The 112,619-nt window shown below is 67.4% G+C and carries 113 protein-coding genes and 2 tRNA genes (2 of these 115 only partly in view); 78 read left to right on the top strand and 37 right to left on the bottom strand.

All coding sequences use genetic code 11. From position 1 onward, the window contains the following. The 4 genes from ACP7AI_RS07975 to ACP7AI_RS07960 form a co-directional block, all read left to right on the top strand. On the top strand, positions 1-342 hold the final stretch of the coding sequence (locus ACP7AI_RS07975; protein WP_426165885.1) for an FAD-binding oxidoreductase. Its footprint begins 1,086 nt before the window's first position; only the last 342 of its 1,428 coding nucleotides appear in the window; the start codon falls outside the window, past its left edge; its stop codon occupies positions 340-342. 99 nt (positions 343-441) lie between these two features. Then, entirely contained in the window at positions 442-1,194 is a 753-nt protein-coding gene (locus ACP7AI_RS07970) for a SapC family protein (RefSeq protein WP_426165883.1), read from the top strand. 78 nt (positions 1,195-1,272) lie between these two features. Continuing rightward, positions 1,273-1,854 (top strand): cytochrome b, encoded by a 582-nt coding sequence (locus ACP7AI_RS07965; RefSeq protein WP_426165881.1) that lies wholly within the window; start codon positions 1,273-1,275, stop codon positions 1,852-1,854. A 102-nt stretch (positions 1,855-1,956) separates the two neighbouring features. Beyond that, positions 1,957-4,083, top strand: coding sequence for a TonB-dependent receptor (locus ACP7AI_RS07960; protein WP_426165879.1), 2,127 nt, complete (start codon positions 1,957-1,959; stop codon positions 4,081-4,083). Between the two features lie 181 nt (positions 4,084-4,264). Here ACP7AI_RS07960 and ACP7AI_RS07955 read toward each other — a convergent pair whose 3' ends face one another. Continuing rightward, positions 4,265-5,128, bottom strand: coding sequence for an N-formylglutamate amidohydrolase (locus ACP7AI_RS07955; protein ID WP_426165877.1), 864 nt, complete (start codon positions 5,126-5,128; stop codon positions 4,265-4,267). Between the two features lie 109 nt (positions 5,129-5,237). On the opposite strand from ACP7AI_RS07955, the gene ACP7AI_RS07950 reads away from it, so the two are divergent. Beyond that, positions 5,238-5,312 (top strand) — tRNA-Val (locus ACP7AI_RS07950). A 65-nt stretch (positions 5,313-5,377) separates the two neighbouring features. On the opposite strand, the gene ACP7AI_RS07945 is transcribed toward ACP7AI_RS07950, so the two are convergent. Then, positions 5,378-6,631 carry an acetyl-CoA C-acetyltransferase gene (locus ACP7AI_RS07945; protein ID WP_426165875.1) on the bottom strand — a complete coding sequence of 418 codons (1,254 nt, stop codon included), beginning with the start codon at positions 6,629-6,631 and terminating at the stop codon, positions 5,378-5,380. A gap of 137 nt (positions 6,632-6,768) precedes the next feature. On the opposite strand from ACP7AI_RS07945, the gene ACP7AI_RS07940 reads away from it, so the two are divergent. The 9 genes from ACP7AI_RS07940 to ACP7AI_RS07900 all read left to right on the top strand — a co-directional run bounded on the left by ACP7AI_RS07940 (position 6,769) and on the right by ACP7AI_RS07900 (position 13,722). Next, positions 6,769-7,707 carry a formylglycine-generating enzyme family protein gene (locus ACP7AI_RS07940; protein ID WP_426165873.1) on the top strand — a complete coding sequence of 313 codons (939 nt, stop codon included), beginning with the start codon at positions 6,769-6,771 and terminating at the stop codon, positions 7,705-7,707. Positions 7,708-7,746: 39 nt separating this feature from the next. Continuing rightward, entirely contained in the window at positions 7,747-9,177 is a 1,431-nt protein-coding gene (tldD, locus tag ACP7AI_RS07935; protein ID WP_426165871.1) for a metalloprotease TldD, read from the top strand. 20 nt (positions 9,178-9,197) lie between these two features. After that, entirely contained in the window at positions 9,198-9,749 is a 552-nt protein-coding gene (locus tag ACP7AI_RS07930) for a pyridoxamine 5'-phosphate oxidase family protein (protein ID WP_426165869.1), read from the top strand. Further along, a complete protein-coding gene (locus tag ACP7AI_RS07925; protein ID WP_426165867.1) occupies positions 9,746-10,138 on the top strand; it encodes a DUF2784 domain-containing protein in 393 nt (130 codons plus the stop codon). Before ACP7AI_RS07930 ends, ACP7AI_RS07925 begins: the two co-directional genes overlap by 4 nt. Then, positions 10,135-10,344, top strand: coding sequence for a DUF2007 domain-containing protein (locus ACP7AI_RS07920; protein ID WP_426165865.1), 210 nt, complete (start codon positions 10,135-10,137; stop codon positions 10,342-10,344). Before ACP7AI_RS07925 ends, ACP7AI_RS07920 begins: the two co-directional genes overlap by 4 nt. Beyond that, positions 10,292-11,155 carry a patatin-like phospholipase family protein gene (locus ACP7AI_RS07915; RefSeq protein ID WP_426165863.1) on the top strand — a complete coding sequence of 288 codons (864 nt, stop codon included), beginning with the start codon at positions 10,292-10,294 and terminating at the stop codon, positions 11,153-11,155. Before ACP7AI_RS07920 ends, ACP7AI_RS07915 begins: the two co-directional genes overlap by 53 nt. Before the next feature lie 202 nt (positions 11,156-11,357). Further along, positions 11,358-11,696, top strand: coding sequence for a P-II family nitrogen regulator (locus tag ACP7AI_RS07910; protein WP_426165859.1), 339 nt, complete (start codon positions 11,358-11,360; stop codon positions 11,694-11,696). Between the two features lie 17 nt (positions 11,697-11,713). Next, a complete protein-coding gene (locus tag ACP7AI_RS07905; protein WP_426165857.1) occupies positions 11,714-13,198 on the top strand; it encodes an ammonium transporter in 1,485 nt (494 codons plus the stop codon). Positions 13,199-13,386: 188 nt separating this feature from the next. Next, on the top strand, positions 13,387-13,722 hold the full coding sequence (locus ACP7AI_RS07900; protein WP_426165855.1) for a hypothetical protein: 336 nt from the start codon (positions 13,387-13,389) through the stop codon (positions 13,720-13,722). Positions 13,723-13,734: 12 nt separating this feature from the next. Here ACP7AI_RS07900 and ACP7AI_RS07895 read toward each other — a convergent pair whose 3' ends face one another. Together ACP7AI_RS07895 and ACP7AI_RS07890 are read right to left on the bottom strand one after the other, a co-directional pair. Beyond that, a complete protein-coding gene (locus ACP7AI_RS07895) occupies positions 13,735-15,381 on the bottom strand; it encodes a thiamine pyrophosphate-binding protein (RefSeq protein WP_426165853.1) in 1,647 nt (548 codons plus the stop codon). Then, on the bottom strand, positions 15,378-16,802 hold the full coding sequence (locus ACP7AI_RS07890; RefSeq protein ID WP_426165851.1) for a DUF1254 domain-containing protein: 1,425 nt from the start codon (positions 16,800-16,802) through the stop codon (positions 15,378-15,380). Before ACP7AI_RS07890 ends, ACP7AI_RS07895 begins: the two co-directional genes overlap by 4 nt. A gap of 116 nt (positions 16,803-16,918) precedes the next feature. On the opposite strand from ACP7AI_RS07890, the gene ACP7AI_RS07885 reads away from it, so the two are divergent. From ACP7AI_RS07885 to ACP7AI_RS07765, 25 genes are all read left to right on the top strand, one after another. After that, positions 16,919-18,094, top strand: coding sequence for an acetyl-CoA C-acetyltransferase (locus ACP7AI_RS07885; RefSeq protein ID WP_426165849.1), 1,176 nt, complete (start codon positions 16,919-16,921; stop codon positions 18,092-18,094). Continuing rightward, entirely contained in the window at positions 18,094-18,993 is a 900-nt protein-coding gene (locus tag ACP7AI_RS07880) for a crotonase/enoyl-CoA hydratase family protein (RefSeq protein ID WP_426165847.1), read from the top strand. The genes ACP7AI_RS07885 and ACP7AI_RS07880 overlap by 1 nt, the downstream gene beginning before the upstream one ends. A gap of 178 nt (positions 18,994-19,171) precedes the next feature. After that, on the top strand, positions 19,172-19,540 hold the full coding sequence (locus ACP7AI_RS07875) for a hypothetical protein (protein WP_426165845.1): 369 nt from the start codon (positions 19,172-19,174) through the stop codon (positions 19,538-19,540). A gap of 65 nt (positions 19,541-19,605) precedes the next feature. Next, positions 19,606-20,931 carry a DNA-packaging protein gene (locus ACP7AI_RS07870; protein WP_426165843.1) on the top strand — a complete coding sequence of 442 codons (1,326 nt, stop codon included), beginning with the start codon at positions 19,606-19,608 and terminating at the stop codon, positions 20,929-20,931. 81 nt (positions 20,932-21,012) lie between these two features. Beyond that, on the top strand, positions 21,013-22,137 hold the full coding sequence (locus ACP7AI_RS07865; RefSeq protein WP_426166586.1) for a phage portal protein: 1,125 nt from the start codon (positions 21,013-21,015) through the stop codon (positions 22,135-22,137). Beyond that, positions 22,134-22,439, top strand: coding sequence for a DUF6127 family protein (locus tag ACP7AI_RS07860; RefSeq protein ID WP_426165841.1), 306 nt, complete (start codon positions 22,134-22,136; stop codon positions 22,437-22,439). The genes ACP7AI_RS07865 and ACP7AI_RS07860 overlap by 4 nt, the downstream gene beginning before the upstream one ends. A gap of 142 nt (positions 22,440-22,581) precedes the next feature. Further along, positions 22,582-23,010: an HK97 family phage prohead protease gene (locus tag ACP7AI_RS07855; protein WP_426165840.1), complete on the top strand. Its 429-nt coding sequence runs from the start codon at positions 22,582-22,584 to the stop codon at positions 23,008-23,010. After that, positions 23,000-24,127, top strand: a complete 1,128-nt coding sequence (locus ACP7AI_RS07850; RefSeq protein WP_426165838.1) for a phage major capsid protein — start codon at positions 23,000-23,002, stop codon at positions 24,125-24,127. The genes ACP7AI_RS07855 and ACP7AI_RS07850 overlap by 11 nt, the downstream gene beginning before the upstream one ends. Positions 24,128-24,208: 81 nt before the next feature. Continuing rightward, positions 24,209-26,878, top strand: a complete 2,670-nt coding sequence (locus tag ACP7AI_RS07845) for a hypothetical protein (RefSeq protein WP_426165836.1) — start codon at positions 24,209-24,211, stop codon at positions 26,876-26,878. A 13-nt stretch (positions 26,879-26,891) separates the two neighbouring features. Then, a complete protein-coding gene (locus ACP7AI_RS07840; RefSeq protein ID WP_426165834.1) occupies positions 26,892-27,260 on the top strand; it encodes a hypothetical protein in 369 nt (122 codons plus the stop codon). 69 nt (positions 27,261-27,329) lie between these two features. Then, entirely contained in the window at positions 27,330-27,617 is a 288-nt protein-coding gene (locus tag ACP7AI_RS07835; protein WP_426165832.1) for a hypothetical protein, read from the top strand. Next, positions 27,617-28,135, top strand: coding sequence for a head-tail connector protein (locus ACP7AI_RS07830; protein WP_426165830.1), 519 nt, complete (start codon positions 27,617-27,619; stop codon positions 28,133-28,135). The genes ACP7AI_RS07835 and ACP7AI_RS07830 overlap by 1 nt, the downstream gene beginning before the upstream one ends. Before the next feature lie 12 nt (positions 28,136-28,147). Continuing rightward, positions 28,148-28,474, top strand: a complete 327-nt coding sequence (locus ACP7AI_RS07825; protein ID WP_426165828.1) for a phage head completion protein — start codon at positions 28,148-28,150, stop codon at positions 28,472-28,474. Then, entirely contained in the window at positions 28,471-28,716 is a 246-nt protein-coding gene (locus tag ACP7AI_RS07820) for a hypothetical protein (protein ID WP_426165826.1), read from the top strand. The genes ACP7AI_RS07825 and ACP7AI_RS07820 overlap by 4 nt, the downstream gene beginning before the upstream one ends. Then, entirely contained in the window at positions 28,713-29,096 is a 384-nt protein-coding gene (locus tag ACP7AI_RS07815; RefSeq protein WP_426165824.1) for a DUF3168 domain-containing protein, read from the top strand. The genes ACP7AI_RS07820 and ACP7AI_RS07815 overlap by 4 nt, the downstream gene beginning before the upstream one ends. Positions 29,097-29,122: 26 nt before the next feature. Beyond that, entirely contained in the window at positions 29,123-29,530 is a 408-nt protein-coding gene (locus tag ACP7AI_RS07810; protein WP_426165822.1) for a phage major tail protein, TP901-1 family, read from the top strand. Beyond that, positions 29,527-29,835 carry a GTA-gp10 family protein gene (locus ACP7AI_RS07805; protein ID WP_426165820.1) on the top strand — a complete coding sequence of 103 codons (309 nt, stop codon included), beginning with the start codon at positions 29,527-29,529 and terminating at the stop codon, positions 29,833-29,835. The genes ACP7AI_RS07810 and ACP7AI_RS07805 overlap by 4 nt, the downstream gene beginning before the upstream one ends. Then, the gene (locus ACP7AI_RS07800) at positions 29,832-30,020 is read left to right on the top strand and encodes a phage tail assembly chaperone (protein WP_426165818.1); all 189 of its coding nucleotides are present in this window, start codon (positions 29,832-29,834) and stop codon (positions 30,018-30,020) included. The genes ACP7AI_RS07805 and ACP7AI_RS07800 overlap by 4 nt, the downstream gene beginning before the upstream one ends. Beyond that, entirely contained in the window at positions 30,010-30,591 is a 582-nt protein-coding gene (locus ACP7AI_RS07795) for a tail tape measure protein (protein WP_426165816.1), read from the top strand. Before ACP7AI_RS07800 ends, ACP7AI_RS07795 begins: the two co-directional genes overlap by 11 nt. Then, positions 30,591-32,927 (top strand): phage distal tail protein, Rcc01695 family, encoded by a 2,337-nt coding sequence (locus ACP7AI_RS07790; protein WP_426166584.1) that lies wholly within the window; start codon positions 30,591-30,593, stop codon positions 32,925-32,927. Before ACP7AI_RS07795 ends, ACP7AI_RS07790 begins: the two co-directional genes overlap by 1 nt. A gap of 3 nt (positions 32,928-32,930) precedes the next feature. Then, positions 32,931-33,767, top strand: coding sequence for a DUF2163 domain-containing protein (locus ACP7AI_RS07785; protein WP_426165814.1), 837 nt, complete (start codon positions 32,931-32,933; stop codon positions 33,765-33,767). A gap of 23 nt (positions 33,768-33,790) precedes the next feature. Continuing rightward, positions 33,791-34,174 carry a peptidoglycan endopeptidase gene (locus ACP7AI_RS07780; RefSeq protein ID WP_426165812.1) on the top strand — a complete coding sequence of 128 codons (384 nt, stop codon included), beginning with the start codon at positions 33,791-33,793 and terminating at the stop codon, positions 34,172-34,174. Continuing rightward, positions 34,174-36,375, top strand: a complete 2,202-nt coding sequence (locus ACP7AI_RS07775; RefSeq protein WP_426165810.1) for a phage tail protein — start codon at positions 34,174-34,176, stop codon at positions 36,373-36,375. The genes ACP7AI_RS07780 and ACP7AI_RS07775 overlap by 1 nt, the downstream gene beginning before the upstream one ends. Positions 36,376-36,392: 17 nt before the next feature. After that, positions 36,393-36,884, top strand: a complete 492-nt coding sequence (locus ACP7AI_RS07770) for a DUF2793 domain-containing protein (protein WP_426165808.1) — start codon at positions 36,393-36,395, stop codon at positions 36,882-36,884. Between the two features lie 142 nt (positions 36,885-37,026). Beyond that, entirely contained in the window at positions 37,027-38,205 is a 1,179-nt protein-coding gene (locus tag ACP7AI_RS07765; protein WP_426165806.1) for an OmpA family protein, read from the top strand. 172 nt (positions 38,206-38,377) lie between these two features. On the opposite strand, the gene ACP7AI_RS07760 is transcribed toward ACP7AI_RS07765, so the two are convergent. The 8 genes from ACP7AI_RS07760 to ACP7AI_RS07725 form a co-directional block, all read right to left on the bottom strand. Beyond that, the gene (locus tag ACP7AI_RS07760) at positions 38,378-39,025 is read right to left on the bottom strand and encodes a hypothetical protein (protein WP_426165804.1); all 648 of its coding nucleotides are present in this window, start codon (positions 39,023-39,025) and stop codon (positions 38,378-38,380) included. Between the two features lie 94 nt (positions 39,026-39,119). After that, a complete protein-coding gene (locus ACP7AI_RS07755) occupies positions 39,120-39,419 on the bottom strand; it encodes an SCP2 sterol-binding domain-containing protein (RefSeq protein WP_426165802.1) in 300 nt (99 codons plus the stop codon). An 82-nt stretch (positions 39,420-39,501) separates the two neighbouring features. Then, positions 39,502-39,792 (bottom strand): hypothetical protein, encoded by a 291-nt coding sequence (locus tag ACP7AI_RS07750; protein ID WP_426165800.1) that lies wholly within the window; start codon positions 39,790-39,792, stop codon positions 39,502-39,504. A 125-nt stretch (positions 39,793-39,917) separates the two neighbouring features. Next, positions 39,918-40,583, bottom strand: a complete 666-nt coding sequence (lipB, locus tag ACP7AI_RS07745) for a lipoyl(octanoyl) transferase LipB (RefSeq protein ID WP_426165798.1) — start codon at positions 40,581-40,583, stop codon at positions 39,918-39,920. After that, positions 40,580-41,710: an epoxide hydrolase family protein gene (locus ACP7AI_RS07740; protein ID WP_426165796.1), complete on the bottom strand. Its 1,131-nt coding sequence runs from the start codon at positions 41,708-41,710 to the stop codon at positions 40,580-40,582. Before ACP7AI_RS07740 ends, lipB begins: the two co-directional genes overlap by 4 nt. After that, a complete protein-coding gene (locus tag ACP7AI_RS07735; RefSeq protein ID WP_426165794.1) occupies positions 41,707-43,356 on the bottom strand; it encodes a GMC family oxidoreductase in 1,650 nt (549 codons plus the stop codon). Before ACP7AI_RS07735 ends, ACP7AI_RS07740 begins: the two co-directional genes overlap by 4 nt. Positions 43,357-43,437: 81 nt before the next feature. Beyond that, a complete protein-coding gene (locus ACP7AI_RS07730; protein ID WP_426165792.1) occupies positions 43,438-43,959 on the bottom strand; it encodes a GNAT family N-acetyltransferase in 522 nt (173 codons plus the stop codon). 2 nt (positions 43,960-43,961) lie between these two features. Next, on the bottom strand, positions 43,962-45,191 hold the full coding sequence (locus ACP7AI_RS07725) for an NAD(P)/FAD-dependent oxidoreductase (RefSeq protein WP_426165790.1): 1,230 nt from the start codon (positions 45,189-45,191) through the stop codon (positions 43,962-43,964). 117 nt (positions 45,192-45,308) lie between these two features. Here ACP7AI_RS07725 and ACP7AI_RS07720 point away from each other — a divergent pair, with 117 nt between their 5' ends. The 4 genes from ACP7AI_RS07720 (at position 45,309) to nadC (ending at position 48,693) form a co-directional block, all read left to right on the top strand. After that, complete coding sequence (locus ACP7AI_RS07720) at positions 45,309-46,181, top strand: MBL fold metallo-hydrolase (RefSeq protein WP_426165788.1); 873 nt, start codon at positions 45,309-45,311, stop codon at positions 46,179-46,181. Continuing rightward, positions 46,178-46,801: a DUF4230 domain-containing protein gene (locus ACP7AI_RS07715; protein WP_426165786.1), complete on the top strand. Its 624-nt coding sequence runs from the start codon at positions 46,178-46,180 to the stop codon at positions 46,799-46,801. Before ACP7AI_RS07720 ends, ACP7AI_RS07715 begins: the two co-directional genes overlap by 4 nt. Before the next feature lie 67 nt (positions 46,802-46,868). Further along, the gene (nadA, locus tag ACP7AI_RS07710; protein WP_426165784.1) at positions 46,869-47,870 is read left to right on the top strand and encodes a quinolinate synthase NadA; all 1,002 of its coding nucleotides are present in this window, start codon (positions 46,869-46,871) and stop codon (positions 47,868-47,870) included. A gap of 46 nt (positions 47,871-47,916) precedes the next feature. Beyond that, positions 47,917-48,693, top strand: coding sequence for a carboxylating nicotinate-nucleotide diphosphorylase (gene nadC / locus ACP7AI_RS07705; RefSeq protein WP_426166582.1), 777 nt, complete (start codon positions 47,917-47,919; stop codon positions 48,691-48,693). Here nadC and ACP7AI_RS07700 read toward each other — a convergent pair. From ACP7AI_RS07700 to purL, 4 genes are all read right to left on the bottom strand, one after another. After that, the gene (locus ACP7AI_RS07700; protein WP_426165782.1) at positions 48,647-49,402 is read right to left on the bottom strand and encodes a hypothetical protein; all 756 of its coding nucleotides are present in this window, start codon (positions 49,400-49,402) and stop codon (positions 48,647-48,649) included. The genes nadC and ACP7AI_RS07700 overlap by 47 nt on opposite strands. Before the next feature lie 137 nt (positions 49,403-49,539). Next, entirely contained in the window at positions 49,540-50,214 is a 675-nt protein-coding gene (locus ACP7AI_RS07695; RefSeq protein WP_426165780.1) for a hypothetical protein, read from the bottom strand. A 44-nt stretch (positions 50,215-50,258) separates the two neighbouring features. Further along, on the bottom strand, positions 50,259-50,678 hold the full coding sequence (locus ACP7AI_RS07690) for a DUF4112 domain-containing protein (RefSeq protein ID WP_426165778.1): 420 nt from the start codon (positions 50,676-50,678) through the stop codon (positions 50,259-50,261). A gap of 195 nt (positions 50,679-50,873) precedes the next feature. Beyond that, positions 50,874-53,075 carry a phosphoribosylformylglycinamidine synthase subunit PurL gene (purL, locus tag ACP7AI_RS07685; protein ID WP_426165776.1) on the bottom strand — a complete coding sequence of 734 codons (2,202 nt, stop codon included), beginning with the start codon at positions 53,073-53,075 and terminating at the stop codon, positions 50,874-50,876. Between the two features lie 106 nt (positions 53,076-53,181). Between purL and ACP7AI_RS07680 the strand changes: the two genes are divergently transcribed. After that, positions 53,182-53,535, top strand: coding sequence for a SnoaL-like domain-containing protein (locus ACP7AI_RS07680; protein ID WP_426165774.1), 354 nt, complete (start codon positions 53,182-53,184; stop codon positions 53,533-53,535). 59 nt (positions 53,536-53,594) lie between these two features. Here ACP7AI_RS07680 and ACP7AI_RS07675 read toward each other — a convergent pair whose 3' ends face one another. Next, the gene (locus ACP7AI_RS07675; RefSeq protein ID WP_426165772.1) at positions 53,595-54,443 is read right to left on the bottom strand and encodes a C13 family peptidase; all 849 of its coding nucleotides are present in this window, start codon (positions 54,441-54,443) and stop codon (positions 53,595-53,597) included. A gap of 133 nt (positions 54,444-54,576) precedes the next feature. Here ACP7AI_RS07675 and ACP7AI_RS07670 point away from each other — a divergent pair, with 133 nt between their 5' ends. From ACP7AI_RS07670 to ACP7AI_RS07640, 7 genes are all read left to right on the top strand, one after another. Beyond that, the gene (locus tag ACP7AI_RS07670) at positions 54,577-55,908 is read left to right on the top strand and encodes an NAD(P)/FAD-dependent oxidoreductase (protein WP_426165770.1); all 1,332 of its coding nucleotides are present in this window, start codon (positions 54,577-54,579) and stop codon (positions 55,906-55,908) included. Further along, on the top strand, positions 55,908-56,309 hold the full coding sequence (locus ACP7AI_RS07665; protein ID WP_426165768.1) for a GFA family protein: 402 nt from the start codon (positions 55,908-55,910) through the stop codon (positions 56,307-56,309). The genes ACP7AI_RS07670 and ACP7AI_RS07665 overlap by 1 nt, the downstream gene beginning before the upstream one ends. Positions 56,310-56,341: 32 nt before the next feature. Next, positions 56,342-57,445 carry a phage tail sheath family protein gene (locus ACP7AI_RS07660; RefSeq protein WP_426165767.1) on the top strand — a complete coding sequence of 368 codons (1,104 nt, stop codon included), beginning with the start codon at positions 56,342-56,344 and terminating at the stop codon, positions 57,443-57,445. Beyond that, positions 57,445-58,803 (top strand): 3-isopropylmalate dehydratase large subunit, encoded by a 1,359-nt coding sequence (locus ACP7AI_RS07655; RefSeq protein WP_426165765.1) that lies wholly within the window; start codon positions 57,445-57,447, stop codon positions 58,801-58,803. Before ACP7AI_RS07660 ends, ACP7AI_RS07655 begins: the two co-directional genes overlap by 1 nt. Beyond that, positions 58,800-59,432, top strand: a complete 633-nt coding sequence (gene leuD / locus ACP7AI_RS07650; protein ID WP_426165763.1) for a 3-isopropylmalate dehydratase small subunit — start codon at positions 58,800-58,802, stop codon at positions 59,430-59,432. Before ACP7AI_RS07655 ends, leuD begins: the two co-directional genes overlap by 4 nt. Then, entirely contained in the window at positions 59,429-60,067 is a 639-nt protein-coding gene (locus ACP7AI_RS07645; protein ID WP_426165761.1) for a superoxide dismutase, read from the top strand. The genes leuD and ACP7AI_RS07645 overlap by 4 nt, the downstream gene beginning before the upstream one ends. Positions 60,068-60,187: 120 nt before the next feature. Continuing rightward, on the top strand, positions 60,188-60,898 hold the full coding sequence (locus ACP7AI_RS07640; RefSeq protein ID WP_426165759.1) for a DUF2726 domain-containing protein: 711 nt from the start codon (positions 60,188-60,190) through the stop codon (positions 60,896-60,898). Here the strand turns inward: ACP7AI_RS07640 and ACP7AI_RS07635 are convergent. Then, positions 60,844-61,770, bottom strand: a complete 927-nt coding sequence (locus ACP7AI_RS07635) for a hydroxymethylglutaryl-CoA lyase (RefSeq protein ID WP_426165757.1) — start codon at positions 61,768-61,770, stop codon at positions 60,844-60,846. The genes ACP7AI_RS07640 and ACP7AI_RS07635 overlap by 55 nt on opposite strands. A 69-nt stretch (positions 61,771-61,839) precedes the next feature. On the opposite strand from ACP7AI_RS07635, the gene ACP7AI_RS07630 reads away from it, so the two are divergent. The 3 genes from ACP7AI_RS07630 to ACP7AI_RS07620 all read left to right on the top strand — a co-directional run bounded on the left by ACP7AI_RS07630 (position 61,840) and on the right by ACP7AI_RS07620 (position 65,298). After that, on the top strand, positions 61,840-63,030 hold the full coding sequence (locus tag ACP7AI_RS07630) for a CaiB/BaiF CoA transferase family protein (protein WP_426165755.1): 1,191 nt from the start codon (positions 61,840-61,842) through the stop codon (positions 63,028-63,030). 23 nt (positions 63,031-63,053) lie between these two features. After that, complete coding sequence (locus ACP7AI_RS07625; RefSeq protein ID WP_426165753.1) at positions 63,054-63,908, top strand: TSUP family transporter; 855 nt, start codon at positions 63,054-63,056, stop codon at positions 63,906-63,908. Positions 63,909-63,993: 85 nt separating this feature from the next. Further along, complete coding sequence (locus ACP7AI_RS07620; RefSeq protein WP_426165751.1) at positions 63,994-65,298, top strand: serine hydrolase domain-containing protein; 1,305 nt, start codon at positions 63,994-63,996, stop codon at positions 65,296-65,298. On the opposite strand, the gene ACP7AI_RS07615 is transcribed toward ACP7AI_RS07620, so the two are convergent. Then, complete coding sequence (locus tag ACP7AI_RS07615; protein ID WP_426165749.1) at positions 65,295-66,674, bottom strand: M20/M25/M40 family metallo-hydrolase; 1,380 nt, start codon at positions 66,672-66,674, stop codon at positions 65,295-65,297. The genes ACP7AI_RS07620 and ACP7AI_RS07615 overlap by 4 nt on opposite strands. 99 nt (positions 66,675-66,773) lie before the next feature. Here ACP7AI_RS07615 and ACP7AI_RS07610 point away from each other — a divergent pair, with 99 nt between their 5' ends. The 3 genes from ACP7AI_RS07610 to ACP7AI_RS07600 all read left to right on the top strand — a co-directional run bounded on the left by ACP7AI_RS07610 (position 66,774) and on the right by ACP7AI_RS07600 (position 70,683). After that, the gene (locus ACP7AI_RS07610) at positions 66,774-67,397 is read left to right on the top strand and encodes a hypothetical protein (protein ID WP_426165747.1); all 624 of its coding nucleotides are present in this window, start codon (positions 66,774-66,776) and stop codon (positions 67,395-67,397) included. A gap of 76 nt (positions 67,398-67,473) precedes the next feature. Further along, entirely contained in the window at positions 67,474-69,153 is a 1,680-nt protein-coding gene (gene ettA, locus ACP7AI_RS07605; RefSeq protein ID WP_426165745.1) for an energy-dependent translational throttle protein EttA, read from the top strand. A gap of 108 nt (positions 69,154-69,261) precedes the next feature. Continuing rightward, on the top strand, positions 69,262-70,683 hold the full coding sequence (locus ACP7AI_RS07600; protein WP_426165743.1) for an Ig-like domain-containing protein: 1,422 nt from the start codon (positions 69,262-69,264) through the stop codon (positions 70,681-70,683). A 4-nt stretch (positions 70,684-70,687) separates the two neighbouring features. On the opposite strand, the gene ACP7AI_RS07595 is transcribed toward ACP7AI_RS07600, so the two are convergent. Continuing rightward, positions 70,688-71,281, bottom strand: coding sequence for a pyridoxamine 5'-phosphate oxidase family protein (locus ACP7AI_RS07595; RefSeq protein ID WP_426165741.1), 594 nt, complete (start codon positions 71,279-71,281; stop codon positions 70,688-70,690). An 82-nt stretch (positions 71,282-71,363) separates the two neighbouring features. Between ACP7AI_RS07595 and ACP7AI_RS07590 the strand changes: the two genes are divergently transcribed. From ACP7AI_RS07590 to ACP7AI_RS07580, 3 genes are all read left to right on the top strand, one after another. Next, entirely contained in the window at positions 71,364-72,668 is a 1,305-nt protein-coding gene (locus tag ACP7AI_RS07590; RefSeq protein WP_426165739.1) for a serine hydrolase domain-containing protein, read from the top strand. A 61-nt stretch (positions 72,669-72,729) separates the two neighbouring features. Further along, positions 72,730-73,749 carry a KamA family radical SAM protein gene (locus ACP7AI_RS07585; protein ID WP_426165737.1) on the top strand — a complete coding sequence of 340 codons (1,020 nt, stop codon included), beginning with the start codon at positions 72,730-72,732 and terminating at the stop codon, positions 73,747-73,749. An 86-nt stretch (positions 73,750-73,835) separates the two neighbouring features. Continuing rightward, positions 73,836-74,387, top strand: a complete 552-nt coding sequence (locus ACP7AI_RS07580; protein ID WP_426165735.1) for a hypothetical protein — start codon at positions 73,836-73,838, stop codon at positions 74,385-74,387. A 4-nt stretch (positions 74,388-74,391) separates the two neighbouring features. Here the strand turns inward: ACP7AI_RS07580 and ACP7AI_RS07575 are convergent, their stop codons facing one another. From ACP7AI_RS07575 to ACP7AI_RS07560, 4 genes are all read right to left on the bottom strand, one after another. Then, a complete protein-coding gene (locus tag ACP7AI_RS07575; RefSeq protein ID WP_426165733.1) occupies positions 74,392-75,045 on the bottom strand; it encodes an HAD family hydrolase in 654 nt (217 codons plus the stop codon). Positions 75,046-75,157: 112 nt separating this feature from the next. Further along, positions 75,158-75,388 carry a type II toxin-antitoxin system HicB family antitoxin gene (locus ACP7AI_RS07570; protein WP_426165731.1) on the bottom strand — a complete coding sequence of 77 codons (231 nt, stop codon included), beginning with the start codon at positions 75,386-75,388 and terminating at the stop codon, positions 75,158-75,160. Then, positions 75,381-75,629 (bottom strand): type II toxin-antitoxin system HicA family toxin, encoded by a 249-nt coding sequence (locus ACP7AI_RS07565; RefSeq protein ID WP_426165729.1) that lies wholly within the window; start codon positions 75,627-75,629, stop codon positions 75,381-75,383. The genes ACP7AI_RS07570 and ACP7AI_RS07565 overlap by 8 nt, the downstream gene beginning before the upstream one ends. Positions 75,630-75,702: 73 nt before the next feature. Beyond that, positions 75,703-77,223, bottom strand: coding sequence for a fumarate hydratase (locus ACP7AI_RS07560; RefSeq protein ID WP_426165727.1), 1,521 nt, complete (start codon positions 77,221-77,223; stop codon positions 75,703-75,705). A 446-nt stretch (positions 77,224-77,669) separates the two neighbouring features. Here ACP7AI_RS07560 and ACP7AI_RS07555 point away from each other — a divergent pair, with 446 nt between their 5' ends. The 3 genes from ACP7AI_RS07555 to ACP7AI_RS07545 all read left to right on the top strand — a co-directional run bounded on the left by ACP7AI_RS07555 (position 77,670) and on the right by ACP7AI_RS07545 (position 82,470). Beyond that, positions 77,670-79,562, top strand: coding sequence for a ribonucleoside-diphosphate reductase subunit alpha (locus tag ACP7AI_RS07555; protein WP_426166580.1), 1,893 nt, complete (start codon positions 77,670-77,672; stop codon positions 79,560-79,562). Positions 79,563-79,894: 332 nt separating this feature from the next. Further along, the gene (locus ACP7AI_RS07550) at positions 79,895-80,950 is read left to right on the top strand and encodes a ribonucleotide-diphosphate reductase subunit beta (RefSeq protein ID WP_426165725.1); all 1,056 of its coding nucleotides are present in this window, start codon (positions 79,895-79,897) and stop codon (positions 80,948-80,950) included. 53 nt (positions 80,951-81,003) lie between these two features. Beyond that, positions 81,004-82,470 (top strand): P-loop ATPase, Sll1717 family, encoded by a 1,467-nt coding sequence (locus ACP7AI_RS07545; protein WP_426165723.1) that lies wholly within the window; start codon positions 81,004-81,006, stop codon positions 82,468-82,470. A 331-nt stretch (positions 82,471-82,801) separates the two neighbouring features. On the opposite strand, the gene ACP7AI_RS07540 is transcribed toward ACP7AI_RS07545, so the two are convergent. Further along, complete coding sequence (locus ACP7AI_RS07540; protein ID WP_426165721.1) at positions 82,802-83,050, bottom strand: ribbon-helix-helix domain-containing protein; 249 nt, start codon at positions 83,048-83,050, stop codon at positions 82,802-82,804. Positions 83,051-83,300: 250 nt separating this feature from the next. Beyond that, entirely contained in the window at positions 83,301-83,987 is a 687-nt protein-coding gene (locus ACP7AI_RS07535; protein ID WP_426165719.1) for a PEPxxWA-CTERM sorting domain-containing protein, read from the bottom strand. Positions 83,988-84,426: 439 nt separating this feature from the next. Here ACP7AI_RS07535 and ACP7AI_RS07530 point away from each other — a divergent pair, with 439 nt between their 5' ends. From ACP7AI_RS07530 to ACP7AI_RS07520, 3 genes are all read left to right on the top strand, one after another. Further along, positions 84,427-85,539, top strand: coding sequence for a calcium-binding protein (locus tag ACP7AI_RS07530; protein WP_426165717.1), 1,113 nt, complete (start codon positions 84,427-84,429; stop codon positions 85,537-85,539). Between the two features lie 82 nt (positions 85,540-85,621). Continuing rightward, a complete protein-coding gene (locus tag ACP7AI_RS07525; protein WP_426165715.1) occupies positions 85,622-86,569 on the top strand; it encodes a DUF808 domain-containing protein in 948 nt (315 codons plus the stop codon). Between the two features lie 36 nt (positions 86,570-86,605). Beyond that, entirely contained in the window at positions 86,606-87,118 is a 513-nt protein-coding gene (locus tag ACP7AI_RS07520; protein WP_426165713.1) for a hypothetical protein, read from the top strand. On the opposite strand, the gene ypfJ is transcribed toward ACP7AI_RS07520, so the two are convergent. Together ypfJ and ACP7AI_RS07510 are read right to left on the bottom strand one after the other, a co-directional pair. Then, the gene (ypfJ, locus tag ACP7AI_RS07515) at positions 87,115-88,026 is read right to left on the bottom strand and encodes a KPN_02809 family neutral zinc metallopeptidase (protein WP_426165711.1); all 912 of its coding nucleotides are present in this window, start codon (positions 88,024-88,026) and stop codon (positions 87,115-87,117) included. The genes ACP7AI_RS07520 and ypfJ overlap by 4 nt on opposite strands. A 24-nt stretch (positions 88,027-88,050) precedes the next feature. Then, on the bottom strand, positions 88,051-88,902 hold the full coding sequence (locus ACP7AI_RS07510) for a S1/P1 nuclease (RefSeq protein WP_426165709.1): 852 nt from the start codon (positions 88,900-88,902) through the stop codon (positions 88,051-88,053). 121 nt (positions 88,903-89,023) lie between these two features. On the opposite strand from ACP7AI_RS07510, the gene ACP7AI_RS07505 reads away from it, so the two are divergent. From ACP7AI_RS07505 to ACP7AI_RS07465, 9 genes are all read left to right on the top strand, one after another. Further along, on the top strand, positions 89,024-89,968 hold the full coding sequence (locus ACP7AI_RS07505; RefSeq protein WP_426165707.1) for a DnaJ C-terminal domain-containing protein: 945 nt from the start codon (positions 89,024-89,026) through the stop codon (positions 89,966-89,968). Positions 89,969-89,981: 13 nt separating this feature from the next. Further along, the gene (locus tag ACP7AI_RS07500; protein WP_426165705.1) at positions 89,982-90,869 is read left to right on the top strand and encodes a YihY/virulence factor BrkB family protein; all 888 of its coding nucleotides are present in this window, start codon (positions 89,982-89,984) and stop codon (positions 90,867-90,869) included. 11 nt (positions 90,870-90,880) lie between these two features. Continuing rightward, positions 90,881-91,684, top strand: coding sequence for an enoyl-ACP reductase FabI (fabI, locus tag ACP7AI_RS07495; protein ID WP_426165703.1), 804 nt, complete (start codon positions 90,881-90,883; stop codon positions 91,682-91,684). A 69-nt stretch (positions 91,685-91,753) separates the two neighbouring features. Continuing rightward, positions 91,754-92,821 (top strand): chorismate synthase, encoded by a 1,068-nt coding sequence (gene aroC / locus ACP7AI_RS07490; protein ID WP_426165701.1) that lies wholly within the window; start codon positions 91,754-91,756, stop codon positions 92,819-92,821. A gap of 100 nt (positions 92,822-92,921) precedes the next feature. Continuing rightward, positions 92,922-94,028: a dipeptidase gene (locus tag ACP7AI_RS07485; RefSeq protein ID WP_426165699.1), complete on the top strand. Its 1,107-nt coding sequence runs from the start codon at positions 92,922-92,924 to the stop codon at positions 94,026-94,028. Between the two features lie 4 nt (positions 94,029-94,032). Next, positions 94,033-95,475, top strand: a complete 1,443-nt coding sequence (locus tag ACP7AI_RS07480) for a serine hydrolase domain-containing protein (protein WP_426165697.1) — start codon at positions 94,033-94,035, stop codon at positions 95,473-95,475. A gap of 19 nt (positions 95,476-95,494) precedes the next feature. After that, positions 95,495-97,453 carry a serine hydrolase domain-containing protein gene (locus ACP7AI_RS07475; RefSeq protein ID WP_426165695.1) on the top strand — a complete coding sequence of 653 codons (1,959 nt, stop codon included), beginning with the start codon at positions 95,495-95,497 and terminating at the stop codon, positions 97,451-97,453. An 18-nt stretch (positions 97,454-97,471) separates the two neighbouring features. Further along, the gene (locus ACP7AI_RS07470) at positions 97,472-98,488 is read left to right on the top strand and encodes a histone deacetylase family protein (protein WP_426165693.1); all 1,017 of its coding nucleotides are present in this window, start codon (positions 97,472-97,474) and stop codon (positions 98,486-98,488) included. Between the two features lie 156 nt (positions 98,489-98,644). After that, on the top strand, positions 98,645-100,957 hold the full coding sequence (locus tag ACP7AI_RS07465; RefSeq protein WP_426165691.1) for a TonB-dependent receptor: 2,313 nt from the start codon (positions 98,645-98,647) through the stop codon (positions 100,955-100,957). A 75-nt stretch (positions 100,958-101,032) separates the two neighbouring features. On the opposite strand, the gene ACP7AI_RS07460 is transcribed toward ACP7AI_RS07465, so the two are convergent. The 6 genes from ACP7AI_RS07460 to ACP7AI_RS07435 form a co-directional block, all read right to left on the bottom strand. Next, positions 101,033-102,211: a dipeptidase gene (locus tag ACP7AI_RS07460; RefSeq protein ID WP_426165689.1), complete on the bottom strand. Its 1,179-nt coding sequence runs from the start codon at positions 102,209-102,211 to the stop codon at positions 101,033-101,035. Further along, positions 102,211-103,788 carry a serine hydrolase gene (locus tag ACP7AI_RS07455; protein ID WP_426165687.1) on the bottom strand — a complete coding sequence of 526 codons (1,578 nt, stop codon included), beginning with the start codon at positions 103,786-103,788 and terminating at the stop codon, positions 102,211-102,213. The genes ACP7AI_RS07460 and ACP7AI_RS07455 overlap by 1 nt, the downstream gene beginning before the upstream one ends. Further along, entirely contained in the window at positions 103,785-104,912 is a 1,128-nt protein-coding gene (locus ACP7AI_RS07450) for a YkvI family membrane protein (RefSeq protein ID WP_426165685.1), read from the bottom strand. The genes ACP7AI_RS07455 and ACP7AI_RS07450 overlap by 4 nt, the downstream gene beginning before the upstream one ends. Then, positions 104,909-105,949, bottom strand: coding sequence for a DUF1611 domain-containing protein (locus ACP7AI_RS07445; protein WP_426165683.1), 1,041 nt, complete (start codon positions 105,947-105,949; stop codon positions 104,909-104,911). The genes ACP7AI_RS07450 and ACP7AI_RS07445 overlap by 4 nt, the downstream gene beginning before the upstream one ends. A 103-nt stretch (positions 105,950-106,052) precedes the next feature. Then, positions 106,053-107,033 carry a dipeptide epimerase gene (locus ACP7AI_RS07440; protein ID WP_426165681.1) on the bottom strand — a complete coding sequence of 327 codons (981 nt, stop codon included), beginning with the start codon at positions 107,031-107,033 and terminating at the stop codon, positions 106,053-106,055. Beyond that, a complete protein-coding gene (locus ACP7AI_RS07435) occupies positions 107,033-109,006 on the bottom strand; it encodes a serine hydrolase domain-containing protein (protein ID WP_426165679.1) in 1,974 nt (657 codons plus the stop codon). The genes ACP7AI_RS07440 and ACP7AI_RS07435 overlap by 1 nt, the downstream gene beginning before the upstream one ends. A gap of 137 nt (positions 109,007-109,143) precedes the next feature. On the opposite strand from ACP7AI_RS07435, the gene ACP7AI_RS07430 reads away from it, so the two are divergent. After that, entirely contained in the window at positions 109,144-109,767 is a 624-nt protein-coding gene (locus tag ACP7AI_RS07430; protein ID WP_426165677.1) for a helix-turn-helix domain-containing protein, read from the top strand. Between the two features lie 31 nt (positions 109,768-109,798). Here ACP7AI_RS07430 and ACP7AI_RS07425 read toward each other — a convergent pair whose 3' ends face one another. Beyond that, a complete protein-coding gene (locus ACP7AI_RS07425) occupies positions 109,799-110,281 on the bottom strand; it encodes an Lrp/AsnC family transcriptional regulator (protein WP_426165675.1) in 483 nt (160 codons plus the stop codon). A gap of 108 nt (positions 110,282-110,389) precedes the next feature. Here ACP7AI_RS07425 and ACP7AI_RS07420 point away from each other — a divergent pair, with 108 nt between their 5' ends. Both ACP7AI_RS07420 and ilvB read left to right on the top strand, forming a co-directional pair. Next, positions 110,390-110,638, top strand: coding sequence for a hypothetical protein (locus ACP7AI_RS07420; RefSeq protein ID WP_426165673.1), 249 nt, complete (start codon positions 110,390-110,392; stop codon positions 110,636-110,638). A 26-nt stretch (positions 110,639-110,664) separates the two neighbouring features. Continuing rightward, a complete protein-coding gene (gene ilvB / locus ACP7AI_RS07415) occupies positions 110,665-112,353 on the top strand; it encodes a biosynthetic-type acetolactate synthase large subunit (RefSeq protein ID WP_426166578.1) in 1,689 nt (562 codons plus the stop codon). A gap of 15 nt (positions 112,354-112,368) precedes the next feature. On the opposite strand, the gene ACP7AI_RS07410 is transcribed toward ilvB, so the two are convergent. Next, positions 112,369-112,444, bottom strand: a tRNA-Lys gene (locus tag ACP7AI_RS07410). 80 nt (positions 112,445-112,524) lie between these two features. Further along, positions 112,525-112,619 carry the final stretch of a rod shape-determining protein RodA gene (gene rodA, locus ACP7AI_RS07405; RefSeq protein ID WP_426165671.1) on the bottom strand. 1,009 nt of this gene lie beyond the right edge of the window, so the window shows 95 of its 1,104 coding nt (coding positions 1,010-1,104); the start codon falls outside the window, past its right edge; it ends in the stop codon at positions 112,525-112,527.

Genomic DNA, 112,619 nt, shown 5'->3' with positions numbered 1-112,619 from the left:
CGGTTCGCCGTGTCGGCGGCGCGCGCCGTCGAAGCGGCGTTTCCCGGCGCTCGCGTCATCGCCTTTGGACACCTCGGCGACGGCAATCTGCACTTCAACGTCAAGGCGCCGGACGGACCCGACGCCGCGGCTTACCTGGGCACACACGGCAGTGCGATCACCGACCTCGTCTATGCGCTCGTGACGGCGGCCGGCGGCTCCATCTCGGCCGAACACGGTATAGGTGTTCTGAAGCGTGCGGCGCTGGCCCGGCTCGGCGACCCCGCCAAGCTGGCCGCAGTCCGGGCGATAAAGGCCGCCCTCGATCCCCGGGGGATAATGAACCCCGGCAAGATGATCTGAGCCTCGCCCGCGCTTGCGATGGCTTGCACGATGCGTGGCGCGACCCTAGAGAACGCCACCTTCAAAAGATTCGTTACCCCACAGGAAAGACGATCAGCCATGGCCAGCACGCCCGCCAATGCCCAGACCTTGCCACTGTTCTACAAGTCGTTGGCTCCGCTGTCGTCGCAGCTGCATCCGACGCACGGGCTGAAGCCGCGCGACAACCTGGCATTCACGCGCAACACCCATGCCGTGCCGGTGACCGTCGATGAATTCGCATTGGTGCAGCGCCATTATCCGATCGTCTTCGGCCTCGGCGACAACCCGGCGCCGCTCGCCCTGATCGGCCTCAACGAGGGGCAGAATCTTTACCTCGGCGCCGATGACCAGTGGGAAAAGGGCCAGTATGTTCCGGCCTTCATCCGTCGCTACCCGTTCATGCTGGCACGCCTGACCCCCGAATCGGACGATCTGTCGCTGTGTTTCGATGACACCGATCCGCAGCTCGCCGCCGGCGAGGGCGAGGCGCTGTTCAATGGCACCGAGCCCACCGATGTGACGAAGAACGTGCTGGCGTTCTGCGAGCAGTTCGAACAGGCGGTGTTCCGCACCCGGTCCTTCATGGAGGAGCTGTCCAAGCTCGACCTGCTGATGGACGGCGAAGTCACCATCCAGCGCGAAGGGCTTGCGGAACCCGCCGTGTACCGCGGCTTCCGCATGGTTTCCGAAGAAAAGCTGCAGGGCCTGCGCGGTGACCAGGCCCGCAAGCTGGTCCAGTCGGGTCTGCTCGGCCTCGTCTATGCCCATCTGTTCTCGCTGTCGCTGATCTCGGGCCTGTTCGAAAAGCAGATGGCGGCCGCCAACGCCTGAGATTGACGGCAAAAGCTGCGGGCAGTCGGCGGCCGCGGCCGCCGACGTGCTGCGCAGTCTGCCGGCAGGGTTCGTGCCATGACCGCTGTCGAATACCCCGGCCGCTATTCGACCGTAGCGATCTTGCTGCACTGGATCACGGCCGTGCTCGTCATCGGCAACCTGGTCGGCGGTCTCGGCAATGACTGTTGGTTCGACAGTCCCGATCCGGCGACACAGCAGGCGGGCGCCACGCTGGTCGCCCTGCACAAGAGCATCGGCCTGACCATCCTGGTCCTGACGCTGGTGCGGCTGGCATGGCGATTGACCAATCCGCCGCCGCCGTTGCCGACCCACATGACCCGTGGCGAGGTCGTACTCGCCCGCACCACCCATGTTGCGTTCTACTTGCTGTTACTGCTGATGCCGCTCAGCGGCTGGGCGATGGTGTCGACAGGCAGGCACATCGGCCCGGTGTCATGGTTCGGACTGTTCGACGTGCCGCCGCTGCCGTTGCCGACAAGCCTTGGCGGGCTGTTTCACGAGAGCCACGAAACGATCGGCTTGATCATGATGTTGACGCTGGTTCTGCATGTCGCGGGCGCGCTGAAGCACCACCTGTTCGACCGTGACAATGTGCTGGCGCGGATCCTGCCGCGGGTGCGCCGGCGAGCGCCCTGACCACCGCCCGACACCGCCCCGGGCAAATGTCTCTTCGCCCGGTTGACACGATATAGTATCACATCTAGGCAATTTCCGTACCGTCGTTTCAAGGTCCGGCTCATGCGCTCCAATCTGTCCGCGCCCGTGCGCGGTTGCATCTCCCTTGGCCTCTTGCTGGCTGGTTCGGGGCCGGTCCTGGCCGTCGAAACCGTTACCGGCGACGCGGCTGCGCCGGCGGATTCGACGCTGCACGCGCCGCCGTCGCCGGAGATTGTCGTCACCGCGCCTTATGAACGCGATCGCGCCACCGTGCTGTCAGGGGTCACCGTCCTGCAGGGCACCGAGCTGACCCGCCAGCTGCGCTCGACGATCGGCGAAACGCTGGCACGCCAGCCGGGCGTCAGCGCGACCAGCTTTGGCCCGAACGCCTCGCGGCCGATCCTGCGCGGCTTCCAGGGTGAACGCGTCCGTGTGTTGACCGATGGCATCGGCAGCTTCGACGTTTCGAACACCTCCGTCGATCACGCGGTCGTCATCAACCCGCAGTTCGCCGACCGCATCGAGGTCCTGCGCGGGCCGGCGTCGTTGCTGTTCGGTTCCTCGGCCATCGGCGGCGTGGTCAATGTCGTCGACAAACGGATCCCGCGCGAGGTGCCGAGCGAGGCCGTCCATCTCGACCTGCTCGGCACCTATGGCTCGGCCGCCAGCGAACGGACCGGCGCCGGCGTCGTCGAGGTGCCGCTTACGGACCGGATCGTCGTCCATGCCGATGGCAGCTATTCGCGCACCGACGACCTGAAGATCGGCGGCTTCGTGCTGTCCGGCCCGGCACGTGCAGCGGCGCTGGCCAGCGACGAACCTGCCGCCAACGACCTGGCCGGCCTGCGTCGGCGCCTGCCCAACACCGCCAGCGAAACCTGGAATGCCGGTGCGGGCATCGCCTTCATCGACGCCGGCGGCGAACTCGGCCTCGGCTATGGCCATTACGACAGCCTGTACGGCGTCCCGGCACGGTTCGACACGGCGACCGGCGAAGGCGAGTTCGTACGTCTGAAGGTCAAGCAGGATCGCATCGATGTGCGCGGCCAGGTCAACGTCAGCGGCGACATCGTCGACGCGATCAAGGTGCGGGCCGGCTATGCCGACTATCAGCATTCCGAACTGTCGGAAGAAGGCGAGATCGGCACCACCTTCTTCAATCGCGGCCTCGAAGGCCGGCTCGAGATCAGCCAGGCGAAGCGCGACCTCGGCGGCGGCACCTGGCGCGGTGCGACGGGTGTCCAGGTCTTCACGCGCGATTTCAACGTCATCGGCGACGAGGCCTTCATCCCGCGCAACCAGAGCAGCCAGATCGGCCTGTTCACGCTGCAGGAATTCGATTTCGGCACCATCAAGAGCGAATTCGGTGCCCGCTACGAAAAGGCCAAGGTGCGTGCCGCAGTCGATGATTTCCGGGGCGAGCCGGTGTTCGTCGACCGCAGCTTCGACCTGTTTTCGGGCTCGGCCGGGGCGAGCGTCGGGCTGTTCCAGGGTTGGCGCGTCGGGGTCAACCTGTCGCACACCGAACGCGGCCCGGCCGCCGAGGAACTGCTGGCCAATGGCCCGCATGCCGGGACCCAGGCGTTCGAGATCGGCAATCCCGACTTCGGCAAGGAACGCGCCAATGGTGCCGAGATCGTGCTGCGCGGCCGGGGCGAGAGCTACAGTTTCGAAGCTTCGGTCTACTATAACCGCTTCCACAACTATATCTACGAAAGCCAGACCGGCGATATCGCGGATGACCTGCCGGTCTTCGTCTATCGCCAGGCCGACGCGCGCTATCTCGGCGTCGAGGTGCAGGGCGAGCTGACACTGGCCCGTTTTGGCGAAAGCCAGCTCAAGGTCGATGCCTTGCTCGATTACACCGATGCCAAGCTGCTCGACGGGCTGGGCCGGGTGCCACGCATTCCGCCGCTTCGGGTGCTCGGCGGTGTTTCGGTCACCGGGCCGATGTGGGATGCCCGCGCCGAGGTCGAGCGTGCGTCGTCGCAAACCAAGGTCGCGGCTTTCGAGACGCCGACTGCCGGCTATACCATGGTCAATGCGTCGGTCAGCCTGCGCCCCTTCGCCGATCGTCCGAACACGTCGCTGGTGCTGTCGGCAAACAACATCTTCGACGTCGATGCCCGACGGCATGCTTCGTTCCTGAAGGATTTCGCGCCGATGGCTGGTCGCGACATTCGCCTGTCGCTGCGCTTTGCCATCTGACGCGCGCCGGCCCGGGCGCGGCAACTTGTCCATTTAAACCATATTGAAGGAAACCCGACGATTCCTATCTTGGGGGTGCGCGTCGGCGTTGCCCCCCTTTCACCGGCGCGCACCTACCGGGCCTTGCCCGGCTTCCTCCGTGAAGATCGGCCGCCTCGCTCCCCCCGCGAGGCGGCCTTTTTCATTCCGCGGCTTCGCGCTGCTGCGGCCCGAGGCCGAGCAGCGGGGACGAGGCCAGCAACAGCCGGGCCAGCCCGGCCATCTGCGCCGCCACCCCGTCGAAGCCGTCGTGGCGCACCAGGCGACTTGCATCCATGTAGAGGGTGCGATCGATCTCGATCTGCACGGCGTGGACCCCGGCCAGGGGCGCGCCGTGAAAATCGGTGGTATAGCCGCCGGCATAAGGGGCATTGCGCGCGACGCGCCAGCCGGCCTGGCGGAAATGCTGCTCGATCAGCGCCACCAGGGCCGGCGCCGCACTGCCGCCGAAGCGATCGCCGACGACGACCTGCGGCGGCATCACCCCGGCGGGCCTGGGCATCGAATGACAGTCGATCAGGATGGCATAGCCGTGGCGAGCGCGGGCGCGGTCGAGCAGTTCGGTGATGCGCTTGTGCCAGGGCCGGTGCAGCGCCGCCAGCCGCGCCTCGGCCTCAAAGGCCGTTACCCGGCGGCGATAGATGTCGAGGCCCTGGGCGGCAACCCTGGGCAGCACGCCGAGTCCGGCAGCGACGCGATCGGTAAGGTGCGGCGTCACCGCCATAGGCCCGTCGATCATGACCGGATCGATCTCGTTTTCGGCGCGGTTGAGGTCTAGGAAAGCGCGGCCGTGGCGGGCACGCAGCACGGGGACGCCATGGACGCCGTCGAGCAGGCTGTCGACATGGGCGTCCTCGGCGCGGCGCAACTGCGCCAGCGTCAGCCGCGAGGCTGCTAGGAAGGCGGCGGGATAGTCGCGGCCGCTATGCGGCGAGGCCATGACCAGCGGCCAGCGACCATCGCTGTCGCCGCTGACGCTGAATCCCGGAACAAGCGAATCGTGCACGGCGGGGACGTTAGGGGAGGCGCGGACGGCTCGCCAGCCCGGCGTTGTCGCAAAAGCGTCGCATCGGGGTTGCATCGGCGCCCGGGTCCGACTAACAGCCTCCCGGCGTGGGCGCGTAGCTCAGTGGTAGAGCACTGTGTTGACATCGCAGGGGTCACAAGTTCAATCCTTGTCGTGCCCACCATTTCATTCAAAAGCCCCGGCGAACTTGTCGTTCGCCGGGGCTTTTTTATCGGCTGCTGAAAAGGTTCAGACGCGTTCGATGATGATCGCCGGGGCCATGCCGCCGGCGGCGCACATCGTCACCAGGCCGCGCTTCAGGCCGCGGCGTTCCAGCTCGTCGAGCACGGTGCCGATGAGGATCGAGCCGGTGGCGCCGATCGGGTGGCCGAGCGCACAGGCGCCACCGTTGACGTTGACCTTGTCGCGGTCGAGCCTGAGGTCGCGGATGAACTTTTCGGCGACGACGGCAAAGGCCTCGTTGATCTCCCACAAGTCGATGTCGTCGACGGTGAGTCCGGCCTTGGCGAGGACCTTGCGGGCAGCCGGGACGGGGGCGTTGAGCATCAGCGTCGGGCAGTCGCCGATGTTGGCGGTGGCGACGATGCGGGCCCGCGGTTTCAGGCCATGGGCATCGGCATAGGCCTTCGACGTGATCAGGATGGCGGCGGCGCCGTCGACGACCCCCGACGAATTGCCTGCGTGGTGGACGCCCGAGAATTCGAGATCGGGATATTTGGCGTTGATCGACTGGCGGAAGGTCTGGCCATCGGGCTGGATCGAGGCATCGGCGACGGCATCGAACGATGCCTTCAGCGCAGCCAGGCCTTCGGCGGTCGTTTGCGGCCGCGGGAACTCCTCATAGTCGAGCGCAACGCTGCCGTCCTCGTTGTAGACGGTGACCAGGCTCTTGGCGAAGCGGCCTTCCTTGATGGCGATATCGGCGCGGCGCTGGCTTTCGAGGCCAAGCGCATCGACGGCTTCGCGGCTGATGCCTTCCATGGCGGCAATCGCGTCGCCGCAGACGCCCTGGTGCGACTGGGGATGGATCTTCTGCAGCGCGGCGTTGCCCGATCCCATGCCCATCGGCTTGATGCCGGCGGCATATTCCTCGGCGCCCATGGTCGTCGTGTAGCTCATCATCTCGGTACCGCCGGCGATGACACAGTCTTCCATACCCGACATGACCTGCGCCGCCGCCAGGTTGACGCTGGTGATGCCGCCGCCGCAGAACCGGTCCAGCGTCATGCCGCTCGCCTTGATGTCATAGCCCGCGGCCAGCGCCGACATGCGGCCGAGATCGCCGCCCTGCTTGCCCTTTTGCGTGCTGGTGCTCCAGATGATGTCGTCGACCGTGGCGGTATCGAGGCTGTTGCGGTCCTTCAGCGCCTTGAGGACGGTCGCCGCAAGATGCTGGGGATGAAGGTGCGACAGGGCGCCCTTGCCGGGCTTGCCGATGCCGCGCGGGGTGCGGACGGCGTCGATGATATAGGCGTCGGGCATGGATCTATCCTTGGTTCGAAGGTCGTCTTGCCCTGTTCGATTGCGCCACGTCGTCGGCGTTGCCAAGCTGACAATATGCGAGGGTTTGCAAATTGGCTTTGTCGCGGGTGATGGCGCAATGTTCCCGGATGGCATCGATGACGGCAGCGGTTGCACCGACCCCGATGGTGGATATTCCCGCCGGCCGGTTCCGCATGGGCGCCGACGACGGATATCCCGAGGAAGCGCCGGCGCATCTTGTCGACGTCGATGCCTTTCGCATCGATGTCCAAGCCGTTACCAATGCCCAGTTCGCCGCCTTTGTCGCCGCCACTGGCCATGTCACGGTGTCGGAACGAGTGCCGCTCGCTGCGGACTATCCGAACGCCCGGCCGGACATGATGTTCGCCGGCAGCCTGGTATTCAGAAAGACCAGCACCCCGGTCGATACACGCGACTGGTCACAATGGTGGGAACTTCGCCAGGGCGCATCGTGGCGGCATCCCTATGGCCCGCAATCGAGCATTGATGGTCATGACAACCATCCCGTGGTCCATGTCGCCTATGCCGATGCGCTCGCCTATGCGCACTGGGTCGGCAAGGACCTGCCGACCGAGGCCGAGTTCGAATATGCGGCGCGCGGCGGGCTCGACGGCAAGACCTATGCCTGGGGCGACGTCTTCCGCCCCGGTGGCAAGCATATGGCCAACACCTGGCAGGGCAAGTTCCCGTACCGGAACTCCATGGAGGACGGCTGGGAGGCGACCGCGCCGGTCGGCAGCTACCCCGCCAACGGCTATGGCCTGTACGACATGATCGGCAACACCTGGGAATGGACGCAGGACTGGTATGCGCCGCAGCACAATGCCGACCCGGCCAAGGCCTGCTGTATTCCGAAAAACCCGCGCGGGCCCCTGGCCGGCACGCTCGATCCGGCGGCGCCGATCCCGCAGAAGGTGCTCAAGGGTGGCAGCTTCCTGTGCGCCCCCAGCTACTGCAAGCGCTACCGACCCGCTGCGCGGCACGCCGAAACGATCGACACTGCCACCTGCCACATCGGGTTTCGCTGCGTCGTGCGCGCAAATGTGTCGCCATGACCGGTTTCTTTGCCGTCGCCGTGCCCCTATATCTCACCCATGAGCAATCTTGATCCCGCCACCATCTTCTATGCCGACACCGGGCTCGATCCCGGTCGCACCGAAAGGCTCGTCGCCGACGCGCTGAACGGCTGCGATGATGGCGAGCTGTATCTCCAGTATGCGGTCAGCGAGAGCTTTTCGTTCGATGATGGCCGGCTGAAGGCCGCGACCTTCGACACGCAGAAGGGCTTTGGCCTGCGCGGCGTCGCCGGCGAGATGACGGCCTTTGCCCATGCCAACGAACTGTCGGACGCGGCGATCACCCGCGCCGCCGATACCATCCGCGTCGTCCGCGACGGCCATGGCGGCACCATGGCGCTGGCGCCGCAGCGCACCAACGCCCGGCGCTACACCGATGCCAATCCGCTCGACGGCATCAGCTTTGCCGACAAGGTCGCGCTGATGCAGACCATCGACGCCGCCGCCCGCGCCCGCGACCCCCGTGTCGTCCAGGTGTCGGCGAGCCTGCTCGGGTCGTGGAGCGTCGTGGAGATCATCCGCGCCGATGGCCACCGGGTCCGCGACGTGCGGCCGCTGGTGCGGCTCAACGTCCAGGTCGTCGCCGAAAAGGACGGCCGCCGCGAGACCGGCTTCCATGGGCTGGGCGGTCGCTACCTCTACGACGAGCTCATCACCGCCGAGAATTGGAACGGCGCCATCGACATCGCGCTGGCCAATGCGCTGGTCAACCTCGACGCCGTCGCCGCGCCGGCCGGCGAAATGACCGTCGTGCTCGGCCCCGGCTGGCCCGGCATCCTGCTGCACGAGGCCATCGGCCATGGGCTGGAGGGTGATTTCAACCGCAAGGGCACCTCGGCCTTCTCGGGCCGCATCGGCGAGCGCGTTGCCGCCAAGGGTGTCACCGTCGTCGACGACGGCAGCCTCGACAACCGTCGCGGCAGCCTGACCGTCGATGACGAGGGTACGCCGACCGAGCGCACCGTGCTGATCGAGGACGGCATCCTCAAGGGTTACATGCAGGACCGCCTCAATGCCCGGCTGATGGGAGTCGCCCCCACCGGCAACGGTCGCCGCGAGAGCTTTGCCCATGCCCCGATGCCGCGGATGACCAACACCTTCATGACCAACGGCACCGAGGATCCGGGCGAGATCCTGCGCTCCGCCAAGTCGGGCATCTATGCCAAGAGCTTCGGCGGCGGCCAGGTCGACATCACCAGCGGCAAGTTCGTGTTTTCCTGCACCGAGGCCTATCGCATCGAGAACGGCAAGCTCGGCGCGCCGATCAAGGGCGCGACGCTGATCGGCAACGGCCCCGACGTGCTGACCCGGGTGCGTGCCATCGGCAACGACTTCGCGCTCGATGAAGGCGTCGGCGTTTGCGGCAAGGGCGGGCAGAGCGTGCCGGCCGGGGTGGGTCAGCCGACGCTGCTGATCGAAGGGCTGACGGTCGGCGGCACGGCGGCGTAGCGGCATAAGGGGGGACGACATTGGAATTCTTCGACCACATCACGGACGCGCATGCCGATTTCGTGGCGCGCCAGCCGGTGTTCTTCGTCGCCACCGCCGCCGCCGAGGCGCGGATCAACCTCAGCCCCAAGGGCATGGATTGTTTCCGCGTGCTGTCGCCGAAACGCGTCGCGTACCTCGATTATGGCGGCTCGGGCAACGAGACCAACGCGCATCTGGCGGCCGATGGCCGCATCACGATCATGTTCTGCGCCTTCGACCGGCCGGCGCTGATCTATCGCATCTATGGCCGCGGCCGCGCCGTGCTGCCCCAGGACGCCGACTGGGACGCACTGGCGGCACGGTTCAGCATCGAGCGCGGCGTGCGCCAGATCTTCGACATCGCCATCGAATCCACCCAGTCGTCTTGCGGCTGGGGTGTGCCTGAAATGGCGCTGAAGGCCGAGCGGCAGACGCTGCGCAAGTTCCATGCCCAGGAAGAACCCGCCGCGCGCCTGGCAAAATATGCGGTGCGCGACCGCAGCATCGACGGCCTGCCGGTGCGATCGCCCAGCCGACTGCCCTACACTTGACCGCAAACGGGCCGGCGCTGGCGGCCGACCTGGTGGTGGTGGCGCATCTGGCGTTCATCCTGTTCGCGGTGTTCGGGTCACTGGCCGCACTGCGTTGGCCGCAGGTTGCCTGGTTCCACCTGCCGGCCCTGGCCTGGGCAGGCGGTATCATGATCGTCGGCGGCATCTGCCCGCTGACCCCGATCGAAAACCGCTTCCGCGAGGCCGCGCAAGGCCCGACCTATGCAGGCGGCTTCATCGATCACTACGTCGTGCCGCTGATCTATCCACCCGGCCTGACCCATCGCACCCAGCTTGCCGGCGCCGCCCTGCTGTTCGGGCTGAACGCGGTCGTCTATGGCATTGTCTGGCGCAGGCGGCAGCGCCGTCGCAGGATCGCAACGTCATGAGCCTCGTGACCCTCGAAACCCTCTTCGACCCCATTGTCGCCGAGATCATGCGGATGCGGCTGGAAACCGCCGGCATCGAGGCGGTGTTGTTCGATGCCGGCGTCGCCTCGATGTTCGGCCCCGGCGTGTCGGGCGTGCGGCTGATGGTCCTTGATGAAGACGAGGCCGCGGCGCGTTCCCTGCTCGACGCCGCCGGCGAGCCATGATGCGCCCGGCAACCCGATGAGGCTGGCACTGGCGCTCGGCGGTGGAGCCGGGCTCGGCTGGGCCCATATCGGCATCCTCCACGAGCTGCAGGCACGCGGCGTCACCGTCGACGCCGTCAGCGGCACCTCGATCGGTGCCGTCGCCGCGGTGTGCCTCGGTGCCAACCGCGTCAATGTGCTGGAAGTTATCGCCCGGTCGGTGAACGCCCGGCGGATGATGGGCTTCATCGACATCGATCCGCGCCGCGGCTCTATTTTGGGCGGCCGCGCCGTCGACCGGCAGTTGCGGCTGCATTTCGGGCATGGCCAACTCGAGCATCTGTTCATGCCCGTGGCGATCGTCGCTGCCGACCTGGTGTCGGGCGAGGAAGTCTCGATCACCCGGGGGCCCATTGTCGAGGCGGTGCGCGCCTCCATCGCCATTCCGGGCGTGTTCCCGCCGGTGCGATCGGATGGGCGCATCCTCGTCGACGGCGGTGTGCTGGCGCCGGTGCCGGTGCGTGCCGTGCGGGCGTTGTCCAAGGCGCCGGTGCTCGCTGTCAACCTGCAGGGCGACTACCTGCGCCGGGCCGCGACCGGCCTGCCGATGGACAAGCGGATGATGACGCCGTTCCGCGTCGGCCGAGCCGGGCTCTCGCTGCTGATGGCGCATATCGCCCGGCAAAGCCTGGCGCTCGACCCGCCCGATATCGAGATCGCGCCCGCCATCGGCCATATCGACGTGCGCAATTTCACCCGTGCCGACGAACTGATCACACTCGGCGCCGCGGCGATCCGGGACAACTGGCACAGGATCGAGCAACTGGGCTGATCGCTGCGCCTGATCGCTGCGCCTGGTCGCCCGGACGTTCGCACCTGCACAAAAAATGCGCCGCCGGCGGCGACCTGCCGCCGAATCGGGCAATGGTCGAGGCGTTAACGGCTGGTAACGGCTTCGTGACGTAGTTGTGACGATTTGGCACGATCCATGCATGGTCATTCTCGAACGCGGCTCGTCGCGTCAGGGAGGGGCCATGAAACTCGTCATTGCAGTCATCAAGCCGTTCAAGCTCGACGATGTGCGCGAGGCGCTATCGGCCGCCGGCGTACAGGGGATGACCGTCAGCGAGGTCAAGGGTTTCGGACGCCAGAAGGGTCAGACCGAAATCTATCGCGGCGCCGAATACACGACGAACATGGTGCCCAAGATCAAGATCGAGGTCGTCGTCGACGACGCCGAGTGCGCCAAGGTGGTCGAGACCATCCAGCAGGCGGCGCATACCGGATCGATCGGCGACGGCAAGATCTTCGTCGCCGAGATCGGCCAGGCGGTGCGCATCCGCACCGGCGAAACCAACGAAACCGCACTCTGAAGACCGGAGGGGGACATATGAATTTCGATCTGAAGACACTTGGCAAGGGGGTCGCCTTCGCCGCCTTGTTCGCCGCGGCACCGGCCTTTGCGCAGGAAGCCGCGACCGTCGCCACTGCCGTTGCCGATGCAGCGCCCGCTGTCGCGGCCGCCGCGCCGGCTGCTCCGGTCCCTGACAAGGGCGATACCGCCTGGATGCTGACCGCCACCGCGCTGGTGCTGATGATGTCTGTTCCGGGCCTGGCGCTGTTCTATGGCGGTCTCGTTCGCACCAAGAACATGCTGAGCGTACTCACCCAAGTCTTCATGATCGTCGCGATCGCCTCGCTTTTGTGGGTCACCTACGGCTATTCGATGGCCTTCACCGGCGGCTCGCCGTTCGTCGGCGGCTTCGGCAAGGCGCTGCTGATGGGTGTCGACGCGACGACGCTCGCCGCGACCTTCTCCACCGGCGTCTATATCCCTGAATACATCTACATCGCCTTCCAGATGACCTTTGCCTGCATCACGCCGGCGCTGTTCATCGGGTCGTTTGCGGAACGCATCAAGTTCAGCGGGCTGATGGTCTTTGTGGTCCTCTGGCTGACCGCAGTCTACTTTCCGATCGCGCACATGGTCTGGTTCTGGGATGGGCCGGATGCGTTCGTCGCCGCCGGCCTGAAGGGACAGGATGCGCTGACCGCCGCCAACGCCGCCGCGGGCTACATCTTCGCCCTGGGGGCGCTCGATTTTGCCGGCGGCACCGTCGTCCACATCAACGCAGGCATCGCCGGCCTCGTCGGCTGCATCATGCTGGGCAAGCGTACCGGCTATGGCAAGGAATCGATGCCTCCGCACTCGCTGACCATGACGATGATCGGCGCTGCCCTGCTGTGGGTAGGCTGGTTCGGCTTCAACGCCGGCTCCAATCTCGAATCGAACGGCGTCACGGCGGTTGCATTCATCAACACCTTCGTGGCGACGGCGGCGGCCGCAGTCTCCTGGGTGATCGTGGAGCAGGTCGCCAAGGGCAAGCCGTCGCTGCTGGGTGCCGTGACCGGCGCCGTCGCCGGCCTTGTCGCCGTAACGCCGGCGTCGGGCTTTGCCGGCCCCATGGGCTCCATCGTTCTCGGCCTTGTCGTCTCGCCGGTGTGCTTCTTCTTCTGCACCACCATCAAAAACAAGTTCGGCTATGACGATGCGCTCGATGTCTTCGGAGTCCACTGCGTTGGTGGCATCATCGGCGCGCTGGCGACCGGCATCCTGGTCGACCCGGCGCTCGGCGGCCAGGGCATTGCCGACTACATCACCACCCCGGGCACGATCAGCTTCGTCTACCCCGGCGCCGCGACCCAGTTGCTGATCCAGGCCAAGGCCGTGCTGATCACGCTCGCCTGGTCGGGCATCGGCTCGGCAATCCTGTTCTTCATCGTCGACAAGACCATCGGGATGCGCCCGAGCGTCGAAGCCGAGCGCGAAGGCCTCGATATCACCGAACACGGCGAACGCGCCTACAACTATTGATGCCGGCCTGCCCATAAGGGCCGCATCTCAACAGGTTCCTCCCCAAGGAAACCGACTGGCCCGGAAGGCGACTTCCGGGCCATTTTTTTGCGTTCGGTTGTCGACGCGCGCCGCCGCCCGATCTGTGGTAGCGCTGACCGCGTCCGCTCCAGGGTGGCCGCACATTTCCAGGCAATTCAGGCAGACGCATGGCCCGCAGGAACGCAAGATACGATGGCTATGGCGACGCGGACCGGGAGGCGGCGGCGGCTCCGGCGGTCGTCTGCTGGCTGTGTGGACGACCCATGGGCAAGACCGTCGTGCAGCACCATCCGGTGCCCAAGAGCCGGGGCGGGCGCGACACGGTGGCGATGCATCCGATCTGCCAGCAGACGCTGATGGCCAACTTCACCAATTCCGAATTGCAGCGCCACGGCATGGACGTCGAGGCACTGCTGGCGGAGCCCAGCGTGCGCAAATTCGTCGACTGGGTGGCGAACAAGGATCCGGACTTCACCGCGACCATCACCAAGAAGCAGCGCTGAGGCAGGCCCGGTTCAGGGTTCGCGGGCGACCACGATCTCGATCAGCGTTGGTGCCTTGCTGGCCAGGGCCGCCTCGAAGGCTGTGCGGACATCATCGAGCGTTTCGGCACGGACGCCGGCCACGCCATGCGCCGTCGCCAGCGCCATGAAGTCGATGGCGGGGGCTTCGATGTCCATCGCGACATAGGTGTCGGTGCGGGCGCTGTGGTCGCCGATCGCACGCGTGCGTTGCTTGAGGATGCGGTAGCCCTGGTTGTTGAAGATAACCGCGACCACCGGCAGCTTGTAGTGGGCCAGCGTCCACAGCGCGGCGGCGGAATACATGGCGCTGCCGTCGCCGCTCAGCACGACGACAGGGCGCTCGGGATTGGCGAGTTGCATGCCGACGGCCTGGGGCAGGGCCACGCCGATGCCGCCGCCGCGCATACCGAACCAGCTGTCGGGCGCCACGGCGGGCACCAGGTGGCGAACGGTGTTCATGCCGCTCGACAGCAATTCCTCGATAACGATGGCGTCGGCGGGCAGCAGTTCGCCGATCAGCTTCAGCGCCGGCATCGGCTGCAGGGGCAGGTCGCCGGCCATCGCGTCGGCGCGGGCCAGCAACGCGGCGCGGCTGCCGGCGAGGACGGTGGCGATGGCGTTGCTGCGCTGGGCGCCGCAGTTGTCGACCAGCGCGGTCAGTTCGGGCAGCGTCGCCTTGGCGTCGCCCTGGATGGCGGCGGTTGCGGTGAAGTTCTTGCCGATCTGCCAGGGCTCGTCGTCGAGATGGACGACCTTGGCCCCTGGCGCCAGCGCCTCCATTCCGGTCGCCTGGCTTTGCGTCAGCAGGTCGGCGCCGATCGACACCAGCAGGTCGTGCTTGTCCATCACGGCGCGCAGCGCCGGGGTCATGCGCGCGACGGTGCCGGCATACAGCCGATGGTTGGACGGGAAGGCAGCGGTGTTGGCCATGCCCTCCAGATAGACCGGCGCGCCGATGGCTTCGGCGAGCGCCGCCAGCTCGGCATGGGCGCCCGACCGCGCGACATGATCGCCGGCAAAGATCACCGGGCTTTGCGCCGCGCGGATCAGGTCGGCGGCAGCGGCGATGGCATCGGCGTCGCCGCGCATCCGGGCGCCGATGCGGGTGGGGCTGAGCATGTCGAGATCGTCGGGCGCTTCGCTGGTCAGGATATCGCCCGGGATCGACAGGAACACCGGGCCGGTCGGCGCGGTCAGCGCGACCTTGGCGGCGCGGCGGATGGCGCGCGGCAGCTCGGCCAGCGACGCCACTTCGAACGACCATTTGCACAGCGGTCGCGCCATGGTGGCGAGATCGTCCCACAGCAGCGGCTCGGTCAGCCGGATGCTCATGTCCTGCTGGCCGGCGGTGACCAGCACCGGCGCACCGGCGCGGGCGGCATTGTACAGCATCCCCATGGCATTGCCGAGGCCGGGGGCGGCGTGGAGGTTGCACACCGCCAGCTCGCCCGTCGCCTGGGCATAGCCATCGGCCATGCCCATCACGACGACCTCGTTGAGGCCGAGAATGTAGCGGATGCGATTTTCCACCACCATCGCGTCCATCAGCGGCAGCTCGGTGGTGCCGGGATTGCCGAAGATGAACTCCACGCCTTCGGAGGCGAGGAGATCAAGGAGGACGTGTTTGCCCTGCGTCACGGAATCAGCTCGCTGGTCACCACCGGCGGCAGGCGGAAGCTGCCGTCGAGGAAGGGCGCGCGGGGCAGGTAGCCGCGGAAGACGAGGATGAACTTGCCCTTGGGTGCCGGCAGCCAGTTGACGACCCGCTCGCCCGACGGCTTCGACGCCTGGACGAAGATTTCATAGCTGCCATCGCGGTTCGATCGCAGCTGGGGCGACTGGTCGCTGACGGCAAAACGCCCGATCTCGTTGGGTACGAAGAACAGCCGGCCGTCGGCTTCCTGTTGGTACATGGTCACCGACCAGAAGGCGCCGGTCGGCACGCCGCGCGGGATGGTGACGCTATAGGCCTTGCTGCCGTCGAGCGGCGCGCCGTCCTTGTCGGCGCGGGCAGTCAGGTACATCGCCTCGACCCGCGGCAGCGCGCCGAGGCCGCCGAGCGCGACGCGGGCGCGCAGCAGGTCGTTGTCGCCATATTCTCCGATGGCGAAATCGGGGTAGGACCAGCCGTCGGTCGTGGTGCCGGCCTCCACGAGCCCGTTGCGCAGTTCGGCGCGCAGAGCCGGCAGCGATCGGGTCCACAGCGCCCTGGTTTCGGGGCTCAGCGCCTCCCAGTCCGTCCCGACGCCGAGCGTGCCGAAGCCGTTGGCCTTGACCGCCAGCGCCGAATTTGCCGCCGAGCGGGCCAGCGCCTCGTTGACCACGGCGAGGAAGGTCTTGCCGTCGGGTGCCGGCGGCACGGTGGCGATCGTCGGCACCGGCGCGGCGCGGCCGTCGGCGAGGGCGACGTCGAACCCCTGCAGCAGCTCGCCCGCCGCCTTCAGGTCGTCGGGGCCCTTGACCAGGACGCGCACCAACAGCCAGGCGTCGTTGGTCGTGCTGCGGATGGTCTGGGTGCCGGCCGGAACCGGGCCGTTGTAGCCCGGGCCGACAATCGCATAACGGCCGCCGTCGCCGCCGGTGCGGGAGCCGATAATCGACGTGACATCGGTGGTCAGCGAATAGAGCGCCGCCGAATGGTAGCGGCCGGCGCCAGGCGGGACGGTGACGACGACCGGCCCGGCGGCGAGATCGAGCCACAGGCTGCCGTACAGCGTGTCGTTGTTGGGGGTCGTCACGTCGCGGCTGGTGGCATCGGCCAGCTTCAGGCGCGGCAGGATGAAATTGACGGGCTCGGGCACGCCGGCGGCCCGGGCCTGGGCGAGCTGCAGCGACCGGGTGCGCATGATCTCGTAGATCGGAAAGGCGAAATGGAAGGCGCGGCGTAGCGCGGCGACCTCCTCCGTATCGGGCAGCGGCGCGATCTTGGCGGGCGCGGCGACGGGTTTGGAAACGGGCCGGGCCGCCGCCTTTTTCGCCGCGGGCCGTGCCGGCGCGGCGGTGCCGGTGACGCTGGTGGACAGCAGCAGCGCCGCCATGATCAGGTTGATGTGCCGCATGGTGGGACCCCCAGGAAACCGGTCGGAGGTACGCGCCCCCTCTCAATTTGCTCTCATTGCCGGGCGGCGGCTTTGGCGTAAAGTCCGCGGGCACAGAAACCTTCGGGAGATTGACGATGAGCGAAGCCTATATCGTTGCCGCGGCGCGGACCGCCGGCGGCCGGCGCGGCGGCATGCTGCGCGACTGGCATCCGGCGGACCTCGCCGGCCAGGTGCTGAACGCGCTGGTCGACCGCTCGGGCGCGGATCCGGCGCTGATCGAGGATGTCATCATGGGATGCGTCGGGCAGTTCGCCCAGCAATCGGCCAACGTCGCGCGCAACGCCGTGCTGTCGTCGAAACTGCCCGAATCCGTGCCCGGCACCAGCGTCGACCGGCAGTGCGGATCGTCGCAACAGGCGGTGCATTTCGCCGCCGCGACGGTGATGAGCGGGCAGATGGACATCGTCATCGCCGCCGGGGTCGAATCGATGACCCGCATCCCGATGTCGACCCCGGCCAAGCTGGCGCACGAGAATGGCCTCGGCTCGCCGTTCGGCAGCGCCGGCATCAAGGACCGCTATCCCGGCATCCAGTTCAGCCAGTTCGCCGGCGCCGAGATGATCGCCAAGAAGTATAATCTTTCCAAGGATGAGCTCGACACCTTCGGTTATGAAAGCCAGCGGCGCGGCGCGGCGGCGGCCAACAGCGGCGCCTTCGACAAGGAGATCGTGCCGATCGAGGTGACGACCCATGAGGGTGCGGCGCACACCCACACCGTCGACGAGGGCATCCGGTTCGATGCCAGCCTGGAGGCCATCCGCGGCGTCAAGCTGATCATGGAGGGCGGCCGGTTGACCGCCGCCACGTCATCCCAGATCTGTGATGGCGCGTCGGGGATGCTGATCGTCAACGAGCGCGGGCTGAAGGCACTGGGGGTGAAACCCATGGCGCGAATCCATCACATGACGGTGGTGGGCGAGGACCCGGTGATCATGCTGGAGGCGCCGATCGGTGCCACCCAGCGGGCGATGGCGCGGTCGGGGATGAAGCTGGAGGATATCGACCTGTACGAGGTCAACGAGGCATTCGCCTCGGTGCCGGCGGCGTGGCTGCAGGTGCTGGGGGCGGATCCGGCCCGGCTCAACGTCAATGGCGGGGCGATCGCGCTCGGGCATCCGCTGGGGGCGTCGGGTACCAAGCTGATGACGACTTTGGTGCATGTGCTCCATGCCCGCGGCAAGCGCTGGGGGCTGCAGACGATGTGCGAGGGCGGTGGCCTCGCCAATGTGACGATCATCGAGGCGCTGTGATGGCTGATTTCACCCAGATCGCCCTCGACATCGATGGGCCTGTTGCCACCATCACCCTCGATCGCGAGGCCAAGCTGAATGCCTTTACCGGCACTATGATGGATGAGCTGATCGCGGCGTTCGATGTGACCGACGCCGATGACTCGGTGCGCGCCGTCATCGTCACCGGGCGCGGTCGGGCGTTTTGCGCCGGGGCGGACCTGAGCGCCGGGGCGGCGACCTTCGATTATGAGAAGCTGGGCGGCAAGCGCAGTGGGCCGGTGCGCGAGGACGGCAGCATCGATTACAGCGACGAGGCGGTGCGCGACGGCGGCGGCCGGGTAACCTTGCGCATTTTCAAGTCGTTGAAGCCGGTGATCGCCGCGGTCAACGGCCCGGCAGTGGGTATCGGGGTGACCATGCAGCTGGCGATGGACGTGCGCATGGCGTCCGAAACGGCGCGATTCGGCTTCGTTTTCGCCCGGCGCGGCATCGTGCCGGAGGCGGGGTCGAGCTGGTTCCTGTCGAAGCTCGTCGGCCTGCCGCAGGCACTGGAATGGTGCATGACCGGGCGGGTGTTCGGGGCCGACGAGGCGCTGAAGGGCGGGCTGGTGCGGTCGGTGCATGCGCCCGATGACCTGCTGCCGGCGGCGCGGGCGCTGGCGCTGGAAATTGCCGAAAATACGGCGCCGGTGTCGGTGGCGCTGACCCGGCAGATGCTGTGGCGGATGGCCGGGGCGGAAAGTCCCTGGGACGCGCATCGCCTTGATTCCAGGGCGATTTATGCTCGCGGGCGGGCCGGGGATGCGAAGGAGGGGGTGGTGTCGTTCCTGGAGAAGCGGGCGCCAATTTACCCCGACAAGGTCAGCACCGACATGCCGGATTTCTATCCCTGGTGGGACGAGGAGGTTTATCGGTAGCCCGGCTACCCTCCCTTGAAAGGGAGGGTAGATGTGTCATAACCTATCTGGCACTTTATGCTTGACAAGCGCAACGCTTTTGGTTAGAGATTCGGCACGCTTCAGAAATCCGCCGACAGACAGGGCGCTCCGCAACCGCGGGGCGCCTTTTTTGTCGGCCCTGTGGGAGACGCCGCGCATGGAACACAGCATTCGCCCCTGGCTGGTCAAGGATCGCAAGCGCTTTATCGCCACGCTGGCGGAGACCGGCAATCCGGCGACGGCGGCGCGGGCGATCGGGCAGACGCTGGCGGCGGCATACGACATGCGCGAGCGCTGGCCGCTGCTGGCCGACGAATGGCGCAAGGCACTGGGGGTCGCCTGGGAACAGGTGGAAATGCGGCTGCTGGCGACGCTGCTGGAAGGCGAGGCCGAGGACATCGATGCCAAGGTGGCGCTGGAGATGCTGAAGCGCCGCCCGGTGGCGCCGGCGCGGCCGCTGGTGACGGTCGATGCGGCCAAAATCGCCCGGGTGCGTGACCAGATCCGGGCGCTGGCGGGGGAATGACCCGGCGGCCCGCCCGAGCCTGATCGACCTTCGGCGCTTCCCCGAAAACAACGAAAGGCGGTACGATGGCAGACCGCCTCGCGGCTGACGATCCGCGATCCGTCTCGGAAATCTGGGGCGATGCCGACCCGGCCCGGCAGCGTGCAGTCATCGCCGACAATGGCGACGATGCGGTGCAGGTGGCGCTCGGCGGGCAGGGTACGCTGCGCCCGGCGCAGCTGCCGCCGCCGGGGGACTGGGCGATCTGGGCCATTCTTGCCGGGCGCGGGTTCGGCAAGACACGGGCGGGGGCCGAATGGATCCATGCGCTGGCGGCGGCGCCGGGACGGCGCTTTGCCCTTGTCGGGCCGACGCTGGACACGGCGCGGGCGGTGATGGTGGAGGGCGAATCCGGTCTGCTGGCGCGGGTCCCGCCGGGCGGCGATGTCAGCTATGTGCCCAGCTTGCGCCAGCTGACCTGGCCGAACGGGTCGCAGGCGCGGCTGTTTTCGGGCGGGGAGCCCGATGCGCTGCGCGGCGGCCAGTTCGATTTCGCCTGGGGCGATGAATTCGCGCACTGGCCGCGGGCCGAGGCGACGCTGACCAATTTGCGGCTGGCGACGCGGCTGGGGCTGCATCCGCAATTGTTGCTGACGACGACACCGCTGCCCTATGCCTGGTTGAAGGCACTGCTCGCCGAGCCGGGTGTGGTGGTGACGCGGGGGCGGATGGACGACAATCGCGCCAATCTGCCGACCTCGCTGATCGCCGGGCTGAAGCGGCGCTATGGCGGTTCGGCGATCGGTCGCCAAGAGCTCGACGGCGAGATCGTCGATGACCTGGAGGGGGCATTGTGGACCCGCGCGCTGATCGAGCGGCAGCGGGTGCCGAAGGCGCCGGCGCTGATGCGGGTGGTGATCGGCGTCGATCCGCCGGCCGGCGGCGCCAATGGTGTCTGCGGTATCGTCGCGGCCGGGCTGGGCCATGACGGGATCGGCTATGTGCTCGGCGACGAAAGCGTGGAAGGTGTGCCGCCGGAGGCCTGGGCCCGCGCCGTGGTCGCCGCATCCGACAAATGGAATGCCGACAAGATCATCGCGGAAATCAACAACGGCGGCGACATGGTGCCGTCGCTGCTGATCGCCGCGGATTCGGCGCTGCCGGTGGACACGGTGCGGGCATCACGCGGCAAGGTGGCCCGTGCCGAGCCGGTTGCGAGCCTATATGGTCATTCGCGGGTTCGCCACGCCGGCGCCTTTCCGGCGTTGGAGGACCAGCTGTGCGGACTGTTGTCGAGCGGCGTCTATGCGGGGCCGGGGGCGTCGCCGGACCGGGCCGATGCCCTCGTCTGGGCGCTGACGGCGCTGATGCTGGGCGTGAAGCGCGGCAAGCCGAAGGTGCGGGGGTTGTAGTTCGCCCCGTGCCGTCATCCCCGCCTGCGCGGGGATGACGATCGAAGCGTGCGGGCGCAAAATCAGGAGACCGACATGAAACTGCCATTCTGGCGGACCAAGTCTGCTGCGCAGCCGCTGCGCATCCCGAGCTGGGCGACGGCGTACAGCGGTGGTGAGGCGCCGCGGAGCTACGAGGCGCAGGTGCGGGCGTCGTACCTGGCCAATCCGGTGGCGGCGCGGGCGATCCGCCTGGTCAGTGAGGGCGCCGGCGGGGCGCCGGTGGTGGCGAATCCACCGGGGCACCAGGCGCTGGGGTTGCTGGCGAGCGCCGGTTTTGGGGCGTCGGGGCCGGGGCTCGTCGAGATGCTGGCGGCGCAGTTGCTGTTGCACGGCAATGCCTATGTCGAGGCGGCGTGTGGCCCCGATGGCCTGCCGGCGGCGCTGTTCGCGTTGCGGCCGGAGCGGGTGACGGTCGAGTCCGACAGTCGCGGCTGGCCGACGGGGTACATGTACCGGGCTGGTGACATGGTGACGCGCTATCCGGCCGACACCGTCGGCGATCGGGCGGGGCTGCTGCACATTCGCAGCTATCATCCGCTCGATGACCATTATGGCGCCGGCTGCCTGGGCGCTGCGGCGGGGGCGTTAGAGGTTCATAACGCCGCGGCGAAGTGGAACCGGGCGCTGCTCGACAATGCGGCGCGCCCGTCGGGGGCGCTGGTGTACCAGCCGGGTGACGGGTCGAGCCTGACGCCCGAGCAGTTCGAGCGGTTGAAGGCCGAGATGGAGGCGGGCTATGCCGGCGCCGCCAATGCCGGGCGGCCACTGCTGCTTGAGGGTGGGCTGAGCTGGCAGGCGATGAGCCTGACGCCGGCGGAGATGGACTTTGCCCGGGCCCGCGACGCGGCCTCTCGGGAGATCGCGCTGGCTTTCGGGGTGCCGCCGCTGCTGCTCGGCCTGCCGGGGGATTCGACCTATGCCAATTACAAGGAAGCCAATGTGGCGCTGTGGCGGTTGACGCTGCTGCCGCTGACCGGGCGCATCCTGGTGGCATTGTCGGCGCATCTGCAGAACTGGTGGCCGGGGCTGGAACTGCGCGTCGATCGCGACGCGGTGCCGGCGCTGTCGGAGGATCGCGAGCGGCTGTGGGCGCAGGTCAGCGGCGCGAGCTTCCTCACCGATATGGAGAAGCGCAACATTCTCGGGCTGGAGGCGGGGCGATGACGGCGATGCTGGAGGGGCTGGTGGCCCAGGCCGAGGCGCAGGGCGCGGCGCGGGTGACGCTGCGCGCGCTGGTCGAGGAGGCAAGCGAGGTCGGCGCGGCGCGGGCGCTGCGGACTTTGGGGTTGATGGACGACAAGGCCGGGCCGGACATTATCGAGTTGCGCCAGCTGATCCAGGGCTGGCGCGATGCCAAAAGGTCGGCGCTGTCGGCGGTGGTGGCCTGGGTGGTGCGGACGGCGGTGGCGCTGCTGTTGATCGGGTTGGCGTTCAAGATGGGGATTGTGGAGCGGGTGCGGGGGTAGATCGCGCTCGGTGCCAGTCATCCCGGCGAAGGCCGGGACCCATGAACCACAAGTGTCGGCGCAGGCAGCACCCGTGTGTCCACGGCCGGTGGGCCATGGGTCCCGGCCTTCGCGGGGATGACAGTAACGGGGGCCCTTAGTCATGACCGATCTGCGTTTCGCTGGTTACGCCAGCGTCTTTGGCGTGCCCGACAGCGGTGGCGACGTCGTGCTGCCGGGCGCCTTCCAGGGCGCCAGGCCCGGTGTGCCGCTGCTCTGGCAGCATGACAGCAAGGAACCCATCGGGTTCATCGAGAGCCTGGTCGAGGACCAGCGTGGCTTGCGGGTGACGGCCCGGGTCGTCGGCAGCGGGCGTGGCGCCCAAGCGGTGGAACTGCTCCGTGCCGGTGCCATCGACGGGCTGTCCTTTGGCTATCGCGTGAAATCGGCGCGTCCGGACCGGGCGCGCGGTGTGCGGCAGCTGGCGAGCCTCGACCTGATCGAGGTGTCGCTGGTGACCTTTCCGATGCAGCCGCTGGCGCGGGTGCTCGGCCTTTCGACTTTGCAGCAGGAGACGGTGAATGAGCTATGAAATGAAGGCCGATGCGCTCGACGCGGTGTTCGAGACCGCGGCCGAGAATATCGAGATCGCGGCGCTGAAGGCCGAGATGGCGCGGCTGGGCAATCTGGTCACGGCGCGCAGCATCACCCGGCCGGCGCTGGGCGAGGTCAAGGCGGGTGATGCCGTGGAGACGGGCAGCGTCGCCGCCTATCTCCGCAAGGGGGACCTGTCGGGCCATGAACTGAAGCAGGCGACGATCGGCGTCGGTCCCAAGGGCGGGGTCGCGGTGCCCGAGCAGATCGACGCCGTCATCGACCGCGTGCTGCGCGCCGGATCGCCGATCCGTTCGCTGGCGCGGGTCGTCGATGTCGGCACGTCGATCTATTCGAAGCTGATCACGACGAGCGGCGTCATTTCGGGCTGGGTGAGCGAGACCGCTGCCCGCCCCGACACCGAAACCCCCGATTTCGCCGAGATCGTGCCGCCGATGGGCGAGCTTTACGCCAATCCGTCGGCGAGCCAGCAGATGCTCGACGATGCCATGTTCAATGTCGAAACCTGGCTGGGCGAGGAGGTCGGCCGCGAATTCGCCCGTGCCGAAGGGGTGGCGTTCGTGACCGGCGACGGTGTCAACAAGCCGCGGGGCTTCCTCGCCGCCGCCAACAGCGCGCTCGGCGATGCGACGCGGCCGTTCGGCACGCTGCAGTTCGTCACTTCCGGCGCCGCCGGCGCCTTTGCCGCGACCAATCCGCAGGATCGGCTGATCGATCTCGTCCATGCGTTGGCGGCGCCGTATCGCCAGGGCGCGAGCTGGGTGATGAACTCGGCGACGCTGGCGCGCATCAGGAAGATGAAGGACGGGCAGGGCGCCTTCCTGTGGCAGCCGGCGCTGTCGGCCGACCAGCCGCAGACGCTGCTCGGCTATCCGGTCGTCGAGGTCGACGCGATGCCCGATGTCGCCGCCGACAGCCTGTCGATCGCATTCGGCAATTTCGAGGCGGGTTACCTCGTCGTCCAGCGCCGCGAGACGGTGGTGCTGCGCGACCCGTTCACCAACAAGCCGTTCGTGCAATTCTATGCGACGAAGCGGGTGGGCGGCACCGTCATCGACAGCCGCGCCATCAAGCTGATGCGGTTCAGCGTCTGATGCGCCGCGCCTGACGCACCTCGGCGGCGCCGGCACCCCCGGCGCCGCCGCTTTTCCTGCAACAACGATGAGGGGCGCCCCATGGCGATCACTGCCGCTTCGGTGGAAACCAACGGCTGGGTGCTGCGGCTGGTCGTCACCGGCGGCCTCGGCAGCTTTGCGAGCTATGCGCTCGATCCCGACGGCACGCCGCGGGTTGGCCTGTCGGCGGGCCATGCCGGCTTCATGGCATCGGGCGGTGTCGCGATCCCAAGCGTCCACAGCCGCACGCTGATCGGCACCAAGCCGCTGCGCAAGCCGGCGAACTGGAACGGCACCGGGCTCGATCCGTCGGTCATCGACGAGGTCGATCTGGGCGGCGGCAGCATCGCGGTGCGGATCGCGCTGTCGGAATATGCCTATGCGACCGACACGCTCGGTCCGCTGGCGGTGCTTGCCGGGTGGCGCAGCGGCGAGGCGGCGGCGAGCGGCATCGCGGTCGCCAACAACAGCAGCATCGCGGCGCCGTTGCCGATCATGCGCTGGGCGCGCCCCTCCTATGACATCGTCAACGGCAGTTTCCGGCTGTCGCTGCTGGTCGCGTCGCATCATCCGCTGGGGTTCACACCGGTGGCGGCGGTGAAGTTCACGGCGACCGACGGTACGAACACCAAAACAGTGTGGACGACGGCGCTCGACACCGACCACGACCATGGCGACAATCTGCGCTGCTATACGGTGACCATCGACCCGGCGACGGCGACGGCGTTGACAGCCGGGCTGCTCCGCTGCGATGCCGAGGTCTACCCGTGGCTCGGCGCGATGCGGTCGACCGATCCGGCCGGCACGCGGTCGATGGCGGCGCTGGGCACGGCGGGCATCGGCGCGGCGGCAGCGATACCCTTTGTCATCGGCTATGATCCGGCGGGAACGCGCTACGGCGGGCGCTTCATCTATGTGAACCCGGCGTCGACGCAGACGACCAGCAACGCGACGATGGTCAAGTCGTCGCTGGCGGCGGCGAAGGCCGAACCGCTATCGAACCAGCCGGGCAATCTGCAGACCGCGTTCAACGCCATCTACAATCTTAATCGCAGCCAGGCCGCGGCCAATGGCCAGGCGGCATCGGCGCGCGCCGGCGATGGCATCACCATCGTGCTGGCGGCCGGCATCAATGTGTCGTCGACATCGAACGCGGTGCTGGGCGTCACCACCGCCGATGTGCCGATCCGCGTCATCGGTGATCCCGACAATGCCAACCCGAGGGACAATTGCATCCTGCGTGGCCCGGGTGCGTCGAACGGCGGCCGGGTGGGCAGCGGGCTGAAGGTCAGGCTGGCCAATCTCACCGTGCAGGGCACCGCCCTGGGCGTGGTCAGCGGCGGTACCGGCAGCAATTTCTGGTACGATAACGTGATTTTCAAGGCCGCGCCGGGCTATGAGGGCACGACCGGCTCGCCGACCACCGCGGTTACCCATGTCGCGATGACGAGGGTGAAATCGAGCCAGAACAGCTGGCGCCCCTATGTTTCGATGCTGATGCGCAGTTGCGCCTTTTCGAGCCAGATCGCCTGCCCGGCGATCATCCGCCAACGCTACATCAGTGCCGAGGAAGACGGCTATATCAGCACGTCGCGCACCGAGGCGGCGATGGTGGCGCATGCCACGGGCACGAACCCCGCCGGGCTTTCGGAAGACACGATCGTGGCCTTCAGCGACTTTCGTTCGTTGCGGGGTCGCGGCCGGCAGGGCAACCCGACCGCCAGCGCCGCGGCGGCCGGCACGCCCAACCCGTCGCTGCGCCGGATGCTGTGGCTGAACAACATCTTCGAAAAGATCGGGCCGACTCCCGACGCGCCCTTTTATGCGCTGGGCGAGGACGAGAGCCTGACGATGAGCTACAACATCATCGAGGGAAACACCTTCGTCGGCGACCGCTGCAACAGTTTCTATTCCGATCCGCTGCCGACGACGGTGGCGGAGACGAACAGCCAGCGCAACCAGGCCTATGTCAATCGGTTCGCCAACAACTACCTCAACTGGCAACCATCGAAACACGATACATTCCAGGACGGCACCACGGCCGGACTGCGCGGCAACGGCGATGGCTATCGCCCGCAGATGGTCGAGGCCTGGTCCTATCTCTACGCGGTCAACCATGAAGCGACCGCCGAGGGCAGTGCGGCCGGTTCGGCGTTCGGCATGGAATTCTACGGGCTGAGGGCGCTGAAGGACGCGGTCGTTCCGGCAACCTGGTTCACGCTCGACCGGTCGGCCAACACCGGCGGCAGCGGCGGTGGCGACTATCGACCGCCGGCGGGAAGCCCGCTGCTTGGCCGCATCATGGGCGCCAACAGCGATCGCGATTTCGCCGACGCGCCACGCGTGCCCAGCGGTGCCTCCGGCGCGCTGGAAGCGATCGGTGGCGCGGTCGGGCTCGTCCCCGCCGGCAGCCTGCACGATCATCGGGCGGCGGCGGCCTTGGCCGGCTGGAACGGTGCGCTGGCGCCCGCCGACGGCCATCATGCGGTGCGCGCCGGCAGCCCCGGGCTGTCGTGGTCGGCGATGCTGCAGGCTGGCGCCGCACGATCGACATTTGGTGGCGCCGGGCCGGCGCTGTCGAGCGGGCCAGTGCTGCTGTCGCCCGATGCGAGCTGGCTCGACTTCGGCGATCTGCCGGCGGTGCTGCTGGTTCCTGCCGGCATCCCGGGCACGATCCGCACGCTCCGGGTGGGCGGCGACGAGCGCACGATCGTGGTGAAGTTCAACTGAAGGGAGTTCCGACATGGCGAAATTTGCAAGCAACGACGTGCTCGACGGCAGCCTCAACATCGTCAGGGCCGCGACCCGGATGGTCGCGGTCAGCGGCCAGCCGGCAAGCTATGCTGCCGCCGACAGCGGCCGCCTGGCCGAGGCCCCGCTGACGACCGGCGACTTCACGCTGGCCCCCGGCGACATCTCGGGCCGCAAGGTCGGCATCGCGCCGAAATCCGGGCTGGCGGTCATCGCGGCAGGCACCGCCGACCATGTCGCGCTGCTCGATGCCGCCACCGCGCGGCTGCTGTATGTGACGACCTGCCCGGCCCAGGCGCTGGCGCCCGGCGGCACAGTCAACATCGCCGCCTGGAGCGTCGAAATCGGCGCGCCGGCCTGATCGCAGCCTGATGAAGCCCCGGCTGCCGCTGGCGACAGCGGCGGCCGGCCCCATCCGAGGGAGGGCAGCATGACGATTTTCCTGAAGGATCCCGGCGCCACGCTCGACTATGCGGTCGACTGGTCGGCGGGCTATCTGTCCGACCCCGCCGTCACCATCGCGACGTCGACCTGGCGGGTCGATCCCGCCGACGCCGGCGGGTTGCTCGCCACGGACGGACGGATCGAGGCGGGGCGCACGATTGTCACGCTGGCCGCTGGCGTGCCGGGACGGCTTTACCAGATCACCAACAAGGTGACATTTTCCGACGGCGGCAGCGATGAACGCCTGCTTGCCGTGCGCGTGGAGGACCGCTGATGACGGGCGAAACGGCCCCGGGGCCGATGGCGGTGAGCCTGGCCGAGTGCAAGGCGCAGCTGCGACTGGAGCGGGATGACGAGGACGGCACGATTGCCGGCTTCATCCGCACCGCGATGGCGCTGTGCGAGGCGTTTACCGGCCAATGGCTGATCACGCGGGACGGTCGCCAGCGGCTGGTCTGCAACGGCGGCTGGCAACGGATAACGGCGTGCCCGGTGGTGGCTTTCGACGGTGTCGAAAGTGCCGGCGTGGCGCTGGCGAGCGACACCTATGAGCCCGACGTCGACGCCGCCGGCAACGGCTGGATACGGTTGCTTGCCGATGTCGAGGCGCCGGTGGCGCTGTTCCGCGCCGGGCTCGGGGACGACTGGAACGCCGTGCCCGAGCCGCTGCGGCAGGGCCTGGTCCGGCTCGTCGTGCATTTGTTCACCCACCGCGATGCCGCCGACGCCGGCCCGCCGCCGGCGGCGGTCACGGCGATGTGGCGCCCCTGGCGCCGGATGCGGCTCAACTAAAGGGTTTTTATCATGGTCGACGAACTGGCCGGCGCGCTCAACCAGCGCGTCGCGATCGAGACATGGGTTGCGGCCCGCGACGATGCCGGCGCCGATGCCGGCCATTGGCAGGCGCGGGGCCCGGCCTATGCGGCGGTGGTACCCGACGGCGGCGGCGGCGTCGCCGGCGAGGCGCGACGCTCGCTGCGACGCTGGCAGGTGACGCTGCGGGCGCCGGCGGTCGTGTCGCTGACCTCGCGGCTTATCTGGAACGGCCGCTATCTGGCGGTGCTGGCGATCGAGACCGATCCGCGCCTGCCGGACCGGGTGCGGCTGCGCTGCGAAGGTCGGGACGCATGAGCGAGCCCACCTGGCGCGCGGCGGCGGCGGTGGCTGGCGCAGCGGGGACGCAGTTGGCGCGAGCGCGGGCAACGGCGCTGGCGGCCGAGATTGCCGCAGTGTTTCCGGAGATTGCAGCGATCGCCGCCGACGACCGGGTCGAATTGCGCGCGCCGGCCTTGCGGGCGCGGCTGTTCGGCACGCGGCGGCAGCCGCCGGACCTGCGGCTGGCAATCATGGTCACGGAAGGGAGTCGGCGATGAGCGCGAGCCTGGCAGTCCAGCGCATGGTGGCGGCGGCGCTGGCGGCGGTGCCGGGCATCACCGGGGTCCATGACGGCCCGCCGGTCGATGCCGTCTCGCCCTATCTGGTCATCGGGGCCGATGTCGTCACCGACTGGAGCACCAAGACCGAGACCGGGCACGAGCATCGCATCGGGGTGACAGCCTGGGTCGAGGGACCGGCCGCGGCATCGGCGAAGGCGATCATCGGCGCTGTCGAAACCGCGTTGGCGGGGCTGGCGGGGACACGCGACGGCCATCGGCTGGTGTCGGTGCGGCTGCTGCGCAGCCTGGTGCTGACCGATCCCGAGGGCTGGTCGCAGGGCATCATCGAGTTTCGGCTGCGGACGGTCGCTGCCTGATTTCAATCTGTTGAAAGGATTTCGACATGGCCATGGAAAAGGGCAGCGCCTTCCTGTTGAAGATCGGCGACGGCGCGGCGCCACCGGTGTTCACCACCGTCGCCGGGCTGCGCACGACGCAGATGACAGTGAATGCCGAAACGGTGGTCGTGACCAACCAGGGCAGCGGTGGCTGGCGCGAGCTGCTGTCGGGCGCCGGGGTGCGGTCGGTCTCGCTGAGCGGGGCGGGGGTGTTCACCGGATCGGCAGCCGAGGCGCGGATCAAGGCCAATGCGCTGGCCGGACAGGTCGACGATTATCGCATCAGTTTCGAAAGCGGCGACACGGTGACGGGGCGCTTCCTGATCACCCGGCTGGATTATGCCGGCGATTTCAATGGCGAACGCACCTACACGCTGGCGCTGGAAAGCTCCGGCGCCGTGGTGACGGCGTGACGGCGAACGCTGTGCGCGGCGAGGCGACGCTGGTCATCGGCGGCGCGACGCTGCGGCTGCGGCCGAGCTTTGCCGCGCTGGTCGCTGCCGAGGCCGAGCTGGGGCCATTGTTCGCGCTGGTCGAGCGGGCCGCCGCCGGTGGGCTGACGCTGACCGAGCTCGCCGGGCTGTTCTGGCATTGCCTCGACGCGGTGCCGGCGACGCTGAGCCGTGCGGAGTTCAGCGACGCGCTGGTCGCCGGCGGGCTGGCGACGGCAACGCCGGCGCTGCGGGTTTTGCTCGGCCAGGTGCTGGCGGGGCGATGAATTTTGCGCTGGCGGCGCTGCGCGCGGCGCGGATCGCGGCGGGCGCGCTCGGCTGGCGACCCGATGATTTCTGGGCGGCGACGCCGGCGGACCTGCGCAACGCGCTCGGGCTCGATGATGTCGGGGAGCCGGCGGACGGCAGCCTGTTGTCGCAATTGATGGAGAGTTTCCCCGATGATCGGTGATGAAACCAATCTGGATACGCTGGTGATCGGCGTACGCGCCGACACCAGCGGCTTTCTCGCCGGTGTCGCCGAGATGCGGCGCGAGCTCGACGGCCCGCTGGCGCAGGGGGCGGAGCGTGCCGGCGGCAGCATCGAACGCGCGCTGGCGCGAGCGGCGATCACCGGCAAGTTCGGTTTCGAGGATCTGCGCCGGGTGGCGCTGAATGCGCTCGCCGACATCGCCACGAGCGCGCTGCGCAGCGACATCGGCGCGCTGTTCGGCGGCGGCAGCGGCGGCAGCGGCCTGTTCGGGGCGATCGGTGCCGGGATCGGCAGCCTGTTCGGCGCGCCGGGCCGCGCCATCGGTGGCCCGGTCAGCGGCGGCCGGCCCTATCTGGTCGGCGAACGCGGACCCGAGCTGTTCGTGCCGGCCGGCGCCGGCCGGGTCGAAACCGGGGTACCCGGACGCGGCGCCGTCAACGTGACCGTCAACGTTGCGGCACCGCGCGAGGCGTCGCCGGCGCTGATGCGGCAGACCGGCGCCCAGGTCGCGCGCGCCGTGCGCCAGGCGATGGCAAGGGTCGACGCATGATGCGGCACTGGCTGGCGACCGCCGCCGACCAGCAGCGGCACCAATGGATCAAGCGCTTCGATCCGCGCTATTGGACGGTCGACTTCCCGCGGCCGATGATGGCGGCGGTGACGACGGTCGGCGCCGATGCGGTCGCGGTCGATGTCACCTTCCTGCGCCGCAACGACCTCGCCGGGCTGATCTGGGAATCGGCGGACCGCTGGAGCCATCCGCTGCTCGCCTATGAGACGGCGCGGGATTATCGCGGCACGACGCTGGCGTTTCGCTGGCAGTCGACGGGGGCGGTGCAGCCGCTCGACGCGGTCGACGGCCCGGTGCTGACCATCGAGGGCGAGGATGCGGGCGGCGTGGCGCGCAGCTGGTATGTGCGGCTGTGGAACCATGCGGTCGGGATCGGCAGCGATGCCGCGGTGCGGCTGGATTTCGACGCGCTGGCGGGCGGGTTCCTGTTGCCGGACGAGGCCGATCCGGTGTGGCCGCGGGCGATCGAGCGGATGTTCATCTCGCTGGTCCCGCCGGGCCATGACGGCAGCGATGCGCCGCTGGCGGAGCCGGTTTCGGGCCGGGTGACGATCAGCGATATCCGCTGCGACGGGCCGAGATCGATGCTGCGCGCCGGTGACGCGCTGCTGCCGCCGCATGCCTTGCGGATCTGCAGCGGCTATGACGACAGCTACAACCAGACGCCCGAGCGGCTGGTCGAGGCGATGTTCGCGCTCGGCTATCGCGGCTCGCTTGTGCACTACGTCGGCATGAGCCACTTCCCGGGGCTGCGGTGGGATGCGGGGGAAGCGGCCTATCTTGCCGACCCGGCGGTGCCGGTCTGCGCACCGGCGGCGGCGTGGCATGCGGATTTCATCGCGCGGGCGGTGGCGCTCGGCTTTGCGCCGATCATGTCGCTGTCGTTCGAGCTGCTCGACCAGCATTGCCCGGCGGCGTGGGCGCAGCGCAGCACAGGGGGCACGCGGGCGCTGACCGGCTATGTGCCGCCGTCGACGCTGCTGTCGCCCGCCAACGGCACGGCGATGGCCTGGCTGCATTCGGCGGCGGTGGCGCTGGTCGGCATTGCCGTAGCGGCCGGGGCGGCGCCGCGCTTCCAGATCGGCGAGCCATGGTGGTGGGTCGGGCCCGACCATGTGCCATGCCTTTACGATGCGGCGACCAAGGCACGCTACCTTGCCGATAGGGGCGAGGTGCCGCCGGCGATCACGGACATTCGCGCGGTCGCGACAGCGGCGGAGCGCAATTGGCTGGACTGGTGCGGCGCGCTGCTCGGCACGGCGACGCTGGCGCTGCGCGATGCGGTGACGGCCGCCGCGCCTGGGGCCGAGACGCTACTGTTGTTCTATGCGCCACAGGTGCTGAATGCCGCGGCGCCGGAGCTGATCCGGGCCAATCTGCCACTGGCTTGGGCCTCACCGGCCTTCGATGTGCTGCAGTTGGAAGACTATGATTTCGTCACCTCGGGCGACTTCGGCGGCCAGGCGCGGGCGCGATCGGTGGTGCAGGACCGGCTCGGCTATCCGGTGGCGCAGCAGCATTATTTTTCCGGCTTCGCGACCGCCGCCGGTGACTGGCCGGCCATCGCCGATGCGGCAGCGGTCGCGATGGCGCGCGGTGTCGCCGAAACTTTCGTCTGGGCTTGGCCGCAGGTCGCCCGCTTCGGCTTCACGGCCTTTCGCATCGACAGCGACGGAGATATCGCGATGATCGCCTTTCACGACGTGCTGTTTCCGCTCGAGCTCGGCTATGGCGCCACCGGCGGGCCGGAGTTTTCGACCCAGGTCGTCGTCACCGGCTCCGGCCATGAACAGCGCAACAGCCAGTGGAGCAACGCCCGGCAATATTATGACGCGGGGCTCGGCATAAGGTCGGAGGCCGACCTGAGCGCCCTGATCGCGTTCTTTCGCGCGCGACGCGGGCAGGCGCATGGCTTTCGCTTCACCGACCCGCTCGACAACAGCACGGCGTCAGGTGGTGAGGGGGTGTCGGCGCTCGACCAGGTGATCGGCACCGGAGACGGCGGCAGGACACGCTTTGCACTGATGAAGACGTATGGCGACACTGACACGCTGCAGTCCCGCCGCATCAGCCGGCCGCTGGCCGAGAGCGTGCGTATCGCGGTCGACGGCAACGTCCGGTTCAGCGGTTGGACACTCGCACCCGGCGGCAATGTCGATTTCGAGGCGGCGCCGGCCGCCGGGGCGGTCATCACCGCGGGATTCCGCTTCGATGTGCCGGTGCGCTTTGCGACCGATCGCATCGATGTGTCGATCGCCGGCTGGCGCGCCGGCGAGCTGCCGTCGGTACCGCTTGTCGAAATGCGGGAGGATTGAACGATGCCTGATGCAGGACTCGGCGCGCGGCTGGCTGCGGAGCTGACCGCCCTGGCGCTGTGCTGGCGGATCGTGCGGCCGGATGGGGTGGCGCTGGGCTTCACGACACATGACCGGCCACTCGCGATCGGCGGGATGATTTACGACAGTGCGCCGGGCATGGCGCCGTCGGCGGTGGCGAGCAGCGACGGGCTCGACATCGATACGATGGACGTCGCCGGCGCCCTGAGCGCCGATGCGATCACCGCGGCGGACCTGGCCGCGGGTCGCTTCGACGGTGCCGCGGTCGAGCTGTTCCTCATCGACTGGCAGGCGCCTGACGAAGGTCGGCAGCTGCTGGCGCGCGGCACGCTGGGCACGATCGAGACCGGCACCGGGCCCGACCGGGGCTTTTCGGCGACCCTGCGCGGTCCGACGGCGGCACTGGCGAGCACGCGCATCGAAAGCTGTTCGCCCGAGTGCCGTGCCGAACTGGGCGATCGGCGCTGCCGGGTCGACATGCGCGGGCGGTGGGTGCGGTGGGTGGTCCTCGAGGGTGACGGCGAGCGGGTGCGCTTCGACGGGATCGATGCCGTTCGGGCCGGGGACTTCATCGAGGGACGGGTGCGCGTGGTATCGGGGGATGGTGCCGGCATCGAGCGCCGGGCGATTGCTGCCGATGACGACTGGCTGGTCCTGGACGAGGCGCTGATGCTGGCGCCAGGGACCGCAGTCGCGTTGCGGGAAGGCTGTGACAAGCGCTTTGTCACCTGCGTCGAACGCTTCGCCAACGCCGCCAATTTTCGTGGCGAACCGCATGTGCCCGGCGGGGACGTGCTGACCCGGTTTCCGGGCCTGTGACCTCGGCACCCGCATCGGCCGTCGTGGCTGCGGCCCGGGCCTGCGTCGGCACGCGCTTTCGGCCGCAGGGGCGGACGCCGGGGCTCGGGCTGGATTGCGTCGGGGTCGTGCTCCATGCGGCGCGGGCCGCCGGGGTCGTGCCGGTGGCGGTGCCGGCCTATGCCTTGTCAGGCGAGACGGCCGGCATGCTTGTTGCGGCGCTGGCCGATGCCGGCTGCCGTGTCGTGCCGTGTGCAGCGGCGGGCGACATCCTGGTGCTCGCCCCGGCGGCGCGGCAGCGCCATCTCGCCATCGTGACGCCGGCTGGTGCCGTCCATGCCCATGCCGGCCTTGGCCGCGTCGTCGAGGGCCCGATCGATGCCGGCTGGACGCTGATCGGCGTCTGGCGCCTGCCTGGAGACTGTTGATGGCGACACTCGTTCTCGGCACTGTCGGCCGCATCTTCGGCGGACCGCTCGGCGGCCTGATCGGCACCTTCGTCGGCGGCGCGGTTGACCGCGCCGTATTCGGCGGCGGCGGCAAGGCGCGCGAGGTCGGCCGCATCGGCAATCTGGCCATCCAGAGCGCCGCCTATGGTGAACCTATCCCGTTCATCGCCGGCCGCATGCGCAGCGCCGGCAACCTGGTCTGGACCAGCGGCGTCGCCGAGACCGCGACCCGCAGCGGTGGCGGCAAGCGTGGGCCGTCGACGACCAACTACAGCTATTCGGCATCCTTTGCCGTGGCGCTGGCCGGCCGCGAGATCGTCGGCGTCGAGCGCATCTGGGCCGATGGCAAGTTGATCCGCGATGCCGCCGGCGTCTTCACCACGCCGATCATCATGCGCCTGCACTGCGGCAGCGAGGGCCAGGACGTGGACCCGCTTATCGCTGCTGCCGAAGGCGCGGGCGGCACTCCGGCCTATCGCGGCACCGCCTATGCCGTGTTCGAGGACCTGCCGCTCGGCGACTACGGCAACCGCATTCCCAACCTGACCTTTGAAATCGTCGCTGACGCCGCCGGCGGGTCGGTCGCCGCGACGGCGATCACGGCGCTCGGCACTGTCGACGGGCGACCGCGGGTCGGCGTTTCGGGGGAATTGCCCGATATCGCCGGGTTCCATGCCGGCCGCAGCGGCAGCAGCGCCGACGCGCTGGCGCCGCTGGTCGAGATGGCATCGGCGACCCTTGCCGCCGGTCAGGCCATGGAGGTCCGTGGCGCGGGAGGCGGGGTGACCGAAATCCCGGCAGCCGATTGCGACAGTTCCGGTGCATTGGGGACGTCGGCGCGCGAGCGGCGCCGGCGGCTGGGCGGCGAAGGCCTGGTCGGCGCCGTCGAGGTGGCATTCTACGACACCAGCCGCGATTACCAGATCGGCCTGCAACGCAGCCGCCGCGATGTCGCGGGCCGCCTGGAGCAGCAGTCGTTCGCTGCCGCAATGGCGCCGCAAGAGGCCAAGGCGCTGGCGGCACGACTGCTGACCGCCAATCGGGCCGCGCGGGTGCGCGCCACGGTGCGGCTGCCCTGGCGCCATCTGGGGCTCGGCGCCGGTGACCTGGTTCGGATCGACGACGACGCGACGGTCTGGCGGGTCCGCGAGTTGCGGTTCGAGCAGTTCGTGATGGCGCTCGACCTCGAGCGGGTCGAGGCGCTGACGCAGCCGGTGCGGGCCGTCGATGGCGGGCGCGTGCTGGTTTTTGACGATGGGGCAAGCGGCCCGACCGAGCTCCAGCTGCTCGACCTGCCCGGCCTTCCGGGCGAAGTGCCCGTGCTGCCGCGCTTATGGGTCGCCGCGGCGGGTGTAGCACCGGGCTGGCGGCGTGCGGGCATCGAGGCGAGCGGCGACGATGGTGCCAGCTATGCGGCCATCGGCGTGGTGGAGGGCGGGGTGCCGATGGGTGTCGCGATCGGCGCGCTGACGCCCGGCCCGGCGCAGCGCTGGGACCGATTTTCGAGCGTCGACGTGCGCCTGCTGTCCGAACGCGATTGGCTCGAACCCCGTTCGCAACTGTCGGTCCTCGCCGGCAGCAACCTTGCACTGATAGGCGACGAGATCATCCAGTTTTCCGAGGTCGAGCCGCTGCCGGACCGCGTGTTCCGACTGTCGGGACTGTTGCGCGGCCGCCGCGGCACAGAGGCAGCCATCGGAGGCCATACCGCGGGCGAGCGCTTCGTGCTGCTCGATGCGGCGGCGCTGCTGCCCTTCGATCCGCCGCTGGAGGCGATCGGCCGGCGCTATGCCGTCAGGCCCATCGGTGCCGGCGACGGCGAGACGCCGCCGACCAGCGGCGGCGCCGCCGGGCGGGCGCTACTGCCGCTGGCGCCGGTGCATCTGCGACTGGTCGCAGCAGGCGACGCGGTGCATGCAACCTGGATTCGCCGCAGCCGCGCCGGGTTCGGCTGGTCGGACTGTGTCGACGCGCCGCTCGGCGAGGCAATCGAGGCCTATGCTGTGGCCGTCTCGCTCGATGGCCGCCCCGTCCGCGACATCGTCACCGGGGTGCCGACCTACACCTATGGCGCCGCCGATCGGATTGCGGACGGCGGCGGGGCTGTCGTCACGATCGCCGTCCGGCAGTTGAGCAGCAGCGTCGGACCCGGACCCGCAGCGACCGCGACAATCCTCTGACATCGGAGACCATCGACATGGACGAGACCCCCCGCCATCGGCTGCCGTTGCTCAGTGCCGGCCAGGCCCAGAAGGAAATCACCCATAATGAGGCGCTGACCGTTATCGATCGACTGTTGCAGGTCGGTGTCGCGACGCGCGGCCTTGGTTCCCCGCCGGGGAGCCCGACACCGGGACTGAGCTACATCGTCGACAGTCCGGCATCGGGGATCTGGACAGGGCAGGAGGGCAAGCTTGCCAGCCATGACGGCTTCGGCTGGATTTTCACGGATCCGGTTCGCGGCTGCCTTGCCTGGATCGTCGACGAGGGTGTGTTTTCGGTGTTCGACGGCGCCTGGTCGACAGGGGGCTGGCCGGCATCCGGCCTTGCCATCGGCGGTCGGCAGGTGCTGGCGGCGCCGGCCGTGGTGGTTGCGCCGCCGACCGGTGGCGCCGTCGTCGATGCCGAAGCGCGCGCGGCGCTTGCGGCATTGATCGCGGCGCTGCAAGGTCAGGCTATCATCCTCTGAAGGCTGAAGGAGCGCACCTTTCCCCTTTCGACTGTTGCTCAGGGGTCACACCTTGTCGCAATCGCCTCTTGCACCTGTCCGATTGGCTGGGGTAGAGCGTTCAGGCAGTTCGAGAGAAACACGGAGTTGAAAGGGGATGACAATGCGTAAGATTGCTGTCGCAGTGGCGCTTGCCACTACAGCGCTTGCTGGGCCGGCCTTGGCCCGAGATAAGTCTTGGTACGTTGGTGCCGAAGCTGGTGCCACTCTGGTCCAGAACGAGCTTTTCGACATCACCCGTCCGGGTGCAGGCGGGACCGTCGTCGAAGACGGCATTCGTGCCCGCCACGAGATCGGCTATGATGTCGGTGGCAATATCGGTTATGATTTCGGCTTCTTCCGCGCCGAATTCGAAGTTGCGTACAAGGACACCAACCTTGACGTCGTGACGATCGAGCAAGCCATTCCCGCCATCCGCCTGTCGCAGGGCAACATCGCCGTCCCCGCGCTCGGCGTGAACACCGACGCCGCAGACGGCAACGCTCGCGTGCTTTCGTTCATGGCCAACGGCCTGTTCGATTTCGGCGGCCAGGGCAGCGACGTCGGCGGCTTCATCGGCGGTGGTGCCGGTATCGCTCGTGTCCAGCACGCGCAGTACCAGACCGCGAAGTTCGGCAACACGTTCATCGACGACAGCGACACGGGCTTTGCCTGGCAGGTCCTGGCCGGCGTCTACAAGCCGATCACCGACCATGTCGACATTGGCTTGAAGTATCGTTTCTTCAACGTGCCCAACGTGAACACCTTCACGACCAATGGCCTGGAGACCGAAACGCGTTATCGCAGCCACAGCCTCATGCTGACGCTGGCGTATAACTTCTTCGAACCCGAAGCGCCGCCGCCGCCGCCGCCGGCTCCCACGCCTGCTCCGGCCCCTGCGCCGCTGCCGCCGTGCCCGCCTGCTGCGGTCACGCCGGGTCCGTTCCTGGTCTTCTTCGATTGGGATCGTTCGCTGATCACGGCTGAAGCCGCCCAGATCCTCGACCGGGCTGCCGAGCAGTATGCCGCGACTGGCCAGACCAGCGTTGCGCTTGCCGGTCACGCCGACAAGTCGGGCAAGGACGACTACAACGTTCGCCTGTCGCAGCGTCGCGCCGACGCCGTTAAGGCTTATCTGGCCACCAAGGGTGTGCCCGATACGTCGATCGTCACCGAAGCCTTCGGCGAAAGCCGTCCGCTGGTCGATACCGCCGATGGTGTGCGCGAACCGCAGAACCGTCGCGTGGAAATCACCTTCAGCGGTGCTCCGGCACAGTCGACCGGCCCCTGCACTCCGCAGTAAGGCTGGCCAACGTCAGGAATTGGGGCCGCTCCTTCGGGAGCGGCCCTTTTTCTTTGTCCGAACGACATCGCGGCTTGGCTTCGGCTCCGCCCGACACGAAAAACCCGCCTGTGGTAACAGGCGGGTCGGTCGTGTCAGTTGTCATGTGGCGCCCGCGAGCACCAGGGAGCCGTCAGGGCTCCGTGATCGGGTCGATGACCAGCAGTTCCATCGGCACCAGGGCCAGCGCCGGGGACAACGGCTGTTCGTTCAGTGCACTGCGGGTTTCCCCGCTGAGCCGCAACGCCGCAGCGCCCAGTTTCCCCCTCGGGATCGCAAGCGCCTCGCGGCCCACCCGGCCGGCGGCCTCGCAGAACTTGTACTGCGCATCGAGCGTCGAATAGCTGTTGTAGGTCCGTGTCGTATATTGATCGAAGCTGTTGGCCGCACGCGCACCGTCGTAGCGACGGAAATGCGCCACCATCGTGGCCTGCGCCCGGGTCAGTTCCTCGCCATGGTGCCGCAACAGGTCGTTATAGTTCTTGACGGTCGAAAGGAACGGCGAGAACTGGCACTGCAATGCGGCGACGTTCAAGGCGGCGCGGACGTTCCAAACCGCATTGGCCTCGGTTTCCACGGGTGTCGGGTTGCGGAGCACAACGACCTTCGGAACCATGAAGCCCATCGGCTTCGGCGGCTCGACCGGCACTGGCACAGGGGGCTTGGCTGCCGGTTTCACGGTGGGCCGGCTTGCCTTTGCCGGCGACTTTTTCGGGGCGGCAAGGGCCGGCTGGCCGCCGGCCAGTACGACGAGGGCGATCGTAAGCGGTAAGCGACGCATCATGCTTTCCCCAGGGACAGGGTGACGGGCGCACCGGGCACGGCATGGCCATGCCCGGTGCGGTTGATCAGGTCACATCTGTCCCACGAATTGTTCAGCCCAGGATGCTGCCGAGCTGCAGCGCGACCGACATGTCGCCGTCGATCTTCAGCTTGCCCATCATGAATGCCATCTGGGCATTCTGCTTGCCGCTGGCGATGTCCATGAAATCGGCCATCGAAACCTTGACGGTGCAATCGACCGGCGCATCCTCGTTATCGACGATGGCGGGCGAGACCTTGTCGTCGATCCGGACCAGGCCGTCGTCGCCGAAATCGAATTTCACCGACTTCTTGAAATTGCCGCCGGCACCGATGCGGCTCTTCATCTGCTCGGTAATCGCTTCCAGGCTCATTATCGTTCCTTCCCCAACTTCAACAAAAAAAGGGCCGCCTCGCGGCGGCCCTTTCCTAACTTACGCAGCGACGATGTCGAGCTTACTTCTGCTCGGTCGTCGAGGTTTCCGTCGTCGTCGTCGTCGTCGACGTGGCGTCGACGGCGGGAGCGGCGGCGTCGGCAGCGCCGGCGGCCGGAGCAGTCGCCATGGCGTCCGAAGTGGTGGCATCGGCGGCAGGAGCCATGGTGTCGGCCGGAGCAACCGTCTCGGTGGTCGTCGAGGTTTCGGTCGTGGTGCTGGTTTCAGCAGCCTTTTCGCCGCAGGCAGCGACGAACATGGCAACGCCGGCAACGAGGGCGGCGGTCTTCAGCTTCGAAACGATATCAGCCATTGTAAAACTCCTTTTGGTGAATCCCGGGACCCAGGACGAGTTGGGTCGGTTCAGCCCTTATCCCCCAACCGAGGTAGACATTAGCAGAATTTCCGTTCCCCTCAAGCGCCATGATGACTTTGCTGTCACGAAGATGAAATCGAGCGGTTTTCGGGTGCAAGCGCGGCCAACATCGACGGCAGGTGCGCCCCCAAGGCACGGTCGATGGTGGCCAGATTGCCGCTGCGGCCGAGCGCCGTGAGGCTGATCACCGGTTCCGCCAGCCCGCACGGGACGATGCCGTTGAAATGCGCCAGGTCGGGCGCGACGTTGATCGCCAGCCCATGGTAGCTGACCCAGCGGCGCACCCTGACCCCGATGGCGGCGATCTTCGCCGCTCCGGCGGCGGTGTCGACCCAGACGCCGACCTTGCCGTCGATGGTCCGGCCCGTGGCCCCATGATCGGCGAGAGCGGCGATGATCCAGCCCTCCAGTGCCGCGATGAAACGCCGGATGTCGCGCCCGCGCCGATCGAGGTCGAGCATGACATAGACCACCCGCTGGCCGGGGCCGTGGTAGGTGTAGCGCCCGCCGCGGCCGGTGGCGAAGACCGGGAAGCGATCCGGGGCCAGCAGGTCGGCGGCTTCGGCGCTGGTGCCGGCAGTGTAGAGCGGCGGATGCTCGACCAGCCAGACCAGTTCCCGCGCGGTGCCGGTACGGATCGCGGCGACGCGCGCCTCCATCGCGGCGACGGCCTCGGGGTAATCGAGCAGCCCCGGCTCGACCCGCCATTCGGGCGTGGCATCGATCACAAGCCGGCGACAAAGGCCCTGAGGTCGGCCAGGAACAGCTCGGGTTCCTCCATGCTGGCGAAATGGCCGCCGCGCGGCATGTCGGTCCAATGGACGACATTGTAGCCGCGCTCGACCATCGCCCGCGGCGGAAACGCCAGCAGGTCACGCGGGAAGGCGGCGACCCCCGTCGGTGTCTCGATGCGCCGGCCCTCGGGGATCGCGAAGCCACCTTCGAGAAACATGCCGCGATAAATCCATGTCGCCGTCAGGAAACTGCGGGTCGTCAGATAGATCATGATGTTGGTCAGCATCTGGTCATGGCTGAACGGTGGATCGTCGGACTGGCCCGGCACGTCGGACCAGCCGACGAACTTCTCGGCGAACCAGGCGGCGACCCCCATCGGCGAATCCATCATGGCGAAACCCAGGCTCTGCGGCTTGGTGCCTTGCAGTTGCAGGTAGGCGGTTTCGGTATCGCGGGTGACCAGCGCTTTCTGCAGCCAGGCACCGTCCTCGGGCGTCCGGGGGCTCATGTCCGCCGGGCGCAGTCCAAAGCCGCTGAGGTGGATCGCCGATACCGTGCTGCTGTCCAGCCCGATCCAGCCGCCGATGACACAGCCCCAGTCGCCGCCCTGATAGACATAATCGTCATAGCCGAGCCGGGACATCAGCGTGTCGTACAGCCCGGCAACGGCGCGCGGCCCCATCGGGTTCTTTGGCCGGTCCGACCAGGCATAGCCCGGCAGCGATGGCGCCACGACATGGAACGCCGGCTGCGTCGGGTCTTCGGGCTCGGCCAGCCGCTCGATGATCGCGTCGAACTCCAGGATCGACCCCGGCCAGCCATGAGCGATCAGCAGCGGCCGCGCGTCGACCCGAGACGAGCGCCGATGGATCGCATGCAGCCGGTAACCGTCGCCGACATCGACCCGCACCTGGGGATGGCGATTGAGCCGGGCGACAGCGGCCGGCCAGTCGAAGCTGTCGAGCCAGTAGCGGCGCAACGTTTCCATATAGGCGCGATTGGCGCCATGCGCCCAACCGGCGTTCTCGGGCTCCTCGAAAAACCGGAACGCCTCGACCCGATCCCGAATCCACGCGACTTCGGCCTCGTTGACCGGAATCTCGAACGGCGTGGCGGTCACGCCGCCAGCCCCAGCTTGCGTTCGAGCGTACGGCGCTCGGCGATCAGGTCGGCCGCCTTTTCGGCGATCATGATCGTCGGGGCATTGGTGTTGCCCGAAACGAGATAGGGCATGACCGAGGCGTCGACGACGCGCAGTCCCTCGACGCCGTTGACGCGCAGCCGGCCGTCGACCACCGCCGCCTCATCGGCGCCCATCCGGCAGGTGCCGACCGGGTGGTAGATGGTTTCGCCCCATTCGCGCATCGCGGCGACGACGGCGTCGCGTCCGGTCACCGCGGCGCCGGGCCAGACCTCGGACTTGCGATAGGCATCGAAGGCGGGCTGGGCACCGATCCGCCGGGCCATCTCGACGCCGCGGTACAGCGTCTCGACATCTTCCGGCGCCGTCAGATAGCGCGGGTCGATCGCCGGAAAGGCCAGCGGATCGGGGGACGTCAGCCGCACGGTGCCGCGGCTTTCGGGCCGCAACTGGCAGATGTGCATCTGATAGCCATGGACCGGGCTCATCTTGCCGCGCCCGTGCGGCTGGCCGCGATACGGCATGAAATGGATCTGCAGGTCGGGCGCCGCCAGGCCCTCGCGGCTCGACAGGAAGGCCCCGCTCGGCGTCGGCATGTGTGCGCCATTGCCGGTCTTGCCGAACACCCAGCCGCTGAGGGCCCGCATCTTGGCAACAAAGCTGGCATTGCCGTTGAGGGTCACCGCCTGGGTGCAATCCCATTGCACGATCATGTCGAGGTGATCCTGCAGATTGCCGCCGACATCGGCGCTGTCGTGAACGACCGGGATGCCCATCGCCTGCAGATGCGCGGCCGGGCCGATGCCCGACAGCATCAGCAGCTGCGGGGAATTGACCGCGCCGCCGCACAGGATGGTTTCGCGAGCCCGCGCGGTTTCGGTGCGACCGGCGCGCCGATAGCTGATGCCTATGGCGCGGCGCCCTTCGAAATCGACCTTGTCGACCTGGATGCCGGTGCGGATTTCGAGGTTCGGCCGTGCCTTCACCGCCGCCGTCAGATAGCCCTTGGCGGCCGAAAAACGGCTGCCCTCCTTGATCGTCGCATCATAGAAACCGGCGCCTTCGAACTGCGGGCCGTTGAAGTCGTCGGTGCGCGGATAGCCGGCCTGGCTCGCCGCCTCGAGGAAAGTGGCGTTGAGCGGATTGGGCAACGCGCCTTTGCGCGACGTGTGCAGCGGTCCGCCGACGCCGTGGAATTCGTCCGACCCGCGCTCGCTGTCCTCCGCCTTGCGGAAATAGGGCAGCACGTCCTGCCAGCCCCAGCCGGTCAGCCCCAGTTGCGCCCAGCGGTCGTAATCGCTCGAATGGCCGCGGATATAGACCATGCCGTTGATCGACGACGAGCCGCCGAGCACCCGGCCGCGCGGCCAGTACAGCGGTCGGTTGTTCATCTCGGTCTGCGGCACCGTCCAGAAACCCCAGTCGAACGGGCTGGTCTTTTCGGGCGGGATGATCTGGGCGATGCCGCCGGGCATCTGGATCATCATGCTGTTGTCCTTGCCGCCGGCCTCGATCAACAGCACCCTTGTGCCGGGATCGGCCGACAGCCGGTTGGCGAGCACGCAGCCCGCCGATCCGGCGCCGACGATGATGAAGTCCCATTGCTCCGTGCCAGCTCTTGCCACCGGCATTCTCCCCAATTGACGTTTGCGTCAGCCTAGCCGAGCCAAGCTCCCGCGCAAACCGGGCAATATGTCAGGCGCGTGTCAGACGGGCACGATCAGCCAGCGGAATACCGCCCCGTTCCAGGTGAAATTGCTGCTGTCGCCGATGACGACGTCGCGTGTGCCGGGATGCGAGCGGATGCAGCGTTCCCAGAATGCGCGTGCAGCGACGTTCTCGCGCATCACCGCCGCCTCCCAGCGGCCGGGCCAGCGGTCGAAGATCGCATGCGCCGCAGCGGTGCCGACGCCGGCCCGGCGATATTTCCGCACGACGAAATATTCGGCGATGTTGCGGTCGACCGGTGCGCGGCCGTGGGGGCTGGCGTTGAGCAAGGCGAAACCCGCCAGCCGGCCATCGACGCGCAGCAGCAGCGGTACATGGTCGGGCATGCCGTCCCACCAGCGATCGAGCGGGATATCGACGACATAGCGGCCGTCGCCGGCGAGATCGCTGCGCGGCGTGCCGGCGTAAAGCTCCGAAAAGTCGTGGATATAGAGCTGGACCAGATTGTCGACGACCGGGCGTTCGGCCGCTGTCGCGATGTCGACCGACAGCCCGCGCATGGTCAGGCGGGGTGCCAGGTCTTCAACGGCACGGCGGTATCGGCGAGCGCCACCGGGCCAACCGCGACGCCCTTTTCGACCAGCACCTTGCCCTGGACGTAATCCTTGACCGCATTGACGCAATCGAGCGCGATGACCTTGCCGTTGCGCAGATAAACGACGCTGAAGCTGCGCGCCCCAGGGTCGCCGCGCAGCACGGTCGCGTCATGGCCGATCGACAGCCCCATCGTCTGCAGCCGCAGGTCGTACTGGTTCGACCAGAACCACGGCACCGCGTGATAGGGTTTCGGCGCGCCGGTCAGCAATTTTGCCACCACCGCCGCCATGTCGTGGGCATTCTGTACCGATTCGAGACGGATATGCGCGCCGCCGGAAAAAGCATTGTCGTGCGCGGCGCAGTCGCCGATGGCAAAGACATGGGGCAGGGACGTGCGGCAATGGTCGTCGACATCGACGCCGTTGCTGCCCGCGGCACCGGCGTCGGTCAGCGGCGCCACCGCCGGCACGATGCCGATGCCGACGACGACCATGTCGGCATCGATGCTGCCGCCGTCGGCCAGCCGCACCCCGGCGGCGCGGCCGTCCTTGCCGATGATGCCGGTCACCATGACGCCGGTGCGGATCTCGACGCCATGGGCGTGGTGCTCGGCCTCGTAGAACGCCGACAGCGCCGGCCCCGCCACCCGCGCCAGCACGCGATCGAGCGCTTCGAGCACCACCACCTGCTTGCCGAGCTTGGCCAGCACCGCCGCCGCCTCCAGCCCGATATAGCCGCCGCCGACGATCGCCACCCGGCGCGTCGTCGCCAGCTCGGTCTTCAACAGGTCGACATCGGCGCGGGTGCGGATGGCGTGGATGCCGGCCAGGTCATGGCCCTCGCAGGTCAGCCGCCGCGGCGCGCCGCCCGCGGCCCAGACCAGGTCACCATAGCCCAGCGCCTCGCGATCGTCGGTGTTGACCAGCCGCGCGTCGGGATCGATGCTGATCACCCGCTGCCCGGTCAGCATCGTCACGTTGCGCTCGGCCCAGAACGCCGCCGGGCGGATCAGCATCCGCTCGAAATCCTTGTCGCCCGAGAGATATTCCTTCGACAGGGGCGGGCGTTCATAGGGCAACTCGGGTTCGTCGCCGATCATCGCCATGCTGCCGGCAAAGCCGAGTTGCCGCAGCTGCACCGCGGCCTGGGCGCCGCCATGGCCGGCGCCGACGATGACGATGTCGAAATGCTGCATGGCGATCGCCCCGATTGGTTGCCGCCGGGGCTAAACCAGATGCCTTGGGCGGGCAACCGCGGGCTTTTGCGAGGCTGCAGGCTTTAAATTGCCGGCGGGGCCTGCCACATGTCGGCCATGGACCTGTCAGCCCACCCCGATGCTGCCGCCTGGGGCCGGCTGGTTCCGCGGTCGCCGCTGGTGCGCCGGCTGCTGGCGCACAACCCGTCGCCGTTCACCTATACCGGCACGGGGACGTTCGTCGTCGGCACCGGAACCGTAGCGGTAATCGATCCCGGCCCGGCCGATCCCGACCATGTCGGCGCGCTGATCGCCAGCCTGGCCAGCGAAACGGTCAGCCATATCGTCATCACCCACACGCACATGGACCATAGCCCGGCCGCCCCCGCGCTGCAGGCGGCGACGGGTGCGAAAATCATCGGCTGCGCGCCGCTGGTCCTATCCGACGACGGCCCGCGCGCCGATGCCGGCTTCGACCCGAGCTATGCCCCCGATGCGATCATGGCGGATGGCGACAGCATCTCGGGGCCGGGCTGGACGCTGACCGCGCTGGCCACGCCGGGGCATACCTCCAATCACCTGTGCTTCGCATTGCCCGAGGAAAAGGCGCTGTTCACCGGCGACCATGTCATGGGCTGGAGCACCACCGTCGTCGCGCCGCCAGACGGCGACATGGCGGCATACATGGCGTCGCTGAAGAAACTCATCGACCGTGACGACGTCATCTACCATCCGACCCACGGCGAGCCGGTCACCGATCCGCAGCGTTTCGTGCGCGGCCTCATCACCCACCGGAAGCAGCGCGAGACGCAGATATTGAAGCTGCTCGCCGACGGCCCGCAGACCATCCCCGCCATGGTCGCGGTGATGTACGCCATGGTCGACAAGCGGCTGCACCCCGCCGCCGGCCGCTCGGTGCTCGCCCATCTCATCGACCTGCGCAATCGCGCCGTCGTCGCCGCCACCGCCGATCGTTGGCAGCTGGCATGAGGCGGCTCGGCTGGCTGGTCGTCGCGCTTGTCGCCGGGCTGCTGCTCGGCGCTGCTGCGGTCGTGCTGACGGGCAATAGCCTCGCCCGCTGGCTGGGCCGCGGCCCCGATCCCGAAACCATCGCCGAGGCGTCGCTGAAATCGGTCAAGCGCCAGGCGACGCTGACCGTGCTGACGGCGCGGTTTTCGGCGGTCATCACGTCGGAACAGACGCGATTGGCCGGACTGTTCTCGGCGAAAAAGACACTGATCGTGCCCGGCAACGTCCGCTATGAAATCGACTGGAACCGCGTCGGCCCCGGCGACCTCACCTGGAATGCGGCGACCCAGACGCTGGCGATCACCGTCCCCGCGCCGCGCGTCGCCGGGCCGGAAATCGATCTCGGCGCCATGCGCGAGTACAAGGACGGCGCCGTGCTGTTCGCGCTGACCGATGCCGAAAACGCCCTCGACAGCGCCAATCGTGCCCGCGTCGCCGGCGCGCTGCTTGCGGAGGCGCGCGCCCCGGCCCTGACCGAACTCGCCCGCGACGCCGCGACCAAGGCAGTGCAACGCACTTTCGTACTGCCGCTGAACGCCGCCGGCTTCGATACGGCCAAGGTCACGGTCAGCTTCCGCTGAGCCGGCAGGTGACGCGCCGGTTTCGGCCCCCTATATCCCGATCACGACGCTGTTGCAGGAATACCCGATGGACGCACGCTTGAACCCGCTTGGTGGTGCCGGAGGGCTGACCGGCCTCGACCTGAAAGCCGAGATCAACCGGCTGCGCATCGAGAAAAACGCCGTCATCCTCGCGCATTACTACCAGGACCCGGCGCTGCAGGACATCGCCGATTTCGTCGGCGACAGCCTCGATCTCAGCCGCAAGGCCGCGGAAACCAATGCCGACGTCATCGCCTTTTGCGGCGTCAAGTTCATGGCCGAGGTCGCCAAGATCCTGAGCCCGCAAAAGACCGTCGTGCTGCCCGATCTCAAGGCCGGCTGCAGCCTCGAGGACTCATGCCCGCCCGAGGAGTTCGCGCGTTTCCGCCGTGCCCACCCCGATCACATCAGCCTGACCTACATCAACTGCTCGGCGGCGGTGAAGGCGGAGAGCGACATCATCGTCACCTCGTCCTCGGCCGAAAAGATCATCAACCAGCTGCCGCGCGACCAGAAAATCCTGTTCGCCCCCGACAAGCACCTCGGCGCCTGGCTCAACCGCAAGACCGGCCGCGACATGCTGCTGTGGGACGGCACCTGCATCGTCCACGAACGCTTTTCGGTGACGGAACTGCTGAAGCTGAAGGCGCAGCACCCCGCCGCCCCGGTGCTTGCCCATCCCGAATGCCCGGCGGCGATCCTCGACCTGGCGCATTACATTGGCGCCACCAGCGGCATCCTGAATTACGCGCTGAACAGCTCCGAACCGGTCGTCATCGTCGCCACCGAGCCCAATATCATCCACCAGATGCAGCTGAAGGCGCCGCACAAGACCTTCATCGGCGCGCCCGGCGCCGACGGCAATTGCGGCTGCAACATGTGCCCGTTCATGGCCATGAACACGATGGAAAAGCTGTACATCGCGCTGCGCGACCTGCAGCCGCAGATCGAAGTGCCCGAGGATGTGCGCGTCAAGGCCAAGGTTTCGCTCGACCGCATGCTCCAGATGGCGGGGTCGGTGACGCCGGTGCGGGTGACGGGTGATTGACGGTTTCGACACTGCCGCCTTCGTCGCCGCGACGCTGGCCGAGGACATGGGCGCGGGCGGCGATCGAACCTCCGCCGCCGTCATCCCGGCCGATGCGATACTGACCGCGGTAATGGACAGCCGTGACCCGGTGACGGTCGCCGGGCTGCCGCTCGCCGCCGCCTTCTTCCGCGCGCTCGATCAGGATTGCACGATCGAGACGCTGGTGACGGAGGGCGAGGCCGTGCCCGCCGGCACCGACCTGATGCGCATCCGCGGCAATGCCCGCGCACTGCTGACGGCCGAACGCTCGGCGCTCAACACCGTGCAGCACCTGACCGGCATCGCGACGATGACCCGCACCTATGTCGATGCCATCGCCGGCACCGGCGCCATCCTGCTCGACACGCGCAAGACCTTGCCGGGGCTTCGCGTGCTCGAAAAATACGCCACCCGCATGGGCGGCGCGACCAACCACCGGATGCGCCTCGACGATGGCGTGATGATCAAGGACAACCACATCGCCGTCGCCGGCGGCGTCGAAGCGGCGGTGCGCGCCGCCAAGGCCGCAGGCTTGCGCGACGTGGTTGTGGAGGTCGACACGCTCGACCAGATCCCGCCGGCGCTTGCCGCCGGGGCCGATCGGCTGCTGCTCGACAATATGGGGCCGGCCATGCTGCGCGAGGCCATTGCGCGGGTCGCCGGCCGCGTGCCCACCGAGGCGTCGGGCGGCGTCAACCTGTCGACCATCCGCGCCATCGCCGAAACCGGCATCACCTATATCAGCGTCGGCCGCATCACCCAGAGCGCGCCGGCAGCGGATATCGGTCTGGATTTTGCCTGACGGCGGTGCGCCGGTGCGTCTGCATCAGCCCAAAGGCATAGGCGCAGGCGCAGGCCATGGCGACCAGTTCGCCACCATCCTCCAGAAAGCCGATCGCCCCGGCAAGCGGCGTGCGCGACAGGATCATGTGGATCATGTCGGACACCACCGCCGACGTCACCAGCGCGACGAAGCAGAACAGCAGGACATTGCCGTGGCGCCATACGGCCAACGGGCTCTTCCAATGGTAGAAGGCGACGGCCGGCAGCAGCACGGCAGCGGCCGCCCAGCTCGCCGGTATCCTGGGGCGCAACCCGGGCGCGGCCGGCAGGTTCAGGCCGGCCACGAGCATCCGTCCGACGGTTTCATGGTATTTGAGTGAATCGTCCAGGACGATGAACAGGAACAACAGGCCCCAGGCAAGGTACAGCGGCCGACGCGATGCCAGGCTCGTCGCAATCAGGAACGCGGCAGCCAGTACCGTCTGGAAATAGTTCAGGACTTCAAGGGCGCCGCCGTCGCGCTCGATCGACAGCCATGGCGGAAATTCGATGATCTGCAGTCCCGCAGCCCGTCGGGCCAGAAAATAGCCGCCGAGTGCCAGTGCGTTGGCGGTGAACACTGCGGTGGCGAAGCGACGACTGACGGGATCGCCTGCGACCGTCCGGCGAAGCAATGTCGGATATTGCCGCAGCTCGGCGCCGATGGCACCCACCCGACTGGAATCCATGAAGCACCTCGAACGCCCGCGTTCTGCCCCCCGAGGCACAAAGATGACAAAGGATGACAGGCTGGCAATTGCAGAATGACGGCATGTTGCCGCCCGACCATCGGAGCGCGGGCCGGTCAGTAACCAGGGTCTTCGAACTAGTTCAGCGTGAACGGTTCATTGTCGCTGCGGCGCGACAGGTGCGTACGTTGCACACCGAGCGCTGCCGTTTCCGCCGTCATCAGCGTGTCACGCAGCCGCTCGGCCCGGGCGCCGACCTTCTCGACTGTCGTGACCGCGTCGTCGAGCAGCGCCCGCGCCTCCGCTGAGGTCGCAAGATCGAGCTTGCTCAGCGCCTCGTCGACATGTTCCGGAATCCGCTTGCGGATGAGGATGGCGAGTTCCGCGGCTTCGCTGTGCAGCGGCGCCCGGTCGGCGAGCTGCAGGAACCGATCGCAACTGGCCCGCGCCACGGCCACCCGGCTCCGCGCCCAATCGGCGTGGCCGGCGAGCGCGTTCCAGGCATCGGCGAGTGCGGGGTCGGTGGTGCGCGGCGCCGCTTCGGCGACGCGCCGGCGGGGCGCGGGAGCCGCGGCAGGCTCCGCCCGGCGCTGCCAGGGCGGCAGCGGCCGCTTGCGGCGCCGGGTCATCAGCCAGGCGAGCGTGGCCAGGCCGGCGACGATGGCGAAGGTCGAACTGCTGCCGCCGAACATCAGGGCAAACAGCACCGCAAGTACCGCAATCAGCACGGCAAAGCCGATCAATTGCAGCATCGCCGCCATCACGACGGCGAAGATCAGCATGGCGACCACGGCGAAGACGACGAAAAACATCCTGTGCCCTCAAAAGCCTGTGCCGCCCACCCGCGGCGTGGGGGTCAACGCGCGTCGATGACCGATGTGCCGGGGTGATGCTTGTCGAGATGCCGCTTGATCAGCCGCAGGTTCTTTGAATTCGACCGGAACAGGAAGTCGAAGACGTCGCCGACCAGCGGCACCGCGCCGACGGCGGTATCGAAGCCGACATTCGCCAGCATGCGCGCCACGGTCCGTTTCGGCATGCCGAGGTTGCGCGCTTCCCAGACCAGGTACAGGCCCACGATCCCCGCGAGCGCGTCGCCGGCGATCGGCAGCACGCCCATGATGGCGTCGAGTCCGACCGGACGGTTGATGCCGGGGATGACAAAGGCGCGTTCGAGAACCCGCTCCAGCATCTCGACCCGCAAGCGCGCGGCGGCGGGATCGGAACCGATCAGTCGGCGGGCGGCGTCACGATCAAAGGCGTATGTGGCGGCCATCGGGCAGGGCGTACTCCGGCGGCAGGATGCCGCCGGGATGATGTGGCCCGGGTTGGGGGGATTTCAAGATTGCGGGTGTTTGGTGGTGTCATCCCGGCGAGGGGCAGGACCCATGAATCAGCAGTTCACCCGGGCGAGTTCTGCCCGTGGCGAAGATCGTGGTTCATGGGTCTGGGCCCGCGCCGGGATGACGCGCTAAAGTTCGCCTTTCAGCAGCGCTGGCAGCGCGCCTTCGTAAGCAGTGCGGAGGTCATCGAGCGGCACCACGGCGGCGCCCAGATGCAAGCTCGATCCGCCGGTCACGCCAATCCGGCGCAGCCGATCCAGCTGAGCGCCATCGAGTGTCTCCTGACGATTTGCCCAACCTTCCAGTGCAGCCGGATCAGCAACGGTAACGACATATCGGCCTTGGTCTTCGCCGAACCACCATCCTTCGGGGATGAAGTCGTGGCGGGCGGAGACCGCTGCACCGATGCCCGATACGAGCGCCATTTCGGCCAGCGCCACGGCCAAGCCGCCATCGGCAATATCGTGAACCGCCGTCGCAATGCCCTCGTCGATCAGCTGCTTGACTACCCAGCCACTCCAAAGCTCAGCGTTGAGATCGACAGGCGGCGGCGGTCCTTCCTCGCGGCCGAGACATTCCCGCAACCAAATCGACTGCCCGAGCTCTCCTGAGCCGGCACCGACGACGAAAATGCTTTCGCCCTCGGCTTTGAACCCCAAAGTCATTTGCCGATTATAATCGGCAATCACTCCGACCCCGCCGATCGCCGGCGTCGGCAGTATGCCCACGCCATTGGTTTCATTGTACAAACTCACATTCCCCGACACGACCGGGAAATCCAGCGCGCGGCAGGCCTCGGCCATGCCCTCGATGCAGCCGACGAACTGCCCCATGATCTCGGGCCGTGTCGGTGCGCCGAAATTCATGCAGTCGGTGATCGCCAGCGGCTTCGCCCCCACCGCGATCAGGTTTCGCCACGCCTCCGCCACCGCCTGCTTGCCGCCCTCCACCGGGTCGGCGAAGCAATAGCGCGGCGTGCAATCGGTGGTGATCGCCAGCGCCTTTTTGGTGCCATGCACGCGCACCACCGCGGCGTCGCCGCCCGGCCGCTGCACCGTGTCGGCGCCGACCATGTGGTCATATTGTTCCCAGATCCAGCGCTTCGACGCGAGGTCGGGGCAGGCCATCAGCGTCAGCAGGTCGGCGCCGATATCGGCGCTTTCCGGCACGTCCACCAGCGCCGCGCGCTTCGGCGTCGGCACCCAGGGGCGATCATATTTCGGCGCGGCATCGGCGAGCGGCGCCAGCGGGATGTCGCCGACCTTTTCGCCATGGAACATCAGCGTCAGGTTGCCGCCTTCGACGACTTCGCCGATCACCGCGAAATCCAGCTCCCATTTGCGGAAGATCTTTTCCGCAAAACCCTCGCGGCCGGGCTTCAGGACCATGAGCATCCGCTCCTGGCTCTCCGACAGCATCATCTCGTACGGTGTCATGCGCTCCTCGCGCACCGGCACCTTGTCGAGGTCGAGCCGTAGCCCGACGCCGCCCTTCGACGCCATCTCGACGCTCGACGAGGTGAGGCCGGCGGCGCCCATGTCCTGGATGGCGACGATGGCATCCGACGCCATCAGCTCGAGGCACGCCTCGATCAGCAATTTCTCGGTGAACGGGTCGCCGACCTGCACCGTCGGCCGCTTGTCCTCGCTCGCGTCGTCGAATTCGGCGCTGGCCATGGTGGCGCCATGGATGCCGTCGCGCCCGGTCTTCGACCCGACATAGACGACAGGATTGCCGATGCCGGCGGCGGCGCTGTAGAAAATCTTGTCCTGCCTGGCGATGCCGACCGTCATCGCGTTGACGATGATGTTGCCGTTGTACGCCCTGTGGAAATTGGTCTCGCCGCCGACGGTCGGCACGCCGACGCAATTGCCATAGCCGCCGATCCCGGCGACGACGCCCTTGATCAGGTGCTTCATCTTGGGCGCGTCGATCTCCCCGAACCGCAGCGCGTTCATGTTGGCGACCGGCCGCGCGCCCATGGTGAACACGTCGCGCAGGATGCCCCCGACCCCGGTCGCGGCGCCCTGGTAGGGCTCGATGAAGCTCGGGTGGTTGTGACTTTCCATCTTGAAGATGGCGGCGTCGCCGTCGCCGATATCGATGACGCCGGCGTTCTCGCCGGGGCCGCAGATGACCCAGGGCGCCTTGGTCGGCAGCTTGGCGAGGTGCAGCCGCGACGACTTGTAGGAGCAATGTTCCGACCACATCACCGAAAAGATGCCGAGTTCGAGCATGTTGGGCACCCGCCCCATCGACGCGACGACGCGGTCGTACTCGTGGGGGGTAAAGCCGTGCTCGGCGACGATCTGCGGTGTGATCTCGGTCATCCGCGGGCGATAGCGAAGCCGGGCGTGCAAGTCGAATCTCGTCGGCCTTGGCATATGGTCGAAAATGTGTTCCTATTATGTTCCGAATCGCGCAAGGAACCGGATGATGGATACCAAGGCAATCGCCGCCGACGTCGTCGCCATGGCCAAGGCGGGCAATCTGGACGGCATCGGCGAGAAATACTGGTCCGACGACATCGTCAGCATGGAGGCTATGGACGGTCCGATGGCGCGGCTGCAAGGCCATGCGGCGGTGCATGAAAAGGGCGTCTGGTGGAACGGTGCGCACGAGGTTCACAGCGTCGAAACCCGCGGACCCTGGGTCAACGGCGACCAGTTCGCCATCCACTGGGCCATGGACGTGACGCAAAAGGAAAGCGGCCAGCGCATCCAGATGGAGGAGATCGCCCTCTACACGGTGCGCGACGGCAGGATCGTCGAGGAAAAGTTCCTGATGTGACCGCTGGCCCCCACGTCAGCCCATGGTCCGTCGAAACGCTGGCGGCGCCGGAGGGCTGGCTAGCCCGGCGCGCCGTTCCATGAATCCTGCATCGCGGCGCCGACCCGCGCCTCGGGCAGCGACGGCGTGATCCTGATCGCGCGCTCTTCCGCCGCAATCCGCGCCTTGGCCGCCGCAAAACCCGTCGCGAGCGAGACGCCCGGCCGCCCGAGTTCGCCGATCAGCGCCTCGCCGAACAGCGTCAGGTCGCGGGAATCATCGCAGCCGAACGAGGTGCGGTCCGCCGCCGCCGCGGCGACCACGATCGTCGTCGGGCTGGCCAGCGCCGGTATCCAGCTGGCGCCATAACAGGCCGACACGATGACGATGCGGCGGCGGAAGCCGGCGGCGTCCAGCGCCCGCGCCAGGTCCACCGCGGTCATCGGCGCGAATTCGATATAGGGCGCGTCCATTGCGATGCTGCCGTCGGGGCCGCCGTGCGAGGTCAGGTAGACGACCAGAGTGTCCCCCGGCCGCGCGCGCCGGCCGAGTGCCGCCGCCGCCAGCGCCATCGTCCGCCGCGAGGCGAGCAGCCCCGACACCACCTGTTCCGGCGTGTTGCTCAGCACCAGCGCCGGGCCGCCGCCGCGTGCCGCCAGCACCTTTGCCGCCCGCCGCGCCTCGCGATCGAACAGCGCCAGATAGCCCTGGCCGCCGATGGCCAGCACCGGCATTTCAGCGCCGACGGCATGAGCGGGCAACGCGGCCACCGCGGCGGTGATGCGCGCCTGCTGGTCGATCAGCGCATCCTCGATCGCCAGCGGCTCGAACCGCTTGATCATCGCCGCTTCGGCACGCTCGGCGGCGGTCGGCTGCCGCGCCGGACGCGCCGATCCGGGCAGCGCCAGCAAAAGGGCAAGGACGGTCATTGTCAGGGCGCGGCGCATGCCTGCGGTTCTGCCCCACCAGCCCGTTGCTGTCATCATCGCTGCACCGCGGCATTTCCGCTTTGAGAAACGCCCCCGACCTCGCTACTTAGAGAGCGGACGAGCAGGGGGCCCGATGCCGCGCACAAGACCAGACGGCAAGAAGACCCAGATCGTCGTCGTCGGCGGCGGCGCCGGCGGGCTGGAGCTCGTCGCCAAGCTCGGCGGCCATCTGTCGCGCGAGGATTTCGACATCATCCTCGTCGATCGCAATTCGACGCACATCTGGAAACCGCTGCTGCACGAGGTCGCTGCGGGGTCGCTCGACGCCAATCTCGATGAAGTCGGCTATCGCGGCCACGCCTATCGCTGGGGCTATCGCTATTTCGACGGCGCGCTCGAAACGATCGATCGCGAGGCGCAGCAGATCGTCGTCGCGCCGATCAGGGACGAGGACGGCAGCGAGGTCATCGGGCGCCACCGCATCCGCTACGACTATCTCGTCATGGCGGTGGGCTCGGTGTCCAATGATTTCGGCACGCCGGGCGTGCGTGAACATTGCCTGTCGCTCGACACCCGCGCCGATGCCGATCGCTTCCGCCGGCGCCTGCTCAACCAGTGCCTGCGCGTGTCGCGGACGATGACCCAGGACCCGACCGCCGATGCCTATGCCCGGGTCGCCATCGTCGGCGGCGGCGCCACCGGGGTGGAACTGGCCGCGGAACTCTATTCGGCGGCGACGGCGCTGGGCTTCTACGGCCTCGAGGTCTTCGATGAAAAGCGCCTGCAGGTGACGCTGATCGAGGCCGGGCCGCGCATCCTGCCGGCGCTGCCCGAAAAGCTTGCCGGCGCGGCCACCGAAGAACTGGAAGCCCTCGGCGTCCGCGTGCTGACCGGCACCCAGGTCACGTCGGCGACGGCGGAAGCCATCATCACCAGGGACGGCGAGACGATCCCCGCCGACCTGAAGGTCTGGGCCGCCGGGGTGAAGGGCGCCGACTTCCTGAAGGCCATCGGCGGTCTCGAAACCACTCGCAACAACCAGCTCGTCGTCGGTGCAACGCTGCAGACGACGCTCGACGATCGTATCTTCGCCATCGGCGACTGCGCCTATTATGTGCCGGAAGGGGAGGGCAAGCCGATCCCGCCGCGCGCCCAGGCCGCCCACCAGATGGCGACGACCGCCTATCACAACATCCGCGCGCTGATCGACGGCAAGCCGCTTCGCCATTTCGTCTACCAGGACAAGGGCTCGCTGGTCAGCCTCGCCCGCTACACGACGGTCGGCAGCCTGATGGGCAATCTCGTCGGGGGCCGCATGGCCATCGAGGGCCGGCTGGCGCGGCTGGTCTACACCTCGCTCTACCGCATGCACCTGATCGCCATCCACGGCTGGCTGAAGGGCCTGTCGCTGCTGCTCGTCGGCCATGTCAACCAGGTCGTCCGGCCGAAACTGAAGCTGCACTGATGCTCACCGGCAGCTGTCACTGCGGCGGCGCCGGCTGGACCCTCGAGGGCGATCCCGGCTCGATCACCGCCTGCAACTGCACGCTGTGCCGCCAATATGGCGCGCTCTGGGCCTATGACCATGAAGGCGGGCGCATCGTGCTGACCGGCGCCAGTTCGCGCTACACCCGCATCGGCAAGTCCGACCCGAGCCTCGAAATCCGCTTCTGCCCGGTCTGTGCCGCCGTCATCGCCTGGCGCGGGCTGCGGCTGGAGCCCGATGGCCGGCGCCGCATCGCCGTCAACGTCCGGCTGGCCCCGCCCGAAGCGGTCGCCGATCTCGCCATCGACCGCTTCGATGGCCTCGACAGTTTCGAGGACCTGCCCGCCGATGGCCGCTGCGTCCGCGACCTGTGGTTCTAGCGGGACTCGGCACGGGCGATTAAGGTCGCGCGATGGCCGAATATACCACCCCCGGCGTCTATATCGCGGAAACCGGCGGGCCACCGCCGCCGATCGCCGCGCTCGACGCCGCCGTCGCGGGTTTCGTCGGTATCGCCGAGCCGGTGCCGGGTGCCGTTCCGCCCGCACACGGCATCACCGCGGCGGCAGAATTCGGGCGCTATTGGTCGACGGCGCCGGTGCTGGCCGACGGCACCGCCAACGTGTTGTGGGCCGCGGTGCGGGGCTTCTACGCCAATGGCGGCGACCGGCTGCATGTCGCTGCGGTCCCACCTGACGGTGACCCGGCCGCGCCGGTCGCCGGCCTCGCCGATACCGACGCGGCGCTGATCGCTGCCCCCGATGTCCAGGCGCTGCGCCCGGCGGCGGCCGGGGCGACGATGGAGGCCCTCGTTGCGCTGGCGGCGGTGCCGCTGTCCAATCGCATGGCGCTGCTCGACGCGCCGGCCGGGCTATCGATCGCCGCGCTGCGCGACTGGCGCCGGCGGTTCGATACCCCGGCCGCGGCGCTCTATTGGCCCTGGCTGCGCACCACGGGCGGCACCATGCTACCGCCCTCGGCCATCGTCGCCGGCGCCATCGCCCGCACCGACAGCGAGCGCGGCGTCTGGAAGGCGCCGGCCAATATCGCGCTCATGGATGTCACCGCGGCCAGCGTCGTCACCACCCGTGAGCAGGAGTTGCTCAACCCCGTGGGCATCAACGCCATCCGCACCTTCACCGGCAAGGGCCCGCTGGTCTGGGGGGCGCGTACCCTGTCGAGCGACCCCGACTGGAAATACATCCCCGTCCGCCGCTTTGCCGCCATGCTCGCCGCTTCCATCACGCGCGGCCTCGCATGGGTGGTCTTCGAACCCAATGGCCCGGTGCTCTGGGCCCGGGTCCGCGAGGCTGCCGACACTTTCCTCACCGACCTGTGGCGGCAGGGCGCGCTGGCCGGCGACCGACCCGACGCGGCATTCTTCGTCAGATGCGACACGACCACGATGACCGCGGCCGATATCGCGAATGGTCGGCTGGTCATCCGGATCGGCCATGCCCCGCTCCGCCCCGCCGAATTCATCATCACGCACCTGGCGCTGGCGACCGCCACCTGATGCCCAGCCTGTTCGACAAGCTCTGGTCCGCCCATGCCATCGCCGAAACCCCCGGCGGCGCGACCATCGTCGCTATCGACCGCATCTTCCTCCACGAACGCACCGGCGCCGCGGCGCTGAACAGCCTTGCCGCCGCCGGGCGGACGGTCGCCGATCCGGCGCGGGCCTTTGTCGCCATGGACCATATCGTCGATACCCGGCCCGGCCGCGGCGACGCGACGACGATGCCCGGCGGCACCGCCTTCATCACCGAAACCCGCGCCGCTGCCCGGGCCGCGGGCATCACCGTCTTCGATATCGGCGATCCCGACCAAGGCATCGTCCATGTCGTCTCGCCGGAACTCGGCATCGTGCTGCCCGGCCTGACGCTGGTTGCCCCCGACAGCCACAGCTGCACGCAAGGCGCCGTCGGCGCGCTCGCCTGGGGCATCGGCTCGACCGAGGCGGAGCATGCGCTCGCCACCGGCACGCTGCGCGTCGACCGCCCGCCGACCATGCGGGTCAGCTTCGACGGTGCGCTGCGGCCCGGCGTCACCGCCAAGGACATGGCGCTCGCGCTGATCGCCCGCCACGGCGCCGCCGGCGGCCAGGGCCATGCCATCGAATTCGCCGGCAGCGCGGTGACGGCGCTGCCGATGGAGGCGCGCATGACCCTGTGCAACATGGCGACCGAATTTGCCGCCTTTTCGGCGGTCATCGCACCCGACGCCACCACCTTCGCCTGGCTCGCAGGGCGCCGCTATGCACCGACAGGCGCGCTCTGGGACCGTGCCCTCGCCGAATGGCCGCAGCTGCACAGCGATGCCGACGCAATCTTCGACCGCGAGATCGCCATCGACGCCGCGACGATCGCGCCGATGGTCAGCTGGGGCACCTCGCCGGCGCAATCGGTGCCCCTCGATGGCGCCGTGCCCGCCGACGCCGCGCCGCAATCGCTCGCCTATATGGGGTTGCGGCCGGGCCAGCCGCTCGCCGGCCTGGCCATCGACGGCGCCTTCATCGGCAGCTGCACCAACAGCCGGTTGTCGGACCTGCAGCGCGCCGCCGCCATCGTCGCCGGCCGCCAGGTCGCGCCGGGCGTGCGCGCCATCGTCGTGCCCGGATCATCAGCGGTCAAGCGCGCCGCGGAAGCCGAGGGGCTCCACACCGTCTTCACCGCCGCCGGTTTCGAATGGCGCGAATCGGGCTGCTCGATGTGCTTCTTCGCCGGCGGCGAAAGCTTCGGCGCCGGGCAGCGCGTCATCTCCAGCACCAACCGCAACTTCGAAAGCCGCCAGGGCCCCGGCACCCGCACCCATATCGCCAGCCCCGAAGTCGTCGCCGCCAGCGCCATCGCCGGGCGGATCGCGGCACCGTGAGCACGCCCTTCACCACGCTCGCCTCGCGCGCCGCGCCGCTGCTCGAGGACAATATCGACACCGACATCATCATCCCGTCGCGCGAGATGAAGACAACCGGCAAGACCGGCCTTGCCGCCGGGCTCTTCGCCGGTCGCCGTTACACCGAAGGCCGTACCGAAAACCCCGGTTTCGTCCTTAATCGCGCACGCTATCGCGATGCCGCCATCCTGCTCGCCGGCGCCAATTTCGGCTGCGGGTCGAGCCGCGAGCACGCCGTCTGGGCGCTCGCCGAACACGGCATCCGGGCGGTCATCGCGCCGAGTTTCAGCCCGATCTTCGCCGGCAATGCGGTGCGCGGCGGCGTGCTGCCCCTGGTGCTGCCCCGCGCCGCCGTCGACGTCATCGCGGCGCACGACGCCCCCGTCCATATCGACCTGCCGGCGCAGTTCGTCACCGCCGGTGCCACGATATTCCGTTTCGAAATCAATGCGGAGGCCAAGGCCATGCTGGTCGGCGGCCTCGATGCCATCGACCTCACCCTGCAATCTGCCGCGACCATCGCCGCCTGGCACGACCGGAACCGCTCGTTGCGGCCATGGGTTTACCTCGGGACCCGCCGAGCGGACACCCAAGGAGATTCCCGATGACCACCGATACGCTCGAGGCCCTGCCGCCGACCAGCCATGCTTCGCCGCTGACGCAGCCGCCGCTGCCTTTCGCCCGCGATGCGCTGGCGCCGACGATCTCGGCCGAAACGCTCGGCTTTCACTATGACAAGCATCACAAGGGCTATTTCGACACCCTCAACAAGCTGGTCGCCGACACGCCGCTCGCCGGCGCGACGCTGGAGGAAATCATCCTCGAAACGTCGGGCGACGCTGCCGCCAGGAAGATATTCAACAATGCGGCGCAGTGCTGGAATCATAATTTCTACTGGAACAGCCTCAGCCCCGAAGCGCAGACGCCGTCGGGCGCGCTTGCCGAGGCGATCGACCGCGATTTCGGCAGCCTCGACGCGCTGAAGGAAGCGTTGGTCAAGTCGAGCGTCGAACAGTTCGGTACCGGCTGGGGCTGGCTGGTGCTTGTCGACGGCACGTTGAAAACCGTCAGCACCGACGATGCCGAGGTGCCGTTCACCGATGGCGCGACGCCGTTGTTGACCGTCGATGTCTGGGAACACGCCTATTATCTGGACTATCAGAACCGCCGGCCCGACCATGTGAAGGCGGTGGTCGACGATCACCTCAATTGGGAATTTGCCGCTCGCAACTTTGCCGGGTGACAGTTGTTCGAGTCGTCGAAATCATTGTTAATAAAAGATTACTTTGTCATTAACCAAGTCTGGCCTATTTCCGTTGCGCTAACGGTCTGATAGTATCTTCCGAGCGACGGGGGGCCAGGCGTGACAATCGAGATCGTGATCTTTGCAGCAGTGCTCATCGGCGTCATGGGCGGATTGGGGCTCGAGCGCTTTCGGATCCATTACGAGGCCGTCGAAGACCAGAAGCATGTCGCGAGCGGCGGCGCGCTGGCGCTCGGCCGGCCGCGGTCCGAGGCGCAATTGCCGGCGCTGACGCGCAGTGCGACCTCCCAGTTGCAGCATGTCACCGACGCGCGCTTCGCGCCGAAGCGATTGATCAGCAACAACGAGGAGCAGATTTTCCAGGCGCTCGAGGTCATCATCCATGATCTCGACCTGGACTGGCGGGTGATGGCACAGGTCAACCTCGCCGAAATCGTCGATTCCAGCGATCCCGACGCGCTGCTGGCGATCGGCGACCAGCGCGTCGCCATGCTGATCGTGTCGTCGGCCCAGATGCCACTGGCGGCCGTCGAATATCAGGCGCTCGGCCAGGTCCGCGACGAAGGCACGTTGCGCGCCGCGATTCGCCGCGAGGCGCTGCGCCGGGCCGACATCGACTATATCGAAATCCGTTCCAACGACACGCCCGAGATGCTGCGCGACCAGATCCGCCGGCTGGCGGCACGGTTGACCGCGGTCAGCAGCATGCAGCCGATCATCTCGCCGGCTTCCGCCAGCCTGCCCGAGCCGCCGAGTCAGGCCGCGGCGCGAAAGCCCAGGGGCAAGCCGGCATCGGGCACGAAGCCGTAAAGCGGCTCGCCGGGCAGCGCGGCGCGCAGCACGTCGCGCACCCGCAGCAGGCGACCGAGGTCGATACCCGTCGACAGGCCCATCGCCTCCAGCATGAACACCAGGTCCTCGGTAACGATATTGCCGCTGGCACCCGGCGCGAACGGACAGCCACCGAGCCCGCCGAGCGACGCATCGAAGGTGGTGATGCCGACCTCGAGCCCGGCGACGACATTGGCGAGGCCCAGCCCGCGCGTGTTGTGCAGGTGCAGCCCGGTCAGCCGATCGTCACCGATCGCCGCGCGCACCGCCCGCACCAGCGCCCGCACCTGCGCCGGATTGGCATAGCCGGACGTATCCGACAGCCCGACCTCGTCGACGCCGGCGGCCATCAGCGCCTCGGCCAGCGCGACGACCCTGGCCTCGGGCACCTCGCCCTCGATGGTGCAGCCGAACGCCGTCGACACGCTGCCCTCGAAATGCGGGCGGGTTGCCGCCGGCTGGGCGGCGACCAGCGCCACCACCGCACGGACCTCGTCGATCACTTGGGCATGGCTGCGGCGCAGGTTCTTCAGGCTGTGCGTCTCGCTCGCCGACAGCGGCAGGGTCAGCTTATGGGCACCGGCGGCGATGGCGGCGGCGGCCCCCCTGGCATTGGGCACCAGGACCGCAACGGTCAGTCCCGGGTGCGTGCGCGCATGGGCGACGACGGCGGCGGTGTCGGCCAGTTGCGGCAGCAGGCCGGCGGGGACGAAGCTGCCGACCTCGATCTCGCGCACGCCGGCGGCGACCTCGGCATCGATCCAGGCGCATTTGACCGCTGTCGGCAGGATCGCCGCAATCGACTGCAGCCCGTCGCGCGGGCCGACTTCGCTGATCAGGATGTCGGGCATCGGCTTGCTCCGCCAGTTGTCCGGACATATGCAACGCTTCTCCACGGGCTTTCAAGGGACGCGCGCGCGATGCTGCCACTCAGCGGGATCAGGGTCGTCGAGTTCACCCATATGGTCATGGGCCCGGCCGTCGGTGCCATCCTCGTCGAACTCGGCGCGGAGGTCATCAAGGTGGAGGCGATCGGCGGCGATGCCACACGGCGCCTGCTCGGCTCGGGCGCCGGCTATTTCCCGATGTACAATCGCGGCAAGGCGAGCATCTGCATCGACCTGAAATCGGCGGATGGCGTCGCGGTGGCGCGGCGGCTGGCGGCATCGGCCGATATCGTCGTCGAAAATTTCCGCCCCGGCGCGATGGACCGGCTCGGCCTCGGCCCCGATGCGCTGCGCGCCGAAAACCCGCGGCTGATCTATTGCAGCGAGAAAGGCTTTCTCGCCGGGCCCTACGAGGACCGCACCGCGCTCGACGAGGTCGCGCAGATGATGGGCGGCCTCGCCTATATGACCGGCCCGCCGGGGCGCCCCTTGCGCGCCGGCGCCTCGGTCATCGATGTTGCCGGCGGCATGTTCGGCGTCATCGGCGTGCTGGCGGCGCTGGAGGCGCGGCATCGCACGGGGCAGGGCATGCACGTGCAGAGCGCTCTGTTCGAAACCACGGCCTATCTCGTCGGCCAGCACATGGCGCAGATGGCGGTCACCGGCCAGGCCGCGGCACCGATGCCGGCGCGGGTGTCGGCCTGGGCGATCTATGACGTGTTCGACACCGCCGATGGACAACAGTTATTCGTCGGCGTCGTCACCGATGCGCTGTGGCAGAAATTCTGCGCGCTGTTCGGCCTCGACGACCTGTGGGCCGACCTGTCCCTGCGCGCCAACAACGCCCGGGTGCAGGCGCGGGATACGCTGATGCCGCGGGTGCGGGCCGAACTGGCGCGCTTCACCCGGGCGGAACTGCTGGCGCGGCTCGACGGCTCCGGGCTGCCGTTCGCGCCGATCGGCCGGCCCGAGGACCTGTTCACCGATCCGCATCTGCTGGCGGGGCAGGGGCTGGCCCCGGTGACGCTCGACGACGGCACACACACGCTGCTGCCGGTGGTGCCGATCGCGCTCGACGGCGCCAGGCTCGGCGGCGGCGCGCTGCCGGCGGCGGGGGCGGACACGGCGGCGGTGCTGGCCGGGCTCGGCTATGACGCCGATGCCATCGCGGCGCTGTCGGCGTCGGGCGCGGTGGGCCCTTCCAATCTCCCGGCAACACCCTAGGCTGGCGCCGAGGGGACAATAGCATGGTGCAGATACTGCTGGCGGTCATCGCCGCAACGGCGATCGGCTTTGCCATCCTGCTGTTCGTGACGGCGCGGCGGCGCGGCGCACTCGGCGTCACCGGCGAAGGCCTGGTGCTGGGCGCGGTGACCAACTTCTTCGACACCCTCGGCATCGGCTCGTTCGCGCCGACGACGGCCTGGATCAAGCTGCGCAAGCTGGTGCCCGACAGCCATATCCCCGCGGTGCTGATTACCGGCCAGGCGCTGCCCACCATCACCCAGGGGCTGATCTTCATCAGCCTCGTCGAGGTCGACCCGACATTGCTCATCGTCTGCATCGCCGCCAGCGTCGCCGGCGCGCTGGCGGGGGCGCCGCTGGTGCTCCGGCTGCCGATCCGCACGGTGCAGCTGATCGTCGGCATCGCGCTGCTGCTCGCTGCGATCCTGTTCGCCGCCGCCAATCTCGACCTGCTGCCGGCCGGCGGCACCGCCCTCGCGCTGCCGGCGGCCAAGTTCGGCGTCGCGGCGGTCGGCTGCTTCATCCTCGGCGCGCTGATGACGGCGGGGATCGGTTTCTATGGCCCGATGCTGGCGATGTTCAGCCTGCTCGGCCTGAATCCCGCCGCGGTGTTCCCGATCATGGCCGGCGCCGGCGCGCTGATGATGCCCGCCAGTGGCCTGCGGTTTGCCCGTTCCGATCGCATCGACCTGAAACTCGTGCTGTCGCTCGCCATCGGCGGCATCCCGGCGGTGCTGCTCGCCGCCTATGTCGTCAAGTCGCTGCCGCTGGAGATCCTGCGCTGGCTGGTCGCCGCGGTGGTGCTGTACACGGCGGTCGTGATGCTGCGCAGCGCACGCCGGGCGCCGGTGGCCTGAACCGCTCGCATCGTCGCACGCCGGCTTGCCCGCGCTCGCTCGTCCGTGTTCAAGCACGCCCAGACCGACGGGAGCAGCCGCACAGATGAACAGGCCGGGAAAGACGCGACGACGCCCTTGGCTGGCGGCAACCCTGGTCCTGGTCCTGGTTCCGGTGATTGCCGCGGCAAGCCTCGCCGTGCTCGCCATCTCCCGAACCTGGGCGATGCAAGGCGAGACCGTTACCGTCGAGCTCACCGCGGCGCCGCCCGCCGCCGCCTACAGCGGCGCGCCGATCGACTATGCCCGGCTGGAGGCACGCATCGCGCTGCTGATGCAGCAGCCCGACATGGTCGGCCTGGCGATCGGCACCATCGAAAACGGCCGGGTCCGCTTCATCAAGGGCTATGGCGAAACCCGCGCCAATTCCGGCGATCGAGTGACGCCCGATACCGTGTTCCGCTGGGCATCGCTGTCCAAATCCGTGGCCTCGGCTGTCGTCGTCGGGCTGGCGCAGGACGGCAAGCTGTCGCTGGCCGCGCCGTTGTCACGCTTCGGCACGACATTGACCTTGCCCGGCGGCGCCACCGCCCGGGTCTCCGTCGCCGATCTTCTATCCCACCGGCTCGGCCTGCCCCGCAACGCCTGGGACGATCGGCTCGAAGCGGGGGAGGCGCCCCAGCTGATCCGCGCCGGGCTTGGCAGCCTGGCGCCGGCCTGCGCGCCGGGGAGCTGCTACGCCTATCAGAACATCGCCTATGATACCGCCAGCGAGATCGTCGAGCGCGTCAGCGGCACCGCCTACGCCAATGTCGCCCGCGACCGGCTGTTCCTGCCGCTCGGCATGACCAGCGCCACCATCGGCCGCGCCGGCCTCGAAGCCTCGCCAAGCTGGGCCCGCCCGCATCGCGGCCGGCGCGAGGTCACCGTCGGCGAACCCTATTATCGCGTGCCGGCCGCCGGCGGTGTCAACAGCTCGATCCGCGACCTGCTGCGCTGGATGGACGCCCAGATGGGCGACAGGCCCGACGTGGTATCGCCGACCGAACTCGCGATCATGCACGTGCCGCGCGTGTCGACACCGCCGCATGGCCGCCGCGGGGCGATGGACCGGGCCCTGCAGCACGCTTCCTATGGCCTTGGCTGGCGCACCTATGAGTATGCCGGCCACCAGCTCGTCGGGCATCGCGGCTCGGTCGACGGCTATGGCGCGCTGATCCTGTTCGATCCGGCGCTGCGCAGCGGCATCGTCATGCTGTGGAACAGCAACCATTCCCGCGCCGCGTCGCTGCAGCTCGAATTCTTCGACCAGCTCTATGGCCTGCCCGCGACGGACTGGCTGGCCTTGCCGGTCGCGCCGCCGGTGATTGCTGGCGCGGGTCCCGAAGCCACGCTGCAGCAGGCCCCCTAATTCGCCTTCGTCCGCAGCGGCCGGTCGTCGCTCGCCGCCAGCCAGATCGCCGCCGCCCAGGCCGCGACGTTCTGGTCGAGCTGGGCCTTCTCGACCTTGTCGAAGGTGTCGTCGGGCGTGTGGTGCAGGTCGAAATAGCGGGTGCCGTCCTGCTCCAGCTCCAGGATGCCGGCACCGAGCGCCCCCAGCGGTGCCACGTCGGCACCGCCGCCGGCGCCATTTTCGCGTGTCGGCGCCACGCCCAGCGGCGCCAGCGCACGGTTGATCTCGGCGATCAGCGGCAGCCCGGTCTCGGCGACCTTGGACGACACCCGCCACACCCGGTCGGCGCCGAAATCGCTTTCCGCCGCCAGCACGATATTCTCGGCCTTGTGCGCCTCGGCATAGGCGCGGCCGCCCCAGATGCCGGCCTCCTCGGCGCCCCAGAACACGACGCGGATGGTGCGGCGCGGCTTCAGCCCGGCATCCTTTATCGCCCGCGCGGCGGACAGGGTGATCGCCATGCCGGCGCCGTCGTCGATGGTGCCGGTCGCCAGGTCCCAGCTGTCGAGATGGCCGCCGATGACGATGACTTCGCGGCGCGCACCGCTGCCCGGGATCTCGCCGCTGACATTGGCGGACTGGCCGTCGGGGTTGAAGGTCGGCGTGATGACCAGCTTCAGCGTTACCGGGCCCCTGGCGACCAGCCGCGCCAGCTGCTCGGCATCCGGCACCGACAGGGCGGCGGCGGCGGTCAGCGCCTTGCGATCCTGCCAGACGGTTCCGCCGGTGTGCGGATTGCGATGATCGTCGGTGCCGAGGCTGCGGATCAGCGTCGCGACAGCGCCCTTCGACGCCGCCAGCGCCGGGCCGGTCCGGCGCACGGCGCCATTGGTGCCATAGCTGCTGCCGTCCTGCGCCCGCATCATATGGTGGTCGATGAAGGCGATCTTGCCGGCGAGACTCCCGGGTGCCGCAGCCTCCAGCGCCGCATAATCGGCGAAATAGGCGACCGGCGCGGTGATGCCCGCGGCCGGCGTCGCGCCGCTATAGCCGAGCGCCGCGATGGTGAGCTTTTGCGGGTGGGAGCCGACGACCTCGGCAGTCTCGATCCCGCGCTCCCACACCGGCATCGGGAACGGCTCGACCTTGATGTTGACGAGGCCCGCCGCCTTCATCGCCTTCACCGCCCAGTCGCGGCCGCGCTGCTCCGCCGGCGTCGCGGCGAGGCGCTGGCCGACGGTGGTGGTCAGGTCCTCGAGCAGCGCATAGGCGCCGGTGTCGAGCGCCTTGTCGCGCAGCGTGGCGGCCACGGCGATCCGGTCGGGCGCCGCCAGGGCAGGGGCGGCGGCGAGCAGCAGGGCGGGCACGAGAGTGGCGGCGATGGTATGGCGCATGGAATCGATCTCCGGTCGGTACCGGTCCGGCATAAGGTGTTGACGGCCCCGCGCAAGTGACCGCTTCACCACCATGGCCCGGCCTGTATAGTCACGCCCATGCACCCCATCATCCTCGCGCTGCTGCTCGCTGCGGAACCGCCAGCGGCGGCGCCGGTACCGGGCGCCAGCGTCTGCGCCGCCCTGCCCGAAACCGGCCCTGTCGCCCGGCCCGGCCCGCCCGAGATCGTCGCGCCGAAACCGACCGCCGACCGCAAGCTGTCATGTCCTGACGATTTCCGCCTCGACGTCACCGGCCGGATGCCGATGTGCCTGCGCGCCGGCATTCGGGTCGTCGACGGCAGCCCGCGCAACGCCTGCTACGCCGCGCTGCCGTTCGGGCCGATTGCGGCCATCGCGCCGCGCCACAAGCCGACGCACAGCTGCCCGACGTCGAGGCTCACCACCATCGTCCGCATCGACGGCGCCAACGCCGGCGTTGCCGACGCCGCGGTCAGCGTCGTGCCGCCTGACGGCATCACCGTCACGTCGCTCACCGCCAGCGGCGCCGACGTCGACCGGAACGAAAACCCGGTCCTCCAGGGCTGCTTCGCCTTCGCCTGCCGGCTGGTGAAGCTGGAGATCGGCCCGCGGGCGGCCGCCCGCGTCGAGCTGCGATTGACGCTGCCCGGCCGCGACCCCATCTCCCAAGCCGTCCGGCTCGCCGACGACTGCCCGCATTGAGCATCATTGAAGGCAGCCGCCGCATCCGCTAGACGGCTGCACATTCCCGCTTCCCAATCTTTGAAAGCCCCCGCCCGTGGCCTATCAATACGCCTATGTCATGAAGGGTCTGTCGAAGACCTATCCCGGTGCGCCCAAGCCGGCGTTCAAGGACGTCACCTTGAGCTTCCTGCCCGGGGCCAAGATCGCCATCATCGGGCCCAACGGCGCCGGCAAGTCGACGCTGATGAAGGTCATCGCCGGCATCGACAAGGAATATGTCGGCGAAGCCTGGGCCGCCGAAGGCATCACCGTCGGCTATCTGCCGCAGGAACCCCAGCTCGACCCGACCAAGGACGTGCGCGGCAACGTCATGGACGGCGTGCGCCCGGTCGCCGAGATGATGGACCGCTTCAACGCCATCTCCGCCGAAATGGCCGATCCCAGGGACGACACCGACTTCGACAAGCTGATGGAGGAAATGGGCGAGCTGCAGGAAAAGATCGATGCCGTCGACGGCTGGACGCTCGACAACCAGCTCGAGATCGCCATGGACGCGCTGCGCTGCCCGCCGGCCGACGCCACCGTCGACAATCTGTCGGGCGGTGAAAAGCGCCGCGTCGCGCTGTGCAAGCTGCTGCTCGAAAAGCCCGACATCCTGCTGCTCGATGAGCCGACCAACCATCTGGACGCGGAAAGCGTGCAATGGCTTGAGAACCACCTCAAGGAATACAAGGGGATGGCGATCCTCGTCACCCATGACCGCTACTTCCTCGACAATGTCGTGAAGTGGGTGCTGGAGCTCGATCGCGGTCGCGCCATCCCGTTCGAGGGCAATTATTCCGACTGGCTGGAAGCGAAATCCAAGCGCATGGCGCAGGAAGACCGCGAGGACGAAAGCCGCGAAAAGGCCATCAAGGACGAGCTGCAGTGGATCCGCTCGAGCGCCAAGGCGCGCCAGACCAAGTCCAAGGCGCGCATCAAGGCGTTCGACGAGCTCGTCGAGAAACAGGCCAATCGCCGTCTGGGCTCGGCGCAGATCCTCATCCAGATCCCCGAACGGCTCGGCAACACCGTCATCGAGGCCAACAACCTCACCAAGTCATACGGCGACAAGCTGCTGTTCGAGAATCTGAGCTTCAGCCTGCCGCCAGGCGGCATCGTCGGTATCATCGGCCCCAACGGCGCCGGCAAGACGACGCTGTTCCGCATGATCACCGGCCAGGAAGTCCCCGACAGCGGCAGCATCCGCATCGGCGACACGGTCAAGCTGGCCTATGTCGACCAGTCGCGCGACGCGCTCGCCGCCGGCAAGAACGTCTGGGAGGAAATTTCCCAAGGGCAGGACAAATTCTATTTCGGCAAGAACGAGGTGCTGACCCGCGCCTATGTCGGCGCCTTCAACTTCAAGGGCGCCGACCAGCAGAAGAAGGTCGGGCAGCTGTCGGGCGGGGAACGCAACCGCGTCCACATGGCCAAGATGCTGGTCAAGGGCGGCAACGTGCTGCTGCTCGACGAGCCGACCAACGACCTCGACGTCGAGACGCTGCGCGCGCTCGAGGAAGCGCTGGAGAGCTTTGCCGGCTGCGCCGTGGTCATCAGCCACGATCGCTTCTTCCTCGATCGCCTGGCGACCCACATCCTCGCCTTCGAAGGCAACAGCCATGTCGAATGGTTCGAAGGCAACTTCGAAGCCTATGAGGAAGACAAGCGCCGCCGCCTGGGCGATGCCGCGGATCGCCCGCACGCGCTGACCTACAAGAAGCTGACGCGTTGATCGCCGCAAGGCGATGCGGCCACCGTTGACACTCGTTCGCCGATCCGGGAGACAATAGCACAGAGGCGGCAAGTATAGCCGCCGGTTGTTTCGGGGCGGGGGCGTGGCATGCGAGGGACGGGTCAAGCGGTTTCGGCCGCGCTGCTGCTGATGCTTGCGGCCTGCGGCGGCGGCTCGTCGCCGGCCACGCCGGCACCGACACCCACGCCTACGCCGACACCGACACCGACACCGACACCAACGCCGACACCCACCCCCACCGCCGTGACCTATCAGGTCGAATCGGCCAGCCCGACGATATCGCAACTGACCTTCCTCAATGGCCCGGTCGGCACGCCGATCAGCAATGACGTCGCCTGGCTCGACTTCACCAACCGCCAGGGCATCTATGTCGGCGGCCAGCGCGACGGGGTCGCACCAGGCGGCGCCGGCGGCATCGTCTTCGATCGCAATCGGCCGATCTACAACATCACCGCCGGCGGCATCGACCGTGTCTCCGGCGAGTACGTCTTCACGGGCGCCCCCATCGGTGCCACGACCATCTCGGTCGTCAACGAACTGCTGAAGCTTGTCGGCGACCAGGCCCGCGTGAAGCGTGCACTCCGCCTCGACAGCTCGGTGCTCGGCCTCCTGCAGGACCGCGACCTGCCGACCTTTTCGGCCACGGCGGCACTCGCGTCGGCGGACACGCAGCTTCGTGCCGATGGCGCCCGGATGGCCAGCGCCAATATCCGGCTGATCGCGCTGCAGGTCGCCGCGTACGAATACTCGCTCGGCCCGCGCACCGACCAGGTCATCCCCGATTCGATCGTCGCCGCCGGGAACAGCCAACGCACCGTCGCCGACTATCTCATCGCCAACGACCGTGTGCAGCTGTTCTTCGGAAATACCGAGCCGCTGCTGCGCGCCGCTCGCGCCGCCTCGGGCTTCCAGGGGCCCGCCTTTCGCGACGATGTCACCGCCGCCTTTGCGCATCTTGTCGATCAATACGCCCTCGCCGCGGGCGTCGCGCTGTTCGATGACGCCTTGCGCGCCCGCTACATGCTCGGCATCCGGGGCTGGCTGGTGCCGCGCCTGCTCGAGCTCCAGGCTGCCAACAGCGCCGATGCAGCCGCGCGGGCGCTGGCTATCAGCGTTCCGACCATCGTCGCCGAAACCGAAGTCTTCGGGACCGCGCCGCCGCCGCTTCCCGCGTCGGGCGCCTTCTTTCCGGTTCCCGACTTCCTGCAACTCGCACCCGGGGCGACGGCGCGCATCGCCGTGCTGACCAACGACCCGTCCCGCGTGCCGGCGCTCGGCTCGAATGACATCATCATCGGGTTCGCCGACGGCAATCGGCCGCCGTCCCAGATCGTCTCGGTCACCGTTCCCCCCGAAAATGCCGGCGCCGTCGGCACTGTGCTCAACGCCGACCAAAGTGTCAGCGTCACGGTTGCACCGGCATTTCGCGGCGTCACCTGGTTCGATTATCGCATCCGCGAAGGTCGCGGGGCGGAGGCGACAGGCCGCGCCTATGTGCTGGTCCGCTGATCCTTCAGGGGACGCACCAGCCGGCCGCCCAGCCGCCATCGCCAAGCGTGAACAGCGCGCGCCGGTGACCGTCCTGGGCCAGGTGCAGCCAGTCGATCTCCCCGATGTCCAGCATCACCAGAGCGAAGTTGGCCCGTGCCGGCACCAGCTCGGGCGCCTCCGGCTTGCGGCCGTCGACACCCGCCGGCAGCCCTGAGCCGGGGCCGGGCAGCGGCGTTCCAGGCGCTGCCTCCACCAGATAGGCGCGCCGCGCGAAATCTGTCGCCGCCGCCCAGATCCGATCGACCTCGGCACCGTCCGTCACCACGCGCGCGGCGCCGGCCAACCGCAGCTGGATCGCTTCGCCGGGGTGATACAGCGTCACCGCCACCGCCGCGCCGTCGAGTTCCGCGCATTTCGGCGACCTGGCGTCGGTGTGGAACCGCAAGCGCGCCGTCGCCCGATCGGCAGCACGCAGCACCATCACCCGGGCCTGCGGCCGGCCGTCTGCATCGACGCTGGCGACCACCGGCGTGTGCATCGGGCTGCGCCGGTCGGCCGCGCCGCGCCCCAGCAGCCGCCAGCAGGTATCGAGCACGTCGGCGAGTTCGGCATCCATCCCCGGCTGATGGCGGCCCGCCGGACTTGCCGCAAGCGGTCGCGACACTTTACCGTGCCCGGATCGAACGGGGAGAAACGCGATGGCAAGAACACTGGTGCTGCGGTTGCTGCCTTTCGGGCTGCTCGCCGGCGCCGCCACGGCCCAGATACCACCGCCGAACGCCGCCGACAGCGACCCTGCAAAACGCGGCTGGATGCAGGGCTCGCCGCCCGCCGTCGACAAGCAGGTGCGTTTCGACGACGCCAGCATGTGGTTCTTCCCGCGCACGCGCTGGAGCTTTTCGCACTGGCGTGAACTCGTCCCCACCGTCGCCATTCCCCGCGCCGGCGCGCCGTCGGTGCTGCCCCGCGCCGAACGCCGCGACCTCGACGCGATCCGCTTCACGCCGCTCGGCGCCACCGCACCGATGACCTGGGAACAATCGCTCGCCGCCAACTACACCGATGGCATCGTCGTGCTGCATCGCGGCCGCATCGTCTATGAACGCTATGCCGGCGCCGGCGGCCCGGCCAACCAGCACATAACCTTTTCGGTCACCAAGAGCTTCGTCGGCACGCTCGCCGAAACGCTGATCGCCGAGGGTCGCCTCGATCCGGCGCGCACCATTGCCAGCTATGTCCCCGAGCTGGCGACCAGCGGCTTTGGCGACGCCAGCGTCCGCCAGGCGCTCGACATGCGCACCGGTATCGCCTTCGTCGAGGATTACGTCGCCCGCGGCAGCGAACTCACCGATCCGACCCGCATGTCGATCGCCGGTGGCGCGGTGCCGGCACCCCCGGGCTACCAGGGCGCCACGACAACCCCCGCCTTCCTCGCCGGCATCGGCAAGCGCGGCGATCATGGCGGCGATTTCGCCTATCTGACCCCCAACACCCAGGCCGTCGCCTGGGTGATCGAACGCGTTACCGGCCAGAGCATCGCCGCGCAGATCTCGGCGCGCTATTGGCAGCCGCTCGGCATGGAGCAGGACGCCGCCCTCCAGGTCGATCGCGTCGGCACCGGCTTTGCCGGCGGCGGCATGACCGCGGCGCTGCGTGACATGGCACGGTTCGGCGAGATGATCCGGCGCGGCGGCAAATGGCAGGGCCGGCAGGTCGTGCCGCCGGCGGCGATCCGCGCGATCATGGCGCCCGGCGACGCGGCGGCCTTTGCGGCCGCGAGATATCCGGGGTTGGAGGGCGGCAGCTACACCAGCTTCTGGTGGCACCGCGCGTCGGGCCAGACGATGGCGGTCGGCATCCACGGCCAGGGTATCTATATCGATCCGAAGGCCGAAATGGTCATCGCCCGCTTTGGGTCATTCCCGGTCGCGACCAACCGCGTCATCAACCCGACAACCTTGCCGGCCTATGACGCCATGGCGGCGGCGCTGACGGCCAGATAGCGGGCTTGCATTGCCGCCACCGATCGGTAACGCGTGCCTGCCGTCCCAGCCAAGGCCGATCATGCTCGCCCGTATCCTCCCGCTTGCGCCGCCCGCCGACTGGCAGGCGGATTATCGGGCCGCCCGGCTGACGGCGGCCGATTTGCTCGATCGCGTCGGGCTGACGGGGGCGGACCTGCCCTATGGCCTCGCCCCGGCGCCCGATTTCGCGCTGAAGGTGCCGCCGCATTTCCTGTCGCTCATTCGGCGCGGCGATCCCCATGATCCGCTGCTGCTGCAGGTGCTGGCGCGCGCCGACGAACTGGTCGACGACCCGGCACTGCTGACCGATCCGCTCGAGGAGGCGGGCTTTACCCCGGCGCGCGGCATCCTGCGCAAATATGGCAGCCGGGCGCTGCTGCTTGCCGCCGGCAGCTGCGCCATCCATTGCCGCTACTGCTTCCGCCGCCACACCGATTATGGCGCCATGGTGCTGCCCGCCGGCGGCCATGCCGCGGCGGTCGCGATGCTCGCCGCCGATCCGGCGGTGGAGGAGGTCATATTGTCGGGCGGCGACCCGCTGACGCTGGCGGACGACCGGCTGGCGGCGCTGCTAGGCGCGCTCGCCGCCATCCCGCACCTGTCGATGATCCGCATCCACACCCGCACGCTGACGGCGGTGCCGGCCCGGGTGACGCCGGCGCTGCTGGCGCTGCTCGCCGGGCTCGGCAAGCCGGTGGTCGTCGTCACCCACACCAACCATGCCAACGAGATCGACGATGTCGTGGCCGCGGCGCTGGGGCGGTTGCGCGGGGCCGGCGTGACGCTGCTCAACCAGTCGGTGCTGCTGCGCGGCGTCAACGACAGCGCCGCCGCGATCCGCGCCCATGCCCTGCGCCTGTTCGCCGCCGGCGTGCTGCCCTACTACATGCACCTGCTCGATCCCGTCGCCGGCGCCGGCCATTTCGACGTCGGCCGCACCGAGGCGCTCGGCCTCGAACAGGCGCTGCGCGACACGCTCCCCGGCTATCTCGTGCCGCGCTTTGTCCGCGAGGTGCCGGGGCGGCTGGCCAAGACGCCGATCTGGCAGCTGGCGGGGTAGCGCATCCATACGCTGGCAAATATTCGATTGCCTGTATCGTTACGTTGGCGCTTCATGTCGCGGATGTAACGCGGCAGGGGACAGCCATGTTCGGATGTTTCAGGAAATCATCGAAAAAGATCACGCCGGCTGAACTGAAGCCATTGACCTACCAGGAGTTCCTGCAGATCGAGGGCGACTACAAGATGATGTGCGCCCGCGCCAAGGAAACTTTCGCCGACAAGGAAGCGGCGTTGAAGGAGGTCTTGAAGCTGATCGGTTCGATCTCGGCGGGCGAGAACAAGAGCTGCGATTTCATCGTCCATCGCGGCAATCACCCGTGCATCTGCGTCGCCGTTGTCAGCATGACCGAGGCCAAGGGCGTCGCGACGCTGCGCTATCTGCTCTCCGACGGCATCGAAAAGGGATCCGGCGTCACCATGATTGGCGATGTAATGAGCTGGTCGGAAAAACAGGGCTGCGGCGGCAAGGTCCGCCTGGTGCCCGATACCGACTTTCTCGAAAAATATTACCTCAAACTGGGGTTCGTGGAGGTCGAGAACAACTTCCTCGGCAAGATCCTGGAACTTGATCCGGCGAAATCGAACCTGTGGCACAAGCAAAAGGGCCGATGGACGTCGGTTCGCGACAACATCTGAACGATCATTCGAGCCAGCGGCGCACCACGGCCAGATCGTCCACCACCGCCAGCGCCATCGCGCGCATCTCGTCGGTCGGCGGCAGCAGATCGGGCACCATGATGACGGGCACGCCGGCGGCATGGGCGGCGCGGACGCCGTTGTAGCTGTCCTCGAGCGCCAGACAGGCGGCGGGCGACACGCCGAGCGCGGCGGTCGCGGCGAGATACAGGTCGGGAAACGGCTTGCCGCGGGCGACATCGTCGCGGGTCACGACGATATCGAAGGCGTCGATCAGCCCGCTATGCGTCAGGTGCGAGATCGCCTTGATGCGCTCGGTGGAGGTCGCGACGGCGCGCGGCAAACCCAGGGCAACGACGGTATCGATGATTTCCCGCGCGCCGGGCCGCAACGGCCGCGCCAGGCCATAGCGACGGTTGTTGAGATCGAGCTGCCGCGCGCGCATCAGGTCGTAGTCGAAACCGGGGCCGAAGCGATCGTCGAGCTGCTTGCGGTTGGCGTCCTTGGGCAAGCCGACCAGCGGCGCAAAATCGGCTTCGGTCATGGGAAAGCCCATCGCATTGACGACCTCGATCATCGACGTGCGACTGATCCGCTCGGTATCGAGCAGCAGCCCGTCCATGTCGAAGATGACGGCAGCAGGACGGGTGGGGATCATACGCGCCGAAGTGGCGGCTGGCCGCGCCGACTGTCAACGCTATGGGTGGTGCGATGGGTCATCCGCATCGAACGCTCTGGCGACGCTGCGGTGCCATGCACCGGATCGCGGGTCAGGCCGCGTGCTCGACCGGCGCCGGGCGGTAACGCGGCTCCGGGATGGTGTCGCCGTGTTCGACTGCGCTCTCCAGCCAGATCTCCATCGCGATCTCGATCTCGTGCGCCGCCTCGGCAACAGTGGCGCCATGCGCACTGCAATATTTCAGGTCGGGGACGTCGGCGATCCAGCAGCCGTCACGATCCGACCAGAAGATGTTGACGTGATAGTGCGGCATGTCAGTCATCCAAGTGCAGGCCTTCTTCGGCGACAATAGCGCGAAGCTGGTCGCACTGATAGGCTTTGGCATCCTTGCCACTCGGCTGCAGGTTCAGCTGCCGACCCGTCGCGGCATGGCGGTAGATGCGATGGCTGCCCTTTTGACGGGCGAGAGCGAAGCCGAGCGCTTCGGCCAGATAGACGAGTTCGGCGAAAGTGAGGGTACTGCCAGCGTTGAAGCGGGCAAGCAGTTTGGCGGCGCGGGACATTATGGACTCCGAATTTGACGTGGAGCCATCCGGCCTTTCTCAACGCTTCATTAGCATTTTTCGGCCGTGCTTTTCAAGCCGTCTCCAGCGCCTTCATCGCCGCGATCTTCTCCCGCCATACCATCGGCCCGGTCGCATGGACGCTTTCCCCCGTCGCATCGACCGCCACCGTCACCGGCATGTTCTCCACGGTGAATTCGTAGATGGCCTCCATGCCCAGGTCCTCGAAGGCCAGCACCCGCGACGCCTTGATCGCCTTCGACACGAGGTAGGCGGCGCCCCCGACCGCCATCAGATAGGCGGCCTTGTGCTTCTTGATCGCGGCGATGCCGGCGGGCCCGCGCTCGGCCTTGCCGACCATGGCGATGAGGCCGGTCTGCGCGAGCATGTCTTCGGTGAACTTGTCCATGCGGGTGGCGGTGGTTGGCCCGGCCGGGCCGACGACTTCATCGCGGACCGGGTCGACCGGGCCGACGTAATAGATGACGCGGTTGGTGAAATCGACCGGCAGCGGCTCGCCGCGGGCCAACATGTCGGTCATCCGCTTGTGGGCGGCATCGCGGCCGGTCAGCATCTTGCCGTTGAGCAGTAGCCGGTCGCCGGGCTTCCACGACGCCACGGTCGCAGGCGTCAGCGTGTCGAGGTCGACGGGGATCGCCGCGCGCGACGGCTTCCATTCGACCTGCGGCCATGCGGCGAGGTTGGGCGCCTCCAGATAGGCCGGGCCGCTGCCGTCGAGCACGAAATGCGCGTGGCGGGTGGCGGCGCAATTGGGGATCATGGCGATCGGCTTCGACGCGGCATGGGTCGGCGTATCGAGGATCTTGACGTCGAGAATCGTCGACAGGCCGCCCAGGCCCTGGGCCCCGATGCCGAGGTCGTTGACGGCGTCGTAGAGCTCGATGCGCAATTCCTCGATCCGGGAATTAGGCCCCCGCGCTTTCAGCTCCGCCATGTCGATCGGCAGCATCAGCGATTCCTTGGCCAGCAGCATCGCCTTTTCCGCCGTGCCGCCGATGCCGATGCCGAGCATGCCCGGCGGGCACCAGCCGGCACCCATCAGCGGCACCGTGTTGACCACCCAGTCGCGGATCGAATCGCTGGGGTTGAGCATCGCGAACTTCGACTTGTTCTCGCTGCCGCCGCCCTTGGCCGCGACGGTGATCTCCACCGTGTCACCGGGCACCAGCTGGACATGGGTGACGGCGGGCGTGTTGTCGCGGGTGCTGGTGCGGCCGAACGCCGGGTCGGCGACGATCGAGGCACGCAGGCGATTTTCGGGATTGAGATAGGCGCGGCGCACGCCTTCGTCGATCATTTCCTCAAGCGTCAAAGTGGCTTGCCAGCGAACGTTCATACCGACTTTCACGAACGCGACGACGATGCCGGTGTCCTGGCAGATCGGCCGGTGCCCTTCCGCGCACATGCGGCTGTTGGTCAGGATCTGGGCGATCGCATCCTTCGCCGCCGGGCCAGCTTCCGCCTCGTAAGCGCGGCCCAGCGCCCTTATATAGTCCATGGGATGAAAATAGCTGATGTACTGCAGCGCATCGGCGACGGACGTGATCACGTCGTCCTGGTTTATTACCGTCATGGCGGTCCTTTGGCGGGTCGTATCGGCCGGCGTGTAGCGCCGCTGCGACCATCGGTCCACACGGCGTTTCAACCATGGACTGCAAGCCGTTGACGATGTTCGGGCCACCGGAAAACGACCCGATCGGATGAAATGACTCTTGCCAAAAACCGGGACTTAGGCACAATCTGTAGCCCGGGGACGATGCCACCGACACGATATGTGGTGGCTGCGGACGTGGGAGGGCAAACTGTCGGTGAATAACCGGCTGTGGATATCGGGGATAACTGCTGCTGAATCCATTCGGCGCGTGACCCCTTTTTGTTCTCCTCCTATGCTGCCCCCGGCAAGGTGCGCGATCGCCGGCAAGGCGAGTCGCAGGACATAACGGCTACGACAGCGGCCGGGGAATTGGGAGTGATCGGGTGAGCGAATTTCGGAACGGCAGCGACGGCGGCGATACGCTGATGCTCGATCCCGTGGAGCCGGCGACCGTGGCGGCCCCGGGTCAGGCTGGGCCCGCCCCGGCGGCCAAGGCGCCCAAGCGCGGCTCCAACGAGGTCATGCCGTGGAAATTCCCGATCACCGTCGATCGCTCGCGCGACGCGCTGCTCACCGATTTCGGCCGCCAGACGCTCGACGACCGCTACCTGCTGCCGGGCGAATCCTACCAGGACCTGTTCGCCCGCGTCGCCGCCGCCTATGCCGATGACGCCGGCCACGCCCAGCGCCTGTACGACCACATGTCGCAACTGTGGTTCATGCCCTCCACGCCGGTGCTGTCGAACGGCGGCACCGGGCGCGGCCTGCCGATCTCCTGCTACCTCAACTCGGTCGGCGACAGCCTCGAAGCCATCGTCAACACCTGGAACGAGAATGTCTGGCTCGCGTCGCGCGGCGGCGGCATCGGCACCTATTGGGGCAATGTCCGCGGCATCGGCGAACCCGTCGGCCTCAACGGCAAGACCAGCGGCATCATCCCGTTCGTCCGCGTCATGGACAGCCTCACCCTCGCCATCAGCCAGGGCTCGCTGCGCCGCGGTTCGGCGGCCGTCTATCTCGACATCAACCATCCGGAGATCGAGGAATTCCTCGAAATCCGCAAACCCTCGGGCGACTTCAACAGGAAGGCGCTCAACCTCCATCACGGCGTGCTGGTGACGGACGCCTTCATGCAGGCGGTCCGCGACGGCACCGATTTCGACCTGATCAGCCCCAAGACCGGGGAAAAGCGCGGCAATGTCGATGCCCGCGGCCTGTTCACCAAGCTCGTCGAGACGCGGCTGGCGACCGGCGAGCCCTACATCATCTTCGTCGACGAGGTGAACCGCACGATGCCCAAGCATCAGCGCGACCTCGGCCTCAAGGTGACGACGTCGAACCTCTGCTCCGAAATCACGCTGCCCACCGGGCCGGACCATCTCGGCAACGATCGCACCGCGGTCTGCTGCCTGTCGTCGCTGAACCTCGAAACCTGGGACCAGTGGCACGGCGACACCGGCTTCATCGAGGATTGCATGCGCTTCCTCGACAATGTCCTCCAGGATTACATCGATCGCGCCGAACCCGAGATGGGTCGCGCCAGATACGCCGCCGAGCGTGAACGCTCGGTCGGCCTCGGCGTCATGGGCCTCCACAGCTTCTACCAGGCGCGCGGCATCGCCTTTGAAGGCGCCATGGCCAAATCGTGGAACCTCAAGATGTTCAAGCACATCCGCGCCCAGGTCGACCAGGCGTCGATGAACCTCGCCGCCGAACGCGGGCCCTGCCCCGATGCCGCCGACATGGGCGTCATGGAGCGCTTCAGCTGCAAGATGGCGATCGCGCCGACCGCCAGCATCAGCATCATCGCCGGCGGCACCAGCGCCTGCGTGGAGCCGATCCCCGCCAACATCTACACCCACAAGACGCTGTCGGGCAGCTTCTCGATCCGCAACCCGTATCTCGAAAAGCTGCTGATCGCGAAGTCCAAGAACAGCGACAGCGTCTGGAACTCGATCCTCGAACAGGGCGGCTCGGTCGGCCATCTCGACTTCCTGACCACCGATGAAAAGGCCGTGTTCCGCACCGCCTTCGAAATCGACCAGCGCTGGCTCCTCGAACTCGCCGGCGATCGCACGCCCTATATCGACCAGGCCCAGTCGCTGAACCTGTTCATCCCCGCCGATGTCGAGAAGTGGGACCTGCTCATGCTTCACTATCGCGCGTGGGAACTCGGCATCAAGTCGCTCTACTATCTCCGCTCGATGTCGATCCAGCGCGCCGGTTTCGCCGGCGGGGTGGAGGCGGACAACACCGCCGCCGCACCGGTGCTCAGTTTCGAGCGCAAGGATTATGACGAGTGTCTGGCGTGTCAGTAGCCAAGCCGGCTGCAAGCAGCGCGAAGCGCAGCGCGCAGACTCGGCGCAGTGCTCGGACGGCGGGGCGCCGCCAAGCCGTCGGCACGGCTTTGCCGGGCCAGAGGCTTGGTGGCGAGCCCGTCCGACGTCACGCAAGGACAGCTTCAGGAATGCCGTGCCTGTCAGCAGGGCATGTCCGCGCGGCAACGCGCGGCACCCGGTCGGTGACAGCCGACAGGGAAGGTGAGGGGGCCGCGGCGTGGACTTCCACGACTTCGCGCCACGGCCCCCTCCCAATCGCTGACGCGTTCAGAATTTAAGCTCCCAACCGAACACCCCAAAGGACCAACCCCATGTCGCTCCTCAAGGCCTCCAAGTCGTACAAGCCCTTCGAATATCCCTGGGCCTATGATTTCTGGAAACGCCAGCAGCAGATCCACTGGATGCCGGAGGAAGTGCCGCTCGGCGAGGATTGCCGCGACTGGGCGCAGAAGCTGACCGAGCACGAGCGCAACCTGCTGACGCAGATTTTCCGCTTCTTCACCCAGGCCGATGTCGAGGTGCAGGACTGCTATCATGAAAAATACGGCCGGGTGTTCAAGCCGACCGAAGTGAAGATGATGCTGGCGGCGTTCAGCAACATGGAGACGGTGCACATCGCCGCCTACAGCCACCTGCTCGACACCATCGGCATGCCCGAAAGCGAATACAGCGCCTTCCTCAACTACAAGGAAATGCGCGACAAGCACGACTATCTGGCCGATTTCAACGTCGATACCGACACCGATATCGCCCGCACGCTGGCCATGTTCGGCGGCTTCACCGAAGGCCTGCAGCTGTTCGCCAGCTTCGCCATGCTGATGAACTTCCCGCGCTTCAACAAGATGAAGGGCATGGGCCAGATCGTCACCTGGTCGGTGCGCGACGAAAGCCTGCACTGCGAAGGCATCATCAAGCTGTTCCACGCCTTTTGCGCGGAAACCGGCGTGCTGACCCACAAGCTGCGCGACGAGATCGCCGACATCTGCCAACGCACCGTCCGGCTGGAAGACAATTTCGTCGACCTCGCCTTCGAAATGGGCCCGGTCAACGGCATGACCGCATCGGACATCAAGAAATACGTCCGCTTCACCGCCGACTGGCGCATGAAACAATTGGGCATGAAGCCGATCTACATGATCGACGAACACCCGCTGCCCTGGCTGACGCCGCTGCTCAACGGCGTCGAACACGCCAACTTCTTCGAGGCGCGCGCGACGGAATATTCCAAGGCGGCGACGAAGGGGAATTGGAACGAGGTCTGGGACGCATTCGACAGCCGCAAGGGCGCCAAGGCGGCGGCCGAGGGTGGGGCTGCGAACGAGGTGGATGACCGGCAGGGCGGGTTGTTGGGCGTGGCGGCGGAGTAAGGCCAACACCCCAGCAACCTTTTAAAGTTAAAAACGCTAATACACTATAAAAGGTGAAAAAATTGATCGCGATTACTAAATTCGATGATTTCACCGTTCGTAGGCTGTTTGGCTCAGAAGATGCTGAAAGTGAGGACCCTGAACGATTTAAAGAGTATTTCTTAAAAAATGGCGCCTACGAAGACTTGGTTTCTCCGCTCCCTCTTCGGATTGTCGTTGGACACAAAGGTGTAGGAAAAAGCGCTTTATTGCGTAGGTCATATCTTGAGGACGTAGAGAACAACGTTCTGGCTGTTGAAATACAGCCGAACGATATTTCTGAATTAATGAGCAACAAGAACACAGAGTCCTTTATTCAGCAAATAGAGAGATGGAAGACGGGTATAAAGAGAATTGTTGCACAAAAGGCTATCAACCAGCTTCTCGAAGATGGATTCGACCGAATTCAGTACGACTCGGTTTCTCATATTGGTCGAGGGATCGCTTCGTTCATCCAAAAGTCCGTCGCGGCTCTCAGGCCGAGCATCTCTGACGGAGTTAATGGCGCGCTTGCAGACTCTTTCTTGAAAAAAAGCGTAATCCGCGTTTACATCGACGATATCGATAGAGGCTGGTCTGCAAGCCGGTCCGATATTTCAAATATATCGGCACTCCTTAATGCAGTTAGAGACTTATGTAAGTCCGAACACAACTTTCAGTGTCGTATCGCATTGCGCACTGACGTGTATTTTTTGGTGAGAACTGCAGACGAATCAACGGATAAAATTGAACAGGACATCATCAGCCTGCAGTGGACAAATGACGAAATTCTTAGAATGATTTCTGTTAGAGTCGCTACCTATTTTAAACTGTTGCTTCATAATGATTTATCTACGCTCTCGCAGGCGCGTATTTGTAAAGAAATATTAGTTTATGCCATGGATCCGATATATAGTGGGCGTGGGCTTTGGGAAGACGTTCCTGTTTCGATCCCGCTAATGTCTCTTTGCAGGAAAAGACCGAGGGATCTTGTAAAGCTTCTTCACGGGGCAGCGAGGTCGGCCGGTAAGGCCAAACGCAACCTCATAGCTAGTCAAGACCTGACAGACGCCTTTGCAGCCTATTCTGATGAGAGACTCCAAGATCTAGTGAATGAATTTCGTACTGAATTGCCTATGATCGAGACTGTTCTACTAAAGTTTAAACCGTCGAAAATTGAAAAGAGGGCCTCTATAAATTACCGTTTCACGACGGACCAACTTATTGTAAAACTGAAAAACATCCGACAGCAGGTTAATGTAAGTTTCACGAGTAAGAAACCGATGACGGATAAGACCCTGTTGGCATTTCTTTACAAGATCGATTTCATAATTGCACGGAGCGATGTTGACGGTAAAGCGGTGTGGACCTATTTTGATCAAAGGCGTTTTCTGGCCAATGATGCGATAGACTTTGGCTTCCAGTGGGAAATCCATCCAGCCTATCGTTGGGCGATCCAGCCGAATGATATTCAAAATGTAATTGATTCTCTAACTCATTAGTCCGCGCAGTGCAACTGCGGAAGCGTCGCTTGCATAGGTAACTATTTCGGCTATTACTTATCTGTTTGTGTCGTCATGGATTTGCCGAGGAATTTCTATTCTTGCCGATCTTGCGGCCCGAGAAGCTATGAGCAGCGCCCTCGTCAAAGATGTCGCTCGGCACCCATGCTCGACTAGCACGCACACTATGCGCGCCGCGTTGGCGCACGCTGGATATGTGATGATGTGCACCCCGACGTTGCGGCAGCGCGGCTTTCGGCATGTTCGATGCCGAACGTGGCCGTTCCGTGCCGGTTGATGCAACCGAGGTCGGCGAGCGGCTCGCGTGAATTCAAGCCTTGGCATCGCGGTGGCGGTGCCTGATCTCCTCGAAAACACTCTCGATCGATTGCTCGACAAAGCCGCTGGCGAAGCCCTCGTCTATCGCGGCATCGAGTGCGGCGCGGCGCTCTGCAGCTTCGCGATCCCGCGCGACCAGGTCGTTGAGATAGGTCTCCGCATCCGGCCAGGCGCCGGTGGCGACGCGGTCGGCGATCCATTCGCGGGCCGGTTCGGCGAGGGCGGGGGGCTTGTCGGCCATGGGCGGAGTCTGTTGGGCGCGGGTGCGAATGTCAACAAATTGGGTTCGGGGCGGGGCGTCGGCCAAGAACTGTCACCCCGGCGTAGGCCGGGGCCATGAACCACAGGCTTTGCCGTTGTGCAGCACCCGTGTGGCGGCGGCCGGTGGACCATGGGTCCCGGCCTACGCCGGGATGACAGAAGGACAGCCGGACGACGGGCGAGCCCCTTGCCGCCCTCGCCGCTCCCGACGGCGGGAGCGGGTCGGCACCCTATGATGCGTCGGCGCGATACCGCGCGGGCGCGCTGGCGTTGCGGCGGCGCAGGGCCGCCCCGACAAGGCCGAAGCCGGCGATCATCAGCGCCCAGGATGCCGGCTCGGGCACGCCGGTAACGGGGCTGCCGGCCGCCATGGTGAAGACGCCGCGGGGCGACCGCGTCTCGCCAAGGCCGAAGACATCGTCGCAAAAATCCTGGGCCAGGAACGATCCGCCCCCGGCCTTCGTCCATGACACGCTGCCGGTGTAGCAGAAGATCCCACCCCTGGCGGCAAACGCCGTCACCTCGCCATTGTCGATCGTGGCGCTGAAGATCGAGAAGGCTGCATCGCCGCCGGCCAACTGGTGATCGAAGTTGAGCGATGGCACCTGGGGCGACATGACATTGGCAAGGCGCATGTTTCCGAATGCCTCGAAAACGTCGTTGTTCAGATATTCGAGCTCGACAAGCCCGACATCCGGGACCGGCGTGTCGAGGACCCATCGGCCGGAGATCGTGACGGGCGCCCCCACGGCCGGCCAGATCCCGGGCTGGTCGCCCACGTCTGCCGCAGTGACCAGGCCGTTGCCGAAGAAGCGGATTTCGCGGATCAGCGCAGCCTGCGCCGCGGACGGCAGGGCCGATCCGACGATGAGGCACGCCGCAAGAACCAGCTTTGCCGTGTTGATCGTAATGGCCAACCTGCAATAAAACGCGAAGCCGATACCGATCATATGCCTTTCGGCAGACAGGAAAAAGGCGGCCGGGGCCAAGGCCCCGGCCGCCGGAGGCCCTGCTGACGTCCTGAACATCGCCGCTGTCCTACACGCCGGCGATATGCAACACCCCTGTCGTCTTGAGCGCATTGAAATCGTTGGAGATCGTGTTGGATTCGCGCCTCGGGAGCCCGATCTCCGGCGCATGGCAAGTGAGTGACTTTCGAGACCTTTGATGGAAATGGGCTAGCCGGCGGGGCAGACGGGGCGACACGTTACTCCCAACGAAGGGTCGGCCCATGGTGGAAGGGGGTGGTGGAGATTATCCGGTGAGCCGCCCGCCGGCTGCGACGGGCTTCAACGCGGCGTAACGATGTGGCAGGTTTTGGGGTCTAGGTCTTGGCGGGCAACCCTGGGGGACAGAATGGCAACGATCAACGGCACGTCGCGAACCGAGACCCTTTACGGCACCAGCGCTACCGACCGCATTTTCGGCCTCGGCGGCGACGACCTGATCTTCGGCGGCGGCGGTGACGATTATATCGACGGCGGCATCGGGAATGACCGGCTCGACGGCAGCATCGGCCGCGACACGCTGATCGGCGGTCTTGGCAACGACACGCTTGATGGCGGTGCCGACAACGACCGGCTAGAGGGCGGCGACGGCGACGATGCGCTGCTCGGGGAGGACGGCAACGACACGCTGCTCGGCGGCGCCGGGCGCGACTATCTCGATGGCGGGGTGGGCGACGACATCATCTATGCCGGCGACGGCGACGACGGCTTCCTCAACGAGATCAACCCGGCGACCGGGCTGTTGACCACCCAGGCGGTCGGCGGCGGCGCGGGCAACGACACCATCTATGGCGAAGGCGGGGACGACAAGCTGAAGGGGCAATCGGGCAACGACCGGGTGTACGGCGGCATCGGCAACGATCGCGTCGATGGCGGCGACGGCGACAATTACCTCGACGGCGGCGACGGCAACGACATCATCGTTTCGGAATGGGGCATCGACACGCTGGTCGGCGGCGCCGGCGCGGACCAGATGTCGGCGGGATCGGGCAACGACCTGCTCTATGGCGACGCCGGCATCGACTGGATGAGCGGGGAGGACGGCAACGACCGCCTGTTCGGCGGCAACGACAACGACCTGCTGTTCGGCGGCGCCGGCGACGACCTGCTGCACGGCGACGCGGGTACGGACAAGCTGTTCGGCGAACTGGGCAACGACCGGTTGTGGGGCGGTGCCGGGCCGGACTGGTTCGTGTTCAAGGGCGCCGCGGCGCTGACAGGGACCGACCGGATCGAGGATTATGCCGATGGTTCGGACAAGATCGTCCTGGAGAAGCTGGGGGTGACCCGCTTTGCCGCAGGCGGCGGTCCCGGCACGGTGTTCGCGACCGATGTCGCCGGCGGGGAGGTCTCGCTGGACGTCACGACAGCGGCGGGGGCACGCTTTTCGGTGCTGGTCGCCGACCCGGGCAACATCCTTGGCGCTGCGAGTTTCACGGCGACGGACTTCATTTTCGCCTAGTTGTGGGACGGCAGCCGCAGACAGGCGTTCCCTCCGCGACCCCGGTCCGCTAACCAAAGCACCGGGATAGAGGGAGCAATGGGTGGCGACGGGTCTGATTGCGTTGCTCGACGATGTCGCGGCCATCGCCAAGGTGGCGGCGTCGTCGCTCGACGATACGATCGCGGCGGCGGGCAAGGCGAGCGCCAAGGCGGCAGGCGTGGTGATCGACGACGCCGCGGTGACGCCGCGGTACGTCCATGGTTTCGAGCCGGCGCGGGAATTGCCGATCGTCGGCAAGATCGCGCTGGGATCGCTGAAAAACAAGCTGGTGTTCCTGCTGCCCGGCGCGCTGCTGCTGAGCTGGCTGGCGCCCTGGGCGATCACGCCGCTGCTGATGATGGGCGGCGCCTATCTCTGCTATGAAGGCGCCGAGAAGGTGTACGAGATTTTCCGGCCCCATGCCGCGGCGGCCGATGCGGCGGTGGACGATGACCCGGCGGCGATCGAAAAGGCGATGGTCGGCGGCGCCATCCGCACCGACCTGATCCTGTCGGGCGAGATCATGGCGATCAGCCTGGCCAGCGTTGCCGACGCGCCGATCGTGGAGCAGGGCGTCGTGCTCGCCGTCGTCGGCATCGGCATCACGGTGCTGGTCTATGGCGCGGTCGCGTTCATTGTGAAGGCCGACGACATCGGCGTGAAGCTGGCGCGGTCGGGGCAGGGCGCCATCGCGGCACTGGGCCGGGGGCTGGTGATCGGCATGCCGCCGTTCCTGCGGCTGCTCGCCGGCATCGGCACCGCGGCGATGCTGTGGGTCGGCGGCGGCATCGTCGTCCACGGCCTGGAGGGCTATGGCGTCGCGGAGCCCGGCCACAGCATCGCGGCGTTGGCGGCCAGCGCCGGCGCGGCGACGGGGGCGGCAGCGCCGCTGGTGACCTGGCTGGTCGGCGCCATCGGTTCCGGCCTGGTCGGACTGGCGCTGGGCGGGGTCATCGTCGCGGCAATGCACCTGATTCCCCGCAAGGACGTTGACGTGGCGGGCCACTAGCGTATTATATCGGCAACACACATGGAGTGCCGAGCGATGAAGACGATCCCGATGCTGCTGGCCGCAGCGGCGCTGTTGGCGACGGCCGGTTGCGACCGCGCCGAAAAGGCCGACGACGGCTCCAGTGTTGTCATCAACGAAGTCGCCGAGGGCGATGGCGGTGACGGCCGCATGGAGCTGAAGCTGCCGGGCGGATTCGAAGCCAAGATCAACGTGCCGGGTGGCATGTCGGACATGACCAAGTTCGATATCGACGGCGTCGGGCTTTATCCGGGCGCAAAGGTGCGCAGCATCAAGGTCAACGCCCAGGGCAAGGACAGCGAGCAGGCCGCGACGGTGGAGATGGGATTTCGGGCGCCGGCCGATGCGGCGGCGGTGGCGGACTGGTACCAGAATCAGTTCGAGGCGAAGAAGATCGCTGTCAGCCGCAGCGGCGAAACGCTGACCGGCAAGACCGACGGCGGCGATGACTTCACGCTGGCCCTGGCGGCGCGCGGCGAAGGCGGCAGCCAGGGCACGCTGACGATCCGGGACGTGAAGAAGGGCTAGATCTCGCTGGCGGCGAAGGTATCGCAGGCCTTGATGGTGCCGCCCTGCATGCCCCGCTGGAACCAGCGGGTGCGCTGCGCGGCCGAACCATGGGTGAAGCTTTCGGGCACGACCATACCCTGCGCCGCTTTTTGCAGCGTGTCGTCGCCGATGGCGGTCGCGGCGCGCATCGCTTCGTCGACATCGCCGGGCTCGAGCAGCGTGCTGTTGGCCTTGGCCCAGACCCCGGCGAGGCAATCGGCCTGCAGCTCGACGCGCACCGAAATGGCGTTGCCGCGGGTTTTCGACGACCGGCTTTGCGCCTCCTGCGCCTGCTGGGAGATGCCGAGCAGGTTCTGGACGTGATGGCCGACCTCATGGGCGATGACATACGCCGCAGCAAAATCGCCCGGGGCGCCGAAGCGGCGCGACAGCCCGTCGAAGAAGCTCTGGTCGAGATAGACCTTGCGATCGGCGGGGCAGTAGAACGGGCCCATAGCCGATTCAGCCGCGCCGCAGCCGGAGCGGACGCCGCCGCTGAACAGCACCAGCTTGGGCGGCTGGTAGGGCTCACCAACCTCGCGTTCGAACTGCGCTGCCCAACTGTCTTCCGTCGTCGCCAGCACCTTGGCGACGAAGCGGTCCATGTCGCTGGCGTCGCGGCCGACGGGTGCGCCGGCCTGGGGCTGGCCGATCTGTTCGGTCGGCGGTGCGATCTGGCCGCCGCCGCCGCCGAGCAGGGTCAGCGGGTTGATGCCGAAAACGAGCGCCAGGATGCCGATGACGACGATGCTGCCGCAGCCCATTCGGCCACCGCCGAGCGAAAAGCCGCCGCCACCGCCGCCCAGGCCGGGAAAGCCGAACCCGCCGCCGCCTTCGCCGCGCCGGTCCTCGATGTTGCTGCTTTCGCGTTCGTCGTCGAGCCGCATCGCTGTCTCCCCTTGGATGCGGGTCTAACGCGCGAAGGCGCCGTTGAGAAGCATCGCCAGCCGCACCCCGGCGCGCTCGACCTGCAGCCGGACGGTGTCGCGCGCCGCGGCCACATACGCCTCGTCGATAGTGGCGCGGATCTCGGACGTGGCCGGGCAGGTGTCGGGATAGTTCTTGAGCTCGGGGTAGGCGACGGTTCGCGACAAATCCCAGCTTTCGCGCGCCCAGTCGGCGACGCCGCCACGGGCCCTGTCGCGGCGTTCCGCCAGGCTGGGCGAGCGTGGGCCGATTGCCGGCGGTTCGGTCAGCGCGCGCTCGGCAAGGTCGGAATCCCAGATGCGGTGCAGGTTCATGCGGTCGGGCGCCTTGGCACCATAAGCGGCGCGGACATCGTTGCCGCCCTTGTCGTGCTTCTCGCCGATGTGCAGCGGCTGGTGCATGTCGCCGACGAAATGCGCGACGAACGCCAGCGCCTGGGCACGTTCGGCGGCACCCTTTCTGCGATCGGCAGCGATGGCGAGCTGGCGGGTGATCTGTGCCGTGACGCAGTTGCCGTCGGGGCATTTGGCATCGGCGTCGAACGGCACGCAGACGTCGATGTTCTGATAATGCCAGGGAAAGCTGAAGGCGAAGCGATCGGGCAGCGAGCGCACGCAATCGGGCCAGGCAGCGGCGTCGGCCAGCGTGCCGATCGGGCAGGCCGGGGTGTCGACCGCCGCGCCGCGGGCGAGGATGTGGCGCACCTCGGCACGGGCCGTCGGCGTCAGCTCGGCAAGCGCGATGTTCGCAATCAGGCGATGGGCATAATCACCCCAGGCCAGCGCCGGGGCCGGCGCGGCGACAAGAGAAAGGGCGAGAATCAGGCGCTTGATCATGCCGTGCCTATGCCGGAGCGGCGCGATGGTGGCGATGGGGGAAAACACGCGCTATGGTCCCCCTTGAACCGGGCGGGTCTGTTGCACATCTGCAACGCGACTGTGACATGACAGGATGACGATGCGCGATCCCTACCAGGTACTGGGCGTCGGAAAGGGTGCGAGCGACGCTGACATCAAGAAGGCGTATCGCAAGCTGGCGAAAGAAAACCACCCCGACCGCAACGCCGACAACGCCAAGAAGCTGGAAGCCTTCAAGGAGGCCAATTCGGCCTATGAGCTATTGTCGGACCCCGACAAGAAGGCACGGTTCGACCGTGGCGAGATCGGCCCCGACGGCAATCCGACCTCGCCGTTCGGCGGCGGCTTCCGGCCAGGCGCGCGACCAGGTGGCGGCGATCCTTTCGGACGCGCCGCCCGTCCCGGCGCTGCCCCCGGCGGTTTCGAGTTCGGCGGCGGTGGTCCCGAGGACCTGTTCTCCGAACTTTTTGGCCGTGGCAGCCCGTTCGGCAACGATCGCGGCGGCGGCTTTCGCAGTGCCCCGCAAAAGGGTGCCGATGTCGCATACCGCCTGACCGTGCCGTTCGAGGATGCCGCAGCGCTGCGGCCGCAGCGGGTGACGCTGCGGTCGGGCAAGACGGTCGAGTTGAAGCTGCCGCCCGGCGTCGAGTCCGGGCGCCAGATGCGCATGGCCGGGCAGGGCGAGGCGGGGCCCGGCGGCAACGGCGATGCGCTGGTGACGATCGACATCGGGCGACATAAGCTGTTCGAGCGGGACGGCGACGATATCCGCCTCGACCTGCCAGTAACGCTGACGGAGGCGGTGCAGGGCGCCAAGGTGCGGATGCCGACGGTCGAGGGCCCGGTTACCCTGACCATCCCGCCCGGCACCAGCTCGGGCAAGGTTTTCCGGCTGAAGGGCCGCGGCTTTTCACGCGTTGACGGCAGCCGCGGCGACCAGCTGGTGACAGTGCTCGTCGACCTGCCGGCGAGCGATGCGGCACTGGAAGCCTTTGTCGCAGGCTGGCATGATCCACGCGAGGTTCGGCGCGATCTCGGCGTCTGAACGTTTGCCGGGCATGAACTTTTTCAGCCGCTTCCTGATGCGCAACCGGCGTGTCTGGATGATCTTGCGCGACACGGTATCGGGGGTCTGGGCCGATGGCTTCACCCACGCCGGCAACCTTGCCTTTCTGTCGTTGCTGACGCTGTTTCCGTTCTTCATCGTGCTGGCAACGGTCGCCGGCACGCTCGGGCGAACCGCCGACGGTCTGCGGGCCGTCGACGCCTTTCTGCGGACCCTGCCGCCCGATGTGGCGGCGCTGGTGGCAAAGCCGATCGCCGATGTCATCGGCGTGCGGGCCTCGAACGGCCTGCTGACCTTCGGTATCCTGGTCACGCTGTGGACCGTCAGCGGCTTCATGGAGACGGTGCGGGCGATCATCCGCGAAGCCTATAAATCGCCGACCAGCCTGCCGCTGTGGCGTTATCGGCTCGGCTCGGTCGCAGTCATCTTCATCGCCGTCATCGTCATGCTGGTGGCGCTCGCCAGCCAGGTGGTGCTGACCGGTGTCGAGACCTTCGTGGCCCGGCTGATGCCCTTTGCCGACGATGTGTTCACCACGCTGGGGCTCAGCCGCCTGGTGCCTGCGGTGCTGCTGTTCGGCGCCTTGTACGCCGTGTTTTTCGTACTGACGCCGAAACGCTATCGCGTCATGGGCTGTCCGATGTGGCCGGGCGCCCTGGTGACGGTCGCGACCTGGATCGGCACGACGATGGGCATGCCCTGGGCGCTCGGCCTTTTCGGCGGTTACACGCTGACCTATGGCTCGCTCGCCGGCGTCATCGTCGCGCTGCTGTTCTTCTATATCATTGGATTGGGGCTGGTCGCCGGCGCCAACCTGAACGCTGCCCTCGCCAAGGCCCGGCAAAGGCGGCTAAAGGCAGTTTCAATACGTCGAGAATGAGTTGGAGACCTATGGCGGGAATCATGCACGGCAAGCGCGGCCTGATCATGGGCGTCGCCAATGATCGCAGCCTCGCCTGGGGCATCGCCAAGGCGATCGCCGAACAGGGCGGTGAAATCGCCTTTTCCTATCAGGGCGAAGCGCTTGAAAAGCGCGTGCGTCCGCTCGCCGAGAGCCTGGGCGTTGCGCGCCTGTACGAATGCGACGTGACGAGCGCCGAGGCGATGGACGCCTGCTTCGCAGCGCTCGCGGCCGACTGGCCGACGATCGATTTCGTTGTCCACGCCATCGGGTTTTCCGACAAGAACGAACTGCGTGGCCGCTATGTCGATACCAGCCGCGACAACTTCACCCAGACGATGGACATCAGCGTGTACAGCTTCACCGCCGTCTGCCAGCGCGCGCTGCCGCTGATGCCGAACGGCGGCTCGCTGCTGACGCTGAGCTATTATGGTGCCGAGAAAGTCATCCCGCACTATAATGTCATGGGCGTCGCCAAGGCGGCGCTGGAGGCCAGCGTCAAATATCTGGCGATGGACCTGGGGCCACAAAACGTCCGCGTCAACGCCATCTCGGCCGGCCCGATCAAGACGCTGGCGGCCAGCGGCATCGGCGATTTTCGCTACATCCTCAAATGGAACGAGTATAACTCGCCGCTGCGCCGCAACGTGACGATCGAGGATGTCGGCGGCGCCGGCGTCTACCTGCTCAGCGACCTGGCCAGCGGCGTGACCGGCGAAATCCACCATGTCGACGCCGGCTACAACGTCATCGGCATGAAGGCCGAGGACGCGCCGGATATCAGCGTTGCCTGAATCCCCTCACCCTCCCACCCGCGAAGGCGCGGGCGGGTCCCTCGCTCTCCCCCGGGGGGAGAGGGGGCGATGAGCAATTCCTTCGGCCAGCTGTTCCGCTTCACCACCTGGGGCGAATCCCATGGGCCGGCGATCGGTGCGGTGGTCGACGGCTGTCCTCCCGGGCTGGCGCTGTCCGAAACCGATATCCAGCCCTGGCTCGACAAGCGGCGGCCCGGCACCTCGCGCTTTACCACGCAGCGGCAGGAGCCCGACCAGGTCCGTATCCTGTCCGGCGTCTATGAGGGGCTGACCACCGGCACGCCGATCAGCCTGATGATCGAGAATGTCGACCAGCGGTCCAAGGACTATTCGGAGGTGTCGAAGGCCTATCGCCCCGGCCATGCCGACTATGCCTATGACGCCAAATACGGCCATCGCGACCCGCGCGGCGGCGGCCGATCGTCGGCACGCGAGACCGCCAGCCGGGTGGCGGCGGGCGCCGTGGCGCGCGCGGTCATCCCCGAGGTGCGGCTGCGCGCCTATCTCGTCGAACTCGGCGGCATCGCCATCGATTACGGCCGCTTCGACGACGCCGAGATCGATCGCAACCCGTTCTTCTGCCCCGATGCCGTTGTGGCCGCCGAATGGGAAACGGCGCTCGACGCGGCGCGCAAGGCCGGCTCGTCATTGGGTGCCATCGTCGAATGCACCGCGACCGGCGTGCCCGCCGGCTGGGGCTCGCCGCTCTACATGAAGCTCGACAGCCAGCTGGCGGCGGCGTGCATGGGCATCAATGCCGTCAAGGGCGTCGAAATCGGCGACGGCTTCGGTGCTGCCCGGCTGCGCGGCGAGGCCAATGCCGACCGCATGCGGCCCGGCGGCGACGGCCCGCAGTTCCTCGCCAATCACAGCGGCGGCACCGCCGGCGGCATCTCCACCGGCCAGCCGATCGTCGTCCGCATGGCGCTCAAACCCACTTCGTCGATCCTGACGCCGGTCGAGACCATCACGCGCGACGGCACCGCCACCGAGATCGTCACCAAGGGACGCCACGACCCCTGTGTCGGCATCCGTGCCGCGCCGGTCATGGAGGCGATGGTCGCGCTGGTGCTCGCCGACGCCAAGCTGATGCACCGGGGCCAGACCGGTCGCTGAGCCGATTGACGTTCTCCAAATAGGCATTTAGCGTCCCGATCAGAAAATATCGGGAGATTCGGATATGCTGGCTACACGTCGTTGGGCCCTGCGCGCGGCCGTGGCCAGCACCGCCAGCCTGGTCGCCGCGCCCTATCTCGCACGCGCCGCCTTCCCGATCAGCCCCTACAGCAAGCGCGCCTATTCGAAGCGGGCGATCGAGGTGGTGCAGCGTGCGACGGTCGTCGACATGCTGGCACCGATCAAGATCGAATTCTCGCCGGAATTCTATGCCAGTCCGATGACCGACAAGGACGCCGCGGATTTTCGCGCCAGCGGCATCGACGCCATCCATCATGCCATCGGCATCGGCGGCCCGGACGCGCGCGAACAGGCGCTGACCTTCTTTGCGATCTACGGCAACTATGTCGCCCGCAACAGCCATGTGCTGACCGCGGTCGGCAAGTTCGCCGACATCGACCGCGCCAAGCGCGACAAGCGCTGCGCCGTCATCATGGGCCTGCAGAACAGCGAGCATTTCAACGATGCCGCCGATGTGAAATTCTTCCACGACTTGGGCCAGCGCTGCTCGCAGCTGACGTACAACTCGCAGAACCGCATCGGATCCGGCTCGACCGACCGGGTCGACGGCGGCGTCAGCGATTTCGGCGTCGGCATCATCGAGGCGATGAACAAGGTCGGCATGCTCGTCGATGTCTCGCACAGCGGCGACCGGACGACGCTGGACGCCATCGCCATCTCGAAGAAACCGATCGCCATCACCCACAGCAACTGCCGCGCGCTGGTCGATCACCCGCGGGTGAAGACCGACGAAGCGATCAAGGCGCTGGCGGCCAAGGGCGGCGTGATGGGCATCACCGGCGTCCGCATGTTCGTCAGCAAGACCGACCCGACGACGATCGTCAACATCGGCGCCCATATCGACCATGTCGTGAAGCTGGTCGGCATCGATCATGTCGGCATCGGCACCGACAGCGACCTCAACGGCTATGACGATACGACGCCGGAAATGAACAAGATGCTCCGCGGCGCCTATAAGGACAGCTATGCCTTTCGCGACAAGATCGACGTCGACGGCTTCGATCACCCGCTGAAGATGTACGACCTGGCCGAGGAGTTGATCCGCCGGTCCTATACCGATGCGCATATCGAGGCGGTCCTTGGCGGCAACTTCCGTCGCCTGCTGACCGCGACCTGGGGCGGCTGAGACGATGTCCGGAGCGTTCTCCCGCGCCGTCCTGGCTGTCCTGCTCGCCACCGCTGCGCCGGTCGCGGCGGCCACTCCCGTTACGGCCTCGCAGCAGCGGCTCGCAGGCCTTGCCGATTTCGTGGATGGCGTCATGGCCCAGCAGATCGCCACCCGCGAAGTCGCCGGCGCGGTGGTAACCGTCGTCCATGATGGCCGGGTGCTGTTCACCCGCGGCTATGGCTTTGCCGATGTCGGCAAGGGCATCGCCGTCGACGGTGCGGCCACGCTGTTCCGCCCCGGTTCGGTGTCCAAGATGTTCACCTGGGCGGCTTTGCTTCAGCAGATCGAGCTTGGCCGCGTCGACCTCGATGCCGACGTCAATGCCTATCTCGACTTCAAGATTCCACCGTTCGAGGGCAAGCCGATTCTGGTGCGGCACCTGCTGTCGCACACGCCGGGGATAAGCGACGTGTCGGGCATCACAGCCCCGACGGTCGACAAGCTGACGCCCTATGGCGACTGGATCAAGACGCATATCCCCGAGCGGCGCTGGCCGGCCGGCACCGAGGTCTCCTATTCCAACTATGGCGCCGCGCTGGCCGGCTACATCGTCGAACGGGTGTCGGGCGAGCCGTTCGCCGACTATGCCGACCGCCACATCTTCAAGCCGCTCGGCATGACTTCGACGACCTTCCGCGAGCCGCTGCCGGCGGCGCTGGCCCCGCGCATGGCCAGCGGCTATCGCCTTGAAGAGGGTCGGTTGACGCCCAAGCCGTTCGAGCTGTTCAGTTCGATCATGCCGGCCGGCTCGGCGACCAGCAGCGCCCCCGACATGAACCGCTTCATGCTGGCGCTGCTGAACGGCGGCGGCGCCATTCTCAAGCCGGCGTCCGTCCGCCTGCTGGAGTCGGATTCGATCGCCAATGCCCCCGACCTGCCCGGCATGGCGCACGGCTTTTTCGTGCTGCGAGCGGCGGCACCGCGCATCGTCGGCCACGGCGGCAATACCGGCGATTTCCATTCCAACATGATCCTGGTGCCCGAGGCCCGGCTCGGCTTCTTCATCTCCGAAACCGGCGGACAGGGCAGCTATGGCGGCCGCACCGAACTGACCGAGGCACTGATCGGCCGGCTGTTCCCGCAGGCCCCGTCGCCCCGTGTCGCCGCTGCGGCTGGCGAGGCCATTCCCGCCGGCGCCTATCGCATGAACCGCCGCGACTACAGCCGGCCTGCCAATCCTGCCTATGACCTGGCGGTCAGCGCCGATGGCAACAACGCACTCACCGTGGTCAACGATGGCCAGACGACGCGTTGGAACCGTATCGGGCCCATGCTGTACGAAAAAGCGACCGGCGCAAGGGCCGGCGGACCCTATGAACGACTGCGCTTCTTTGGCGACGAAGGGCGACGCCGCCTATCGTTCAGCTCGCTGCCGCACGTCACCTATCACCTCGTCACGCCCTGAAGCTTCGGAGACGCCCGCGATGAAATTTCTGCTTGCGCTCGGGCTGTTCGCCCTGTCGTTGCCGGCCGCCGCCCAGACCGTGGCAACCGTGGACACCCAGGGCCGCACGCCGGCCGGTGTGCAATATGTCCAGCCCAAGGACTGGTCGGCGGTCACCGCCGGCAAGGCGCTGGCCTTCGTCGCGCCGGAAGGCGACCTGAAGCTGACGGTGGTCGCCGTCGGCGCCGCCGCCGATGCGCGTGCCGCCGCCGAAGCGGCCTGGCGCGTCGTCCGTCCCGCCGCGGTTCCCTCGCCGCGGCTGGTGACGGCGGCAGCGCCGGGCGAAGGCTGGGACGAGCGCGCCGGCCTCGGCTATGAAACCGCGCCGAGCGAGCGCGCTGTCCGCTCGGCGCTGGCGTTGCGCAAGGGCACGGACTGGACGGTGCTCGTCGTCGACGGCGCCGCCGGCACCGCCGCCAAGCGCTCGGCGGCGCTGGCGGTCGTGCAGGCCGGGCTGCACCCCGCTGGCTATGCCAAGGAAAGCTTCGCCGGCCGCACCGCGCACCGGCTGACGCCCGATCGGATCCAGGCGCTGCGCGACTTCGTGGCGCAAAGTGCCCAGCAGCTGGGCGTCCCCGGCGTTGGCCTGGCGTTGATCGACCAGGGCAAGGTCGTGTGGCAGGGCGGCGTCGGCGTCAGGGCGCTGGGCTCGCCCGAACGCGTCGATGCCGACACCAAGTTCATGATCGCGTCGAATACCAAGGGCATGGCAACGCTGCTGCTGTCGGTGCTCGCCGATGAAGGCAAGCTGCGCTGGGACCAGCCGGTCGTCGATGTCTATCCGGGCTTCAAGCTCGGCAGTGACGCGACGACCAGGGCCACCCAGGTCCGTCACCTTGTCTGTGCCTGCACCGGCCTGCCGCGGAAGGATTATTCCTTCATCCTCGCCGATCCGGGCGCACCGGCGTCCGACACGTTTCGCCAGCTCGCCGTGACCCAGCCGACCAGCGCCTTCGGGGAGCTGTTCCAGTACAACAACCTCATGGCCTCGGCCGCCGGCTATCTCGGCGGTTCGCTCGCCTATCCCGGCATGGAACTCGGCGCGGCCTTCGACAAGGCGATGCAAAGCCGGATCTTCGGACCGCTCGGCATGACCGACACCGGCTTCGACTTCGCCAACGGCGAGGCGGGCAACTGGGCGCCGCCGCACGGCCTCGACATCGATGGCCGGATGGTGCGGATGACCAACGATTTCAACCACACCGTCTATCCGCACCGGCCCGCCGGCGGCGCCTTTTCGACCGCATCCGACATGGCGCGCTATGTCCAGCTCGAACTGACCAAGGGTCTGAACCGGGACGGCAAGCGCGTCGTCAGCGAGGCGAACCTGCTCGAACGCCGCAAGCGCGGCGTGCAGGTGTCGGACGACAGCTGGTACGGCATGGGCCTGTTCGAACGCAGCGCCTGGGGCATTCCCGTCGTCACCCATGGCGGCACGCTGCTCGGCTATCACAGCAACTGGTACGCGCTGCCGGACACCGGCGTCGGCGCCGTCATCCTGACCAATGCCGATCCCGGCGCGGCGATGCTGGCGCCGTTCCTGCGACGACTGTTGGAGGTGATGTACGACGGCCAGCCCGAAGCGGCCGGCGATGTGACCGCCGCCGCCGCCCGCATCAATGCGCAGGCCAAGGCGCGCCGCGACCGCGTCACCTATCCGGGTGACCCGGCGGTGCTCGCCAGCCTCGCCGCGCGCTATCGCGATGCGGAGGTCGGTTCGATCACCATCAGCGAGCGCAATGGCGCCAAATGGATCAAGGCCGGCTTTGTCGAAGGTCCGATCGCCACCCGCACCAACGCCGATGGCAGCACGTCCATCGTCTCGGTCGGCGCCGGCGCAATTGGCGTCGACGCGCAGGTCGGCACCGCCAACGGCGCCCGCACGCTGACGATCAGCGATGGCCAGCAGCACCAATATGTCTATGTGGAGCAGCGCTGAGGCCAGCGGGAGCACGATGTGAAGGGCTATTTCGATCCCCGGCAACTGGCCCACGCCCCGGCGCGCGAACTGCACAACGGGGATTGGGTGGCCTATGCCGAAAGCCCCGACCGGGCTCTGGCGATCAAGCGTGCTGTGCCAGACTGGGAGGCCCCACGGGATTTCGGCATGGCGCCATTGCTGGCGGTCCACAGCCAGGCCTATCTCGATTTCCTCGCCGGGGCGCATGCGGCGTGGCTGGCGGCCGGGCGCAGCGGCGACGCCATCGGCTATGCCTTCCCGATCGTCCGCCGCCGGCCGCTGACGCTCGATCGCATTGACGCAGCGCTCGGCGCGTACAGCTATGACGCCGGCACGCCGGTGGCGGCAGGCACCTGGGACGCCGCCTATTGGGGGGCGCAATGCGCACTGGCGGCGCTCGACCGGCTGGCGACGGGTGAGGACACCTCCGCCTTCGCCCTGTGCCGCCCGCCCGGCCATCACGCCGGCGCCGATTACATGGGAGGCTATTGCTACCTCAACAACGCCGCCATCGCAGCGCGCGAGGCGCAGCGCCGCGGCCTCGGCCCCGTCGCCATCCTCGACATCGACTATCACCACGGCAACGGCACCCAGGATATCTTCTACCGCGACCCGGACGTGTTCTTCTGTTCGATCCACGCCGATCCGCGCACCGATTATCCGTTCTACTGGGGCCACGCCGACGAAAGCGGGGAGGGCGCCGGCGTCGGCACCACGCTCAACCTGCCGCTGCCGCGCGGCACAGGTATCGAGGATTATGCTCCTGCGCTGCAATCCGGCCTCGCCGCCATCGTCGACTGGGGCGCACGGCTGCTCGTCGTGTCGTTCGGCGCCGATACCTTTGAAGGCGACCCGATCTCGCACTTCAAGCTGCGGCAGGCCGATTACGCGCAACTCGGCGCCAGCATTGCCGCCCTGGACGTGCCGGTTCTGGTCATCATGGAGGGCGGCTATGCCGTCGACGCGCTCGGCGGCAACGTGGCGGCCTTCCTCCGCGGCCTGAACGCCGCCTGAGGCCGGCTGCAAGACGGCGTGTCCCCAAAAGCACGACCTGTTCCAAATCGAGCTTGCATATGCGTCATTGGATCGTGATGTCCTGATTGGGATTGATTTCTCATTTCAGACGTGTTTGCATGGACCATCACGGGGATTACGGACGGGGAGCCTAACTTGATCAAATCGCAGCTGCTGAGCACCATCGCCATAGCGTCGCTCGCCTTCGTCACCCCGGCCCTCGCCGAGGGCCAGAGCGCCGAGGCCCAGATCTCGGCCAACGAGATTGTCGTCACCGCGCAGCGCCGTACGCAGACGCTTGCCGAGGTGCCGCAATCGATCTCGGTCGTCAGCGGCGAAGCGCTCGAGCGCCAGCGGGCGACGAGCTTTCTCGATTTCGCGGCGCTGGTCCCGGGGTTCACGGTCACCCAGACCAACCCCGGCGAATCGCGGCTGATCCTGCGCGGCGTCAACACCGGCTCGGTCGGCTCGACGGTTGCGGTCTATGTCGATGACATTCCGTTCGGTTCGAGCGGCAGCCTCGCGAATGGCGGTGTGCTGGCCGGGGATTTCGACACGTTCGACATTGCGCGTGTCGAGGTGCTGCGCGGGCCGCAGGGCACGCTTTACGGCTCGAACGCGCTGGGTGGCGTGCTCAAATATGTGACCGCCCTGCCTGATTTCGGCGGCGTCGAGGTGCGCGGCCAGGCCGGCGTCGAGGACACCAGGGGCGCGGGCATCGGCTATCTGGCGAATGCGATGGTCAATGTGCCGCTGGGGGACAAACTGGCGTTTCGCGCCAGCGGATTCTACCGCAAGAACAAGGGCGTGGTCGACGCGATCGGCCTTGCCGGCGAAGGCGTCGATGACAATGCCAGCTATGGCGGCCGCGCCTCGCTGCTGCTGAAGGCGAGCGACCGGCTGTCGATCCGGCTGTCGGCGCTGCTGCAGAACATCGAGGTCGACTCGCCATCGAGCTTCACGGTCGATCCGCTGACCCTGAAGCCGGTCAACCCGATCACCGGCGGCTCGACCGGCGGCCAGCGCCAGCGCTATCAGCGTTATCCCGAAACCAACAATATCGACTATCGCCTGTACAGCGGCACGATCGATTGGGATCTCGATTTCGCCAGCCTGACCTCGGTCACCAGCTATGCAACGCAGGACCAGGTGCAGATCAACGATTTCAGCACCCAGGCGGCCCGCGGCACGGCGCAGGCGGTTTATGGCCCCGGCGCCACCAATACCGTCGGCCTCGCCTTCCAGAGCGACGTGGCGGTCGAGAAATTCACCCAGGAAGTGCGGCTCGCCTCGGCCGACAGTGAAACCTTCGAATGGCTGATCGGCGCCTACTACACCCGTGAAAAGACCGGGCTGTTCCAGCGCTTCCTGCCGTTCAATTTCGCCAGCGGCGCACTGATCCCGCGCGCCGGCACCTTTGGGCCGTTCACCTTCAATGAATTCGTCGTCGCGACCATCGACGCCAACTACGAGGAAATCGCCGGCTTCGGCAGCGCCACCCTCCACCTTGGCGACCGTTTCGAAATCACCGCCGGCGGCCGCTACAGCCACAACAAGCAGGATTCGGTCCAGGCCATCGTCCAGCTCGGCAATGGCGATCCGCAGCTGGGTGATTCTTCTCAGGGGGTTTTCACCTGGTCGGTCGCGCCGCGCTTCGAGCTCAGCGAACACGCCTCGGTCTACGCGCGCGTCGCCAAGGGCTTCCGTCCCGGCGGACCGAACTTTGTCCCGCTGGGCGCCCCGGCCAATTTCCCGACGGCGTTCAACGCCGACACCCTGATCAGCTATGAGGCCGGTGTCCGCGCCGAAACCGCCGACGGGACCTTCTCGCTCGATGCCTCGGTCTACCACATCGACTGGAGCGACATCCTGATCCTGACGACGGTCCAGACCCCCGTCGGTCCGGTCGGTGTCAACGGCAATGGCAAGCGGGCGCGCACCAGCGGTGTCGAAGCGACGGCAACGCTGCGCCCGATCCGCGGCCTCTCGTTCGTCGTCAACGGTGCCTATACCGACGCCAAGCTGCTCGACGACACCGTGTCGGGTGGCGGGATGAACCTGACCGGTGGCATCGCCGGCGACCAGCTGCCCTACACGCCGAAATGGTCGGCCAACATCAGCAGCGACTATGAATGGTCGATCGGCAACGATGCCGTTGCCTATGTCGGTGCCAATATCCGGATGATGGGTGACCAGACGGCCGGGTTCAATGCCGCCTACACGGCCGCCTTCAACCGGCGCATCAACATCGACAGCTATTCGGTCGTCGATCTGCGTGCCGGGGTGAATATCGGCAGGGTCTCGCTCGCCGTTTATGCCCGCAACGTTACCGACGCCTATGGGGTCGTGGCTGCCGGTGACTATCCTTTCGCCGTCCCGCCGGCCCTCGGCGGCGCCGGCATCCCGCTGCTTACCGCCTCGACCATCCGCCCGCGCACCATCGGCGGTACGGTGGGCTTCCGCTTCTGACAAAAAGGGGCGGCCACGCGGGCCGCCCCTCATATCGGCAATGGACGCCGCGCTGCCCCCGGGCAGTCGCGGCGCTCAGCGTTCCTGGGCAGCCGCCAGGATGCGCAGCACGTTGCCGCCCCACATCTTGCCGATGTCGGCATCGCTGTAGCCGGCGTCCTGCAGCCGCGCCGTCAGCCGCACTTGTGCGGCGATGTCATCGAAATCGGGCAGGCCGCCGCCGCCGTCCCAATCGGCGCCGAAGCAGATGTGATCGACGCCGGCGACTTCGATCGCGCGCAGCACCATCGCCGCATATTTGTCGAAACCCACGTCCCACATCGGCTCGGTGGCATCGAGCGCCCGCCACTGCCGGCCAAGCTCGCGCTGCGCGGCGGCATCGAGCTTGCTGCCGTCCTCGTACTTGGCAAAGATCGCGGCGCGCGCCGGCGACATCTTCATGTCGCCAAGGAAGATCGTCGACACGCACATCGCGCCGCCCCTGGCCGCCAGCTGCCGCAGCCGGCCTTCATCGAGGTTGCGCGGATGGTCGTTGGCCGACCGCAGGCTCGAATGCGACAGCAGGATCGGCGTCTTCGACAGCGCCAGCATCTGGTCGAATGTCGCGTCGGAAGCATGGCTGGCATCGATCACCAGGCCGAGCCGGTTCATCTCGGCCACCCATTGCCGGCCGAGCGGGCTGAGCCCGCCCCAGCGCGGGGCATCGGTGGCGGAATCGGCGAACTGGTTGTTCTTGCCGTGTACCGGGCTGGCCAGGCGCACGCCGCGCGCCTTGAACTCGGCCAGCAGCGCCAGCTTCTCGCCGATCGGATAACTGTTCTCGATCGACTTGAAGGCGATCAGCTTGCCGCGCGCATTCAGCCGGCGGGCATCGGCCGCGGTCAACGCCGGCGCGATGGCATCGGCATGGGCGGCGATGGTGCGGTCGATCAGGTCCGAACGCGCCCGCGCAAAGGCCAGCGCGTCGGCATAGCCCTGCGCCGTCAACGGCCCCTGGTCGGTGTAAATGGCGAAAAAGCCGCCATCGAGGGCGCCCGCCCGCATGCGCGGGATGTCGAGTTGCGAAAAATCGCTGTCGCGCGGGTGGACGGCGGCGAAGTCCCAGCCGGCCCGCGCGAAATGCAGCGCGGTATCGAGATGCGTGTCGAGCGTCAGCAGCCGCTTATGCAACTCGGCCGGCGGAGTTTTAGCCTGGGCAGTGCTGGCGAGCAGTGCCGCCCCCAGCAGCATCGCAACCCGCAGCGAGCGCCGCATCACTTGGTCTCCACGACGGGCCTGAGATCGAGATCCTGGTAATCCCAGCTGAAGTCCGAGATCGGGTTGACCGGCTTCATGGTGACGCCGGTCACCTTGCCGTCGCTGTCGAGCGCGAAGGTGACATAGGGTTTTTCGATCGCCTTGTCGTCGAAATCGGCGATGAAGCTGTCGTACTGCCAATGCCGCAACCGAGCCTTCATCCGCGGTGTCGAGGTGAAATCGATGCTGAGCCCGTCGGCCGCCGGCGTCACGACGACATCGCCATACCAGGCGTCGCGATAGCGCCCGGCATAGCGCGCCAGGTCGAGCGACGGCCCGACCTTGACCGCCTTGGCCTGCGTCGCCGCCAGCGCATTCTTGCCCCCCGCCAGCCGGGCCTGGTACCAGCTTTCCCACTTGGCGATCCAGCCATTGTCCGGCAGCCCGAGATAGTGATCGACCAGCGCATAGGTCAGCCCGAGCAGCATGCCGCTGTCCTCGGAATTCAGCATGATGGCAAAGCCGACCTTCTGGTCGGGCAGCATGACGACGCGGGTGATCGACCCGAACACGCCGCCGCCATGGGAGATCATGCGGTGGCCGCGATAATCCTGCACCTGCCAACCAAGCGCATAGCTCTGGTAGGTCGGCTGGGCGAGCTTCAGACTGTCGGGCAGGTTGGATACCGGCATCGGCGTCACGGGCTTCCACATCTCGCGGGCCTGCGCCGCGCTGAACAGCCGCTTGCCGTCAGGCAGGGCGCCCTGCGCCAACTGGATATGCAGCCACGCCGCCATGTCGTTGGCGCTGAGCGCCAGGCCGCCGGCCGGGGCGGCAGTGCGGCCGAGCTCGTCGCGTTCATCCAGGAGCTGCTGCGGCCCCAGCCCACGCAGCACGCCCGACAGCCGCGCGTGCGGGAATGAGCGATTGGCGTGCGAAAAGCGTTCCTCGCTGTCGCTGGTGGCGTCGAGCATGCCACCGGGGCGCAGCACGCGTTCACGAATGAAATCCTCCCAGCGCTTGCCCGACACCTCCTCGACCAGCTGCCCGGCCACCGAATAGAGCACATTGTCATAGGCATAGGACGACCGGAAACTGGTACGGGGCTTGAGGAAAGCCACCCGCTCGACAGTCTGCTTGCGTGTCAGATTGGTGCGCGGCACGAACATCAGGTCGCCCTGGCCCAACCCCAGCCCGCTGCGGTGGACGAGCAGGTCGCGAATGGTCATCTCGCGCGTTACCCAGGCGTCGTACATGCGGAACCAGGGCATGTGCCTGATGACCGGATCGTCCCAGCCGATCTTGCCGTCATCGACGAGCACCGCCAGCGCCGCCGCGGTCATCGCCTTGCCGGTCGACCCGGTCTGGAAGATCGTTGCCGCGTCGACAGGCGTCGGGTCGCCGAGCTTGCGCACCCCCCAGCCGCGCGAGACAGTCGTCTTCTCACCCTCGACAATGGCGATCGACACGCCGGCGGCGCCGACCGACTTGCGAAGCGTCTCGACCATCGTGTCGAGGTTCCTCGGCGGCGCAGCGGCGGCGGGCAGGGGCGCCGCCAGAACCAGCAGCAGGGCGAGCGTGCGGACTGACGTCATGACGAAATCTCCGGGGCAGGCAGCGGGCGGAACAGCCGATAGACGCCGATCGTCAGGAGCGGCGCGATGTAGACGATGAGAAACAGCACCGCGAGGAAGCGGTAGCCGCTGGCGATCAGCGTGATCAGGCCGATGCGGACGGCGACGACCATGCAGCCGGCCAGGATGACGGCACCCGTCAGCGCCCGCACCCCCGCCCCGGGAACGGCCTTGCCGCGCGCCGTCATGGCGGCGGCGATGCGTTCGTTGATGGCATGGACGGCGCCGACGCCGCTTTCGAGCAGCGCGACGAAGATCATCAGCTGGAACAGCAGCGCAAAGCCCGGAACCGCCATCTGGCGCAGCAGGAAATCCGACGGCAGCGTGGCATCGGCGACGGCGGGATAGAAACCGATCATCGCGACGAGGAACAGGATGGCTGGCAGCATCGCCAGCGGCCCGGCGATGATGCCGGCGATCGCGGCGTCGCGCGTGCTGCGCTGGTGGCGCAGGACCGGCAGGATGACGACGGCACCGACGATGTTGTAGGCGGCATAGGTCATGCCGCCGGCGACCCAGCCCGGCTCCGGTGGCGGCGACGCGGCGAAATTGCTGCCGATCAGGCCGCCGAAGCGTGCCAGGGCGATGGCCAGGAACAGTGCATAGACGACATAGATGATGATCGAGGCATATTTGAACAATTGCTCGACCGCGGTCGCGCCCAGGGCCGTCGTCAGCAATATGGCCAGCGCCAGCACCGCCGACCCGGCGAATTCGGGCCAGCCGAAGGTCGCCGTGCCGATTGCCCCCGCCGCAGCGCTGAACACGGCGAGGATCAGCACGGTGAAGATCAGGAAAGCAATCTCGAAGACAATCCATCCGGGACCTAGCAGGCGCTGGAAGAAGCTGCGATAATCGTAAGTGCCGAACCTGTGCGCCAGCGCAAAGGTGATGGCCGCCACCAGGCTCCAGATCAGCATCGCCAGCACCATGCCGGCAAGGCCACCCCAGGGGCCGGCGGGCAGAAAATATTCGGCAAGCTCGCGCCCGGTGGCATAACCGCCGCCGATGATCACCGCCTTCATGGCAAAGCCGGGCAGCAGAAAGCGCTGGAACCAGCTGCCGCCCGGTTCGGCAGCCCTCATGCCAGGCAGGCGTCGACCAGCGCCTCGAATGCGGGGCCACCGCGGATCGGATCGGCAACCGGCAGCGCCAGCCGCTTGCGCTCCGCCGCCATCAGCGCTTCCGCCGCATCGGCATCGAGGCCCGAGGTGTTGAGACTGATGCCGCCGCAGCGAATCGCCGGGTTGGTGCGGCGGCCGAGGCGGATCGTCATGTCGATGACCTCGTCGACCGTCGGCAGGGCGAAATCCTCGAGGCCGAGGATGACCGTGCGGGTCGGATCATGGCAAACAACGAACACATCGGGCTGGCTGCCGTGGAGCAGCCCCAGCGATACCGCAGCATAGGCCGGGTTGAACAGCGAGCCCTGGCCTTCGATGACATCCCAATGATCGGAGGCGGCATCGGGACTGAGCAGTTCGGCGGCACCGGCCTCGAAATCCGAAACCACGGCGTCCATCGGGATGCCGCCGCCGGCGATCATGATGCCGGTTTGGCCCGAAGCGCGGAAATCCGACGCGATGCCACGACCGGCAAAGGCGCGGTGCAGCGCCAGCGCGGTGTATTTCTTGCCGAGCGCGCAATCGGTGCCGACGGTCAGCAGCCGATTGCCGCTGCGCTTGCGGCCGGTGCCGACCGGGATGCCGGCGGGCGGCGTGCGGATGTCGATCAGGCGCCGTCCGTTGCGGACGGCGGCCTCGGCGAGCGGCGCCACCGAGCCGAGGCGCGCGTGCATGCCGCTGATGATGTCGAGCCCGGCGTCGAGCGCTTCGACCAGCGCCGCCACCCAGCTCTCGGCGATGACGCCACCCGTATTGGCGACGCCGATGACCAAGGCGCGGGCGCCCGCGCCATGGGCCTCGGCCGGCGTCATGAACGGCAGGCCGGTCGAAACCGTGCAGCCGGCAACGCCATATTCGGCGATGCAACGCTCGGGCGCCCAATCGACCAGTCCCAGCGCCGTCTTGGCATAGCTCGGTTCATCGGTGTCACCGAGAAACAGCAGATAGGGCTGTGGCAGCGCCAGCGTGTTGACCAGGCGGCCAGAAGGGGCATTCATGCAGTCGTCTCCACGTGCAGCCGTTTGGCCCTGCATCCTGGCCGTTGAAAAGCCCAATCGACTATTGTCCTGAACAGAGAAAAGTCAACCCAAATAGGACTAATCATCCCCAAATTTCGCTGCTGCATTCTATACAACCGTTCCGATAGACCACCCCCGGCACCCGGTCGCTGGCCAGGAAGGTCGGCCCATCGAGATCGACGACGTCGCAAAGCTGGCCGAGCACGAACGACGGCGCCATCGACAGGCTGCTGCCCATCATGTTGCCGACCATGACGTCGAGGCCGAGATCGCGGGCGCGGCGGACAATCGCCAGCCCCTCCGTCAGCCCGCCGCATTTGTCGAGCTTGATGTTGACCACGTCGAACCGCCCGACCAAGGCATCGGTTTCGGCCAGGGTCACGGCACTTTCGTCGGCAGCAAAGGGCAGCGGCCGCGCCACGCCGTCGAGATCGGCCTCGCGTCCCCGCGCCAGCGGCTGTTCCAGCAGCGCGACGCCGTTCGCCATCAGCATGTCGACCAGCGCCGGCAGTCCGGCGAGGTCATAGCCCTGGTTCGCATCGACGCCGATCCAGGCGCCGGGCCGGGCGGCGCGGATGGCGTCGACCCGCGCCGTGTCGATGGCGATTTCGCCGGTCAGCTTGATCTTGACCGGCGCCGCCGGGTCGAGCTGCGCCGCAGCGGCCGCCATTACCGCAGGCGCATCGGCGCCCAGCGTCAGCGTCGACCGCAGCGGCCGCGGCGCCGGGACGCCGGCCAGCTGCCAGACCGGCAGTTGGCGCTGCCGGGCTTCCAGCTCCCAGAACGCGCAATCGATCGCGTTGCGGGCGCCGCCGGCCGGCAGCAGCTGCTGCAGCGCCGCGCGGTCGGCACCCGCCTCGATGGCGGCGCGCACCCGCTCGGCCTCGGCGCGCATATGGGCGATGTCGTCGCCGAGGTAATAGACCCCGGCGCCTTCGCCGCGCCCGACATGCACGCCGTCGGACAGTTCCGCGACCAGGACCGCCGTGTCGTTGAAGACATGTCCCGAGATGCGGAACGGCTGTCGATAGGCGAAGTTTTCGACCCTGAGCGTCAGCTTCATCAATACACCATGCCAAAGCCGTAGAGGTTGAAGCGGAAGGTGACCCAGCACAACACCAGTGCTGCCAGCACCAGCAGCACCGCGCCGATCCGCATCCCCCAGGACCGGGCGCCCCGCAGGCTGAGCATGAGGTGCCAGCCGGCGGTAACCAGCAGGCCCAGCGCCGCAACCGGCGTCAGCACTCGCAGTGGCACGATCAACCAGTCGAGCGGACCACCCAGGTTGCCGATGTCCCTGGAGAACATCGTCACCAGCAGCATCCAGCCGGCGAGCGCCACCAGCACCAGCACCGCGAACAGCCGGCTGAGCCGCCAGGCGAGCAGCGCCCGGCCGGTCAGCACGAACGGCGCCTTGAAGTGGCGCCGGACCAGCGTCCGCACCGGCCAAAGCACCACCGCCAGCACCACGATCAGCAGCGCCGCCAGCAGCGCCGGCAGCAGCCAGGCGGTATTTTCGCCGGCAGGGGCCGGCAGATAGACGGTGAAGGGCGAAATCGCATCGGTGCTGATCCGTATGACGCGGCCGTCCTTCACCTCTGCCGCCAGCCGTTCGCCGGTCGCGGTGTCGCGCCAGACGAACGGCGCCACCTCGACCCAGTCGAGCGGTCCGGCGCTGAGGCCGGCAAGCGAGGGGAACTGCAGCTTGCCATCGGGGCCGGCGACGATCTGCGCCTGGCCGAACAGCCCGAGCACGCTCATGAAGTTGGTGAAGGCGCCTCGGCTGCTGATGTAGTGCCCGGCGAGCAACGCCGCATGCTGGCGCGCCGTCGCGTCGTCGACCTTGCCGGTTGGCTCGGGCCCCGGCAGGTAACGATCGGCAAAGGCATGGAACAGCGCGGCGCGCACGGCTCCCGAGGCGCCTTCCTGGCCGCCGCTGTTCATCGAGATGTACAGGCCGACGCCATCGCTGGGAAACAGCCACAGGTCGCTGTGGAACAGCGTCGTGTCGCCGCCATGCGCGATGGCGCGGCGGCCGTTGACCCATTGCTCGTAAAAGCCCAGCGCCATGGTGTTGAGCGGGCCGATGCCCGGCACATGAGAATCATGCATCAGCCGGGTGGTTTCGGGCTTCAGCAGCCCGCCGCCCTGGTTGAGATGGGCGATCATGAACTTGCCCATGTCGCTGCCCGTCGACGACAGCGAACCGGCCGGGGCGGGCAGCACCATCTCGAACGGCTTGGCGTCTTCGGTTGCCGAGGGATAGCCGCTCGACATCAGCGGCTGCAGGGTGGCCGGCAGCGGTTGGCGAAAGCTCGACCGCGCCATGCCGAGCGGCGTGAAGATCCGCTGCTCCACATAGTCGTCGAACTTCATGCCGCTGACCCGTTCGACGATATAGCCGGCGAGGGCGGTCGCATAGTTGGAATAGGCCGGCGTCGTCCCGGGCGCGAACACCCGCTCGGGCAGTGACGCCTTGACCAGCCGCTCCAGCGGCATCACCGCCTTGGGATTGCTGGTGATCAGGTAGCGGATCGACTCCTCGAAACCGGCGCTGTGGGTCATGATGTTGCGCAGCGTGATCGGCTTGCCGTCGAATGGCGGGATCTTGAAATCGATGTAGCTGTTGACGTCCTTGTCGAGATCGAGCTTGCCGGCTTCGACCTGCTGCATGACGGCGGTCCAGGTGAACAGCTTCGATACCGAGCCGGGGCGGAAGAGCGTCGCGTCGGGCAGCACCGGCTTGCGCGCCTTCAGGTCGGCAAAGCCATAACCCTTTTCGAGCAGCGGGCCGTCGCGGGTGACGACGACGACGACGGCGCCGGGAATGTGTCCACGGGCGAGCGCATAGGGCATGTAACCGTCGAGAAACGCTTCGACATCCGCCGCGGTCAGCCGTGCCGGCGGCGTCGGCACGCCCGGCGCCGGGGCCGCCGCTGCCGCCGCGGTCGCCGGCTGCGGCGCCGGGCCCTGCGCTGCCGCCGGCATGGCCGCCAGCGACGCCAGCAACAGCATCAGCTTTCCGAACACGCGCATCCCTGTCTCCCTGATCGATCCGTGCTGCCAACTTGCAGCACAGCGCCCAACCGCCTAGGTATATGCCAGCGGCGTTAGCTTATTCCGGACATAGTGATCCTGATCAGAGAATTGTCAATCGCCGAATGGGAGCCTTGATGCCCGAACACTCGACACCGCCGACGCTGGGCGCCCTCTTGCGTGGCATCCGCGCCCGCCATGGCTGGACGCTGAAGGAAATGAGCGGCAAGTCGGGGATCCCGGTTTCGACCCTGTCCAAGGTCGAGCACGACCGGTTGACGTTGACCTATGACAAGCTGCAGCAGCTCAGCCGGCGGCTCGACATCCGCATGTCGGAACTGTTCGCCGAAGGCGGCGAGGAGAGCACGCCCCAAGTCACCGGCCGTCGCAGCATCGGCACGATGGACCGCGCGGTCCGCGTCGTCACGCCCAACTACGACTACAGCTATCTCTGCACCGACCTGCGCAACAAGCGGATGATCCCGATCATCACCCGCATCCGCGCCAAGAGTGCCAGCGAGTTCGGCGACCTCGTCCGCCACCAGGGCGAGGAATTCATCTATGTCATCGAAGGCAAGATCGAGGTCCATTCCGAATTCTACGATCCCGTCGTGCTCGACGCCGGCGAGGGCATCTACCTCGATTCGTCGATGGGCCATGCCTATGTCGTCGCCGACGGCTTTCGCGAGGCGTTGGTGCTCGGTGTCTGCTCGAGCGCTGACGAAGGCCTCATCGATTCGCTGATGAGCTTGCACGCCTGAGGGTTCGTCGGGCCGGCACCAGCGCCCGACGCTAACCGATCGGCAGCGCCGTCGTCGCCTTGATCTCTGACAGCGCCACCGTGGAATTGATTTCCTGGATGCCCGGCACCCGGCTCAGCCGGTCGAAGAAGAAGCGTTCATAGGCCTCGATGTCGGCCGCCACGATGCGGAGCAGGAAATCGACCGAACCCATCATGACATAGGCTTCCAGTACCTCGGGGAAATCGCGGATCGCGGCGCTGAATTCGTCGAGATGCTGGCGGCCATGGGCGTTGAGCTTGACCTGGGCAAAGACCTGGGCATTCAGCCCGATCATCCGCCGGTCGAGCAGCACGACCTGCTGACGGATGACGCCGATCTCGCGCAGCCGCTGCACCCGCCGCCAGCATGGCGTCGGCGACAGGCCGACCTGCTCGGCGAGCTCAGCATTTGACAGCCCGGCATCGGCCTGCAGCAGCTGGAGGATGCGCCGTTCGTGACGGTCGAGCTTCACGGCGGGTAATTTGTTGCTCATGGCGGCTAATGTTGAGGCAATTCTGCCGCAAATACCAGCCATGGCTGTAAAGATAGGAAAGTTTCCGCGCCCTCGACGCCTTAGAACCGCGCGTACACGGAGCCTGTCATGATCATCACCGCCCCCATCACCATGCTGCACCTCGAAAGCGACCTCGACGCCGGCATTGCCGCCCGACTGCTCGACCTGCTGACGGTGCAGCGCCGGCTGCCCGAGCGGCTGGTGATCGACTGGCTTGCGCACGGCATTCGCTTCACCCTCGACTTCAAGGTCGATACCGACTTGTCGGCCAGCCTGCTCGCCCGCCTGCGCCAGCTGCCCGGCATGCGCGCCGTCAGCCTGGGGCCGCGACTGTGACCGCAGCCGCGCTCGCGCCGTTGCCCATGCAGTCCGGTGCCGACCATCTGCTAGCGATCCTTGCCGACGCCGGCGTCGATACCGTGTTCGGCTACCCCGGCGGCGCGGTGCTGCCGCTCTACGATGCCCTTCACCGGCAGGACCGTATCCGCCACATCCTCGTCCGCCACGAACAGGCGGCTGTGCACGCCGCCGAAGGCTATGCCCGCGCCTCCGGGCGGCTCGGCGTGGTCTTCGCCACTTCGGGCCCGGGCGTCACCAACTGCCTGACCGGGCTCGCCGATGCGCTCGCCGATTCGATTCCGGTGCTGTGTATCGCCGGTCAGGTGGCGCGGCCGCTGCAGGGAACCGACGCGTTCCAGGAGGCCAATATCCTGTCGATGTCGCGCGCCGCCACCAAGTACAATGTCGGGATCGACAGCCCCGGCGCGCTGGGGCCGCTGCTGCGCCGCGCGATCGCCATAGCCACTGGGGGCCGCCCCGGCCCGGTGCTGGTCGACCTGCCCAAGGACATCCAGTCGGCCACCGGCGATGCCGGCTGCTTCGAGGCGCCGGTCCCCCGCTTCACCATGCCGCCGCACCCGCATGTCGACCCGTCCGCCATCGCCGCGGCGGCCCGGCTCCTCGCCGGCGCCGAGCGTCCGATCGTCTATTCAGGCGGCGGCGTGATCAGCTCCGGCCCCGGCGCCAGCCTGGCACTGCAACGGCTGGCCCGGCTTACCGGTGCGCCCGTTACCTCGACGCTGCTGGGCCTAGGCGCCTTTCCGGCCAGCGCCCCGCAATGGCTCGGCATGCCGGGCATGCACGGCACGCTCGAGGCCAATCTCGCCATGCACGGTTGCGATGTCATGCTTTGCGTCGGCTCGCGCTTCGACGATCGCGTCACCGGTCGCGTCGACGGTTTTGCGCCGGGCGCGCGCATCATCCACATCGACATCGATCCCGGGCAGATCGGCAAGATCATCCCGGTCGAGGTCGCCATCCCCGGCGACTGCGCGGCGGCCCTCGAAGCCCTGTGCGATGCGCTGGCTGGACAGGCCGCCCCGGCGCTCGGGGACTGGTGGCGCCGGATCGCCGGCTGGCGCGCCGAAAACTGCCTTGCCTATCAGGAGCGTGCCGACGCCATCTTGCCCCAGCACGCGATCAGCCGGCTATTCGAGTTGGCGCGGCCGCATGATCCGATCATCGCAACCGAGGTCGGCCAGCACCAGATGTGGGCGGCGCAGTATTGCGGATTCGACGCGCCGGGCCGCTGGCTGACCTCGGGCGGCCTCGGCACCATGGGTTATGGCCTGCCCGCCGCCATCGGCGCCCAGATTGCGCATCCCGATGCCCTCGTCATCGACATCGCCGGCGAGGCAAGCATCCAGATGAACATCCAGGAGCTCGCCACTGCCAGCCAGTACCGGCTGCCGGTCAAGCTGTTCATCGTCAACAACGAGCGGATGGGCATGGTCCGGCAATGGCAAGACCGTCACCACGGCGGACGGCATTCGCACAGCTATGCCGAGTCGCTGCCCGATTTCGTCATGCTCGCCAGGGCTTATGGCTGGACGGGCCTGCGCATCGACACGCCCGACGCCCTCGATGCCGGGATCCGCACCATGCTCGAGACGCCCGGCCCGGTGCTCGTGGACTGCCGCGTCGTACAAGATGAAAACTGCTTCCCGATGATGCCGGCCGGGGCCGCCCACAACGAGATCGTTCACCGCTGATTTTAAAAAGAACGATGGTGGACGCACCAGGGTTCGAACCTGGGACCCGCTGATTAAGAGTCAGCTGCTCTACCGACTGAGCTATACGTCCGTGCGCAGCAAACTGCGTGGAGGCGGGCTGTTAGCAGTGGGGGGAGGAGGTGTCCAGCGCTTTTGCGACCGCGGCACGCGTCAATTGCGCGGCAGCGTGTTCTCGCGGGCGATGCCCATGATGAGGCCGAACAGGATCAGCACCGTCATCATCGCCGATCCGCCATAGCTGATCA

Source organism: Sandarakinorhabdus sp. DWP1-3-1, assembly GCF_049896705.1.
In the GTDB taxonomy this organism is placed as follows: Bacteria; Pseudomonadota; Alphaproteobacteria; order Sphingomonadales; family Sphingomonadaceae; genus Sandarakinorhabdus.
Note: the sequence above shows the minus strand (reverse complement) of the source record. Positions and strands in the feature narration are given on the sequence as shown.

Coding starts and splice junctions, on each gene's coding strand:
- tldD (WP_426165871.1), top strand. CDS start 7,747: ATGAGCAATCTTGATCCCGCCACCATCTTCTATGCCGACACCGGGCTC.
- ACP7AI_RS07590 (WP_426165739.1), top strand. CDS start 71,364: ATGGCAAGAACACTGGTGCTGCGGTTGCTGCCTTTCGGGCTGCTCGCC.
- ACP7AI_RS07670 (WP_426165770.1), top strand. CDS start 54,577: ATGCCGCGCACAAGACCAGACGGCAAGAAGACCCAGATCGTCGTCGTC.
- ACP7AI_RS07635 (WP_426165757.1), bottom strand. CDS start 61,770: ATGCCCGACATCCTGATCAGCGAAGTCGGCCCGCGCGACGGGCTGCAG.
- ACP7AI_RS07725 (WP_426165790.1), bottom strand. CDS start 45,191: ATGCAGCATTTCGACATCGTCATCGTCGGCGCCGGCCATGGCGGCGCC.
- ACP7AI_RS07765 (WP_426165806.1), top strand. CDS start 37,027: ATGCGTAAGATTGCTGTCGCAGTGGCGCTTGCCACTACAGCGCTTGCT.
- ACP7AI_RS07645 (WP_426165761.1), top strand. CDS start 59,429: ATGACCACCGATACGCTCGAGGCCCTGCCGCCGACCAGCCATGCTTCG.
- ACP7AI_RS07505 (WP_426165707.1), top strand. CDS start 89,024: ATGCGCGATCCCTACCAGGTACTGGGCGTCGGAAAGGGTGCGAGCGAC.
- ACP7AI_RS07850 (WP_426165838.1), top strand. CDS start 23,000: ATGAGCTATGAAATGAAGGCCGATGCGCTCGACGCGGTGTTCGAGACC.
- ACP7AI_RS07785 (WP_426165814.1), top strand. CDS start 32,931: ATGCCTGATGCAGGACTCGGCGCGCGGCTGGCTGCGGAGCTGACCGCC.
- ACP7AI_RS07760 (WP_426165804.1), bottom strand. CDS start 39,025: ATGCGTCGCTTACCGCTTACGATCGCCCTCGTCGTACTGGCCGGCGGC.
- ACP7AI_RS07830 (WP_426165830.1), top strand. CDS start 27,617: ATGACGGGCGAAACGGCCCCGGGGCCGATGGCGGTGAGCCTGGCCGAG.
- ACP7AI_RS07675 (WP_426165772.1), bottom strand. CDS start 54,443: ATGACCGTCCTTGCCCTTTTGCTGGCGCTGCCCGGATCGGCGCGTCCG.
- ACP7AI_RS07655 (WP_426165765.1), top strand. CDS start 57,445: ATGCCCAGCCTGTTCGACAAGCTCTGGTCCGCCCATGCCATCGCCGAA.
- ACP7AI_RS07875 (WP_426165845.1), top strand. CDS start 19,172: ATGGAACACAGCATTCGCCCCTGGCTGGTCAAGGATCGCAAGCGCTTT.
- ACP7AI_RS07860 (WP_426165841.1), top strand. CDS start 22,134: ATGACGGCGATGCTGGAGGGGCTGGTGGCCCAGGCCGAGGCGCAGGGC.
- ACP7AI_RS07560 (WP_426165727.1), bottom strand. CDS start 77,223: ATGACGGTAATAAACCAGGACGACGTGATCACGTCCGTCGCCGATGCG.
- ACP7AI_RS07420 (WP_426165673.1), top strand. CDS start 110,390: ATGATCATCACCGCCCCCATCACCATGCTGCACCTCGAAAGCGACCTC.
- ACP7AI_RS07910 (WP_426165859.1), top strand. CDS start 11,358: ATGAAACTCGTCATTGCAGTCATCAAGCCGTTCAAGCTCGACGATGTG.
- ACP7AI_RS07715 (WP_426165786.1), top strand. CDS start 46,178: ATGAGGCGGCTCGGCTGGCTGGTCGTCGCGCTTGTCGCCGGGCTGCTG.
- ACP7AI_RS07660 (WP_426165767.1), top strand. CDS start 56,342: ATGGCCGAATATACCACCCCCGGCGTCTATATCGCGGAAACCGGCGGG.
- ACP7AI_RS07755 (WP_426165802.1), bottom strand. CDS start 39,419: ATGAGCCTGGAAGCGATTACCGAGCAGATGAAGAGCCGCATCGGTGCC.
- ACP7AI_RS07580 (WP_426165735.1), top strand. CDS start 73,836: ATGTTCGGATGTTTCAGGAAATCATCGAAAAAGATCACGCCGGCTGAA.
- ACP7AI_RS07815 (WP_426165824.1), top strand. CDS start 28,713: ATGAGCGCGAGCCTGGCAGTCCAGCGCATGGTGGCGGCGGCGCTGGCG.
- nadC (WP_426166582.1), top strand. CDS start 47,917: ATGGGCGCGGGCGGCGATCGAACCTCCGCCGCCGTCATCCCGGCCGAT.
- ACP7AI_RS07445 (WP_426165683.1), bottom strand. CDS start 105,949: ATGAATGCCCCTTCTGGCCGCCTGGTCAACACGCTGGCGCTGCCACAG.
- ACP7AI_RS07890 (WP_426165851.1), bottom strand. CDS start 16,802: ATGCGGCACATCAACCTGATCATGGCGGCGCTGCTGCTGTCCACCAGC.
- ACP7AI_RS07520 (WP_426165713.1), top strand. CDS start 86,606: ATGAAGACGATCCCGATGCTGCTGGCCGCAGCGGCGCTGTTGGCGACG.
- ACP7AI_RS07630 (WP_426165755.1), top strand. CDS start 61,840: ATGCTGCCACTCAGCGGGATCAGGGTCGTCGAGTTCACCCATATGGTC.
- ACP7AI_RS07800 (WP_426165818.1), top strand. CDS start 29,832: ATGAATTTTGCGCTGGCGGCGCTGCGCGCGGCGCGGATCGCGGCGGGC.
- nadA (WP_426165784.1), top strand. CDS start 46,869: ATGGACGCACGCTTGAACCCGCTTGGTGGTGCCGGAGGGCTGACCGGC.
- ACP7AI_RS07870 (WP_426165843.1), top strand. CDS start 19,606: ATGGCAGACCGCCTCGCGGCTGACGATCCGCGATCCGTCTCGGAAATC.
- ACP7AI_RS07840 (WP_426165834.1), top strand. CDS start 26,892: ATGGCGAAATTTGCAAGCAACGACGTGCTCGACGGCAGCCTCAACATC.
- ACP7AI_RS07450 (WP_426165685.1), bottom strand. CDS start 104,912: ATGAGGGCTGCCGAACCGGGCGGCAGCTGGTTCCAGCGCTTTCTGCTG.
- ACP7AI_RS07540 (WP_426165721.1), bottom strand. CDS start 83,050: ATGGCCGACAAGCCCCCCGCCCTCGCCGAACCGGCCCGCGAATGGATC.
- ACP7AI_RS07790 (WP_426166584.1), top strand. CDS start 30,591: ATGCGGCACTGGCTGGCGACCGCCGCCGACCAGCAGCGGCACCAATGG.
- ACP7AI_RS07600 (WP_426165743.1), top strand. CDS start 69,262: ATGCGAGGGACGGGTCAAGCGGTTTCGGCCGCGCTGCTGCTGATGCTT.
- ACP7AI_RS07680 (WP_426165774.1), top strand. CDS start 53,182: ATGGATACCAAGGCAATCGCCGCCGACGTCGTCGCCATGGCCAAGGCG.
- ACP7AI_RS07570 (WP_426165731.1), bottom strand. CDS start 75,388: ATGACTGACATGCCGCACTATCACGTCAACATCTTCTGGTCGGATCGT.
- ACP7AI_RS07690 (WP_426165778.1), bottom strand. CDS start 50,678: ATGGCCGCCACATACGCCTTTGATCGTGACGCCGCCCGCCGACTGATC.
- ACP7AI_RS07825 (WP_426165828.1), top strand. CDS start 28,148: ATGGTCGACGAACTGGCCGGCGCGCTCAACCAGCGCGTCGCGATCGAG.
- ACP7AI_RS07730 (WP_426165792.1), bottom strand. CDS start 43,959: ATGCGCGGGCTGTCGGTCGACATCGCGACAGCGGCCGAACGCCCGGTC.
- ACP7AI_RS07885 (WP_426165849.1), top strand. CDS start 16,919: ATGAGCGAAGCCTATATCGTTGCCGCGGCGCGGACCGCCGGCGGCCGG.
- ACP7AI_RS07455 (WP_426165687.1), bottom strand. CDS start 103,788: ATGACGTCAGTCCGCACGCTCGCCCTGCTGCTGGTTCTGGCGGCGCCC.
- ACP7AI_RS07625 (WP_426165753.1), top strand. CDS start 63,054: ATGGTGCAGATACTGCTGGCGGTCATCGCCGCAACGGCGATCGGCTTT.
- ACP7AI_RS07440 (WP_426165681.1), bottom strand. CDS start 107,033: ATGAAGCTGACGCTCAGGGTCGAAAACTTCGCCTATCGACAGCCGTTC.
- ACP7AI_RS07900 (WP_426165855.1), top strand. CDS start 13,387: ATGGCCCGCAGGAACGCAAGATACGATGGCTATGGCGACGCGGACCGG.
- ACP7AI_RS07610 (WP_426165747.1), top strand. CDS start 66,774: ATGCACCCCATCATCCTCGCGCTGCTGCTCGCTGCGGAACCGCCAGCG.
- ACP7AI_RS07700 (WP_426165782.1), bottom strand. CDS start 49,402: ATGGATTCCAGTCGGGTGGGTGCCATCGGCGCCGAGCTGCGGCAATAT.
- ACP7AI_RS07720 (WP_426165788.1), top strand. CDS start 45,309: ATGGACCTGTCAGCCCACCCCGATGCTGCCGCCTGGGGCCGGCTGGTT.
- fabI (WP_426165703.1), top strand. CDS start 90,881: ATGGCGGGAATCATGCACGGCAAGCGCGGCCTGATCATGGGCGTCGCC.
- ACP7AI_RS07615 (WP_426165749.1), bottom strand. CDS start 66,674: ATGCGCCATACCATCGCCGCCACTCTCGTGCCCGCCCTGCTGCTCGCC.
- ACP7AI_RS07810 (WP_426165822.1), top strand. CDS start 29,123: ATGGCCATGGAAAAGGGCAGCGCCTTCCTGTTGAAGATCGGCGACGGC.
- ACP7AI_RS07555 (WP_426166580.1), top strand. CDS start 77,670: ATGCTCGATCCCGTGGAGCCGGCGACCGTGGCGGCCCCGGGTCAGGCT.
- ACP7AI_RS07595 (WP_426165741.1), bottom strand. CDS start 71,281: ATGGATGCCGAACTCGCCGACGTGCTCGATACCTGCTGGCGGCTGCTG.
- ACP7AI_RS07425 (WP_426165675.1), bottom strand. CDS start 110,281: ATGAGCAACAAATTACCCGCCGTGAAGCTCGACCGTCACGAACGGCGC.
- ACP7AI_RS07945 (WP_426165875.1), bottom strand. CDS start 6,631: ATGCCCGACGCCTATATCATCGACGCCGTCCGCACCCCGCGCGGCATC.
- aroC (WP_426165701.1), top strand. CDS start 91,754: ATGAGCAATTCCTTCGGCCAGCTGTTCCGCTTCACCACCTGGGGCGAA.
- ACP7AI_RS07565 (WP_426165729.1), bottom strand. CDS start 75,629: ATGTCCCGCGCCGCCAAACTGCTTGCCCGCTTCAACGCTGGCAGTACC.
- ACP7AI_RS07480 (WP_426165697.1), top strand. CDS start 94,033: ATGTCCGGAGCGTTCTCCCGCGCCGTCCTGGCTGTCCTGCTCGCCACC.
- ACP7AI_RS07435 (WP_426165679.1), bottom strand. CDS start 109,006: ATGCGCGTGTTCGGAAAGCTGATGCTGTTGCTGGCGTCGCTGGCGGCC.
- ACP7AI_RS07965 (WP_426165881.1), top strand. CDS start 1,273: ATGACCGCTGTCGAATACCCCGGCCGCTATTCGACCGTAGCGATCTTG.
- ACP7AI_RS07460 (WP_426165689.1), bottom strand. CDS start 102,211: ATGCGGCGCTCGCTGCGGGTTGCGATGCTGCTGGGGGCGGCACTGCTC.
- ACP7AI_RS07855 (WP_426165840.1), top strand. CDS start 22,582: ATGACCGATCTGCGTTTCGCTGGTTACGCCAGCGTCTTTGGCGTGCCC.
- ACP7AI_RS07430 (WP_426165677.1), top strand. CDS start 109,144: ATGCCCGAACACTCGACACCGCCGACGCTGGGCGCCCTCTTGCGTGGC.
- ACP7AI_RS07795 (WP_426165816.1), top strand. CDS start 30,010: ATGATCGGTGATGAAACCAATCTGGATACGCTGGTGATCGGCGTACGC.
- ACP7AI_RS07920 (WP_426165865.1), top strand. CDS start 10,135: ATGAGCCTCGTGACCCTCGAAACCCTCTTCGACCCCATTGTCGCCGAG.
- ACP7AI_RS07750 (WP_426165800.1), bottom strand. CDS start 39,792: ATGGCTGATATCGTTTCGAAGCTGAAGACCGCCGCCCTCGTTGCCGGC.
- ACP7AI_RS07475 (WP_426165695.1), top strand. CDS start 95,495: ATGAAATTTCTGCTTGCGCTCGGGCTGTTCGCCCTGTCGTTGCCGGCC.
- ACP7AI_RS07770 (WP_426165808.1), top strand. CDS start 36,393: ATGGACGAGACCCCCCGCCATCGGCTGCCGTTGCTCAGTGCCGGCCAG.
- purL (WP_426165776.1), bottom strand. CDS start 53,075: ATGACCGAGATCACACCGCAGATCGTCGCCGAGCACGGCTTTACCCCC.
- ACP7AI_RS07915 (WP_426165863.1), top strand. CDS start 10,292: ATGAAGACGAGGCCGCGGCGCGTTCCCTGCTCGACGCCGCCGGCGAGC.
- ACP7AI_RS07575 (WP_426165733.1), bottom strand. CDS start 75,045: ATGATCCCCACCCGTCCTGCTGCCGTCATCTTCGACATGGACGGGCTG.
- ACP7AI_RS07510 (WP_426165709.1), bottom strand. CDS start 88,902: ATGATCAAGCGCCTGATTCTCGCCCTTTCTCTTGTCGCCGCGCCGGCC.
- ilvB (WP_426166578.1), top strand. CDS start 110,665: ATGCAGTCCGGTGCCGACCATCTGCTAGCGATCCTTGCCGACGCCGGC.
- ACP7AI_RS07970 (WP_426165883.1), top strand. CDS start 442: ATGGCCAGCACGCCCGCCAATGCCCAGACCTTGCCACTGTTCTACAAG.
- ACP7AI_RS07620 (WP_426165751.1), top strand. CDS start 63,994: ATGAACAGGCCGGGAAAGACGCGACGACGCCCTTGGCTGGCGGCAACC.
- ACP7AI_RS07775 (WP_426165810.1), top strand. CDS start 34,174: ATGGCGACACTCGTTCTCGGCACTGTCGGCCGCATCTTCGGCGGACCG.
- ACP7AI_RS07820 (WP_426165826.1), top strand. CDS start 28,471: ATGAGCGAGCCCACCTGGCGCGCGGCGGCGGCGGTGGCTGGCGCAGCG.
- ypfJ (WP_426165711.1), bottom strand. CDS start 88,026: ATGCGGCTCGACGACGAACGCGAAAGCAGCAACATCGAGGACCGGCGC.
- ACP7AI_RS07665 (WP_426165768.1), top strand. CDS start 55,908: ATGCTCACCGGCAGCTGTCACTGCGGCGGCGCCGGCTGGACCCTCGAG.
- ACP7AI_RS07550 (WP_426165725.1), top strand. CDS start 79,895: ATGTCGCTCCTCAAGGCCTCCAAGTCGTACAAGCCCTTCGAATATCCC.
- ACP7AI_RS07695 (WP_426165780.1), bottom strand. CDS start 50,214: ATGTTTTTCGTCGTCTTCGCCGTGGTCGCCATGCTGATCTTCGCCGTC.
- ACP7AI_RS07960 (WP_426165879.1), top strand. CDS start 1,957: ATGCGCTCCAATCTGTCCGCGCCCGTGCGCGGTTGCATCTCCCTTGGC.
- ACP7AI_RS07835 (WP_426165832.1), top strand. CDS start 27,330: ATGACGATTTTCCTGAAGGATCCCGGCGCCACGCTCGACTATGCGGTC.
- ACP7AI_RS07905 (WP_426165857.1), top strand. CDS start 11,714: ATGAATTTCGATCTGAAGACACTTGGCAAGGGGGTCGCCTTCGCCGCC.
- ACP7AI_RS07585 (WP_426165737.1), top strand. CDS start 72,730: ATGCTCGCCCGTATCCTCCCGCTTGCGCCGCCCGCCGACTGGCAGGCG.
- ACP7AI_RS07940 (WP_426165873.1), top strand. CDS start 6,769: ATGACGGCAGCGGTTGCACCGACCCCGATGGTGGATATTCCCGCCGGC.
- ACP7AI_RS07500 (WP_426165705.1), top strand. CDS start 89,982: ATGAACTTTTTCAGCCGCTTCCTGATGCGCAACCGGCGTGTCTGGATG.
- ACP7AI_RS07845 (WP_426165836.1), top strand. CDS start 24,209: ATGGCGATCACTGCCGCTTCGGTGGAAACCAACGGCTGGGTGCTGCGG.
- ACP7AI_RS07880 (WP_426165847.1), top strand. CDS start 18,094: ATGGCTGATTTCACCCAGATCGCCCTCGACATCGATGGGCCTGTTGCC.
- ACP7AI_RS07530 (WP_426165717.1), top strand. CDS start 84,427: ATGGCAACGATCAACGGCACGTCGCGAACCGAGACCCTTTACGGCACC.